The sequence below is a fragment of the Aromatoleum buckelii genome, from assembly GCF_012910785.2.
In the GTDB taxonomy this organism is placed as follows: Bacteria; Pseudomonadota; Gammaproteobacteria; order Burkholderiales; family Rhodocyclaceae; genus Aromatoleum; species Aromatoleum buckelii.
Genome location: NZ_WTVH02000009.1, coordinates 856,679 through 972,021 on the forward strand (window position 1 = coordinate 856,679; position 115,343 = coordinate 972,021).

Here is a 115,343-nt window from a genome sequence, read left to right on the forward strand (position 1 = left end):
GGGCTATGGCCTGGGCGTCGTCCTGCTCATCGCCGGCGCGGCGCTCGGGACTGGCCTGGCGGCTGAAGGGCAGGGCGATCTGTTTGCGTTGATCGGAGGCGTCGGCGGTCTTGTTGCCGCAGTGGGGTTGAATCGCTTCGTGCTGCGCAGTGCGCGGTTGCGTCAGGCGTTCGACGTCGAGATGGTGCAGGAGCCGGCGTCGTGCGGGCACCCCACGGGAACGGCTTCATGACGTCGTGGAGCGCGGTGTTTCGTTGTCTGGTCGCGGTCGTGATGTTGTCGCTGATGCCGATCGCGGCCGCAGCCTCCGCCGTATCGCTGCCGGACTTTACCGAGCTCGTGCAGCGCCAGGGCGCCGCGGTCGTGAATATCAGCACGAGCCAGTCGCCGAAGGAAGGCACCGCGTTGTTTCCGGGTTTCGACGAAAACGATCCGATGTTCGATTTTTTTCGTCGCTTCATTCCCCGCAAGCCCGAGCTGCCGAGGGCCGATCCTGAAAACCGCTCGCTCGGTTCGGGGTTCGTCATCAGCCCCGACGGTTACATCCTCACCAATGCACACGTCGTCGATGCGGCAGACGAGATCCTCGTCCGCCTCGTCGATAAACGCGAATTCCGCGCGCGGGTGATCGGCGCGGACACGCGCAGCGATGTCGCGCTGATCAAGATCGAGGCGACGGACTTGCCGAAGCTGGTGATCGGCGATCCGGACAAGCTGAAGGTGGGCGAATGGGTCGTCGCGATCGGGTCGCCGTTCGGTTTCGATCACTCCGTGACGGCAGGCATCGTCAGTGCGACCGGCCGCAGCCTTCCCGACGAGAACTTCGTCCCGTTCATCCAGACCGATGTCGCGATCAATCCGGGTAATTCCGGCGGCCCGCTGTTCAATCTCCAGGGCGAGGTCGTCGGCATCAATTCACAGATCTACAGCCAGACGGGCGGGTTCATGGGGTTGTCGTTCGCGATCCCGATCAACGTTGCGATGGATGTACAGCAGCAGCTGCGCACCACCGGCCGCGTGCAGCGCGGGCGGATCGGGGTCGCGATACAGGAGGTGACGCGCGGGCTCGCGGAGAGCTTCGGCCTGCCGCGGGCCGCAGGGGCGCTCGTGAGCGCGGTGGAATCCGACGGCCCGGCAGCGCGTGCCGGGATCGAACAGGGCGACGTCATCGTGAGTTTCGCGGGCAAGAGCGTGGAGGCATCGGCGGATCTGCCTCGCATCGTCGCAGCCAGTCGGCCCTCCACGCGGGTCAACGTGCAGGTGTACCGCGACGGGGAACCGCACGAACTGAGCGTCACGGTCGGTGAATGGCAGGATGACGCGCCGGCCCGCACACGCCGCACCGAGCGTCCGCAGCCGGCGCCGAACAAGCTGGGTCTGGTGGTCGCTGAGCCGACGCCGGCGCAGCGGCGCGAGCGCGAGGTCGAGCATGGATTGATCGTCGAGCGCGTGCAGGGGGCGGCCGCGCGCGCGGAACTGCAGCGCGGCGACTTCATCCTCGCGCTGGTGTCGGGTGGTCGGCAGGTCCCGCTGAAATCGGTCGCGGCCTTCACGCGCACCGTCTCGGGACTCAAGGACGGCCAGCAGGTGACGCTGCTCGTGCAGCGCGGCGAGGGGACTTCCTACGTGACGCTCCAGGCCGGCGAGTGAGCGGGGTGTGCGAGCTGGTGGTCCTGAGCCGCGAGTGGTGCCACTTGTGCCACGACCTGCTCGATGAGCTCCGGCCGCTGGCCACGGAGCTCGGCTGGACGCTGCGCATTCTCGACGTCGATGCCGACCCCGAACTCGAGGCGCGCTGGAACGAACTGGTCCCGGTAGTGCTCGGCGGCGATACCGAACTGTGCCGCTACCGGCTCGACGCGGCGGCCGTTCGTGCCTATTGCCGACGTTTTCCGCTAGAATCCGCGCCTTAGCCAGGTCAACCAATTCATCCAAGGTGCCGCATGGCACCTTTCTTTTGTTGTCGCATGCAACATATCCGAAATTTTTCGATCATCGCCCACATCGATCACGGCAAGTCCACGCTGGCCGATCGGCTCATCCATTTCTGCGGGGGCCTGTCCGATCGCGAGATGGAGGCGCAGGTTCTCGATTCGATGGATCTCGAGCGAGAGCGCGGAATCACGATCAAGGCCCAGACAGCTGCGCTGCAGTACAAGGCCAAGGACGGGCAGGTCTATAACCTCAATCTGATCGACACGCCGGGCCATGTGGACTTCTCGTACGAAGTCAGCCGGTCGCTGTCGGCGTGCGAAGGCGCGCTGCTCGTCGTCGATGCCTCGCAGGGCGTCGAGGCGCAGACCGTGGCGAACTGCTATACCGCGATCGAGCAGAACGTCGAAGTGGTTCCGGTCCTGAACAAGATCGACCTGCCGGCAGCCGATCCCGAGAGCGCGCGCAAGGAGATCGAGGACGTGATCGGCGTCGATGCGTCCGAAGCGGTGCTGTGTTCGGCGAAGACCGGACTCGGCATCGAGGACGTGCTGGAAACCGTCGTGCGCCGCGTGCCGCCGCCGAAAGGCGATCCGGACGCGCCGCTGAAGGCGCTGATCATCGACTCGTGGTTCGATAATTACGTCGGCGTCGTGATGCTCGTGCGCGTCGTCGATGGCGTGCTCAAGCCGAAGGACCGCATCCTGCTGATGGCCAACGGCGCGCAATACCCGTGCGACCAGGTCGGCGTGTTCACGCCACGGTCGGTGGCGCGGCCTCACCTGTCGGCCGGCGAAGTCGGATTCATCATCGCCGGGATCAAGGAGCTGCAGGCGGCGAAAGTCGGCGACACGGTGACGCTCGCGACGCGCCCGGCAAGTGAGCCCCTGCCGGGCTTCAAGGAAATCAAGCCGCAGGTGTTCGCCGGACTTTACCCGGTCGAATCGAGCGAATACGACCAGTTGCGCGATTCGCTCGAAAAGCTCCGGCTCAACGACGCCTCGCTGCAGTACGAGCCGGAAGTCTCGCAAGCGCTCGGTTTCGGGTTCCGCTGCGGCTTTCTCGGCCTGCTGCACATGGACATCGTGCAGGAGCGGCTCGAGCGCGAATTCGACATGAACCTCATCACGACCGCGCCGACGGTGGTGTACGAAGTCGTGATGAACAGCGGCGAGGTGATCCGCGTCGAGAACCCGGCCAAGCTCCCGGATCAGTCGAAGATCGCCGAGATCCGCGAGCCGATCATCACCGCGACGATCTTCCTGCCCCAGGACTACGTCGGGCCGGTCATCACGCTGTGCAACCTCAAGCGCGGCGCGCAGGTGGACATGCGCTACCACGGCCGCCAGGTCCAGCTCATCTACGACCTGCCGATGAACGAAGTCGTGATGGACTTTTTCGACAAGCTGAAGTCCGTTTCACGCGGCTACGCATCGCTCGACTACGAGTTCAAGGAGTACCGTGCAGCCGATCTAGTCAAGCTCGACCTGCTGGTCGGCGGCGAAAAAGTCGACGCCCTGTCGGTGATCGTCCATCGGGCGTCGGCGCAGTACCGCGGGCGCGAAGTGGCGGCGAAACTTCGCGGACTGATTCCGCGCCAGATGTTCGATGTCGCGATCCAGTCGGCGATCGGCTCCCACATCATCGCCCGTGAAACGATCAAGGCGCTGCGCAAGAACGTGCTCGCCAAGTGCTATGGCGGGGACATCTCGCGCAAGAAGAAGCTGCTCGAAAAGCAGAAAGAGGGCAAGAAGCGGATGAAGCAGGTGGGCAACGTGGAGATCCCGCAGGAAGCTTTCCTCGCCGTGCTACGGGTCGATGAAGGCAAATGATGCGCAGCCCGGCGTGACGGCGCCGGAACGCTTCGATACGGAGTCCGTGTGAATTTCGCCCTGGTATTGTTCCTGCTGCTTGTCGCCACCGGAGTGCTGTGGCTGATCGATCGCTTCGTCGCGCGCAAACGCCGCGCTCCGGGAGCCCCTCCGCCGTGGTGGGTCGAGTACGGGGCGAGTTTTTTCCCGGTCATCCTGATCGTGTTCGCGCTGCGATCCTTTCTCGTCGAGCCGTTCAAGATTCCGTCGGGCTCGATGATTCCGACGCTACTCGTCGGGGACTTCATCCTCGTCAACAAATGGGTCTATGGCATTCGCGTGCCGGTGATCAACAAGAAGATCATCGACGTCGAGGAGCCGAAACGCGGCGACGTGATGGTGTTCCGCTATCCGGCCGATCCTTCGCTCGACTACATCAAGCGTGTCGTTGGCCTGCCCGGCGACAAGGTCGAATACCTGAACAAGCGACTGCGGATCAACGGTGAAGTGGTCGAACTCGTACCCCAGCCCGACTATCTCCACCCGGATCGCCTCTACTATTCCCCCCGCTTCGCCGAGAAACTCGGGGATGCCAACCATTCGGTGCTGATCGAGCGTGACACGCCGGCATTCGTTCCGCATGTGCTCGACTTCCCGTACCGCGAAAACTGCACCTACACGACGGCCGGTGTGACCTGCACCGTGCCGGAAGGGCATTATTTCGTCATGGGCGACAATCGGGACGCAAGCAGCGACAGTCGCGTGTGGGGTTTTGTGCCGGACGAGAACATCGTCGGGCGCGCATTTTTCATCTGGTTCAACTTCAGTGACATGAAGCGCATCGGTGGTTTCCATTGATACGGAGAACTTAATCGCATGAAAAGCAGACAACTGGGTCTTAGCCTGATGGGCGTGCTGATCGTCGGGGCGCTCTTGGGCTCAGCGTTGCTGGTCGCTTTCCGCACCGTGCCGGCGATCAACGAATACCTTGCCATCAAGCGCAACGTGAAGCTGGTCGCGGAAGAAGGCGACAACGGCGTGGCGACGCCCGAACTGCGCCGCAGCTTCGACCGGCGCCGCCAGATCGACGACGTCGTCACGGTCAGCGGGGCAGACCTCGACATCACGAGGCCGGGCGGGAAGACGGTCGTCGAAGTTGTCTACGAACGCAAGGTGCCGGTGGCAGGGAACGTCAGCCTGCTGTTCGACTTCCAGGCCACGTCGGCCGCGCAGTAGTGGCGGGCAAGCTCGATCCCCTGCAGCGCAGCCTCGGACACCGGTTCGATGATCCGGCGCTGCTGGAGCAGGCACTCACGCATCGCAGTTTCGGACAGCCCAACAACGAGCGCCTGGAGTTTCTCGGCGACAGCATCCTCAACTGCGTCGTCGCGATTGCGCTGTTCGAGCGTTTCGCAAGCCTGCGCGAAGGCGAGATGTCGCGCCTGCGCGCGTCGCTGGTGTGCCAGGACGGCCTGCACCGGATCGCGCTGGAACTCGACCTCGGCGAATATCTCCGCCTGGGCGAAGGCGAGATGAAGAGCGGCGGCTTTCGCCGTCCGTCGATTCTCGCCGATGCGGTCGAGGCGGTGTTCGCCGCGACATTTCTCGATCAGGGCTTTGCGGCCGCGAAAGCGGTCATCGATCGCTTGTACGGCCCGATGATCGCCGCGATCGATCCGGGCGTGGCCGCGAAAGACCCGAAAACGGCACTCCAGGAGCTGCTGCAGGGGCGCAAGCTGCCGCTGCCGACGTATGTGATGGCCAAAGTCCACGGCGAAGCCCATGCGCAGGAATTCGAGGTGGTGTGCGAGGTCAACGCACTGAACCTTCGCACCACCGGCCGCGGCACCAGCCGCCGTGCCGCAGAACAGCAATCGGCGGAATTCGCGCTGGCCCAGTTGAGGAAGCAATGAATCAGGAAAACACGCCGCAGGCCGATGACAAGGTGCCGTTTCGCACCGGCTTCGTCGCCATCGTCGGGCGCCCCAACGTCGGTAAGTCGACTTTGCTGAATCGGCTGATCGGGCAGAAGATCAGCATCGTCTCCCGCAAGGCCCAAACCACGCGACATCGCGTCACCGGCATCCTGACGAGCGACAAAGCGCAGTTCGTGTTCGTCGATACGCCCGGTTTCCAGACACGACATCGCAACGCGCTGAATCGCTCGATGAACCGCACCGTGTCGCAGGTGCTCGGCGACGTCGATCTGGTGTTCCTGGTCATCGAGGCCGGGCGCTTCGGCGACGACGACCGCAAAGTCGTCTCGGTGCTGCCAGCCGACGCGAAAGTGGTGCTGGTCATCAACAAGGTCGACCGGCTGTGCGACAAGAGCCAGCTCCTGCCGTTCATCGCGAAGATGGCGGAAGTCTATCCTTTCACCGAAATCGTGCCGTTGAGCGCCGAACGCGGCACGAACGTCGAAGCTCTCGTGAAAACGGCCACGCCGTTGCTGCCCGAAGGCGAGCCGATGTACGGCGCCGACGAGATCACCGACCGCAGCGAACGTTTCCTGGCGGCGGAATTCCTGCGCGAGAAGCTGTTCCGCCTGCTCGGCGACGAATTGCCGTACGGCGTCGCCGTCGAGATCGAGAAGTTCGAGACGGAAGGCAATCTGCGCCGCATCTATGCAGCCGTCGTTGTCGACAGGTCCAGCCACAAGGGGATCGTCATCGGCAAGGGTGGCGAACAGCTGAAGCGCATCGCCTCCGAGGCGCGTGTCGAACTCGAGAAGCTTTTCGACGGCAAGGTGTTCCTCGAAGTGTGGGTCAAGGTCAAGAGCGGCTGGGCCGATGACGAACGGGCGCTCAAGAGTCTCGGCTACGAATAACCCGACCATGCGCGTGGGGCCGTGAGCCAGAAGCAGCGCATCGACCAGCAACCTGCGTTCGTCCTGCACACGTATCCGTGGCGCGAAACCAGCTTGATCGTCGAGATTTTCTCGCGGGACCACGGCCGGGTCGCGCTGGTCGCCAAGGGCGCGCGCCGGCCGATGTCGGCGCTGCGCGGCGTGATCATGGCGTTCCAGCCGCTGCTGATGGACTGGTCCGGCGGGGGCGAGGTCAAGACCCTGGTGCGTGCCGAGTGGCGCGGCGGGCAGCCGCTGCTCACCGGCCGGGCGCTGATGTGCGGTTACTACCTCAATGAACTGCTGGTGCGGCTCACTGCACGCGAGGATGCGCACCCGGCGCTGTTCGAGGCCTACGCGGACGCCCTTTCGCAACTCGGGCGCGGCGACGCGGCGCCGATCCTGCGGCGCTTCGAACTCACGCTGTTGCGCGAACTCGGTTACGGCGTCGGCCTCGACCTCGAAGGCGACTCGAACCGGGCCGTCGATCCCGCGCAGCAGTACGTCTATATAATCGAGAAAGGTCCGGTACGCCTCGCCGGCGACGACGAAGGCCTGCCGGGCGTGAGCGGCCAGACGCTGCTCGACATGGCGCATGGCGATTTTTCCCGTGCCGAAACCCTTTTCCAGAGCAAGGCGCTGCTGCGTCTGCTGATCAACCACTATCTCGGCGGACAGCCGCTGCAGTCGCGCCGGGTGCTGAAGGAGTTGCAGGAACTGTGATCGAACTCGGCGTCAACATCGACCACGTCGCGACGCTGCGCCAGGCGCGCCGCACGTGGGAACCGGACCCCGCCTGGGCCGCGATGGAAGCCCATCTCGGCGGAGCGGACGGCATCACGGTGCATCTGCGCGAGGACCGCCGCCACATCCAGGACGAGGACGTGCGCAGGTTGCGCGAGCTCACGCAGATCAAGCTGAACCTCGAGATGGCCGCGACCGACGAGATGGTCGGCATCGCGTGCGCGCTCAAGCCCGAGATGGCGATGCTGGTGCCGGAGGGGCGCCACGAGGTGACGACTGAGGGCGGACTCGACGTGCTGGCGCAGGAAGGCCGGCTGAAAGACGTCGTCGCACGGCTCGCCGATGCTGGAATCGTCACGAGCGTGTTCATCGACGCCGAACTCGAGCAGGTCGAGGCGGCCGCCCGCATCGGCGCCCGGGTCTGCGAAATCCATACCGGCCCCTACGCCCATGCGTTTCACGCCGCCGGCCGCGATGCGCAGAGTGCTGCGGTCGTGGAGCAGATCGACAAGGTCTGCCGCGCTGGCGAGGCGATTCGGGCACTCGGCATGCGCTTCAATGCCGGCCATGCGCTGAATTATTACAACGTGCAGCCGATCGCGCGTTTGCCGGGGGTGCGCGAACTGCATATCGGGCACGCCATCGTCAGCCGTTCGGTGTTCACCGGTCTGCGCGAGGCGGTGCGCGAAATGAAGCGGCTGATGCGCGAGGCCGCCGGCGCCGGGCGATGAGCGGGGGCGCATGATCCACGGCATCGGCACCGACATCGTGCAGGTCGAACGCATGCAGCGCTCCCTCGACCGCCATGGGGCGCGCTTCGCCGCGCGGATTCTTGCCGCGTCCGAGCACGACGGTTTTGCGGCGAGCCGCGATCCCGCACGTTTCCTCGCGAAGCGTTTTGCTGCGAAGGAAGCCTTCGGCAAGGCCCTCGGAACTGGCGTCGCGGTTCCGGCAACGCTGCACGCGGTAACGGTCGGCCACGACGAGCTCGGCAAGCCGCTGTATTGCTACGACACGGCGCTGGCGGGCTTTCTGGCCGAGCGCGGCCTTAATGCACATTTGAGCCTCACCGACGAAGTGGACTACGTTGTCGCCTTCGCCCTGATCGAGAAACGATGACTTTCCAATCCGATTTGCCCGCCACTGTCCGGCCGCTCGGGCCGGTGATGCTCGATGTCGCAGGCCTCGCGCTGACCGACGAAGAGCGCGAGCGGCTGCTCGACCCGCTGGTCGGCGGCGTGATCCTGTTCGCCCGCAACTTCCGCGACTCGGAGCAGTTGCTGGCGCTGACTGCCGAGATTCACGCGCTACGTAGCCCGGCGCTGATCATCGCCGTCGATCACGAAGGCGGTCGGGTGCAGCGTTTTCGCACCGGCGGCTTCACGCGTATTCCGTCGATGCGCTGCCTGGGACGCCTGTGGGAGCGCGACCATGTCGCCGCGCTCGAATCGGCGCGCTGCGCAGGCTATGTACTCGCCGCCGAGCTCCTCGCGCACGGCGTCGACCTCAGCTTCACGCCGGTGCTCGATCTCGACTACGGTTGCAGCCGCGTCGTCGGCGACCGGGCTTTCCACCGCGATCCGCTCGTCGTCGCGGCGCTCGCGCAGTCGCTGGTGTCGGGCATGGCGGAGGCCGGCATGGGGTGCGTCGGCAAGCATTTTCCGGGCCACGGCTATGCCGAAGCGGATTCGCACGTCGAGATCCCGGTCGATGAACGCGAGTTCGAGGCGATCTGGGCCGAGGACATCGGCCCCTACCGCCACCGACTCGGGCGCCAGCTGGCCGGCGTGATGCCCGCGCACGTCATCTACCCCCGTGTCGATCCGAATCCGGCCGGGTTCTCGGGCTTCTGGCTGCAGGACATCCTGCGCGAGCGCGTCGGCTTCGGCGGCGTGATCTTCAGCGACGACCTGACGATGGAAGGCGCGACCGTCGTCGGCGACATCGTTGCCCGCGCGCGCGCCGCGTTCGGCGCTGGGTGCGACATGGTGCTGGTGTGCAACCGCCCCGACCTCGCGGTCGACCTGCTCGACCGGTGGGCGCCCGACATCGCCCCGGAGAGCCGGGCACGCATCGACGCGTTGCGCTCGCGGCCGCAAGCTGCCGATCCGTTCGCACTGGAGCTGCACCCCGTCTATCGGCAAGCGCGTGACGTCGTCGCCGGCCTCGTCGAGGACGCGGCCTAGATCGCGCTAGCGGGGGTCTTCACGATGGCTGCTCCCGGCACTCCGTTCGATGCGCGGACCTTCCTCAGGACGGTGCCCGAGGAACCGGGTGTCTATCGCATGATCGGCGCCGACGAGCGGGTGCTCTACGTCGGCAAGGCGAAGAATCTCAAGCGCCGCGTGTCGAGCTATTTCCAGCGCACCCAGCCGAGCCCGCGGATCGCGATGATGGTCGCGCAGATCTTGCGTGTCGACATCACGCCGACGCGCTCCGAAGCCGAAGCGCTGCTGCTCGAGAACAACCTCATCAAGAGTCTCGCGCCGCGTTACAACATCTTGTTTCGCGACGACAAAACCTATCCGTACATCGAGCTGTCCGGCGACGAATTCCCGCGTCTCGCCTACCACCGTGGCGCGTTCACCAAAGGCGCCCGCTATTTCGGCCCGTTTCCGAACGTGTGGGCGGTACGCGAAAGCATCCACCTGCTGCAGAAGACGTTCCGCCTGCGCACCTGCGAAAACCCGGTGTTCCAGAACCGCTCGCGCCCCTGCCTGCTGCACCAGATCAAGCGCTGTACCGCGCCGTGCGTCGGCCTGATCGACAAGGACGCCTACGCCGCCGACGTTAGGCTCGCGGCGCGTTTCCTCGAAGGTCGAGCCTCGGAAGTCATCGACGACCTCACGGCCCGCATGCACGCGGCAGCCGAGCGTCTGGCGTTCGAGGAGGCCGCCGCGTGCCGTGACCAGGTGCGCGTGCTGCAGGCGGTGCTCGCGCGCCAGTTCGTCGACAGCCGCAAGAACGAGGATGTGGACATTATCGCTGCGGTCGAGGAGGGCGGCGTGACCTGCGTGAACATCGCGATGGTGCGCGGCGGGAGGCATCTCGGCGACCGCCCGCAATTCCCGAGTGCGACGGCCGGGATCGGCACGCTCGACGCTGCGCTGGCGTTCATCGAGCAGCACTACCGCGAACACGAGCTGCCGGCGAAACTCCTCGTGAATGTGCCGCTCGCCCCGGTCAGGGTGCTGATGGACGAGATCCGCGACAAGCCCTGCGCGTTGCTCGCGCCGCGTCTGGAGGCTGAAAAAGCGTGGATGGGGATGGCGGAGAACAACGCGCGCCTCGCGATCGTCGCCCGCGCGCGGGACACCGGCCGGGCCGAAATGCGCCTCGAAGCGCTGCGCGAGACGCTCGACCTGGCGGAGGCGCCGTGGCGAATCGAGTGCTTCGACATCAGCCACACGATGGGCGAAGCGACCGTCGCGTCATGCGTCGTCTGCGTCGACGGAGCGATGAAGAACTCCGAATACCGCCGCTACAACATCACCGGAATCACGCCCGGCGACGACTTCGCCGCGATGCGCCAGGTCCTCGAGCGCCGCTACGGCAAGGTCGCAGCCGGGGAGGGGGTGTGCCCCGACCTGATACTGATCGACGGCGGCAAGGGGCAAGTCAGTTCGGCACGTTCGGTGCTGGCTGACGTCGGGCTGGAGTCGATTGCGACGGTCGGGGTGGCGAAAGGCGAAGAGCGCAAGCCCGGCCTGGAGACGCTGGTTTTCCCGGATGGCCGCATGCAGAACCTCGCGATCGACCATCCGGCACTGCACCTGATCCAGGAAATCCGCGACGAGGCCCACCGTTTCGCCATTACGGGTCACCGCGCCAAGCGGGCGAAAGCGCGTATCGGGTCACGACTCGAGGACATTCCGGGCATCGGTCCGACGCGCCGGCGCAACCTGCTTGCGAGCTTCGGCGGACTCGACGGCGTGCGCGCCGCCACCGTCGAGGACCTGTGCCGCGTCGGCGGGGTCAGCCGAAAGACTGCGGAAGCGATATACAATGCGCTGCATTGACGCGCTCGCATCGGCCCGAAAGGCCTCATTCAATGCTATTCAATGTTCCAAATTCGCTGACCTGGGCGCGCATTGCGCTGATCCCGCTGTTCGTCGGCGTGTTTTATCTTCCCGACAGCTGGCTCGACGCCGAAGAGAAAAACTTCGCCGCAACGATCATTTTTATCATCGCGGCCGCGACCGACTGGTTCGACGGTTATCTCGCCCGCGCACTCAACCAGACTTCGGCCTTCGGCGCATTTCTCGACCCGGTCGCGGACAAGCTGATGGTCGCGGCGGCGCTGATCCTGCTCGTGCAGCTCGCGCGCGTCGATTCCATCATCGCTGTCGTCATCATCGGGCGGGAGATCACGATTTCGGCGCTGCGCGAATGGATGGCGCGGGTCGGCCAGTCGACCGGGGTTGCGGTCGCTTTTGTCGGCAAGTTGAAAACCGCAGCGCAAATGACGGCCATTCCACTGCTGCTCTACAATGCCCCGCTGCTGTCGCTGGACCTGCGCGCGATCGGTAACGTCCTGATTTATATTGCGGCAGCCCTGACGTTGTGGTCGATGGGGTATTACCTACACCGAGCGATGCCGCAGCTCGCCCGATACGACCGGGATATTCGAAACAAAAGCGGTTGACAGGCATAAATACGAACCTATAATGGCGATCTTTCAGCGGGAATAGCTCAGTTGGTAGAGCGCAACCTTGCCAAGGTTGAGGTCGCGAGTTCGAGACTCGTTTCCCGCTCCAGAATTTCCAGGAAATTCCATTCGGATTTTCCGCCCGGTGAAGGCGCATCGGGAAGGCAGGTCAGCAAGCTGGCGCGATGGCAGAGTGGTTATGCAGCGGCCTGCAAAGCCGTGTACATCGGTTCGATTCCGGTTCGCGCCTCCAATAGAATCAATGGCTTAACCCGCTACGGCGGGTTTTTTTATTACTTCGGCGTGAGTGGCAAGGCCATTTTGCCACTCCGGAGTAACGCGGAATAAAGCAGTACGTCCACGGCCAAGTTGGCCGTGGACGCGAGTTCATCATGCTGGCGAAGCGACAGCGTGGCGATACGCGGGAGCGGGTAGTTCGGTGCGAAGGCTTGCCCCCGAAGCTGGTGCGCTTCTACTGCACCTTCAGAAATGGAAGTTGTGTGCGTCAAGATGATCGGCTGATTCCGATTCGTGAGGGCCGGCACGAAGGGCGAAGCCCGTAGTGCCGGCCCTCACGTCGCCCGATCGTCAGGCGGCCCGTCTCATCAACTCCTCTTCTGTTCAGCCAACAGAGCCATGTTCAGATAACTGAATCGCCCCGGGTTTCGCGGAGGCGGTTTTGTTTGAGTCAGGCGACGACCGCCTGCTCGCTCAGGTTGCGGTAATAGTTTGCCTCGGCTTCGGCTGGGGGAATGTACCCGATCGACTCAAGCAGGCGGTGGTGGTTGAACCATGAGACCCATTCGAGGGTGGCCAGCTCGACCGCTTCGACGCTTTTCCACGGGCCACGCCGGTGGATGACTTCGGCCTTGTACAGCCCGTTGATCGTCTCGGCCAGGGCGTTATCGTAGCTGTCGCCCCGGCTGCCGACCGACGGCTCGATGCCTGCTTCTGCCAGCCGCTCGCTGTAGCGGATCGAGACGTACTGCGAGCCGCGATCGCTATGGTGAATCAAGGCGTTGCGTTCGGGTTGTCGCGCCCACAAGGCCTGTTCCAACGCGTCGAGAACGAATTCCGTGTGCATGGATCGGCTCACCCGCCAGCCCACGATGTAGCGGGCGAAGACGTCGATGACGAAGGCCACGTACACGAAACCCTGCCAAGTCGAGACATAGGTGAAATCGGAGACCCAGAGCTGGTTTGGCCGCTCGGCGGCGAACTGCCGATTGACGCGATCGAGCGGACAAGGTGCAGCAGGATCGGGCCGGGTGGTCCGAACCGCCTTGCCACGCATCGCGCCGCGCAGCCCTTGGGCCCGCATCAGTCGCTCGACGGTGCAGCGGGCGACCTCGAGGCCTTCGCGCTGCAACTGCCGCCACACTTTACGCGTGCCATACACCTGCAGATTCGCCTGCCACACCCGCTCGATGTGACCTTCCAGCACCTCGTCGCGGCGGGCTCGGGCACAGCGCAAAGCCGGATCACGCCGGCGTGCCACGGCGCGCCGATAGGCCGACGGGGCGACCTGCAGCACCTTGCAGATCGGCTCGACCCCGAAGCGCTCGCGGTGCGTGTCGATGAATCCGTTCATCACTTGTTGCGGCGGTCGAGCTCCGCCTGCGCGAAATACGCGCTGGCCAGGCGCAGGATCTCGTTGGCCTTCTTGAGCTCGCGCACCTCGCGCTCGAGCTCCCTGATGCGTTGCTGCTCGGCGCTCGTGAGCCCCTCGCGCTGGCCCGTGTCGCGCTCATGCTGCCGAACCCATCGGCGCAATGTTTCCGACGTGCAGCCAATCTTTGCCGCGATCGACACGATCGCCGCCCACTGGGATTCGTACTGATCCTTGGCCTCGAACACCAGACGCACCGCGCGCTCGATCACCTCGGGGGAGAACTTCGCTGATTTCTTCATGGCTCCATCTTCTCAAGAGTTGGAGCCTCCGCGAAACCCGGGGCGATTCAAGCCACGCCTCGGGGGGTCTCGACCCACAGCGCGCGAATCAAGGGCGCTGGCGACTTGACCTGCCTGGGGATTACCGGACAGATACGCTTAAACCGTTGGACTCCACGCTTGCCGACCCACCTCACAGTGCGGCTGTGGGGTGTAGGATCAGGAGGGCTCGGTATCGAGACAGATCGCTGGAACGGGCGTCAGAGGCGAAGTGCGCAGCACACGCACCTGTCCGAGATCCTTCCCCAGCGGATCGACGAAGACGGCGTCCGGCTCGGGAAGCAGCTCGATGGCGAGCGCACTCAACGGAGCGTTGGCCGGCAGCCCAAGCACCTCCAGCCAATTCTCGATTTCGTAGTGATCCCAGTAGCCGACCCCGTGCGGCTCGAAGCCTGCCCGACGGCGATGCGCATTCTCCGGGAACTGCAGCTGCGTGCGTCCAATGAGAATGTTGCGCCAGTCGCTGCCGTCCGCGAGTTGCGCTTGCGCATAGAGCAGCGCCCATAGCTGCGAGGCCGGCGGTTCTTTGCCAACCCATCGGCCTCCCGTGACGGGCGTCGCGAACGGCGCGCTGACGCAGATGTGCTCCCTAGTGCGCGCGAGACTGCACTTGAGCGTCGGCGCCGGATGTTGCACGCCCGTGAGCCGTTGAGCCAGACCGAAACGCGCCTGCGCTGTCGACCAACCCTGCGCGTGGCCCACCCGCAACTCGTAGGTGAAGAAGCCGAAGAGCTCTGGCGAGACTTCGGAGAGCGCCGGCGGCAAGGGCAGCAGAAAGTGGCGGATCGGACCGTCGCCATCGGCCGGAATCAGACGCTGCATCGCGCTGAGACCGGATGAATCCTCCGGCTGGCCGGCGACGATCGCACGGATCGGTTCCGGGTCGATGTCGAGCGGCGGCTCCAGCGGCCCCGGCGGCGGCGCAGGCTCGCCTGCTGTGAGCATCGGGTCGGCTGCGTGCATGGTCACGCGTGCGAAGTACGCATCATGCGGATTCGTAACCGGTTCTGCGAACTCGATCCACAACGCACGCTGGCGAACCGCGGTCTGCGAGTAGAGTTGATCGCGCACATAGCCGGAAAGCGCAATGCCTGCCGATGCGATGCGCGGAACCTGCGTTGGCGCTGCGGCCATCGGCAGGCGCAGCGCCTCGCTCCAGTCCGCGGGCACCTGCGCCGGCGCGACGCGAAAGCGGGGAACCGCGCGATAGCTCACCTCAAGCTCCGTAGGAAACCTGCCCGGGTCGGGCTTCGGATCGATCGCGTCGAAGAACACCAGATCAGTCGATGCGCGCTCGAGCGGGACGCCGCGTTGCACGGCGCTGCCGCTGAGTGTGCGTCGCGGCGAGACGTAGCCGGCAAGCTCATCGGCCGCGCCATTCACGTGCCGAAAGATCGCCACGCCTTCGTCGGTAAGTCCGTCCCAGGTCCAATCGCGCGCGAGTCGCAGCGGAACCGCGATGAGCCACTGCGCTGTGATCTCGGTTTCGTTCGCGAACGTGATCGTCGAGTGGTCGGGCGAGAGCACATGGCGGACCGCATCAGAGGCGCCGAACACGACTCGCCGTCCGACGGGGGCGCGCAGCGTGAGATCGCGCTGCTGCAGTCGGAGCCTGCGAGCGAGTCGTTGCATCGCTGATTCAGGCGCCTGCTCCTGCGATCCGACTGCGGCATTCGTATGCGTGAGCTGTGCGTCGTGGACGGGCGAGGGCTGTAGAAAGAGGCCCTGGAAGGGCGCAGCCGCAGCTTCTGCCCACAACTCGCGCTCATCGAGGGCTTCGCGGCGCAGCGTCACGGTGTGCGAGGCGCCGACGCGTGCGACGTGACTGCCGTAGTAGTGCAGCGAGGGCTCCTCATCCGGAAGTGCATCGATGTCCAGCATCTCCGCGGCGATTGGATCGGCCGTCGCGGCCGGCATCGCGGGATCGCGGCGTGCGAGCGCCATGAAGCTGACGTGCACGGTGCGTGCGCTCGGAAGAACAAGCGATCCGGCGTCCGCAGGCGCGGGAAAGTCCTCAAGATCGATCGAGTCGTAGAACTCGACACGCAACTCCAGCGGCTCGGCGATATTCGGATCGAAGTCGCGAAATGCGGTGTACAGCCGCTGCTGCGGCGTGGGTTCGGCGTCGTTCTTCGAATCCGCTTCGAGGCTTGCGACGCGGACGTCGATGCGCAGGCGTTGCACATCTGGATCCGGGCCACAGGGGGGCCGACCGTCTGCGCGTGCCGCAGCCATATCTGCCAGCAGTGCTTGCGTCGCGTTTGCCTGCTGAGTGTAGGTGAGGGCGGGATAACCAAGTGTCGGTCGCTTGATGGAAAGCCGCAGCGATCCATCCGGCAGTTCGATAGGCTCCGCGATCTTCACCGAACCGGGCGGCAGGTAGCGGCGGAAGCGGCTGACGCCAATGCAGCCGGCCGGAGTGTCCGGGGTCTGCGGTGATGGGCCGCCGCCGCTCAAGTCCATCAGCCGCACGCGGAACTGATAGGTCGAGCCGTAGCGCAGCGGCACCGCACGCTCGTCGACGGGCTTCAGCACGCGGTCGAGCGGCGGGAAGCCGGAAATCTCGCGGGCAAGGGCGTCTGCGGCGACGAGCGAGGCGCCGGTCCACTGCGCGTAGTAGGGCGGCAGCCAGTAGTCGCCGTCGCGCTCGCCTTGCAGTTGCGATGGCGCGAGCTCGATCGCCATCTCGCCGTCGAAGTCGCCAATCATCGAAGCGCCGACGCGAATGGGTCCTTGCATGCGCACAAGTGAATGCCACGGTGCGTTCTCATCCGCCCGAACGTCGACGCGAAAGCCCTGAACTCCGAGCGGCGTGTTGCGCGCGTCGGGTTTTCCGTTGCGCGGATCGTCGGTGATCTGCCGGTTGAGCCAGATCACGATCTGTTCATCATCCCATCCCAGCTTCAGTCCGGTCTCATGATGCGGCCGCGGCCGTCGCGCGTCCAAGCGCGAGAGATTGAGATAGTCGGTGCGCTCCGGTTGGTACGCGTGGACCAGGCGCGCGAAGCCGTCTGCATAGTGCTCGGTCTCCTGGAGGAGCTCGTCATATGAGCCGGCGGGCGACGTGGTTGACACAGGGAACAGAACAGGTGCGAACAGAGGGGCCGAGACGCCTGGCGTGAGCCGCGGGATGCGCGCTGCGTAGATCAACGCGAAGTCGGGTATCGCGAACTCGGCGAAGTAGTCGCTTTGCTGGCCGAGCGTCACATAGAGCCAGCCGCCCTCCGAGAACAGCAATGGATCGGCGGGGCGCACGCGGGCGGCATAGATGAGTCCCAGCGCCTCGGCGAGAAGCGGCTGGCGCAGCGCCATGGCAAGCACGCTGTCCCACCTCGGCGGCGTCTTCGGCGTCGGTGTGCGCTTCGGGCGCGGACCGTCGATCAGCGCGCATACATATCTGTTGTCGGTGACCGCGAACTCGGTGCGCGGTGCGCTGACGCCTGCCGCCTTCAGATAGCTGGGCATCAGCATCTTCAGGAACTGTGTCTTCGTGGGCGGCTTGTAGGGCGCGGGCGCAGAGGGATCGATCTGCAGATCCGCGGCGAGCGCCGTATAGGTCCCCTGCAGATTGGCTGGCGTCGCGGCGTCGAGCGTGAGGCGCTCAGCGATAGTCGCCGGATCGGGTAGCTTGTCGATAGCCGAGGACAACTGCGCCGAGAGCGACAGATTGGCCTGCGCAAAGGGCTTCAACCCAACCTCCAACGGCAGCAGCGGATTGCCGAACGGCGCCACCAGGACCCGCACTGAGAGCTCCTGTCCGTCCCAGCTCTGGGGAAAGCAGAGAACTCGAAGACGCACATTAGTGATGGCCATGCGGCGCGCTCCTTTCGCTACGGCAGAACCTTGTCCGCGGCGAACTCGACGGCTTCCAATACTTCATCGACGGTGAACTCGACTTCATATTCCTTGCTGAGGACCCAGCCGACCGTCAGGTCGATGGCCAGTGTGCCTTCGCCCTTGAAGTGAATGTCCTCAGTGCGTTCGACGAGCGCGATCAACTCGAAAGAGACCTTTGCCGCCGCTAACCCCTTGCCGAAAGTCGCTTCCACCCCCCATTCGCTTGCGCCGCCGAGTTCAAGTTGCTCCTTTCCGATAAAGTGTCGAAAAACAATCCCGTAACTGTGCTCTCCAGAGAAATCTATCCCGACGACGTCGGCATCGCCCGACCAGCCTACGCCGAACAGATAAGACAGCCGGGTGGTCCCGTCCTCTTCGCCGCTCAACTCGAACTTGTAGACGCCGTCGGCATTCCCTTTAAGAATGCCCACAAGTGAGAGGACGTTGCAATGGCATTTGGCTTCCGCCTCAAGGTTGAAATGCCAGCCGCGCAGAGCGGCCTTGCTCGTGCCTTTGGTGCTGATGATCGAATGCTCGGCGACGATCTTGTTGATGTCCTTCGCGACCTCGCTTTCGATACCCCAGCGCCCCTTCAGCTCGATCTCCGGCAGCTTGCCCAGATCGGCGGCCAGCTTCTCAAGGCCGTACTTCGGAAAGACGTACTTCCAGCCGCTCTTGAAGCCGTATTTCACGTTCGTGATCGAAATGTCGAACGGGAAGCCCAGGCCGAACCCCGACAGGAAGTGAAGCACTTTCTGCACGGGCGCGAGCGGCCCGCCGAAGATCATCCTCGGGTTGGCGAGCTGCGGTGCGCTTGCAGCGCTGCTCGTCAGCTCGCCCCGCACCTGCAGCAACTCATTCAGCCCTGCGATGTCGGCCAGCGATGAGACCGGGCCGATCGTGCACGACCAGTTCGGCGTCTGGTCCGAATCGATCGTGAGGTGCGCGGTCGAGTCCGGATGCAGGCGCGAGCGGAACCGGAACGCCGCGCTCTGGGACATCGTGCGCTCTGCCGCCGGGAGCCGGAACTGGCCGGCAGCGAGGCTTGGTTGCTGTGGGATCTCCAGGCGCACGCGTCGTCGCCCGGTGAGCCTCAGCGTTGTGCCCACAGGCAGCGGATTCGCAAGATCGCTGCGAGGGAATATCGCTACGCCGCCCGCCGCAAGTGCGTACATGTCGGCGAACAAGAGCGCGGAGCCTGCATGCAGGATCGGTTCCGAGAACTTGAGTTGCGGCTGCGGCGCGAGCAGGCGTTGCGCGTCGCCGGACCAGAGCACCGCGTATTCGGACTTCGGCTGCGTGAGGCGGTGCAGCTCGCTTGCATCGGCGAAACGACAGGGCGAGGGGGCGCCGGCGACCGCGTTCGCGCGGATCAAGGGAATGGGGCGTGTGGGCTCTAGCGGACCGAAGTCCTGTTGATCGTGCGGCCGATACACGAACGTCCATTGGCCTGCGAGCGGCAGCTCCGCGGCGCCGCGCACGACGGCTGCGAACTGCGCGCCGCCGGCCAGCGTCTCGGTGCGGTCCACCTCGAGTCGCGACAGGCGCATGTGTATCCCGGACTGCGCGATGTTCAACTCGCAGTCGAGTGGACCCCCGATGGCGCCCGTGTGTTGCAGGAGGTCCGAAAGCTGTTCGGCCGTGAGCGGCTTCAGGTTGCCCTTTGAGTCAGTGGGCGACACCTGGACGTAGCCGACAATGTCGCGCGCAGGGACCCGGCCTTCGCCGTTGGCGCCGAGCGTGACGCTTTCGACCTCGACGTCCGCATCGAAGAGCACGCCGACGAGCTTCACGAGCTCGCCCCCGTACATGCGCTCATAAACGTTCGTCGTGTCGCGGATGCGCCGGATGTTCGTCAGTCGCGGCGCGACGCCTCGGTGGACGATGCAGCCTGGGAGGTTGTAGTCGCCGTCGCTCGCGGCCTGCCAGCCGCTGTCGCGGCGGAAGACGCCGGCGCTGCCGGTGCGCGACATCGTGATGATCCGAACGACGACCGCGGCCCAGGGGTATAGCCGCGACCGCACCTGGACGACTTCCTTTGAAGTGCGGCCGACCATGGCTTCGAACTTTACCTGCGTGACCCCGGTCGCCTGGCTGGATGTGCGCCGCCAGTTGCTGAACGTGGTCGCGCCGTACCCCGAGACGTCGATGCGCTCGACTGGCGCCATCGGCGTCATCTTCGCGAACGAGTCGTTGAACATCTCATCAACGCTGGCGCTCTTGAGCACGTTCCAGCCGCCTGCATTGTCGGTCTGGATCGCCATTCCCGGAAGGGCGCCCGGTGAGCCTGCGGGCTGCAGCGGCGACGGTTCAGCCGCCGTAAGGGTGACCTGCAGGCCGCCGCTCATGCCCAATGCAGTGAATGCAGGCGCCGTGCTCGTGAACTGCGGCAACTCGTGGAGCATCGGTTGTTGCGGCGTCTCGAGCCGCGCCGAAGCCACGATGCCGAAGGGCAACGTGAAGCGCGCGCCAAGCACGCTGCCGGGCTCGGCCCCGTACTCCTCGAGCATCGTGGTGACCACGGGAATCGGCGCGAGCGCGACGACAGAAGTGCTCGAGGTCGCGATACGCGTCGCGCCACCGTCGGTCGGCGAAACGAGCTTGTCCGGGAATCCCGCCAGCGCATCGGGGGTGGCGAGGTTGTACACAGGCTCCCACTGAAACGCGGGCAGCGTGAACGCCGAGACGTCGTGCACCGGCGCCGCGAGATCGAGGCCGCGCAACGTCAGCGCCGCCGCGCCGCTGCGGTGCTCGCGTCCCACCGGATTGAAACCGACTCCGAAGAGATCCGCGCGCGAGGACACATCGAGCAGGCGGAAAACCTCCGGTCCCTGGCCGCCCGTGCGTGCGAAGTGCGACTCGAGCAGTGCAAGTCGGTCGATGCGTGAGAACGGCTCGATGGGGGCCGGTGTGATCGGCAGGAACACGCGCGCGAGCGCCGCTTCGGTCTGGCGCAACTCGAAACCCAGCGTCGGCGCCTCCGGCGTCGCCCACCGAACGCTCGCGATGAGCTCGCCAGCCGAGCGCTCGCTCAACGGCAGCCCGCGGCGCGGCGCATAGCGGCTGATGTTCGCGGCGTACGGATCGGGGAGCGTCGGCAGGACGAAGCGGGTAGCCAACTGCAGCTGCAGCACGCCGGATCGGACGCTCTGACGATCGGTTAACGGTCCGCTGAGCGTAAGCTGCGCGGCGGGCGATGCGCGCACGAGCGCGTTATTGAGAATGAAGGAAGCGTCGCTTCGAACCTGAGCTGCACCGGTAACGGGATCCTTCGGGGCGTCGGCCAGCGCGCTCACATGGATGCGCAGCTCATCCGCACGGCTCGTGAGCACGATGCGGGCGCGATCCGAGTGGAACTGCGGCTTGCCGCCGCTCGCGTCGATGGGTCGGTCCAGGTAAGCGCGGCAGTGAAGGTGCTCGCCAGAAAGCATCTCCCCGCCGTTCGGCCCCGCAAGTGCAAGAAGCAGGAACTGCAGCTCTTCGCGCGCGCTGAGCTCGAGCCGCGAGGTGGCGGCGTCAGCGCGCCAGAGCTGCAGTTCTTGGCGAAGGGGCGCTTTGCTGCGTGCACGCAGGTACAGAAGCCCGGATTCGATGAGGAGCGACGCCAACACCAGCATGTGGTCTGCGCGCATGCCCCAAGGCTCGAACTTTGCCGTCAGGCCAGGATCGAGCCCGAGCAAGTAGCCGCCGCTGCCGGAGACGTCGCCGAGGCTGGCGGGATCGCCGGTCGGCGCGACGACGACGGGCAGCGCCCACGAGGCGCGCGCGATTCGCGCCTCGCCGCGCGGCATGAACAACTGTGAGGCTGGATCCGCGCTCCCCAGCATCGCCGGGCTCGGCGATACTCCGAAGCACAGGCGCCGAAGATCAGCATCGTACTCAGCGCTCGCGCTCTCGTACGCGAGCTCAATGCGGCTCGTATACACGGCTAGGCGTCCGGTAGCGGCAGACGAGAGGCGGCCGGCGCCGCCGACCTGAAAGATGAATGTCGCCGCAGCAGGCGTGTCCACCCGCAGATCCCGAGCATCGCCCCCGTGCGGACTCGGTGGCGGCGACGGAGCGCTCACGAGCGATAGCTGCAGCGTGACGATGGTTCCAGGCATGGCGCGCAACGCCCCACCGATGACTTGCACGGGTTGGCTGAAGCGAAGCGAGCCTTCACGAATCCTAAGGCCGGCGTAGCCGCTCGTGGGTGCAGAGGAGTGCAGCGCCTGGGCGCGCATCCATACCGTGCCGGGGGCCAGCGCCATATGGCTCACCTCAGCAGTTCCGGTCAGCAAGGAAACGGATGTTCGCGGAATCAGAATGAGCGGTGCGCCGCTCCCCGCATCCAGGACCAAGGCGAGCTCGACGTCGTAGAACAGATCGAACCAGATCAGATCGAAGTCATCGGTTTCAAACGGGCCAAGAGACTCGACAATCCTTCCGTGCTCGGCGAGCAACTGCGTTGGAGGTGCGAGGGACTCCAGCGCTGGCGGCCAACTCCGTACCCGCACGTGCAGCGCTTCATCCCGCTCCAACGTGCTCACTTCGGCCGCTATACGCTTCAGTGCTGCCGAGGCCGCTGGCGATAGCTCGTCGCTGCGAGCGCGCAAGAACACGGCCGAGTCCCATTCGAATGATGCGCTGGCGAGCACGCGGCGTGCGCGTTCGAGTGCTTCCGGACGTGTGCCGCGCGCAGCGCGAAGGGAGCCTGTAAGTCGTGCGAGCAACCCGACAACGTCCGTCTCCGTCTTCATAGCCGCCTCAGCGGAACGAAACCGCGCACGCCGCACCCATGTCCATTCTTTTTCATCGGTGCACTCTCGCTTCAACGTCACACTTGGGGGGGAACTTCTCGCCCATGCCGCGGATGAGGCCGCCCCCTTTGAGGAGAGTGATCGATGGCGATGTGGTGTAGCCGCGATCCACGGGCTTCTGCTCCCCACTGCCGGTCTTGAGAGTATTTCGCTCGATCGCGTTCGGCTGCACCATACCTCCCAAGCCCTCAGTCACGGCTTTTGCGGTTCGGAGATGTGATCGGTATAGTCGCGGTCCGTGGTAATCGCAAGGTCAGCTTCTGTCGCATAAGGACAGCACTTCGCTGTCCGCCCAAGTGCACGGTTCAGCTGATGTGGCCTGTGGCGATGACGTCAATTCGGCGGTGGCACATAGACGCCCCAGGCCTGGGACGGCTGACATATCCATACCGGCAATTACAGTTACCTTGAACGAACGGCCGTTCAGGCTGACCTACTGTCGGTGACTGGCCGCAGCGGGTGATTGCTCCACTCTGATACCTACCGTTGTACCTCGGAGGAGACGGATGACGACAGCGGGCCGAACTCGCCAGTACGAGGAATCGGAGACCTGGCGCTCACCCCAGTCTAAGCGCTGAGCGGCGGGTTTGCTGCTGCCGCTGTATCGGCGCGTCCTGGCCGGCTGAGGCCGATGAGCAGCCCTTGCCAGTTCTGGCTCACCAAAGCTGTGCCTTCTCATCCGTACAGCACCGCTCGCGAAGAGCTACGGGCGTGGTTCCACAGGGCGTTGCCGCGGAGCGGCCAACAACGGCTCGCAGATTGCGCCGTGCTCAGACGATGCTCTTACGGGTGAAGAATCTCGTTTGCCGCGGTGCCACGCATCCCGAACGATTCCCTAGTCAGCGCTTGAACTGCCGGCGTCCGGTTCCTATGTTTAGACAGTAAGTGGATTCGGACCGCCGTCAGCGAGGAAGCCGATATGCCGGTCATTGTGCCTAACGTCATCGGGATGAGCAGCCTCGCGGCCGTGGCCGCGCTGGGCGCGGTGAAACTGCGGCATCTGGGCAAGCTGCCTTTCTTAGCTACGGGCGACGGCACGGCCGCCACGCAGGACCCGCCGGCAGGCGCCGAGGCGCCGCCGTTCACGGTCGTGACCGTCTCCTACCCCAGTCCGCTGGGACCCATGCCCGACCAGAACATCGAGGGGCCCACACTGCCGGCGGGAACCTACGACGGGGAAATCACGCGCGTCTCGGTCGGCAATCCGTTCGGGTCGGGGCAGGGCGCGTGGATCAGCTTCGTCACGGACATGGAGGATTCACCCGTCGAGTTCGATGCGGCCCTCTACTTCGACCACGCACTTCATCCCGCCCCGGTGCCGGACCGCATCGAATGGATGCGCCGGGGCGCGATGCTCGGGATGGCGCAGCGCGCGTTCACCCACAGCCATCGCGTGCGGCTGGGCATCTCGCAGCAGTTGTTCGTGCACGCCATCGACATCCTCCGGACCTGAGCGGGCCCGCGATCCCATCCGGACTTCGACGCGCGCGCCCCTTATGCCCTGCTTCAGCCCCACCGTCCCGGAAGACGCCAACGCCGCCGTCACGGACCTGTTGTTCGTCCACCCCTTTTTGGCCGGTTCGCTCTACCGGCCACGCAACCGCTCGGAACTCGTCGCCGCTGTCGTGCGGGCGCGCAACACGGGGCGGTCGCTGCGCGCGCTGGGCTCGAACTGGTCGGTGTCGCAGGTGGGCACGGCGGAGGACGCGGTGGACACTGGCGCCCTCGGACTGCACCTCAGCGCGCCGTTTCCCGATGGCGCAGAGAAGCTGGCGGCCGGCCGGCTGCGAAATGGTGGCAGCAACTTCCTGCATGCCGTGCTTTCCGGGCATCCCCTCGGTGTGGGCCGGCGCTACGTCCACGTCGAAGCCGGCATCAAGCTCCACCAGCTCCTCGACGACCTTGCCCGGTGCGGCATGTCGCTGCCGACGATGGGGGACGGCGGAGGCCAGTCGCTCGTCGGGGCGATCTCCACCAGTACGCACGGAGCCGACCTCCAGGTTCCGCCGCTGGTCGACTGGATCCGAGCCGTGCATCTCGTCACGGCGAGCGGACGCGAAGCGTGGATCACGCCGGCGAACAGCCCCTTCGCCAACGCCACGGTGGTCGGCCAAATACCCGACTGGTGCACAGATGCGCGCTTCATCGCGGAGGATGCAGTTTTCTCCGCCGCGCGGCTGGGGGTCGGCCGCACTGGCGTCGTCTATTCGGTGGTGCTGGAGGTCGTCGCGCAGTACTCCCTCGTCGAAGTGAACATGGAGCACCGCTGGAGCGAGATGCGCGCGCAACTTTCCGGCAGTCGGCTGAGTGCCGGCGGGCCGACGGGCGTGTTCCACGCCCCGCTCCGCGACTTCGACGGCGGCTGGTTACGTGCCGCGATCCTGCAGCGTGCGGAATACGACGGGCGGTTCCGCTACAAGGGCGGGCCCGAGAAATGGCCCTTCGTGCCCGCCTATTACGACCGACATCCGAAGGTGTACGAGCAGTTGTTGACCGATCTGAGACTCACCGATCTGGCCGACGATCTCCGAGGCGGCCCGCTGATGCCGCTGCATCACCTCAATATCGTGATCGGCCTACCGCAGCCGGACCGCTGCTTCGTGCGTAGGCGATGGAAGCGCAGCGAGCCGGTGCGTCCGCATCTCGTCGGTCGCCCACCCGACGACGACCTCGTCGCGGCCGTCAAGGCAAACAAGACGAACCCGCCAGGGATCGTGGACGCGTTGAAGGACCGTCTGGAAATCGATCCATTCATGAATTTTCTCGGTTGGCTGCTGCACAGTGCCAAGAAGAAGCGCCTGGACTTTTACTTGGACACTGAGATCGCGAATATTGCGCAGCAGCACCTTGCGCTCGGTGCAACGAGCGGCGAAGCCCTCTTCATCGTGCTGCATCGAATCGCACATGATCAGGTGCTCGAGGCACGGGCGGACGTGACGCGGGCGGTGGGACAGGTGATCGCCGGCGAGTTCTCGCGCACCGCGCGTGCGGGGCCGGCCAGCGGAGGGCTGGATCAGAACATGCTCGATGCGCACGACTATGGCATCGACCGCGCCCAGGCAGGCAACTCCGGGGAGGTCCACTTCGACGCATCCGCACCCGGGTATCTGCAGTTCGTCGACGCCGTGATCGATGCTGCGCTTCGCCGCGCGCCGGTTTTCGGATATATCGGCATCCGGTTCACCCCGCGTGCCAGCGCCCTGCTTGCGATGCAGCAGTACGGCCTCACGGCCTCGGTGGAGGTATCCACCATCCGGTCCCGCCTGGAGGACGTGTATGGCGGCTTCTGGGCCGAGGTGCACTATCTCTCGCGCGCCCATCGCGGTATTCCCCATTGGGGCCAGGAGATGCGGCACACGCAAAGCGAGCTGGAGGCGTTGTACGGCGCGGCGCTGACTCGCTGGCGAAGCATCCTGTCCGACCTGGCAGACGGTCATCCTGAGGTGTTCCGGACCGATTTCTCCGTGGATAAGGGACTGGAGCCCGTCGCTGCTCCCGTTGCGATCCCCGGCACGACGGACGAGGACATCGAGACCTTCTTCATCGGCTTGGCGGCGGGATCGGACTAGGTCGGCTCGTAGGGGGGCGAAGTCGGCCGGCCCTAAGACCCCGGTCGCTCTGCTGCCTCGGGTCTCCAGAAGTCCTTCTCGGGCTGACCGGATAGCTTGCGTCTGATGCAAATCGGCCGGCATAGGAAATTCAATGACCGTTCCGGAGGTATAGCTAACGCCGGACGCCGCAGTCGATCACGCCGGATGCCGCAGTCAATCGCCGATACTGATCTCGCGCTGGGCGTCGAAACGGCGGTGAAGGACTACCAGCAGGTGTCCAGCCTGCTACCCAATAAATCAAATACTTAAGACCGCTATAGCGGGTTTTTTTCGCCCCGATACGAGTGGCGAAGCGGTTTTGCCACTCCGGAGTAAAGCGGAATAAAGCGGTGCGTCAGCAGCGAAGTTGGCCGTGGACGCGAGTTCATCATGCTCACGCAGCGACATCGTGGCGATACACGCGGGAGCTAGTAGTTCGGGGCGAGGGCTCGCCACCGAATTGGCTGTGCTTGACGGTGTCCCAGGAAGTGGTGAAACAGCGGAAAGGAGTGAGGTGTTCGCCGTGGTGGCGCTGCAGGGGCACCACGGCGGGCGCGGGTAATCACCATAACGAACAGCACTTCGTCCCGGCGATCGCTCGCTGCCGAGAACGAGCGCCAAGCCGGCCACATCGAGACGCTGGCCGACCTCCGCGGCGCAGATGTTGCGCGCGCTAAGATTTTGTTGCCGGTGGGTTCGAGACGTGACGACGTAAGGCCCGGTCTCTACCACGGGCACCATCGGCCTTGTCCATATTGTGGTCGGAACGACGCCGGTCGAGCGGGGTGCGCGAAATCACATGCGCTTCTTGCGTGCTGGCGCGAACCTGAACCTGTCGCTCCCGCAGAATTATCGCGCCGAATTCCGCGCTACCGCTCGCGTTCGGCATTTACAGTTCAACGCGGTCATGGCACACCGCACGCGCTTCTAGCGGATCAACCCCCCCGGGCGCCGCGCCCGGGAGCATCCGGTCAGCGCGCTTCAGACATGATGTCGTACTTGCGAAGCCTGTACACCAGCGTCGGGCGGCTGATGCCCAGTACTCGGGCGGCGTGCGACAGGTTGCCGTTAGCCTCCACCACGGCGGCCCGCAACATGGCCACCTCCGTTTCCGCAAGTCCTGGGTGTCCGAGGGCGGCGGTCGACAGCGATTCTGCTCCCCCCGGCTCGCTGACGCGTCCGATGCTGCCGCCGCGCTTCAACATGAACGCGGTGGTATCGACTTCCTCGCCGCTCGTGAACAGATGGCACAGGTCGAGCGCGCCGCCATCCTCGGCAAGGATGACCGCGCGTTCTATCATGTTCTCCAGTTCTCGCACGTTGCCCGGCCAGTCGTAGGCGAACATCGCATCAACCGCCCGTTCGCGGAAGCCGGTGATTTGTTTATCGTGCTTGCGGGCCATGCGCTGGAGGAACCAGTTCATCATTAGCGGGATGTCGTCGCGGCGCTCGCGCAGCGGTGGCACCTGGATCGGAAAGACGTTGAGGCGGAAGAAGAGATCCTGGCGAAATTGTCCGGCTTTGACGGCTTCGCGCAGGTTCACGTTCGTGGCGGCAACCACCCTGACGTCCACCTGGCGGATGTGCGTATCGCCCACTCGCTCGATCTCACCCTGCTGCAGCGCGCGCAGCAGCTTGCCCTGCGCGGTGAAGCTCAGCGTGGCGATCTCGTCGAGAAATAGCGTGCCGTGGTCGGCCCGCTCGAAGCGCCCGGCGCGAGAGGTAGTAGCGCCCGTAAATCCGCCGCGCTCGACGCCAAATAGCTCCGATTCCATCAGGTGTTCCGGAATGGACGCGCAGTTCACCGGGACGTAGGGGCCGTCTGCGCGCTTGCTCAGGCGATGCAGGTTGTTTGCGAAGACTTCCTTGCCGACACCGCTCTCACCCAGGAACAGCACGGTAGCGTCGGTGGGGGCCACCTTGTTGACCATGTGGCAAACGGTGTTGAAGCCGGCGGAAATGCCGACCACGCCGAAGCTATTCTCCGGTGCGCTGGACAGTCGAGCGGCGATGCGGCTCGTGGCGGGCAGTGGCGCCTCGGCCTGTGGCGCCCATTTGACGAAATCGCCGATCCGCAGGAAGCGCAGGTCATCCTGGGCGTCTTCCCATTCCTCCACCGGTTTGCCCACCACACGGCATTTCGCGTGCCCCATCCCGCGGCATTCGGTTTCCCGCCACAGGATGGGACGGCCCATGAACGCGCTGGTGTAGCCGCACGCATAGCCGATCAGCATCCAGCACACCGGCTCGTTGCCGATGCCGTAGCCGGCGATGTGGGCCTCCGCCTCGGAGCTGTCCACGAGATAGAAGTCGCCGAAGTAGTGGCCGCGCTGGACGTCGATATCGAGCGCGACCGGCTCGCAATGCACCATGCCCTCGAGCGAGACGAGTTGCGGGCCGGCCAGGAAGTCGTCATAGGTATTCAGGCCGGCGCGGACCTTGCGCGCCATCGCCGCGTCTCGCGTGCCGGCCTGGTAGCCGATGCGGGTGATCAGCCCGCGCGCCGTTTCCTTGTCGAGGCTCTCGATCAGCTCCTGTCGCAGGGCGCCAAGCGAGCTGACATGCATCAGCATCATGCGTTGGTCGTCAAGCCAGATGCGGCCTTGCTGGGGCGCGAAACGCAGGCGCTTGGCAAGGTCATGGAACGCCGGTTCCCGAATTCCCTTGGGAGTCGCGCGTCGCTCTCGGTGAGTTTGCCCCGGTGAATCGGGCTCGGGCCCTTCTGGATGCCTTTTCGCCATGATTTCCTCGATCGGGGCCGGCGCGGTTGCACGCACGGGAGTTCGACGCTGCACATTGCGCGGACCGGTCCGGCGATCGCCGTCCACCGGCCCGCGCCGGCCATACAGGAGTCGATTGAAAGAGCTTATGCCCAGCGACCGGATAGGGCGATTGGTTTCATTCAATGATAAGGAATCCCGCGAAGCTGGCAAGCGAGCTTTGTTCGAGCGAACGCCTCGGTAATCGATCATTTGATGCAGGAGGCCTCCGCGTCGATCCGATCAAATCATCAAATATCAGCTGTGCACCGTGAGATTCCGCCCTGCTGCATGTGTAGAAAGGTTTCCCCGTCTCTTCGCCTGTCCGTCGTTTCGGGCGTTTTCTTATAGATATCGAGATCTTCACCGGCCCGACGTACCTCTGGCACATATTCTGCTCGGATCCATCGTGACCGCGTGGTGGCGAGTGCCGCGGCACCAAACCACGAATGGGACATATCCATGACATTCCCAGCGACATTGCAGCGATCGGAGGCCGTGCGCTACCTCAGCGAGGACGCTGTGCGCATGAGGGATGACATGTTCGACATGGCATTGAACGACGAGCAGGGTGAGGATGCCTCGGTCGGCTATGAAGCGCTCTTTCGCAACACGCCCGTGGCGATCTGCCACCTGTTCAACCGCACGATCAAACGCTGTAACCGGCGATACGAGGAAGTGTTCGGGTACGAACCCGGCGAACTCGACAACCAGTCGGTTCGCGTGCATTACCCGAGCGACGAATTGTTTTCGCCGTTCGGCCGGAAATACGGCCACTTCTTCGAACGCGGTCACACGTTCAAGGACGAACGGCCGTTCGTGCGCAAGGACGGCACGCTGATCTGGTGCATCGTCACCGGCACCTTGCTCGACCCGGCCAACCCGAAGCTCGGCAGCATCTGGGTGGTGCAGGACATCTCCGAGCACAAGCGGATCGAGGACGAATTGAAGGCCGACGTCGAGAAGCTCGAAATCGTCGTGCAGCAGCGGACCGTGGAGCTCAGCCGGCACGTCGCGAGCCTGGAGGAGGAAGTCGCGACGCGCCAGCGCGCCGAGGAAGCCGCGAACGAGAATCGCGAGAAATACCAGAAGCTCTTCCACATGCTGCCGATCGGCATTTCGATCACGGATACGCACGGCACCATCCTCGAGGCCAATTGCCAATTTGCCGAGATGGTCGGCGTGCGGCGTGCCGCGCCCGAGAACTGGCGGAAACTGCCGCTGCGCTTCTTCCTGCACGACGGCACGGAGATCCCGAGGCATCGCCTGCCTTGGCAGATCCGCGACTTCCAGAAGGATTCGATCAACAACATCGAAATCGGGATGCGCGACGAGAAGGGACGCAAGCTGCGCTGGCTGAGCGTCAGCTCGTCGCTGATCGAGCGCAAGGACCAGCAGTTCGTCGTCGCCGCCTTCACCGACATTACCTACCGCAAGCGCATCGAAGAGCTCGAACGGCTGCGCCACGCGGAGCTCACGCGGCTCGGGCGCATCAACTCGATGGCCGAAATGGGGGCCGCCCTTGCGCACCAGATGGGGCAGCCGCTGGTGTCCGCGGTCAATTACCTGAACGGCTGCATGCTGCGTCTCGAGCGCGTCGACGGCGTCGGGGAAATATCCGAGTCGATGGGGCTTGCGCTGAAGTATCTCGAGCAGGCGGGCGAGATCCTGCGCCACGTCAAGGAGTTCGTCTGCAAGCACAAGCCGGACAAGGAACCCGAGAACATCAACGAGGTGATCCAGGATGCGCTCTCGTTCCTCAATTTCGAGGTCCGCCGTCACGACGTCAGTGTCGACTTGCGCCTACTGCAAGAACCCCCGCTGGTGCCGCTGTGCAAGGTCGAGATCCAGCAGGTGTTGTTCAACCTGATGAAAAACGGCATGGAGGCGATGACGAGCCTGCCGCCCGAGGCGCGCAAGCTCGTGATCGGCAGCGAGATCGTCGACGCGGGCGGGGCGATGAAGGTGTTCGTCCAGGACCACGGCACGGGGCTCGAGAAGCGGTCCGCGAAGCGCGTGTTCGAGCCCTACTTTTCCACCAAGCCCGACGGGATGGGCATCGGCCTGACGATCTGCCGCTCGATCGTCGAGTCGCACGGCGGACAGCTTTCGTTTTCGAGGATCGGCAAGGGCGGGTCGCGCTTTCAATTCACCTTGCCGATGTAGGGGAGATCCGCGCCGGCACGAAGACCGAAGAGTCTCGGGCGGCGCAGGCCATGCACAAAGGAGGAGACAATGCAGGTCGAAAAAGTATTGCCGACGGTGTTTGTCGTCGATGACGAAGAATCGGTGCGCCATTCGTTGAAGTGGTTGCTCGGTTCGATCGCCCTTGACGTGAAAATGTACGAGTCGCCGGAGGCGTTTCTCGACGCCGATATTTCGTGTGCCTACGGCTGCCTGATTCTTGACGTGCGGATGCAGTCGCTCAGCGGCCTGCAACTCCAGGAGGCGCTGTGCGAGCGTGGCTTCAACCTGCCGATCATCTTTCTCTCCGCCTACGGGGATGCGCAGATGGGAGCGCAGGCAATCAAGAAAGGCGCTATCGACTTTCTGCAGAAACCCTACCGCAACCAGGATCTGCTTGATGCCGTCAATGCGGCCCTGACCGAGAGCAAGGAGACACTGGGCAAGCAAAGCGAGCGGCACAAGTACCGCGACTGTCTCGAGAGCCTCTCGCTGAGGGAAAAGGAAACCTTCGATCTCGTCGTCGAGGGAAACAGCAGCAAGGAAATTGCGCGGATCCTGGGGATCAGCCCGAAGACAGTGGAGGCGCACCGGGGGCGGCTGATGAGCAAGCTGGGTGTCCGCTCGTCGGGCGAGCTGATTCAGCTGTCGATGCTCACGAACAGCCACTGCGTCGACTGCAAATGGGCGTGCCGGCCCTCGCGGTGATCGAGGCATCAACCGACTATCACTTCGGCAATCAGACGTACGTCACGCTTACATGGCGTCACGGTGGGGCGGCAAGGAGAAGTTGAACACGCGACCCTGCTCGACAGTGAGGAGCGCGACACCGGTTCGTTACCTGTGCCTCGTTCCTGTCACCGCAGTGGTAGTTCGATGCAACATGCATTGCAGAACGTCGCCGTTCAGTCTCCGAGAACGTCTTCGGCCTGGGGCTACTCGTAAAGTCGGCCCTATCCGTTGAGGTGCCGGCGTCTGTCAGCGAACCCGCCGAGCATTCCGCCGGGTTCGGACTAGGAGCGAGCGTTCGAGCGTTTCAAGGGCCTGAGGGCGGCGGGTGACTTCGAAAGCTTGGGCTATCGGGCATTGCAGCCTTGCATCGCGCCTTCGACCCCCGTCAGGCGGGCGTCGGATATCACCTCGGATATCACATCCGTCAGCAGGTATGGCTGCGGTTCGCCACGCGGCTAGGAAGAACTCCCTATTCGTTAGGTGTCCGCACCAATTGTTGGCCGCGCGGGCGAAGCCTACATTCTGACCATCGTGCGGGGCGGTTTCACGTGCAAGGGCCGGGACTGCGCGACGCGCACCGACCACACCCAAACGGAGGAGACAAACTCATGAATATCCAGGCGAAGCCATGGTACGTCGCGGTTCTTGGCGTATCGCTTTGCGCGACGCTCGTAGGATGCGGTGTATCGGCAAGTCCGTCGAACATCCCCGGTGCCACGTCGGGCATCATCAAGCGATCCGATGCGTTTCAGGCGGCTGCGGACAACGGGAAGACGACAGTGGTTGTCGGGGCGACGGGAGTTGTGCTGACGTCGGTCGATCGCGGCAACAGCTGGTCGCGGCACCAGCTCGATCCCTTCAGCTCGTTCGTCGGTGTCGCGGCTTGTGCTGACGGCAGCTTTGCCGCGCTCGATTTCTTTCATCGGGTGTGGATCGCGGATGCTGCTGGTGACAACTGGCAAGCCCGCACAATCGAGGAGCCGGCCAATCCGCTCGCAATCACCTGCGACGGCAAGGGCCGTCTGTGGGTGGTGGGTAGCGGGAGCACCATCGCATCGAGCACCGACCGTGGTGCAACCTGGAACACGACAGTCGTCGGCGACGACGCCATGCTTGCCAGCGTCCAGTTCATCGACGAGCGCGAAGGATTCGTCACCGGAGAATTCGGCGCCGTCTATCGGACCGGCGACGCCGGGATGACGTGGGAGAAATTGGCGGCGATCGGCGACGACTTCTATCCCTACGCGGCCGTCTTCGCCGACAGCGATCGCGGCTGGGTTTCGGGTCTCGCCGGGGTGGTCATGCAGACCACCGATGGCGGAAAGAGCTGGAGCAAGCGGATCAACGATGCGGGTGCGCCGATTTACGGATTGGTCCTCGACAGTGGCAACCCGGTCGGCGTCGGGGTGAACGGGCTCGTATTCCGGCTGAGCGACGACGAGTGGAAGCTCGCCGATGCCCACAAGGCGAGTTACCTGCGCGCCGTTCTGCCGCTCGGCGACGGGCGACTTCTTCTCGCGGGCGGGGCGGGCAGCGTGGAAATCACGAGCTCCGCCAGCGGCAAGAACGTCACGGCGAACAATTGAGCGAGGTCACGTCATGCGTCATCGTTTTACCCACGCCGTCCATCAGCTGGAGAACATCGTCTTCAGATTTCCGCGCGCGATCCTGGCGGCGATCCTTCTGGTGACGGTGTTCTTCGCATTGAAGGTTCCCGGGCTGCAGATCTACACGGCGTTCGAAGATCTGCTGCCGCAAAACCATCCCTACATCCAGTTGCACAACGAGATTCGCGGCAGTTTCGGCGGCGCCAGTCAGATCGTCGTCGCTCTCGAGGTCGAAGATGGAACCATCTTCACCAATGAAACGCTGTCGCGCCTGCATCGCCTGACGCAGGCGGTCGACAATCTGTCGAGCGTGAATCACAACCAGGTCTCCAGTCTCGCTCATCGAACGGTGCGCAAGATCTGGCTGACCGAGAGCGGCGAGATGATCTCGCGGCTGTACTACGATCCGACGCAGCCGAAACTCGGCATCGAAGAGCTCGAGGCGCTCAAGAACGACGTCATGGCCAACCCGCGCGTCTATGGCCTGCTCGTGTCGCCCGATCTCAAGTCGGCCTTGATCAAGGCCCAACTCAACGAGGCGGACGACATCGATTACGGCAAGACCTTCGCCGAACTGCAGGCGGTGCGCGCGCGCGAGGCCGCGGAGGGGGTCCGAATCCATGCGACCGGCAACCCGGTGCTGATCGGCTGGGTGTACACCTACCTGCCGCAGATCGTACAGATCTTCCTCTACACGCTCGCGCTGATGGTGGCGCTGCTGGTGATGTATTTCCGCCGTCTGTATGGCGTGCTGCTGCCCTTGCTCGGAATCGTGGTGTCATCGATCTGGGGGCTCGGCTTCATCTCGCTGATGGGGTGGAACCTCGATCCGCTGAACCTGGTGATTCCTTTCCTCATCGCGGCCCGTGCGATGTCGCACAGCATCCAACTGGTCGAGCGGTATTACTTCGAACTCGGCCGGACGAACAGTTCGCGGCAGGCCGCCCGCAACGCGTTCGACGATCTGTTCCGGCCCGGCTCGCTAGCGATCGTCGTCGATGCCGCAGGCATTCTCGTGCTGGCGCTGGGGGCGGCGCCGATCAACACGAAGATGGGCTATTACGCGGGGTTCTGGGCGTTTACCGTGGTGTTCACCGTGCTCCTCGTCGTGCCGCTGCTGCTGCTCGTCCTGCCGCAGCCGCGGGTGAGGGCGGAGCGCCCGAGCATACTGCGCAAGCTGGTCGTTAGGGTTTTCGGCGTGGTCGGCCACCGCAGCGGATCGATCGCGGTGCTGGCCGGGGCGGCCGTCCTCGTCACCACGGGCGCCTGGCTGAGTCTGGGCGTGCAGATCGGCGAAGCCGAGCCGGGAAGCCCGTTGCTCTATCCGCAGCACGACTACAACGTGTCGTCGCGCGCGATCAACCACAGCTTTCCCGGCTCGGAAGAGCTCTACATCGTGGCGAGGACGGCAGACAAAGGCGGGCTCAAGAATCCCGAAGTGCTGCGCGCGATCGAGTCGTTCCAGAAGACGATGCTGAACGATCCCAACGTCGGCGGTACGAAGGCATTGCCGGGACTGATCCGGTCGGTCAACGGCCTCATCCACAACACCGACCCGCGCTGGAATCAGATCCCCTCCGACCCGAACGAGATCGGCGGCCTGATGTTTACGTTCATGGCGGCGAGTCCGATCCCGGGGGCGCTGAACGAATACACCAACACCGACGAGAATCTCGCCAACGTCGTCTTCTTCTACAAGGACCATCAGGCGCAAACCATCGATCGCGCGATCGCGCTGGCGAAGGAGGGGATCGACGCGCCGTCGAGCAAGGCGCCCGGTCTGAGCATCGAGTTGGCCGGCGGCATGATCGGAGTCAACGCGGCGATCAACGATGCGGTCCGCCACGATAACTTCCTGATCGTCCCCCTGGTGCTCGCGCTGTCGTTCGCCTTCGTGTGGGCCTTCTACGGCTCACTGCACGCGGGGTGGCTGATGGTGCTGCCGATGATCTTCGCCACCGTGATGACTTACGCGTACATGAGCGTCCAACACATCGGCATGAACGTCAATACCGTGCCGGTGATCGCCGTCGGCATCGGGGTCGGCATCGATTATGCGATCTACATCATGAATCGCATCCGTGAAGAGATGGCGGTGTTGCAGGACCTCCGCCGGGCAGTCCTGAAGGCGATCGCGACAACCGGATTCGCGGTCTCCTTCACCGCCATGACGCTGATTGCCGGCGTCGTGATGTGGATCCTGCTGTCGGACCTGCGCTTCCAGTCGGATGCCGCGCTGCTGCTCAGCCTGATGCTGATCCTGAACGTCGTGGCGGCGATGCTGCTGGTGCCGGCGTGGGTCATGATCTTCAAGCCGCGCTTCATCACCGCGGTGTATCTCGACGAGGACGAGGTGCTCCAGATTCGCGAGCCGGAGCCGCAAGGGCCCAGCGTCGCGCTCGCCCAAGGGGCGTAACGGCGCCCCGGGCGGGCGCAAGACTCGAACAAGAACCCACAGGGTCCACCAAAGGAGGAAATGCTGTATGCACACGGCAGGGGAGTTTTCGCGTCCAAAAATCAGAATTCTCGTCGCGGCGCTGTCACTGACGGTAGGAGGACCGTTGCTGGCGGCCGACGAGAACCTTCCGGACCTGGCGGGCGGCGCTTCGCCCTGGGCTGCGGATGTCTATTACGAGAACCACACCGCCCGGCGCCGGCACGCGGGGCTCGCCAAGTTCCGCAATACGCTGCAGGTCGAAGCCGACAAGCAGATCGGCGATGGCTGGGCCGTCCGCGGCATTCTGCGGGGCAGCTGGGATGGCGTGTACCGGATGAACAAGGACGAGTACGGCCGCCGCGCCGGCGGCCCGATCCTGCTCGAAAACACGGCTGCGCCGCTGTTGCCGCCGGTGCCGACCACTGCCGGCACGCCGCTCAATCTGCCCCAGGTTCCGCACGGCGGGGGCATCAACAACCCGATCGGCACCGCGATCGGGCTGCCGCCGACAAACGCTTTCGGCTTCGATCTCGCCGCCAATCCGAACGACGCGATGCGCGTGCTCGGCGACCGCTGGCACCGGACCGAGGGCGGTATCGCTTTCGGTGTCCCGGTCCGGCCATGCGACAGCGATTCGCGAGGATGCCGGAATTTCGGCGGCTACGGCGACCTCGACGTGCACGAGCTCGAAACGCCGGAGTTCAACGACCGGCTCGATTTCCTGCGCGAGCTCTACGCGAAGAAGACGATCCCGCTTGCGGACGGCACCGAACTCTTCGTCAAGCTCGGTCGCCAGCAGGTGGTCTGGGGGCGCACGGATCTTTTCCGCGTCCTAGACGTCGTCAACCCCGTCGATTACTCGCGCAACAACATCTACGACGAACTGCAGGATATCCGGATCCCGATGTGGATCGCGCAGGCCGAGTATCGCATGGGGGCGAGCGAGGCCATGCAGGACCGGAACGTGCAAGTGGTGTGGAATTTCGACAAGTTTCGGCCAAGCAACCTCGGTCAGTGCGGTTCTCCGAATGTCATGCTCGATGCCAGCTGCTACTTCCGTGGCATGGCCAATCTGTGGGACAACGGCGGCACCGTCGCCAATTTCGCCTCCGTGCCGCCGGGAACCGCGGGCGCGTGGGCGGCGACTGACTTCGGACCGCACCAGATCGGCATCCGCAAGGTCCATCTGCCCGAATGGTCGCTCGCGAACACGCAGCTTGGGGTGAAGTACGAGGGGGTGACTAAGGACGGCCTCGCGTTCTCGATCAATGCGCTGACCTACCGCTCGCAACTGCCGAGCCTGCATGCCTTCGGCACTGGCACGGTGAACCCCTTCACTGGCGCGAGCGGCAATACGACGCCACCGGCGGCGGGTGTCCCGGTCAGCCACCTGATCGCCTTCGACGTCCATTACCCGCGCGTCAACCTCATCGGCGGATCGCTCGATTTCCAGATCCCGGACGCCGACGTCGCGGTCCGCATGGAAACCGCGCTGACCCGCGGCGAGGAGTTCGCCAACACGGCCCGGCCCAGGTTGTACTCGAAGAACAAAGTGCTGCGGACGGTGATCGGCGTGGACCGTCCGACTTTCATCCCCTTCATCAGCAAGACGCGGGCGACGTTGGTTTCGGCGCAGTTGTTCTGGCAGCACATTTTCGATCACGAGCAGCACGACGGTCCGCTCGGCAAGACCGGCATGGTCGACTGGAAGGACAACCTGACCGGCACGCTGCTGATCAAGGGCTTTCTGGCGAACGACCGCGTGAGCCCGCAGGTGATCATGGCACGGGAGTTCCGCGCGAAGGCCTATACCGTGGCGCCGCAGATCGAATGGAGCGTGACCGACGACTTCAAGCTCACCTTCGGGGCCAACTTCAAGTACGGCAGCGGCAATGACCACTTCAAGTTCGATGACTGCCGTTCGTGCAACCCCTATCCGCCGTTCACCACCTACACCGCCTCCGGACAGCCGTTCGTGCCTGGATCGGCGGGTCTGTCGGGCTTCGAGCCGCTCGGTCGCTTCCGCGCCGGACCGATCGGCGCCGCAGTGGCGGAGGACGACATCTACCTGATGGTCCGCTATCGGTTCTGATAATCATCGAGAGGAGACAGTGAAAATGATCAAGCATCTTTCGAAGCTGGGCGCCATTCCGTTCGCATTGGCCTGCGCGGCCGGCGCGCTGCACGCGGCCACCGAGGCCGACGTGGAGAAATCCCTCTACCCGTACAAGGGCGGCGTGCCGTCGGCCCCGGGCGTGACGCCTGGGACCGTCATCAACAAGGGCAATGTGTCGTCGTTCGAGGCGGTGCTCGACCCGAGCCTGCTGCGGCACCTTCAGGAAGGGGCAGTGGAAATTACCGTCGGACCGACGACATCGTTCGACCTCCATAAAAGCTACGTCGACGCGACGAAGGAGAACGTCGCCAACGTCAAACTCGGCGCCAAGCCCGGTGAACTCGTCGGATATGTTTCGGGGCGGCCTTTTGTGGAAGAACCTGACGCGGCAGATCCGCGGGCAGGCGAAAAGCTCGCGTGGAATTACCGTTATGGCATGAACTGGGGCGACGGTTTGGCAATTTCACCGTTTTACTGGCAGTACCGCAATATGGACAGCGGCAAGGTCGAGCGCAACATTCTGTTCAATTTCTATTTTCTTAAGTATTCGCATCGTGTGAACCAGGCTCCCACGCCAGAAATTACGCCGAATCCATCGAAGATATTTCGGGCTACCTACGTAAAGGTGCAAGAGCCACAAGACGTCAAGAACACGCAGCTGCTGCTCCAGCGCTACGAGGACGACCTGAAGCAGGACGACGCCTACCTCTATCTCGGCTTCCAGCGCCGCGTGCGCCGCCTGTCGACCGGGCAGACTACGGACGCTTTTCTTGGCTCCGACATCATGATCGAGGACTTCGAGGGCTACAACGGCCGGATTTCTGACATGAACTGGAAATACAAGGGAACCGCCAACATGTTGATGCCGTTTTATAACCACAACGACATGAAGCTGTCGGATGAATACAAGGAGGCAGACGGATATAAATATGTCTCTTTCGGCGGCCAAGGCGGTTGCTTCCCGAACATTACGTGGCAGTTGCGCAAGGTGTACATCCTGGAGTCGTCTCCGTTGGACCCCAATCATCCGGTAAGCAGACGGGTTCATTACATGGACGCGCAAACATCAGCAATGTCGCGAACGATCGTGTATGACCGCAAGGGCGATCTTTGGAAGATCTTCATGGTCGGTGTATCACACCCTGATTTTCATCTCGCAAAGAACAAGGATTCCGGAGTGGTCTTGTTTGACAACTTCAGCATGATCGATCTCCAGGCCAAGCACTGCACCACCGGACAGTTCAAGGGGCAGGCCGACCCGCAGATGGTCCCGGTCAACCTCTTCAACGTGCAGAACATGCGCGGTGGAAACTGAATCGACCCCCTTTCTTGTGGATATCCTCCCCAGAAATTTCGCGCGCCATTCGGCGCGCTTTTTTTTTCTTGCGACGGCCGGCAACGCGTGGCTCCGCGGCCTTGCCCGTCGGGGGTTGCCCCCTAGCGTTTAGGTGTTCGCACCAATTGTTGATCTCCGGCCGCAGCGCTTTAATCACCACAGGTTGAACACGAAAGAATTGCTACGGAGGCGTCATGTCAGATCAAAAACCGAACAAGAAGCCGGAAAAGAAGCCGGATATCACATTCTTCCACCCCGATTTGCTCGAAGCGCCCGCCGACGGCAGCGCGCCCTATCTCAAGGGCTATCGCTGCAGGAAATGCGGACAGCTCGATTTCCCGAAACTGAGCCCGTGCCCGAGCTGCTGGGGAGAGGAGTTCGACGTCGTGCCGCTGAGTCGGCAGGGGAAGCTGTACAGCTTCAGCGACAACTTCATCGGCCAGGCGGGAATGAAAACGCCGTATTCGTTCGGCTATATCGACCTCCCGGAAAACCTGCGGATCTTCGCGCAGCTGGAAGGCGAGCCGGGCAGCTTCCGCTGCGACGACGACGTCGAGCTGACGGTCGGTCCCGTGCGCGACAACCGCGATGGCGTGCCGCTGGTCAGCTACAAGTTCCGCAAGCTCAATTCTCGGTGAGTGACGACAAATGAAACTGCAGCGCAAGGTCTATATCGCCGGCGTCGGCGAGACGAAATTCGGCCGGCATGAAGTCGATTTCGACGTGCTCGGCCGGGCCGCAGCCCTCGAGGCGTTGAGGGCTTCGAACATCGACCGCCCGACGATGGTGCAGAGCGCCTACGTCGGCAACGGCACCAACGGCATGGTCACCGGGCAGACCGTGCTCAAGGATCTCGGCATGTGCGGCCATCTGCCGATCATCAACGTCGAGAGCGCCTGCTCGGCAGGCGGCATGGCAGTCCATATGGCCGTGCGCGATGTTGCACTGGGGCTCGCCGACGTCGCGATCGGCATCGGCTGCGAGAACCACACGCTGCACATGGCGCAGGGCACGGCGTTCGCGACGGCGATGTCGGACATCGAGACGGTGCATGGCGCGGTGATGACCGGCAAGTACGCGATGCGCGCGCAGCGCTACATGTACGAGACCGGCGCCACGGCCGAGGACCTGGCGATGATCACGGTGAAGAACCGCCGGCACGCGACCAACAACCCGTATGCGTGGTTCAAGGGCGAGATTTCGGTCGAGGAGGTCGTCAGGTCGCGCGTCGTCGCCTCGCCGCTGACGCTGCAGCAGTGTTGCGGCATCGCCGACGGGGCCGGTGCGGTCGTCGTGTGCTCAGAACGGATGGTGAAGAAGCTCGGCATCGACAAGCCGATCCTCGTCGCCGGTTCGGTCGTGCGCTCCGGGCCGTACCACAACCGGCCGCGCGACATCACCGGCGACGACATCACCGAGGAAACGGCGGCGCAGCTCTACGAAGAGTCGGGCATCGGCCCCGAGGACGTGAATATCGTCGAGCTGCATGACGCCTTCACGATCGCCGAGCTGCTGTATTACGAGTGCCTCGGCCTGTGCCCGAAAGGCGAAGGGCTGAAGTTCCTGCGCGACGGCAACGCGACGCACGGCGGCAAATGCGTCGTCAGCCCGCGCGGCGGCATGCTGTCGTACGGACACCCGATCGGCGCGTCGGGCGCGGCGCAAATCGCCGCGAGCGTCAAGCAGATGCGCAATCAGTGCCCCGGCTACCAGGTCGATCCGGTGCCGCGCGTGGCGATGACGCACGTGACGGGCGGCGGGTTGTCGGGCACGGAACACGCGGCATGCACGATGCACATGCTGGTGAGCGACTGGTAACAGGGGGGGATGGGGCGATGGAATCGAATATGAAAGATAGGGTGGCGTTGATCGTCAATGCCGACGATCCGGTCGGCGAGGCGGTCGCGTTGCGGCTCGCCCGCCCCGGCACGCAACTCGCGCTCGTCGGCGCCGACGCAGGCAGGCTCGACAGGCTCGCGTCACGACTCGCCGAGAAGAGGGTAGCGGTGATCGCAGTGGTAACGGACGCGGTCGAGCCGGGAGAAATCCGGGACACGGTGGCGCGGGTGATGGCGCGCTACGGTCGGATCGACATCCTGGTGCAAAACGAAAGCGTGCTGACTGCCAAGCCGTTGCAGGACATTTCGGACGCCGACGTCGGCGCCGCTCTCGGGGCGGGCCTCGCGGGCCCGTTCCACTACCTGCGCGAAGTCGTTCCGGGGATGCGCGAGCGCGGCTTCGGACGGGTGGTCAATATCAGCGACATTCGTTATCTCGGCCTCGCGGCGAGCGCCAACGTCGCCGCAGCGCGTGCAGGCCTGTTCGGGCTCACGCGGGCGCTGGCGCTGGAATCAGCGCGCGACGGCGTTACGGTGAGCACGGTCGTCATGGGCGACCTCGACAACGACGCGACACCTGCGGCCGAGCGGGAAAAGCTTGCCGCCGGCATTCCGGTGAAGCGGCTGGGCACCCCCGCCGACGTTGCCAACGCAGTCGGCTTTCTCGCGGCTGACAGCTCGAAGTACGTGACCGGGCAGACGCTTTTCGTCTGCGGCGGCAAGAGCGCGTACTTTTCGATGTCGATTTGATCACGGAGGCGGCAATGGGAATTCGCAACAGGGTCGCGCTGATCACGGGGTCGGCGAGCGGCATGGGCAGGCAGACGGCGCTGCGTTTCGCCGAGCGCGGGGCGGCGGTCGTCATCAACGACATCGATGCGGAGAAGGTGCGCGCGACGGTCGAGGAGTTCAGCGCACTGGGGCACCGCGTGCTCGGCGCGGTCGCCGACATCAGCAACAAGGCGGCGGTCGACGGCATGGTGCAGCAGACCGTCGACGCGTTCGGGCGCATCGACATCCTCGTCAATAACGCCGGCATGGAGCGGGCAGGGGCGCTGCGCAAGTTGAGCGAGGCCGACTGGGACCTCACCGTCGACGTCAACCTCAAAGGCACGTTCCTCTGCACGCAGGCGGTGCATGGGCACATGGTCGAGAACAAGCACGGGCGCGTCGTCAACATCGCCTCCCGCGCGTGGCTCGGCGGTGCCGGCCAGACGCCGTACTCGTCCGCGAAGGCCGGTGTCGTCGGCATGACGCGGGCGCTCGCGATCGAGCTCGGCCGCGCCGGGATCACCGTCAATTGTGTCGCGCCGGGCCTGATCCACACGCCGATGTGGGACGAGCTGCCCGAGAAGGATCAGCAGTTCCTGCTGTCGCGCCAGCCGACGGGCAAGCTCGGCGAGCCCGACGACATCGCCAACACGCTGCTCTTCCTCGCCGACGACGATGCCGGTTTCGTCACCGGCCAAGTGCTGTACGTGTGCGGTGGGCGGAGCCTGTTCGCGGGCTGATGCGGTAATACTCGGACTCGGCGGTCGGTCGGCAAGGGGAAGGTGACATGGGACAGGATTTCTCCCGATTCAGGGTGCTGGACATGACCGGCGAACTCGGGCCGTACGCGGCCAAGATGTTCGCCGGGCTCGGTGCCGACGTGATCCACGTGGAGTCGCCCGCAGGCGATCCGCTGCGCCGCGTCGGCCCGTGGTTCGGCGACCGGCGCGACAGCCAGGCGAGCCTGCAGTACCTCTACTACAACGCGGGCAAGCGCGGCATCGCGGTCGATCTCGAGCACGAGGCGGGACGCACCGCGTTCCAAAGGCTGTGCGACGGCGCCGATCTGCTGATCGAGAGCTGCCGCCCCGGTTATCTGGACGGGCTCGGCCTGTCCTACGAGGTCCTGAGCGGCGACAACGCGCGGCTCGTGCAGACGTCGATCACACCGTTCGGGCGCACCGGACCGATGGCCGCATCCCCGGGCTCGGATCTCACCTGTTCGGCGTTGAGCGGCTTTCTCTACCTTGCGGGTGTCGAGGGCGACAAGCCGGTGCGCGCGCCCGACAACCAGGCGTACCGGATGGCCGAGGCCTATGCGGCCGTCGGCAGCGCGATCGCGCTGTTCAGCGCGCAGCGCACCGGCCGCGGCCAAGTCGTCGACGTCGCATGCATCGAAGCGCAGGCGATGGCGCTCGAGAACGCGGCGCAGTTCTGGGACCTGGAAGGCAAGATCCGGCGCGGCCGTGGGCGCGAGGCGGGCAGCGCGACGCTGCACCCGTGCGCCGACGGGTTCATCGCGCTGGTCGCGATCATGGGCCGCAACAAGCCGATGTGGACGCCGTTCGTGCGCTGGATGGAGGCCGAACGCGTCGAGGAGTGGGAAGTCCTCGACGACGACAAGTGGATCGACTATGCGTACCGGACTTCGGAGGAGGGTTACGCGACCTTCTGCCGCGTCTTCGAGCGTTACACGGGCACGCGCAGCAAAGCCTATCTGTACGAGACCGGGCAGCGCTTCAACGTCGCGGTGACGCCGGTCAGCGACGGCCGCGACTTGCTCGCGAATCCGCAACTCGCGCATCGCGGCTTCTGGCAGACGCAGTTCAACGACACGCTCGGCGCCGACGTCACCTATCCGGGCGCGCCGTACGAATTCGGCGAAATGCAGTGGCGGCTCGGGCGCAATGCGCCGCGGCTCGGCGAGCACACGCGGGAAGTCCTCGCCGAGTGCGGGTATTCGGCGGCGGAAATCGACAATCTGGTGCGGGAGGGGGCGGTGTATGCCGAACAGCGTTGAGCGTGCCCTGGAGGGCATCGTCGTCTGCGATTTCTCGTGGGTCGGCGCCGGTCCGATCGCGACGAGCGTGCTGGCGCAGTGCGGCGCGGACGTGATCAGGATCGAGAGCGTCAAGCGCCCGGACACGCTGCGCCGGGGCGAGCCGTTCAAGGACGGCATCGGCACCGGTCTCGACCGCAGCGGCTATTTCGCGGCGCGCAACGCGAACAAGCGCGACATCGCACTCGACATGAACCATCCGAGTGCCCGCGAAGTCGCGGTGCGGCTGATCGCGAAGAGCGACATCGTCATCAACAACTTCCGCGTCGGCCAGATGGAGAAGTGGAAGCTCGGCTGGGACGAGGTGCAGAAGATCAACCCGCGCGCGATCTACGTGACGATGAGCATGCAGGGCACCGACGGGCCGCACAGCCGCTACATGGGCTACGGGGTGAATCTGAATGCGCTGTGCGGCCTGACGGCGCGCGCGGGCTTTCCCGGCGCGCCGCCGTTCGGCACCGGCACGAACTACACCGACCACGTGATGGTGCCGACGCACACGCTGTTCGGAATCATGGCGGCGTTGCTCGAGCGCGAGGTCACCGGGCGCGGCCAGACGGTCAGCCTGTCGCAGCTCGAGTCGGCGATCTCGATGACGCCGAGCGCGCCGATGGCGTTCGCCGCCAACGGCGAGGTGCTCGGGCCGCAAGGATACGGCGACGCGGAGGCCGCGCCGCACGGTGTCTATACGACGCTCGGCTACCGCAAATGGATCGCGATCGCGGTGTTCGACGACACGCAATGGGCCGCGCTGCGCCGCGTGATGGGCAATCCGCCGTGGGCCGAGGACGACCACTTCGCGAGTGCGGAAATGCGCCGCCGCTACGCGGCCGAGCTCGACGAGCGCATCGAGGCCTGGACTGCGACGCAGTACGGCGACTGGCTGATGGAAGCGCTGCTCGCAGCGGGCGTGCCGGCCGGCGAGGTGCGCGACGCGCGCGAGGCGATCGAGGACGAGCATCTGCGCCGGCGTGGTTTCTGGGCCTATCTCGAGCACCCGGAGGTTGGCGTCACGCTCTACAACCGCGCGCCGATCGTGTTCTCGCGCACGCCGCTCGAGATGAAGACCGCGGCGCCGTCGATCGGGCAGCACACCCGCGAGGTGCTCGCCGGGATGCTGGGTTATTCGCATGACGAAATCGAGAATCTGGTCAGTCACGAAGTCCTGGTGTGAGGGACCTTGGCCAGTGTTGTGGGCGGGCGCCGATGAAGCCAGAAGGGCGGCCGCGAGTCCAGCAAAAAGGAGGATGAATCATGCATGAGCAAGACCTGCGGCAAACCGGAGCAGCCAATTCCATTCCGGCCGGCCTCTCGCAATACATCTGTCCCGAATGCGGCATATCCGTGAGCGCCGGCGAATACCACCCGTATGCGGCCTGCCTGATGGTCGGCGGCTGTCACGACGGCGCGACGATCCGCGAGGCGCTGATGGCCGTTTTCGAAGATGGCATGCGAGTGGCCGCGGAGAAATGCCGCTGCGGCGGCGGCGACGCGCTGGCGGACAAGATCGAGTCGTTGATGCGCTCGGACGCCGATTGAAGGCCGGAATTGGCGCAGCGGGCCCGATAAACACAGGACAAGAGACGAAAAATGGATTTTTCCCTATCCGAAGAACAGACGATGCTCAAGGAGGTGGCGTTGCGGTTCACCACCAACGAGCTGATGCCGCTGGAAAAGGTCCTGCTGGAGCGGGAAATGCGGATGTGGACCGACGGGTACACGCTGCTGCCGGCCGCCGATCACGAGCGGCTGATGAAGATCACCCGGGAGATGGGCTTCTGGGGCATCGAGGTCGACGAGAAGCTCGGCGGGCAGGGGCTCGGCATGTTCGCCAAGACGCTGGTCGTCGAGGAGATGTCGAAGTCGCTGGTCGGCTTCTCGCACCACGGCTTCACCCTGCCGCCCGATGCCCCCAATCTCTACTATCTGGAGGAGTGCGGCTCTCCGGCGCAGCGCGAGAAGTACGTGCGCCGCTACTGCCGGGGCGAGATCGATTCCGCGATGATGGCGACCGAGCCGGGCGCGGGCTCCGACATCAGCGGGCTCACGACGACGGCGGTGCGCGAGAACGGCCAGTGGGTCATCAACGGCTCGAAGATCTTCATCAGCAAGTGCGACAAGGATGAACTGTTCTTCATCTGCCTCGCGGTGACCGACAAGGCGGCGCCGACCAAGCGGCGTTTCACCGCGTTCATCCTCGACAAGGACACGCCGGGCCTGCGCATCGGCGCCGAGATCCCGGTGATCGGCGCGATGCCGAGCTGGACCGTCTATCTCGACAACGTGCGGGTCGGGGACGACGCCGTGCTGGGCGAAGTCGGCGACGCGTTCATCCCGTTGCAGAATCGCTTCGGCGTGCGGCGGATCGAACTCGCGGCGCATTGCACCGGCATGGCCGAGCGGCTGATCCAGATGATGATCGACCAGGCGAACCTGCGGAAGACGTTCGGTGAGCCGCTCGCCGAGCGGCAGACGGTGCAGAACTGGATCGCCGATTCGACCGTCGAGCTCGAGCAGGTCCGGCTGCAGCTCTACTTCACCGCGTGGAAATCGGACCAGGGGCACAAGGACCTGCGCATCGAGGCATCGTCGCTGAAGATCGCCGCCACCGAAATGCTCACGCGCATCGCCGACCGCGCGATCCAGTTGTACGGCGGGCTGGGCCTGTCGCGCGAGCTGGGCATTGAATACGTTGCGCGCATGGTCCGCATCTGGCGGATCGTCGAGGGTGCGTCGGAAGTCCATCGCATCTCGATCGCGAAGAAGCTGCTGGCTGACGGCAAGACCTACAGTCCGTTCGTTGCCGGCTGAAGCGCACACAGACCGCAGGCAGTTATGAATGCGTCAATTTAGACCGTTCGAGCTGAGCCTGTCGAAGCCCTGCCAACGCCCTTCGACAAGCTCAGGGCGAACGGCTGTATTTGACTACCGCCCTGATAGGAGAACCGCAATGCCGGTAACGCTCGAAGTATCGAATCACGTCGCCTATGTCACGTTGAACCGTCCCGAAGCGATGAACTCGCTCGATCCGGAATCGACCGCCGACCTGACCGAAATCTGGACGCGCGTGCGCACCGATCCGGACATCCGCGTCGCCGTGCTGACCGGTGCCGGCGAAAAGGCGTTCTGCACCGGGACGGACATGAAGAAGGCGCCGCCGCCGACCGAGTGCATGGCCGCGACCTACCTGCGCGACGGTCAGCCGGTCCTGCCGCACATGAAGATGTGGAAGCCGATCATCGCCGCGATCAACGGCTATGCCGTCGGCGGGGGGCTCGAGATGGCGCTCGCGTGTGATCTGCGCATCGCGTCGTCGAACGCGAAGTTCGGGCTGACCGAAGTCAAGGTCGCGAGCCTCGCCGGCCTGAATGGCACGCAGGCGCTTCCGCGCGCAGTGCCGCAGGCGGTGGCGATGAAGATGTTGCTGACAGGCGAGATGATTTCGGCCGACGAGGCACTGCGCTACGGGCTCGTCAGCGACGTGGTCGAGCCGTCGGCGCTCGCCGATCTCGCGCGAACGTACGCGGAGAAGATTGCCAGCGCGGCACCGCTGAGTGTGCAGGCGACCAAACAGGCCGCGGTGCTGGGCCTGGATATGCCGCTCGAGCACGGGATCCTGTACTCGCACCTGCTGTGGGGCGTGCTGCGCGATACCGAGGATCGCAAGGAAGGTTTCAAGGCTTTCGGCGAGCGCCGCACACCCGAGTTCCGCGGCGCCTGACCGGGCGCCGGCGGATGGCGGTGGCCGCAGCGCGGGGCGGCGTACGGCGCCCCCCGCGCTCGGCCTACGCCTGCGGGTCAGTCCGACCTACGCTGGAGCCGCCCGTCGAGGCGACGGTGAACCGTAGGTCGAACTGAGCGCGACCCAGGGGTCACTGCGTCTGCGCGATGACCACGCGGGGGTATCCGGCACAAGGCCGGGGCTCCCTGGCGCTATCGCGCCCACACGATCCGTCCGCCGATCAGCGTCATGACGACCTGCGCGTGCTCGAGGTCGCCGACCGTGGTCCAGTCACCGGTACCCTCGATCACCACCAGATCGGCGCGCCGGCCGACTTCGATCGCCCCCGTCGCATCCTCGTCGCCAGCCGCGCACGCACCTCCGTAGGTGTAGAGGCGTAGCGCGTTTGCGACCGAAATCTCTTCCTCGGGCGCAACCTGCCGGCCTACGCTGTCGCAGCGCGTGACGGCCGCCTTCAACCCTTCGAGCGGTGCGCAGGACACCAGCGGTGCGTCGGAGCCGAACGCGAGCGGAATACGGTGACGCAGAAACGAGCGGAACGGAAAGAGCGGCGGCTGCGCCGGGTCGGGCGGGCGCGCGTGCAGCGTCGGCGCGACCAGTGGCAGCAGCGCGGGCTGCGCGATGACGAGCGCGCCGCTCGCGGCGAGGCGGTCCATCCACTCGCGGGGGCAGGCGGGGCAGTGCTCGAAGCGCGGGGGCAAGCGGGGCCGGAAGCCGACGTTGTCGAGCCACGCGAGCGTGCTCAGCGACCGCTGCAGCAACGTGAGGTCCGGGACGTGGAAGGCGAGCTGGAAACCAGCGTGGTGCGCCGCGAGCGCAGTGGTGTCGAGCAGTGCCTGCGGAGGGTGGGGGTCCCCCGTGCTCTCGTCGAGGGCGATCTTCGCCGCGCCGAGGCGCAGCACATCGGGCGCACAGTCGGGATGGACGCTTCCCGTGCGCAGTCCCTGCTCGGCGAACGCGCCCACGCTGTCGGCGCCGACGCACAGGGACACGCGCGGACTGAGGAGGCCGCGTCCCTTGTAGTCGGCCATCGCCTGCCAGTGCGCCGGCGTGTTCGACCAGCTCGTGTCCTGCAGTGTCGTGATCCCGCATTCGAGGAAGGCGCGGTCGGCAGCGCGCAGGCCGGCCTCGATCTCGTCCGCCGAGAGCGGCGGCAGCGCCGCGGCTACCTGTGCGTGGTTGCCGGAGACGATGCCGTTGACGCGCCCGCTTGCGGGATCGCGGTGGATCATGCCGGCGTCGGACGGTCCCGCCGACTCGTCGATGCCGCACAGTGCCAGCGCCCGGCTGTTGAGCACGCAATGCTGCCCGGAGCGCTCGACGACCATTGCCGGATGCGTGGGCGATGCGCGGTCGAGCTCCCAGCGCGTGGGCAGCCGCTGCTCGGCCAGGGTCACCGGGTCGCAGTTCGCCGCTCGCAGCCAGTTGCCCGGGCGCGTGTCAGCCGCGCGGGAGCGCAGCGCATGGACCAGATCGGTGATGTTGCACACGTGCAGCGGCGAGCAGTCGACGTAGCGGGTCGTCATCGCGAAAGCGACCGGATGACAGTGCGCGTCGTTGAACCCCGGAATCAGCGTCGCGCCTTGGCAGTCGACGAGCTGCGTATGCGGCCCGGCGAGGGTGGCGCGCGCCGAGCGGTCGCCGACGTGCAGGATCCGGCCGTCCCTGATCGCGACGAGATCGGCGCCGCGCCCACCCGCCAAGCGTTCGGGCGTGAAGGCGACGAGATTGAACAGGATCAGGTCGGCATTCATTGTGCGCCGGCGGCGACTGCCTCGCGCCGCTTGACCATCAGGTAGTACTTCAGTGATTCGCGCAGGCCGACGTGGAACGGCGTGTGCTCGAAGCCGAACAGGCGGTCGATCTTGGTGCCGTCATAGACGAGGTCCTCATCGATCGGGAAAGGCAGCGGCAAGTTCCGGTGCGCGATCTCCTCGGCAGGCAGGCGTAGCGTATCGACCGCTTTGCCGGTGATTTCGCCGAGCGCCTCGACGATGCGCGCGTAGGACACCACGTCGCCCGACGCGAGGTTGAAAGTTTCTCCGAAGGTCCGTGGCTCGTCGATGCAGCACCAGAGCATGTGGGCCATGTCGACGACCCAAATGAAGTTGAAGCGCGACGCCCCCGGTTCCGGGATCACGATGGGCTCGCGGGCGCGCAGGCGGTCGAAGAAATATGTCTCGCGCGGAGCGTAGTTGTAATAGCCGTAGATGATCGCCGGACGCAGCACGGTCAGCGCGATCCCCAGCCGCTCGCATTCGCGGCGCGCGGCCTGTTCGGCGAGGCATTTGTCGTAACCGTACGAGGCGTACTCGCCCAGCTCCGGCTGCGGCCCGTCGAGCAGCGGCGCGCGCTCGTCGACGGGCTGCTGCGTCGTCTTGCGGTACACCGTCGCGGTGCTGATCAGCAGATACTGGCCGACGGTGCCGCGCAGGTTGCCGAGCAGGGTTTCGACGTGGACCGGGGTGTAGGCGCAGAAATCGACGACGGCGTCCCATTCCAGGGCCGGAATCGCATCGCGCACCTGCTCGGGTCGCTCGCGGTCGCCGACGTGCTCGGTGACGCCGTCCATGCTTAGTGGCAGCTTGCCGCGGTTGAACACATGCAGCTCGATGTTCGCCCTCTTCAGTGCTTCCTCGACGAACACCCGGCCGGAAAAATAACTGCCGCCGATGACCAGTACCCGTTTTGCCATGAATATCTCCCGTGCTGCGTTTCTTAGCCGATCAGCACGCTCAGACGCCGCAATGCCGGATCGTCGATGTGCGCGTGGATCTGCGGACCCTGATCGACGAGAAAAGGACTGCCGGAGTCGGTCAGCCCTTCGGCCTGCAGTTCGGTGATCACAGCGGCGCACAACGTGTCGATGTGCGCCCGCTTTTCGTCGGCGTCGGCCGACGACACCAGCGCCGCAACCTGCGCATGGACGACATGGCCCAGGCGCGGCAGCGCAAGCAGGCCGCGGTGCAGCCATTTGTAATAGGGCGCGTAGCGACGGTTGAGCAGGTAGACCAGCGACATCAGGTCGTTGCAGAACTTGGTTTCCGCGTAGCGTGCGGCGAAGAGTTCGCCCCGGGTGAGTGTGCGCGCGAAGTTGTACTGGCCGGCCTGGCCGATCGACATGCAGCGCGCGGCGATCTTCGCGAGCCGCACATCGTCGGGATAGAAGGCGAGCAGCCGACGCCGGCGCCGCGAAAACTCGTCGAGCGGATCGTGGAAGACGCGGCCGGAGGTGCACGCCGCGAGATACTTTTCCGGGATGCGCAGCCAGTCGAAGAGCGTCTGCGGGTCCTCCGGATGGCCAAGGAACTGCTTGTACCAGGCGCCAATCTCGAGCACGCCGACGCGACCGCCACCCCATTCGGTGATCGAGCGCTCGAAGCCGGCGAACGACTTCGGCAGCCGATCGTAGGCGCGCTGCAGCGCCGCGCCGATCGCGGCGTAATCGGCGTCGGCCAACCACAGGCAGAATCCGGGTCCCCAGTCGTGGTCGCGCGACTGTTCGTCGTCGAAACCGAGGCAGTCGGAGCCGTCGCCGGCGAGCCCGGCTGCGATGCGCTCGCGGCAGGCGGCGAACTCGCCGTCGAGCAGCTCGTTGCCGTAGCGCTCGAAGTAGCGTTCGGCGAGTTGCAGACCGTTCACAGCGCCGCCGCGTAGTCCATGACGCCGACCGTCTCGCTGCCGGTGAAGGCCTGCTGCGCGATCAAGTCGTTGAGCCGCCGCCCGACCTCGGCGTCGACGTATTTTTCACCGCACTGCTGGCACAGGCCGGCCGGCACCTTCTTGATGACGTACAGCCGGCCTTCGAGGCGGTAGTCGAAATTGCCGACGGTGACCTGTTTGATGGCGCCACTGCAGAAAAAACAGGTCGTGATCGAATCGGACATGAGTTCTCCTAAAGAACGGTGCAACGCGGTGCGCCACAAGGGCGGCGCCGGCACGTAGGCGTGCGTGACGACGAGCCAGCTGTCGGCGCGCGGGGCAGCGATCGCATGAACCGGCTTGCCGCCGTGGACCGCGCACAGCAGGTACGCTGGGTCCCGCTCGCAATGCCGGTGTTCCTCGATGATCCGGCCGGTGCACAGCGCCGCTTCGATCTGTGCGATGGTGATGTTGCCGCCCATCAGCGAGCGGATCACGTGTTCGGACAGCACGTAGCGCGCCGCGAGGGCACAGGTGGCGATCCCCGCGGTTTCGCAGACGGGTTCCGGTCGGGTCATCGGAGGACCTCGTCGAGAAGGCGATAGCGGGAGAGCAGGCGTTCGGCGACGAACAGCGCGACCGCGAGCAGCGCGGAGACGGTGGCGAGCGGACGGAGCGTGCCGTCGTAGCTCGCGCCGACGAGTGTTGCGAACAAAAAAGCCGAGAGCATCGTCAGCGAGCCGAGCAGGGCCGCCGCGGTGCCGGCTTTTTCGGGAAAGGGCGCGACGGCGCCGCTTTGCGCGCAGGGACTGTTGATGCCGTGCGCAAGCGTGACGAGAAAGTGCGCGACGACGACAGTCGCCCAGTGCTGCACGCCCAATGCGAGCCCGGCGGCGAACGCCGTGCCCGCAGCGAGCGACACGGTGCTGCCAAGGCGCAGCGTGCGCGACAGTCCGTAGCGCGGGAGCATGCGCCGGCATGCCTGCGTGCCGACCAGGTAGCCGAGTACGCCGAGCGCGAAGCAGTAGCCAAAGTAGCGCGCCGGCACGCCGAGCACGTCGATGAGCGCGAATGATGCGCTGGAGATATAGACGAACACCATGCCGAAGGAGAGCGCCCCCGGCAGCGCGTATGCCCAGAACGCGGGGCTGCGCAGGAGCGCGGCGTAGTTGCGCAGCAGCGCAGTGGGCTGGATCGCTCTGGGATTGCGCTGCGTCATCGTCTTGGCGAAGCGCACGACCGAGGCGAGCGCGAGCGCGGCACCAGCGAGCGTCAGTAGCGCGAAGTTCGCGCGCCAGCCAAAGGTCGCCTGCAATTGGGCACCGACAACGGGCGCGAGCAGCAGCGCTACCGCGAGCACGCTCGTCGAGCGGGCGACCACGTGCGCGCCCTCACCGACGGGATAGGCGTCGCGGACCACCGCGCGGGCGATGACGGCGACGGTGCAGCTGCCGGCGGCCAGGGCGAAACGGGCGGCGATCAGCGCATCGATATCCGTGGCGAGTGAGCAGGTCATGCTTGCCGCGATATAAATCAGCAGGCCGGCGAGTAGGACCGGGCGCCGGCCGAAGCGATCCGACAGCGGCCCGCTGACGAGCTGCGACAAGGCGACGCCGAGTGCGAACATCGACAGCGTCAGCTGCACCGTGGCGGGCGGTACACGGAAGGACGATGCGAGCTCCGGCAGCGACGCCAGATAGAGGTCTGTCGACAACGGCTGCAACATCCAGAAGCCGGTGATCAGCCAGAGCAGGCGGATGGAGGCGCCGTGTCGCGGCACGGCTGCAGCGCACCCGAGGGCCGCGGCTCGCGGGGGTCCCATGGGTTCGAGCGAACGCGGATTCAGGCTATTGATAGATGCCGGTGAAAATTTCATTCTCATCGGCAAAAATTTTCTTGAACTTTGCACGCGCATCGGCACGTACGCGTTCGGCCTGTTCATGATCCAGTCCGCGCCCGTGAATCCATTTTTCCAGATTGACACCGCCGGGCAACCATTTTTCCAGCGTCTCCCGTTCATACATCCATGCTTTGTCCTTGACGCCCAACGCGGCCAGGATTTCCCAAACTTCGTCTTTGGTTTCATCGTGACAATAGATACACATGACGCAGCGGTTGAGCTGGAATTCAGTGATCAGCTTGCGGTCGTATTTGACGGCGGGAACCTTCTTTTCCTCGACATAGGGATCCAGCTTCCTCGCCAGTTCCTCGACTTCCTCGCGCAGGCCGAACACGAGCCATTTACCCCAATGTTCGAGATATTGCTTGTTGGTCAGCGGCTCGCCGCGCAGCGTGATGTAGTTGTAGCGGTACTCGACGTGGTCCAGTGGCACGACGAAGATGAAGTGCGATTCCGGCCGGTCGACGATCATGTCGCGCCTCCCTTTCAGCCGCCGGCAATGGCCGGAATCACGTTGACGACATCGCCTGCGTTCAGTCTGGTCCTCATGCCATCCAGATGTACCGCATTGCGGCCATTGATGAAGAACACGAACTGGGGAGAGAGCCCTCCGTCGTCGTTCGTCAGTGCCGCAGCGAAGCCAGGATTGTGCTGATCGATCAAGCGGATCAATATGGCGGCCGTAGCGTCCGGCGGTGTGTCGAGGGTGAGCTCGCTTTGCTTGATGCCCAGTACGCCGAGCAGATTCAGCCGGACGTCGATGTTCATGCCGCCTCTCCCGATTTCAATACGCTCTCTGCGTGGTCCAGGTCGCGATAGCCGTTCTTGCACACCAGCCGACGCAGGGCCTCCACCGCCAGATTGCGATTCCCCGCCAAGGCGGCCTCGATATTCTCGAAATACAGCTGCAACGTATGATCGCCATAGGTTTCGAGCTCGCAGCCGAGATAGATTCCGAAGTTCCGGCCGTCGCCGGTTTCATCCATGCTGCGGCAACAACGCCGATAAAGGGCGGGATAGCGACCTTGCAACTCTTCCTGCCAATTGCTTTCCATCGTGACGATGATGTCGATCAACGGACTGTTTGATAGCGGTGGGACCAGGTTGTCCATCCGTGCGTATTTTTCGGCGAGCAGGTTTCGGCCGACCGCCTCGGCCTGTTCCAGGTCTGCGAGATAAGAGGTCAGCATCGCTTGCGTCCACGTCTCGAACAGGCTGGAACGGATCGTCTTGAAATTGTCGGGAGCGCTCTGACAGGGTGCATGCCGTGCGCTCCTGACGCGGACGAACATCTGCCATTCGGCTTCCAGGACGAGGTCGAGCAAGGACGCGCTCACTTCGAAGTCCTCGATTCACGCATTTCGCTGATGATCAATTCGCCAAACAGTTTGGGCAGTTGCTCGGTCTTGTCGACGAATTGCACGAGACTGCCGTATTCGTCGCGCAGCGATTGCTTGGAGGACAGGCTGCAACTGATGCCCAGCGTGAGCAGGCTGACCCCGTTGCCCTTGCAGTACTTGATGGCATCCGGCACGCCGCACCCCCAATTGGAGGCGCCGTCGGTGATGTGGACCAGCAGTGTTTTCTTTCCCGGTATCCGGGTATTCAAGGCCGTGGCGATGATGGCCTCGCCGGAAGCCGTCCTTCCGCGCGGCAGCACTGTCAGCATGCGCCCGCCACGATAGAGCTCGGTGATGCGGCAGGCGTTCCTGACCTCGTTGTAGGCGAATAGCCGGGCGTTGCTCGTGTATTCCAGGATCGCGGTGAACAGCGTCTGGTAGATCATTTCTGCCTGGTCCCATTGGTTCGGGTCGGCCATCGAACCGGTGGCGTCCACTAGCAGCACGACATTCTTGCGCATGTCGAACTCGTGCTTCTTCTGCTGGAACACGGCACCCGTGGTGTGGGCGCGGTAAAGCCGCCGGCTATGAATCTTCCCCGAACTGAGACCGCGGTTGAAGACGTTCCGGCGATCGGTGGCGTTGCGCACCACTTGCTGCAGCTGGTGCAAAAGGTGGCGATCGACGCGGTTGCGCGCCATCATGACGATGTCGTTGCCCTCGACCCGGGCGACGTTCTCGAAGTTTGCGACGTTGCCCTTGATCTGATCGGTGAAATCCCGGTTCTTCTGCGGCAGCGCAGCCTCGATCAGGTTGGCGTAATTGACGATGGTGGCCTTGACTGCCGCTTGCTCCGCCTCTTCCTGGGCCAGCTCATCATCCTCGCCCATGTCGGGCATCATGAACCGATCACTGCGGTCGCCCGGCCAGAACCGGATGTGCCCGAGCACTTCGCGCCACAGTTTTTCATAGAGGTCGAGGCGGAATTCACAGCGATCGCTCACGCTCGAGAGCGCCGGACAGTCGTGACGCAGGGCCGGCACGATGCTGTTCATGGTCTGCATCGGCTTGCTGTAATACTGGTCCAGGCTGCCGCGCATGACGAGGCCGCCCAGCGTGAGGTCGCTGTGGCCCTGCTTATAGAGTTCTGGATCGCGGTCTGCCGCCAAGCGCCACCACAAGTGCAGCATCTCGGAAAGGGTGGGGGGCTTGATCAGGCTCTTCAGCGTCTTGACGATACGCCAGTCGCGGGCCGCCTCGGCGTAGTAGCCGAGCACGCTACTGTTGGCCAAGCCGTCGACATAGACGGACTCGCAGACATTGAAGAACATGTCGAACTTGTATTCGTACTGCGTCGGCGGCTGGACGCGCAGCCTGAACATTTCGCGCAGCCGCTCGGACCACTCGACGCGCTTGTACGCTTCCTGCACCATGATGCCGACCATCAGATCGGTCTTTCCCGCCGGCACCGGATACGTGCCCATGATCGGCGTCGGATCGAGGGCGAGCGCATTGTCGAGCTCCATTCCCGACCAGACGATCTCCCCGACGTTGCGGCCGATGAAAGTCGACAGTTTGCGAATGGCGACCAACAGCTTCACCAACTCGACGGATTCGATCGGCGACTTGTCGCGACGCCAGAAGTCCGAATAGCCTTCCTCGCCGGGAATGAGGAAACGTTTGACGTCTCCCGTGCTGTTCATCAGCCGAAGTGCGGTGTCGTGAGTCATGGCCATGGGAGACCTCAGGCGGCGATGTATTGAACGTACTCTGTCTTGCTTTTTTCCACCTTCCCCAGATTGACGTGCAGGGACAGCAAAACCGATTCGAGCGTCTTCTTGTCTGTCTGGAGGCTCGTCACGATGGCTTCGCGCAGCGTTCCGCCGGCCGCGATCATTTCGCCGAGCATCAGGATCTTGCGGGTTGAAACGTCGACGCCGAGCTCGGGATTGGCGCGAATGTTGTTCGCCACCGCGATGATTTCCCTCGCCTGCTCATTCGTCACGCCGGTCTTCTTTTCCAGCACCTCGACTTCCACTTCGTTCGGCAGGAAATCCATCGTCGTGACATAGAAGCGGTCGCGTAGGGCGGGATCGAGAAGCTCGGTGCCGACGAATTCGGCCCCTTCGTTGAGCGTCGCGAAGAAAACGACGCCCGGCGCGACTTGCAGCAGTCCCAGTTCGTCCATCCATACCTGACGATCGTCGGAGAGGATGGAGAACAGCATGTTCAACGCCTTCGGATGTTCGGGGCGATTGATCTCCTCGAGATGGATGACGCAGTTGGGTGTCTGGATGGCCTGTGGGAAGAGAAACTGCTTGTAGCGGGTCTCCCCGTTCTCCAGCGCGTATTCGCCGAACAACTGCCCCGGCTCGGACAGGATGCCGATCTGGAAGGTCGCCAGCGGGAGCTTGTTGACGGCCGCGTATTGCCGCACCAGCGAGGATTTCCCGCAGCCCTGTTTGCCGACCACCAGGACATTGACGGGATGCTTTCTGGATATCTTGGCGAATTTATCGAGAAAGCTCTGATTTTCCGTACTCACATAGTAGTAAGGGTCGACTTCCGGGACGAACAGTCCGTGTGCGCTGGGAGAAGTTTTCATGATCAATTGTTACGCTCATCGAGAGGTGAACAACATTGGTCGGATGTTCAGACGTGGTCGCGGAAGCTCAGTTTTCCTTCCTCGTGCCGGGAGCAGGTCGTGTTCTCGACGTCCCTCAGCCAGCGTTTCCAGACGCCGCCCATTGCGTGACGGTTGGCGGTGCATTGCCCACGGTGCGGATCGGTGGGATCGGGGGTTTGCCACTTGCAGCTGCGGCACGGCTTCGCTGTGCTCATCTCGACATGCGGCTGGTTTTGCACGTTCTTTTCGACTTCCATGGTGTAGCTCCCAATATCTTTTCGTATGACCATGAATGGAGGGGAGCAGAGCGCTGCCCCTCCGTTTAACGGCGTTTCTCAGATTTCGACGTTCAGGAATTCCAGATCGGACGCGCTGAAGTCCTGTTCCTGACGGGCAATGATGGTGTTCTGCCCGTAGGTTGGAATATCGACGAAGCGGGCGCTGTAGCCGGAAACGCGCACGATGAGGTCATGGTGCTTCTCCGGTTCGCGCTGCGCGGCGCGCATTTCGTCCGTGCTGACGACATTGAACTGAACATGGTCGATATTCAGGTCGTGCCAGGTCTTCATGTACGAATTCCAGATTTCGAAACCGTGCTTGGAGCGCATGATCGGCACCGACAGGCGTTGGTTGAGCAGGTTGCCTTTCTGGTTCTTCTGTACCTTGGACACGGAGCGCAGCACCGCCGTCGGGCCCTTCTTGTCGGTGCCCATGTAGGGGGAAATGCCGCCGTCGTCGGCCGCCTCGCCGCCGAAGCGGCCGTCGGGCGTCGGGCCCGTGCGCGAACCGACTTCCATGTACAGTCCGACTGCCTGCCCGGTCGGCATCACCGGACCGCCGGAATAGTTGGTGATCTTGCGCATTTCGCCGCCGATGATTTCCTCGTAGAAGCGGGTGATGATGCCGTCGGCGTAGTCGTCGTCGTTGCCCCACTTCGGCGCACGCTTGAAGTCGACGCGCATTTCCTCGAAGCCTTCCCAGTTCGACTTCAAGGCCTGGCTGAGTTGCGCGAGGGTGTATTTCTTGTCCTCGAACACCAGCTTCTTGATGGCCACGAGGGAGTTCGCCGCGACGATCGTCGTGATCGGGTTGTGCCAGCCGTTGGGCTGCTCGGACAGGGCGCAGGCGTCCATGCCGAGTTCCATACAGCCGTCATCGATCGCTGACACGAAAGGCATCTGCAGGAAGCGCTGCTCGAAGTAGCGCGACACGTCCTTGGTGCTGATGCACAGGTTGATCGCGTACTGGTACTGCTCGCGGAAGGCCTCCCAAACGTCCTCGAAGGTCTTCAACGACGCGAGATCACCGGTCTTCGGGCCCAGCTGCATGTCGGCGTAGGACCAGTCGTAGCCGCCGTCAAGCGTGATTTCCAGCAGCTTGGCCGGGAAGATCGAGCCGCCGCCTTCCGAACGGGTTTTTTGCGTCTTGCGGCGGCCGTGGATACCGGGCGACATGCACAGCACGTTGACCCAGTTGTGTGCTTCCTCGTCGGTGGCGCCGTTGCCGTGGAGACTGAACTTGGCATATTCCTTCATCTGCTCGGTGCCTATCTCGTCGTGCTTGATGGACGGATAGCCGAGACCGTCGCGGATGCACTCGAAAACCCAGCGCAGCGTCTTTTCACGATTCTTTTTGGAGTAGCGGAAGACGATCGACGGTTCGGCCGTGCGAATGCGCTTGGCCGCCTCGAGGATGGCGTCGGTCATGTCGTTGCAGGCGTCCTCGCCCTTGGCGTTCGTGCCGCCGACGGTAAGGATGAACAGATCGTTCGAGCCCGGGAAAATTTCGCGGTAGGCGCGCGATTTGCCGGCGCCGTGCTCGGAAATCTTCAAACGTTCCATCTCGACGAGTTCCACCGCGCCCATGTGGTCCATCGGCTGGAACTTCTTGTCGATGACGGAGGCCTTGTAGTACGGCCACAGCAGGGTGTCTTCCTTCTGGGCGTAGCCGCTCGCGTAGCGCTCGATGGCGTGGCAGATCAGGAAGGTGAAAAATTTCGCCTGCATCGCATCCTTGAGGCCCTTGCAGGGTTCGGCGGGAATGCGCTGGCAGATATCGGCAATTTCGAGCAGCTCGGCTTGACGCTTCGGATCGGTTTCAAAGTTCTCGGCGACGATCCGGCACAGACGGGCCTGGCGGCGCGCCCAGCTGATGACGGCGTTGCAGGCGATGACCATCGCCTTCCAGTTGTCGATCTTGGCGATGTTGTCCAGGCCCTTGGTGCCGTCCCAGGGGAAGGTGGACATATCGGCCTGGGCTTCGGCGATATGTTTCTCAGCGAGCTTGATGCGCGCTAGCAGCCCGTCTTCCAGGACGGTTTCGTAGGGCGGCACGATGCTGTTGTAACCGGAAGCGAAGGAGGGCGCCTCCATGCTGCTGACCTGATACATGCGGCCGAGGTCTGCCGGATCGAAGTAGGGCTGACACTTACTTTGCAGGCTGTGCGGCTTCCAGTACTCGTTGATCGCCGCAGCCTCGTCGGCCGGCTGTGGCGAGTAGTCGCTCCTCAGGTAGTCCTGAACCGCCATGTGGGACAGTTCGGGATACAGCGGGAACATGTTGGGATCTTCGGCGTGGTAGCCGACGATGAATTCGTCCTCTTGAAGCACCAAGGTCGATTTGTTCAGAACATTCGCCAAGCCGAGCGCGCGCCGGATGGCTTCCGGCTGCCCTACGCTGGCCTTGTGCGCTTCGGTCAGATAACGCATGCGCTCGATGCCGGCCGTTACGCTCTTTTCGATGAACTCGCCGGCGGATGCATGTTTCCAGCGGCAACGCTCCTTCAGACGCTTGGTTCTCGCGGTCGACGGCTTTTGCAGATGCTCGTGCAATTCGTCGGCCGGAATTTTCGCTTCTGCCGGATCTTCCGGCGTGAACCTGAGCGTATTCCCCTTGTATTCCAGAACCTTGGCGCTCGCGATGTCATTCATGACTGTCTCCTCAGGATTATGTTTTATCGTTTCGCGCAAAATGCTTCGCATTGCGTGCTGTTCTCGAAAACGGGCTTGGAGAGCCAGTATTTGCCTTTTTCATCTTCCTTTTGTCGCACGCAATCGGCCTTGCCGGCTTCGTAGTCATCCGCGCCTGGGGGGACAGGAAAGAAATTTGTGCACTGCTCGCATGTGGTCGTTTCCATGGATATGTCTCCTTTGATTATGTGATACACCCAGTGCCGACATCGCGAATCGTCTCGTGCTTGTCCGTCGTGATACCGACTAACCCGCCGATCGTCACGCTCTTGATGCCCGCTAGCTTCAAGCCTTTTGCCAAAGGCACTACTGTCTCGGGCGGGTTTTCCTCCACACCCAAGTATTCGTATTCCCTTTCCCTGCCCAGGGAGCAGTATTTTCCTTCTCCATAGACGTGGTAATTGAGAATGTCGACGCCATCCAGTTGTGCGGCATGACGACCCAGATAACTGATGTAGTCGTCGAAATCCTGGGAGGAATCGTTGAATCCAGGGATCACGGGAATATGGATGCGGATATTGGCCCCGGATTGAATGAGATGCTCGATGTTGTCGAGTATTGGCTGAAGCGGCCAACCAACCACTTCTTCATGTTTTTTTGGATTCAGGGATTTCAGGTCGACGATGAAGAGATCGACAAATTCCAGCAGCGGCTGGATAACCGCCCAGTTCTTTGGAAAGCAGGACGTTTCAATCGCCACGTGGACGTCGCGCGCCTTTATTTCGCGCGCCAGTTCCAACGTGAATGCAGGATGGAAGAGAGGATCGCCGCCGCTGATGGTGACTCCGCCACCGCTATTGCGGTAGAAGAGGGAGTCCGACAAGGCTTCGCGCATGATTTCCTCAACGCTCATGCGTTGCCCGACAGTGGTACGCGCGTCAGTCAGGCAGGCGGCGACGCAACGCATGCAGCGCTGACAGTCCGTGCGATCGATCTCGACGGTCGTGCGGCCGTCCGAGTTGAGCACCAGGCGGGACGTTCCCGCGGGGCAGACGGCCACGCATCGGCCGCAGCCGACGCAGCGCGCCGGGTAATAGTAGAACTCCTGTCGCACGTCCTGGGTTTCGGGGTTGTGGCACCACGGGCAACGTAGCGGGCAGCCCTTCAGGAAGATGGTCGTCCTGATCCCGGGCCCGTCCTGCAGGCTGAACCTCTGTATTTCGGTAACAAGAGGAATTCTCACGACAGCCTCTGCGGTTTGTTGCACTTCAAACAAATGAGGGGTGTGACTATCAGGTGACGGAGGACGCAGGTTCCGAGGCACTTTTGGCCGGCGACCGTGGATTGAATTAAGCACCTCCCGTTTAACCAAACCAATTGGTGCGAACACCTAACGAAAGGGGGGTTGCCCCTAATGCAGTTGCGGCATCGCAGGCGCACAATCGGATCAGGCTCGGATCCAGGGATTGATATCTCTGCCGAAAGTGGGCCCTCGGTCGATTGCGCTGTCGCTTGTTCGAGTTGCTGGTGTTTGGGGATGCAGGGAGGTGGTGCGCATGAGGGATGACGTGTTCGACATGGCATTGAACGACGAGCAGGGTGAGGATGCCTCGGTCGGCTATGAAGCGCTCTTTCGCAATACGCCCGTGGCGATCTGCCACCTGTTCAACCGCACGATCAGGCGCTGTAACCGGCGATACGAGGAAGTGTTCGGGTACGAACCCGGCGAACTCGACAACCAGTCGGTCCGCGTGCATTACCCGAGTGACGAATTGTTTGCGACGATCGGTCGGAAATACGGCCACTTCTTCGAACGCGGTCACACGTTCAAGGACGAGCGGCCGTTCGTGCGCAAGGACGGCACGCTGATCTGGTGCATCGTCACCGGCACCTTGCTCGACCCGGCCAACCCGAAGCTCGGCAGCATCTGGGTGGTGCAGGACATCTCCGAGCACAAGCGGATCGAGGACGAATTGAAGGCCGACGTCGAGAAGCTCGAAATCGTCGTGCAGCAGCGAACCGTGGAGCTCAGCCGGCACGTCGCGAGCCTGGAGGAGGAAGTCGCGACGCGCCAGCGCGCCGAGGAAGCCGCGAACGAGAATCGCGAGAAATACCAGAAGCTCTTCCACATGCTGCCGATCGGCATTTCGATCACGGATACGCACGGCACCATCCTCGAGGCCAATTGCCAATTTGCCGAGATGGTCGGCGTGCGGCGTGCCGCGCCCGAGAACTGGCGGAAACTGCCGCTGCGCTTCTTCCTGCACGACGGCACGGAGATCCCGAGGCATCGCCTGCCTTGGCAGATCCGCGATTTCCAGAAGGATTCGATCAACAACATCGAAATCGGGATGCGCGACGAGAAGGGACGCAAGCTGCGCTGGCTGAGCGTCAGCTCGTCGCTGATCGAGCGCAAGGACCAGCAGTTCGTCGTCGCCGCCTTCACCGACATTACCTACCGCAAGCGCATCGAAGAGCTCGAACGGCTGCGCCACGCGGAGCTCACGCGGCTCGGGCGCATCAACTCGATGGCCGAAATGGGGGCCGCCCTTGCGCACCAGATGGGGCAGCCGCTGGTGTCCGCGGTCAATTACCTGAACGGCTGCATGCTGCGTCTCGAGCGCGTCGACGGCGTCGGGGAAATATCCGAGTCGATGGGGCTCGCGCTGAAGTATCTCGAGCAGGCGGGCGAGATCCTGCGCCACGTCAAGGAGTTCGTCTGCAAGCACAAGCCGGACAAGGAACCCGAGAACATCAACGAGGTGATCCAGGATGCGCTCTCGTTCCTCAATTTCGAGGTCCGCCGTCACGACGTCAGTGTCGACTTGCGCCTACTGCAAGAACCCCCGCTGGTGCCGCTGTGCAAGGTCGAGATCCAGCAGGTGTTGTTCAACCTGATGAAAAACGGCATGGAGGCGATGACGAGCCTGCCGCCCGAGGCGCGCAAGCTCGTGATCGGCAGCGAGATCGTCGACGCGGGCGGGGCGATGAAGGTGTTCGTCCAGGACCACGGCACGGGGCTCGAGAAGCGGTCCGCGAAGCGCGTGTTCGAGCCCTACTTTTCCACCAAGCCCGACGGGATGGGCATCGGCCTGACGATCTGCCGCTCGATCGTCGAGTCGCACGGCGGACAGCTTTCGTTTTCGAGGATCGGCAAGGGCGGGTCGCGCTTTCAATTCACCTTGCCGATGTAGGGGAGATCCGCGCCGACTGGCATCTGGGAACGGCAGCGTCCTGATAGTCGTTGTGCATGCCCACGCGCTCGAGCCGACATGAGCAGGTTGGACCCCCTGTGCGAAACGGGGCGCCCTAATCGCGCTGGGCCCTGCGGCAGGCGATTCAAACTTTCCGCAGCCTCGTTTCTCCGCTACAGTGGTGGCGTTAACGGATTCGTTAAGGAGCCGAAGATGCGTGCCAGCGACGTGGTCCCGATTAGCGAGGCGCGAGCGCGCTTGACCGAGCTCGCCGAGGAGGTCGTGGGGACGGGGGCCGAAAAGATACTGACCAAGAACGGCGCGAGCTACGTGGCCATCGTGGACGCCAGGAAGCTCGACTACTACCACGTCCTTGAAGAGGAGCACGCCTGCTTGGTGCTGCTGGACGACGCCGAGGTCGGGCTACGCCAAGTGCTGGAAGGGCAGACCGTCGCCGAAGACGAGCTTAAGCGCTTGCTTGCGGAGTGAATGCCGGTGGCGCTAATTCAGCGAGCCAGTGTCGCCGCGACGCGGCATTTCGCCGCGTGTCTGGAGGAGGCGAGGGCGTTCTTCGTCGAGCAGGACGAGACGACCGCCAATGATCGATTTCGGGCGCTCCGTGCCGAGTTGCGTGAGATGACCGAGACGCTCCGATGGGCGCCAGCCGGGGGCCGCCCTGCGCGGTTTTTCGCCGGGCGGTCCATTCAAGCGCGGATTCGTGCCCGCAAGGTCCAAGCCCTGGCCGATGAGGCGGGATTGCCGCACATGCGTGAATATGTGCTCAAGTGTCACGTGGTGTTGTATGCGCATTCGAGCGACCGGGTAGTGCTCTTGGCGATGCGACACCAGCGCCAGTTGAGCTACGCGGTTTGAGGACGGATCTTCGTGGATGTCGAGGTCGTCGCGACATCTGCACAGAGCGGAGATACGCAGCATCAAGCGCCGCAGAAAAAGTGGCAGCCCGAGTGGCAACGGCCCTGAAACCCGGGCCAATACTGGGAATCCTACGGCCTGCAAAGCCGTGTACATCGCTTCGATTCCGGTTCGCGCCTCCAAAAGAATCAAAGACTTAAGCCGGCTATAGCGGGCTTTTTTTCGCCCAGATACGAGTGGCGAAGCGGTTTTGCCACTCCGGAGTAAAGCGGAATAAAGCGGTGCGTCAGCAGCGAAGTTGGCCGTGGACGCGAGTTCATCATGCTCACGCAGCGACATCGTGGCGATACACGCGGGAGCTAGTAGTTCGGGGCGAGGGCTCGCCACCGAATTGGCTGTGCTTGACGGTGTCCCAGGAAGTGGTGAAACAGCGGAAAGGAGTGAGGTGTTCGCCGTGGTGGCGCTGCAGGGGCACCACGGCGGGCGCGGGTGATCACCATAACGAACAGCACTTCGTCCCGGCGATCGCTCGCTGCCGAGAACGAGCGCCAAGCCGGCCACCTGAGTTCGACTGTTCAGGCCGAAAAACGCCGTTTTCGGGCAACCCGCCCCGCTATTCATGCGGGTTCCAGTCCGATTTGTCCGAAAGTGTTGTGGCATGTTTGTAACAGCAACCGCCTTCCTTGACGCTGGATACCGTACTGATAAAGGGGCGGCCTGTTCGTCAAGCTCACCTCCTCCGGCGGCCGCCGCTATGTCCAACTCGTCGAGTCCTACCGAGATGATGCCGGGCGGGTGAAGAAGCGCACTGTGGCAACCCTTGGCCGAATCGACCAGATCGGCGGTGAGCTGAATTCCGTGATCAACGGACTCCTCAAGGTCTCCGGCCGAAACCCAATGATCCACGATCCCGGTCTGAGACCAGGCGCTCCACCGCGCAGGGAATGCCGCGCAGGGCGTTGGAGCCGGCCACCGGGTCGAAGCATTCGGCGTCGCTGCAGGCGTTGTAATTGACTGCCTCCTCCGCGCTCCACCAGCCGTACTGCGCCCACACCGTGCCCACCGCCAGGTGCCGGTTGATGCGCGCGGCGGCGCGCATTTCGCCGCTCGCCGCGCGGATCGCCACCTTCTCCCCGTCGGCGACGCCGGCCGCCGCCGCCACGTCGGGCGCCAGTTCGGCCACCGGCTGCGGGGCGTGGCGGCGCAGCGCCGGCTGGTTGCGCTGCTGGCTGTGACAATAGGGTGTGATCTTGCCGCAGGTCAGCCGCCAGGGAAATCGCGGGTCGACCGTGGGTGGCGCGTAGTCGGGCAGGGGGTCGTGCCCGGCCCCGGCGAGGGCCGCGGACCACAGCTGCAGCTTGCCGCCCGGGGTGGCGAAGCCTTCGTCCTCGTACTTGCGATAGCGGGTGGCGAGCGGCACGGTGAGGCCGCGCGGCGCAGCACGCACGGCTTCCGGGGTGAGCCCGGCGGGCGCGAGAACGTGGGCCAGCCCGGCGGCGGGGTCGCCGCCAAAGAAGCGCTGATCCAGCCCGAGGCGGTGGGCGATGGCGAAGACGATGGCGGTGTCCGCCCGCGCCTCGCCGGGCGGAGCAGCCACCGCCGGGCGCAGCTGGACATGGCTTTCCGCCGCCTGGCTGACCATGAAGCCGCCTTGCAGGCCGGGGCGTTCCCAGCATGAGGCGACGGGCAGTACGAGGTCGCCCCAGCGCGTGGTGGGGGTGTGGAAGAGCTCGGTCTGCACGAAGAAGTCCAGCCCGGCCAGCGCCTTCTCGGCGAGCGCCGCCCCCGGCTTGGTGAGCAGGAAATTGCCCCCGAAGGAGACCAGCGCGTGCGGCGCCGGTGACGCGAGGACGGCGTTGAAGAAATCGCGGCTGGTCACCCAGCCCTTGCTGCTCGGGCCGAGTGGGCGCTCTTGGCGGGCGTAGGTGTGTTGCCGGGTGGCGGCGTCGACCAGTTCGAAGCCGGCGATGTCGGCGAGTGGCGGCTTGGCGAACCAGACGTTGCCGCCCGGCGCGTCCAGCCAGCCGGTCAGCGCGTAGAGCAGGTTGATGGCGCGCGTGGTCTGGGTGGCGTTGGCCTGCTGGCAGGTGCCGGTCCAGGTGAAGAAGGAGAGCGGGCCGGAGGTGGCGATGAGCCGGGCCGCTTGGCGCACGGCGGTGGCGTCGACCCCGGTGAGTTCGGCCACCCGCTCCGGCGGGAAGCCGGCGGCGCGCTCGGCGAGGTGCTCCAGCACCGTGCCGTGGCCGTCGGGGGCGGGGTCGAAGGCGTCGCTGTGGCGGGCGAGGAAATCGCGGTCGATATGCCCGTCTTCGAGCAGCAGGTGGATGAGGCCGAGCGCCAGCGCGGCGTCGCTTCCCGGGCGCGGCGCCAGCCAGAGGTCGGCGCCACGCGCCAGGCCGGCGCCGCGCGGGTCGATCACCACCAAGCACGCCCCGCGCTTCTGAGCGCGGCGGATTTCCTCGGTTTGCGCCAGCCAAGTGGCGGCCGGGTCAAAGCCCCAGAGCAGGATGCAGCCGGTGTTCTCGTAGTCGGGCATGCCGATTCCTGCCCCCCAGGTCAGTGCCGGGGAAAAGTCCTTGTGCCAGTTGCAGTTCTCGGTCGCGAAAATCAGGTTTGGGCTGCCGAAGGCGTGCGCCAGGCGGTGAATCCAGCCAAAGCTGTCGGCGATGGCCGTGCCGCTCGGCGTAGTCACCGCGAAGGTGGTGGCGAGCGGGCCGATGGCGCGCAGCCGGTCGCCGATCTCGTCGAGCGCCTCGTCCCAGGAAATCGCCCGCCAGCCGGGATCGGCCTCGGCCTTGGGGCGGGTGCGGCGTAGCGGCATGGTCAGGCGGTCGGGGTGATGGACCAGTTCCGGCGCGGCCTTCGCCTTGATGCACAGCGCCTTGCCGGTGGGGTGCGCGGGGTCCGGCTCGACGCCGAGCAGACGCCCGTCCTCGACCACCGCCAGGCAGCCGCAGCGGGAAATGCAGAGGGCGCAGTAGGTGGGGATGCGCTGCCGGGTTGATGGGTCGCTCATGTCGGTCTCCTGGCGGGGCGAGGCGAAAGGGGCGTTCGATCCCGGTGCGACCCGTCGCACGAGCTTACTGGCGAATACGCCGGCGGCCAACGGCGGTCCGCGGTTATCGCCCGCGACGGCCCGAGGCCAAGCTCGACTGATTGCGAGGGTTCATGAAGCTTGAGCACGGTATCCCATCTCACCACATGTCACTGACCGGCACATTCGGGCCACTGATGATTGGCATATAGGAGCCAGCGTAAAGGGGCTCTGACGAACGTCTGCGGGGTTCAAGATTCGCTGTTTTTCGGGGTCCCGGGCTGTTTTCGCCCGGTTCGGCCCCTGTCGCGGCGCGCGGTAAGAGGCCCCGTCGAGCGTCAGGCAATAATAGGCGTTGTGTCGCAGCCGATCGACGGTGGCCGAGGCGAGGAGCCGGTTGCCGTGGAAGGCCTGGTCCCACTCGGCGAAATCGAGATTGCTGGTGACGACGGTGGCGGCCTGCTCGTAACGCTCGGCGATCAGGTCATGCAGATCTTCGTCGGCGGGTGAACGAAGCGGTTTGAGCCCGAAGTCATCAATGATGAGGACCGGCACGCGCGCGAGTTGCTGCAATTTCCGTTCGTACGCGCCGGTGGCTCGCGCGGCGTTGGCGCTGGGCAGCGACGCCGCGTCAGGTTCCGGGTGCTATGTTGAAGGGGCAAAGTGGGGGGCGAGATTGCCGGCAACAGTCTTGTCCGCTATCGGCCGGACACCGGCCATGCATTGCTCCGGGGGTGCGCAAATTGCAGAGTCGTCGGCCTGTCTGTGCGACTAAACTGCACGTATCTCCCCCATTCAGGAGAACCCAGATGATGAGCAAGAACACGATTTGTCTGTGGTACGACGGCACCGCGCTGGACGCCGCGAAGTTCTACGCCGAGACGTTCCCGGACAGCCAGATGGGAGCTGTTTATCGCGCGCCTGCCGACTATCCGGCGGGCAAGCAGGGGGATGTCTTGACGGTCGAGTTCACGGTGATGGGCATCCCTTGTCTGGGCCTGAACGGCGGGCCGGCGTTCCAACACAACGAGGCTTTCTCGTTCCAGGTTGCGACCGACGACCAGGCCGAAACGGACCGCTTGTGGAACGCGATTGTCGGCAACGGCGGGCAGGAAAGCGCATGCGGCTGGTGCAAGGACAAGTGGGGATTGTCGTGGCAAATCACCCCACGCGCCCTTACGGCTGCGATCGCCGATCCTGATCGAGCCGTAGCCAAGCGCGCGTTCGAAGCCATGATGGGGATGAGAAAGATCGACATCGCTGCGATCGAAGCCGCTCGGCGCGGCTGACGCCGATGCCGGCCGGGCGACGAATGGTAGGCCCCGCTGCTCGGAATCAGCGGTCACGATGGGTCGGAATCCGCACGCTCAGTTCTTCGCGGCTTGGAGAGTCCTCTCCAACTTGCGCGTGTCGAAGCCCTGGTCACGCAGTCGTTGCAACAGCTTGTCATAAACATCCGGGCTGACTTTCGGGCTTCGGGAGAGGATCCACAAGTATTCACGTTTCGGCTCGCTGACCACCGCCAGTTGGTAGTCGCTATCGAGGTCGATCACCCAGTAGTCGCCCCAGACGGCGGGAATGAAGGACAGCCACGCCGGAGCGAAGCGGACTTCCAGTTTTGGCGACGACCGATCGCCGAGCTGGCGCGCTGCCCCGACAGCCTCGTCGAACTGGCCATCTTCCAGGCGGCATCGGTTGATGACCTGCACATTCCCGTCCGGCTCGAGGCTGTATTCCGCGCTGGTGTCCCCGACGCATTTCTTCTGGAACCGGTTCGGGTACTTCGCAATCTCGTACCAGCGCCCCATGTAGCGTGGAATGTCCAGCGAAGGGATCGTGGCGAGCGGGCCGTCATCTCCGGCCGGGGAGGCGGCGAGGTGAGCGGAGAGCCCGAGCACATACGTTCCCAGGAGCATTGCAAGCCAGTTTTTGAGCATGCTCTTCCTCACGGTGTCGCTATTTCAAATCCAATAGTTCGAATCGCCAAGAAAAAGTCTCCTTCCTGTCGACCGGCAATCAGGAGAACAAGTTGTCGTACGCGAGTCGGGTCGAGCGCTGGTTGATCTTGGAGGACTCGTCCGCGCCAAGCGGGCAGGAATCGGCCGATTTCCCAGAGGCTCTCGGCACGATATCTCCCGATTGGCTGCGGCATTCATCCTTACGGGATTGCCCGCACCGTGTCCGTCACTCGCAGGTACTTGCACTCGGGGTGGTCGAAGTACTTCGGTCGCTCGCACGCATCTTTCATGCAGCGGTAGAGGGAGAAGTGCGTGCGCGGCTCGCATAGCACGCGCGGATTGTTCGGCTCCTTCTTGACGGCCTCGGCGGGGGACGGCGGGCTTGGCATTTCCTCCGCTACGGCGCGAGACGGCGGCGGCTCCCCCTCGGGCGGCGCTTGCGCCACCGGGGCCTCTTCCCACGCAGCGGGCTCGCCCGGTGCCGCTTCCGGCACAGCGGTTCCCGGTAGCGGCAACTGCGGCTCGGCCACCGCGCCGGAGGGCACCAATGGGGGTAATTCCGCCCGCGACTCGGGCAGGACGGTCACCGGCGGCTCCGGGGGGAGGAGAGAAGCGGGCAGTCCGTCCGGTTCCATGCTGTGCGCCAGGGAGCCCGACACCCCCTTCGCGTCACGGTAGTCCGACCACATCGTCCAGCCGCCTGCCCCCAGGATGACGAGCGCCACCACCGCGATACCCCCGAACAACCTCCGGCGCCAGCTGCCCGCTTTCGCGTCGCCCCGCGATTGCGGAGACCCGCCGATCTGCGCCGGATCCGGGCTTAGGGCCGCCTCCAAGGCGGCACGCCAAGCAGCATCGTCGGTATCGTCCATGCGCCCGCCTGGAGCTTGCCCGGGAGGCGATCCGAACCGGGCCCCGGTTTCCCACGCCAGCGCCGCTTGCAGTTTCGCCTCGGCTTCCGTCGACCGGGGCTCCGAGCGTCTCGGGGACGTGTCCTCGACGTTTCCGTTATCAGCGGCACTCGGGAAAACATGGAAAGGCGCGCTCTCGCGGGACGACGGGAGCGGAGGCGACGTCTCGTGCCGCTGAGCTTCCTCGACCGCGGGCGGCACCACGATGGATTCCGCGGCGCTGCGGCCGCCGAGCAGCGCACGCCGGAATTCAGCCACGCTCTGGGGCCGCTCCTCGGGTCTGACGTTAAGGGCCCGTTCGATCGCCGCGACGAAGGCCACGCTGTAGTTCAGTTCCGGGAAACTGCGGGAGAGGCGGTCCACGACCTCGAACAGCGGCTCCATCTGGTCGTCCAGCGCGCGGACGGTGGAGGCCAGCGGCGATCGACCGCTGACGCAGTAGTAGGCGACCGCGGCCAGCGCGTAGAGGTTGGTCCACGGCCCCTGCCGCAGCGTGGTCGATTCGGCGTACTGCTCGATCGCTGCGAAGGCCGGATCGAGGACGGCGGTGAGCGCCTCGTCCCGATCGCCGACGGCAGGGTGCGCGGCGCCGACATCCAGCAGCACCGGGCGGCCGTCGGGCAGCAGCAGGACGTTCCCCGGCGAGATGTCGCGGGGATAGCACGAAACGCCGTGCAGAAGGTCGACCGCGCCGAGCAGCGGCAACAGCAGGCCGCGCAGCCAGGCTTCGTCCGGCGGTCGCTTCATGGCCTGACGCGCGGCCCTGAGGGTGACTCCCTCGTAGTAGGGCATCACGATATAGGCGGTGCCGTTGTCCTCCCAGAAGCGATACACGCGCACCAGGGCCGGGTGATCGAAACGGGCCAGCAGTCGGGCCTCGTCGACGAAGGACTTGAGGCCGAGGGTGAAGGTCTGAGCGTGCCTGTCCGAACGCAGGACCACCTCCGTTCCGCTGCCCCGCGACGCGAAGGCGGCGGGGAGGTACTCCTTGAGGGCGACTTCGCGCTGCAGGCCATGGTCCATCGCCAGATAGACGATGCCGAATCGCCCTTCGCCCAGGACGGACAGAAGCTCGTACTCGGCGAGCCGGGTGCCAGGGCGCAACGCATTGTGGTTCGGCTCGATCCGGCGCTGCGCCGTCTGGATGGCGGGACCGCTGAAGGGAGGAAATTGGGAAGGTGAAGGTTGGTTCATGGGGCAATCGGCAAAACTGAGGCCGTCCGCGGGGAAGCGCTTCGACTTCGGCTAGGTGGCCGGGAATCCAGGCGTCGGCGGTGGCCAGGAGAAATTGACACGCTGCAGCAAGGGTACGCGGCTCGCCGGGAATCGGTGCAGTTGCTACTTTTTTTCACAATTCCGATCGAACCGGGGCGGCTCGCTATCGCGGGTGGAATGCCGCGCTTCGGCTTCCCCAGGTCCATCTGGCGAGCGGGCTCGAACGCTGCGGTGACTCTCGGCAAGGCGGCTCGATTCCCCCTCAACTGAATACTCCTGGTACGCAGTTCGCCGCAAAGTGTGGTTGGATCCGTGCAAAGTCGGCAGCGGCGTGACCAAGTGAAGTCGGCGTTGGAGGTGTGGCAGGGGACGGCGTCACCCGCGCTCAGCAGCGCCCATGGCTTAGAATGGGCCGATGAGTTTCACCGTCCGCGCCATCACCCTCGACCTCGACGACACCCTGTGGCCGTTCGCCCCGATCGGCGTCCGGATCGAGCAGGCTATTCACGACTGGATGCTGTTGCATAGTCCGCGCACCGCCCGGATGTTCCCGATCCCGGCGATGCGGGCGCTGCGCGAGCGGATCTTCGCCGACAATGCGGAGCTGGCGCACGACGTGAGCGCGCTGCGCCGGCTGACGCTCGCGCACGCCCTGCGCGAGAGCGGTGCCGATCTGTCCCTGCTGGAGTCCGCGTTCGAAGCGTTCTACGCCGCGCGCAACCAAGTGGAGTGCTATCCGGACAGCCTCGACGCCCTGCAACGCCTTGCCGCGCGGATGCCGGTGGCGGCGATCACGAACGGCAACGCCGACCTGCAGCGAATCGGCTTGGCCGGGCACTTCGCCTTCCAGCTTGGCGCGTGCGAGCACGGCGCCGCCAAGCCGGACCGTGGCATCTTCCTGGCCGCGTGCACGCGTCTGGGCTACCGGCCGGCCGAAGTGCTGCACGTCGGCGATCACGTCGAGACGGACGTAGCTGGCGCCGCCCGCGCCGGCCTGCGCGCGTGCTGGCTCAACCGGGTGGGCGCACGCTGGGAGCGCGAGGACGTGCGGCCCGACCTGGAGTTCGTCGCTCTCACCGAACTCGCGGACTGGCTGGAGGCGCAGGCGCGCGAGGAGGACTGCCTCCCGGACGCCGCGCATGCGGGGCTGACCGGGGAATCGTCCGTCTGACCCGTCAGTGCCCGGGCCGTAGCGGGGCAGTCGGTTGCTGCTGACTGTGCTGGCCTGCCAGCACCCGGAACCCGATCACAGCGTCGCTGCCCAACGGCAATGCTGCGCTGGAGCCCCCTTACGAGGGAGGGACCACGCGCCCCTGGGGACGGCCATGAGGCACTTCATACGACGTCCGGTCAGTATTCCGATCGAGATTCGGGGCGGCGAGCACGCCGTGGGCGTGATGAGGCAGGGCGTATTCAACACCGACACTGACTCGGGTGTTGGCAAGACCTGTAACTGGACACCCCTCGCCCAGTTGTTGCGTCGACGCGGAATGCCTGCGCGCTTGCGCAAGCCACTACAAAGGTTATCGAGATGACGGACATCACTGACAACATGCGCACGTATTCCTCTCAGGTGGTGGATGGCATCGAGGCCACCCCCGCTCGTGCCATGTTGCGTGCGGTCGGTTTCACCGACGAGGATTTCAAGAAGCCGCAGATCGGCATCGCCTCGACCTGGGCCAATGTCACGCCCTGCAACATGCACATCGACAAACTCGCGCGCGAGGCCGAGAAGGGTGCCAACGCGGCGGGTGGGAAGGCCGTTATCTTCAACACCATCACCGTCTCGGACGGCATCGCCAATGGCACCGAAGGCATGAAGTATTCGCTGGTGTCGCGTGAAGTCATCGCCGACTCCATCGAAACCGTGGCCGGCTGCGAAGGCTTCGACGGCCTCATCGCCGTGGGGGGTTGCGACAAGAACATGCCCGGTTGCCTCATCGGCATGGCACGCCTGAACCGCCCCTCGATCTTCGTCTACGGCGGCACCATCAGGCCCGGCGCCGGCCACACCGACATCATCTCGGTGTTCGAGGCCGTCGGCCGGCACGCCGCAGGCGAACTCAGCCTGGTGCAGGTCAAGCAGATCGAGGACACCGCCATCCCGGGTCCGGGCTCGTGCGGCGGCATGTACACCGCCAACACCATGGCCTCGGCCATCGAAGCCCTGGGCATGTCGCTGCCGGGTTCGTCGGCGCAGGACGCGATCTCGACCGACAAGGCCTCGGACTGCTTCCGTGCCGGTCAGCAGGTGCTGGAACTGCTGGCACGCGACATCAAGCCGCGTGACATCATGACCCGCAAGGCCTTCGAGAATGCGATCCGCGTGATCATCGCGCTCGCCGGTTCCACCAACGGCGTGCTGCATTTGCTGGCGATGGCTCACGCCGTGGAGGTGAAGCTGGCGCTGGATGACTTCATCGAGCTCGGCAAGACCACGCCGGTGCTCGCCGACCTGCGTCCAAGCGGCAAATACATGATGTCCGAACTGGTCGCCATCGGCGGCATCCAGCCGCTGATGAAGCGCATGCTCGATGCCGGCCTGTTGCACGGCGACGTGCTTACCGTCACCGGCAAGACGCTGGCGGAGAATCTCGCCGATGTCGCCGAGTATCCGGCCGGCCAGGACATCATTCGTCCCTTCGACAACCCGATCAAGAAGGACTCGCATCTGGTCATCCTGCACGGCAACCTGTCGCCAACCGGCGCGGTCGCCAAGATCACCGGCAAGGAAGGCCTGCGCTTCGCGGGCCGCGCGCGCGTCTACCACGGCGAGGAAGCGGCGCTGGCTGGCATCCTCAACGGCGAGGTGGTCGCCGGCGATGTCATCGTGATCCGCTACGAGGGTCCGAAAGGCGGTCCGGGCATGCGCGAAATGCTGTCGCCGACCTCGGCTGTGATGGGAAAGGGCCTCGGCAAGGATGTCGCGCTCATCACCGATGGCCGCTTCTCCGGCGGCTCGCACGGCTTCGTGGTGGGTCACATCACGCCGGAAGCCTTCGATGGCGGCCCGATTGCGCTGGTCGAGAACGGCGATGCCATTACCATCGATGCGGAAACCCGCGAAATCAGCCTTGGTGTGTCGGATGCGGTGCTTGCCGAGCGCCGCGCGCGCTGGACGCAACCGAAACCGCTCTACACGCGAGGCGTGCTGGCCAAGTACGCAAAGCTCGTCTCGAGCGCCTCGGAAGGGGCCGTCACCGACAAGTAAGAGGGGGCGGACTGCTCACGAAACGGAAGAACTCGTACGCTGGACCAATACGAATAAACGAGAATCTACGATGGATTTCGGGTTCGGCAAGTCCGGACAGTCTCTTGCTCTCTACACGCCCACAGCGACAGCTTGACAGCGGTGCCGCAGCAAGCGCTCGTCGAGTCGAGGGGTGCCGCCGCGGACGCTGGCTCCAGCGCGCCGGTGAGCCCCAGGAATGCGTTCGTGTTCCAGCTGCAGTCGTATTGAAGTGCTCGCCGTACACCGTCACCGAGTCTCGCGCGGTCGGGAATTCACCCACAAAGCGCTGCCGCATGATGGCGCAGGTGGTCGTCGATGAAGCTCGTGATGAAGTAATAGCTGTGATCGTAGCCGGGCTGGATGCGCAGCGTCAGCGGATAGTTTGCCGCGCGGGCGGCAGCGTCGAGTACCGCGGGCTTGAGCTGCTCGACGAGAAACGCGTCACGGTCGCCCTGATCGACGAGGATCGGCAGCGTCTCCTGCGCCTGGCCGATCAGCACGCTCGCATCCCATTCGCGCCAGCGCGCGCGATCGGCGCCGATATAGCGCGAGAAGGCTTTTTCCCCCCACGGGCAGTGCATCGGATTGGCGACCGGTGCGAACGCCGAAACCGAGCGGTAGCGTCCGGGGTTGCGCAGCGCGCAGACGAGCGCGCCGTGCCCGCCCATCGAGTGGCCGCTGATGCCACGCCGGTCGGAGGCGGGAAAGTGCGTCTCGACGAGCGCCGGCAGTTCATCGACGACGAACTCGTGCATCCGGTAGTGCCGGGACCACGGTGCCTCGGTCGCGTCGAGATAAAAGCCTGCGCCGAGGCCGAAATCCCAGGCCCCGTCAGGGTCGCCCGGCACATCGGGGCCGCGCGGGCTCGTGTCGGGCGCGACGAGGATCAGCCCGAGTTCGGCGGCGAGGCGCTGCGCACCAGCTTTCTGCATGAAGTTCTCGTCGGTGCAGGTGAGTCCGGACAACCAGTACAGCACCGGCAGCTTCTCGCCCCGCTCGGCCTGCGGCGGCAGATAGAGCGCGAACACGGTGTCGCCGTGGAGCGCCGCCGAGCGGTGCCGGAAGCGCTGCAGCCAGCCGGCGAAGCATTTCTGCGATGAGAGCTGTTCGAGGGGCACGGCATCCTCCAGCGAAAACAGTCGGCGTGGATAACTCGGGGCGGAGCGAGACTCAGAAACGGATTACGCTGCGGATGCTCTTGCCTTCGTGCATCAGCTCGAAAGCCTGGTTGATGTCTTCGAGCGGCAGGTTGTGCGTGATGAAGACGTCGAGCGGGATCTCGCCGCGTTGCGCCTTCTCGACATAGCCCGGCAGCTCGGTGCGCCCCCTGACACCGCCGAACGCGCTGCCGCGCCACACCCGTCCGGTCACGAGCTGGAACGGGCGTGTGCAGATCTCCTGCCCGGCGCCGGCCACGCCGATGATCGTCGATTCGCCCCAGCCCTTGTGGCAGCACTCGAGCGCGGCGCGCATCAGCTTGACGTTGCCGACGCATTCGAACGAGTAGTCGACGCCGCCGTCGGTCATCTCGACGATGACGTCCTGGATCGGTTTCGCGTAGTCGTTCGGATTGACGACGTCGGTCGCGCCCAGTTGCCGTGCGAGATCGAACTTCGCCGGATTGAGGTCGATGCCGATGATGCGCGCGGCCTTCGCCATCTTCGCACCGAGAATCGCCGCAAGCCCGATGCCGCCCAGGCCGAAGATCGCGACCGTCGCGCCGGCCTCGACCTTCGCGGTGTTGAGCACTGCGCCGATGCCGGTCGTCACGCCGCAGCCGAGCAGGCACACCTTGTCGAGCGGCGCGTCCTTCGGGATCTTCGCGAGCGAGATCTCGGGCACGACCGTGTATTCGGCAAACGTCGACGTGCCCATATAGTGGTAGATCGGCTGGCCGTTGTACGAGAAGCGCGTCGTGCCGTCCGGCATCAATCCCTTGCCCTGCGTCGCGCGCACCGCCTGGCAGAGGTTCGTCTTGCCCGATTTGCAGAACTTGCACTCGCGGCACTCGGCCGTGTAGAGCGGTATCACGTGATCGCCCACGCTGAGCGACGTGAGGCCTTCGCCGACCGCCTCGACGATGCCCCCGCCTTCGTGGCCGAGGATCGCCGGGAAGATACCTTCCGGGTCGTCACCCGACAGCGTGAACGCATCGGTGTGGCACACGCCGGTCGCGACGATGCGCACCAGCGCTTCGCCCGCCTTGGGCGGCTCGACATCGACTTCGACGATCTGCAACGGTTGCTTCGGCCCGAAGGCGACGGCGGCGCGTGACTTGATGGTCATGGGATCGATCCTCCGAAAAACAGGGTCTCAAATGCAAGAGGGCAGCAAACGCTTGCAGAAGGCGGAGACTTCCGGCATTATGCGCGCCTCGACAACGCAACGACGTGTCGAAAGGTGGCAGAAGCGAGTGGCGGCGGCCCGAAAATCCGCGCCAATACTGTTTGTACGGCCTGCAAAGCCGGCTGATCGGTTCGATTCCGGTTCCGCCTCCAGAAGTACATGCGGGAATAGCTCAGTTGGTAGAGCGCAACCTTGCCAAGGTTGAGGTCGCGAGTTCGAGACTCGTTTCCCGCTCCAGAAATTGACAAAAGGAAGGTGCAAGCGCACCTTCCTTTTGTCGTTTACCGGCTCTGGCCATGCCCACCTGCCGAAACATTCCGTTTTCGTTGCCGCGTGCTGCCGTCGTGCCCGATTACGGGGCGAACGGCCTTTATGGCCTCGTCGGCGCGATCCGTGCCTATCTTGACGGCCAGCGCTGGACGGTACCGGGCGAGGAACGTGCCGATTCCGCGCAGGACGAACCCGCGCCGGTGCTGGTGTTCCTGCTTATCGACGGCCTCGGTGACGCGTTCCTGCAGCGTTTTGGAGCGGGAAGCGCGTTGCTCGCGAACCGACGGCGACGGCTGACTTCGGTTTTTCCGAGCACGACGGCGAGCGCAGTGACGACCACGCTCACCGGACTGGCGCCGGCCCGCCATGGGTTGACCGGCTGGTTCATCCACGACAGGCGGTTCGGCGGGGTGGTCGCGCCGTTGCCGATGAGGAAACGTTCGGGCGGACTCATTCGTCGCCCGATGGCGCCGGAGCGCCTCTTTCCGTACCCGAGCCTGTTCCAGAACCGCAGGCGCAAGTCGATTTACGTCAATCCGCGCAGCATCGCGTATTCGCCATACTCGGCGAGGCATGGGCGTGGCGCCGACAGCGTCGCGTATCGCGGGCTGCAGGGAATGGTCGCTGCGATAGCGACTGCAGCAAGGGCGCTGAAGAGCGCAGCGGGCGGGTATATCCACGCCTACTATCCGGTGTTCGATGCCCTCAGTCATGCGCACGGCTGCGAGTCCGACGAGGCCGTCGCGCAGTTTCGCCACATCGACGCCGCATTCGCCGCCTTGCTCGATAAACTCGCCGGAGCCGGCGTCGAGGTCGTTGCGAGCGCAGATCACGGCTTCATCGATTCACCTGCGCAGCGCGTGATCCGCTTCGAACGGTTTGCGGACGCCGCGGCAATGCTCGCCGGGCCGTTGTTCGGCGAACGTCGGGCTGCGCTTTGCGAGCTTCGCCGGGGGGCGGAGGACGATTTCCGCTCGTTCGTCGAGGCGGAACTGGCGGGCAAGGCAGTGTTGGTCCGTTCGCCGGAGCTGCTGCGCAGCGGGTTTTTCGGGCCGGGGCCGCGACACCGGCAGTTGCGCGAACGCATCGGCAGCCATGCACTGCTGATGGAAGCCGGCTGGACGATCACGGACAGCATGCCCGGCGAACACGCGCACCGGATGATTGGCGTGCATGGCGGACTGTCGCCGCAGGAAATGTGGGTGCCGCTGATTCACGCCCGCTGTTGAAGCTGACGGGGAGCGAGCCGGCAGGGGGTTAGTGCAACTCTTCGTCGTCGGGCGGTACGGGGAGCACCATGATGCCTTCGTCGATGAGTTCCCCGATGTCGTCGTGCGATGCTTTCCCTTTGATGTTGCGCGCTTCGCTTTCGCCGTAGTGGATGCGGCGCGCTTCCTCGACGAACCGCTCGCCGACGTCCTCCGACTCCTTGCCGAAGCGGCGCAGCATTGCCACGGCCGTGGCGACCGCGTCCATCTGCTGGGGTGTGGCAGGGCGCGGCGAGGCGCGCGGCGCCGGAGCGGCGGGCGGCCCGGAGCCGGTGTTGATGTACGGAGCGCTCGGACGCCGGCTGATCGAGGCCGAGCCGCAAACGGGACAGACGACCTGTCCGCGCTCACGCTGTGCTTCGAACGCGGCAGCCGAGCCGAACCAGCCTTCGAACAGGTGCTCGTGGTCGCAGCAAAGGTTCAGAACGATCACCGCAGGAAGTCCTGGAGAAAATCACGCACCGTGCGCTCGCTGGTGCCGGGGACGGGACTTGAACCCGTAAGCCCGAAGGCGGCGGATTTTAAGTCCGCTGTGTATACCGATTTCACCACCCCGGCGCGATGGGTGGCGCATTCTACCTTGCGGCCAACACGCCTGCACACCGGTCGCCGGCCGTTCCTCGCCGCGCAGCCGGCTCAGCGATCGTGCGGTTTTTTCTTGCCAGGTTTGAAGCCGGGGGAGGGCGGGCGCTTTTCGCTGCTGAAGGATCTCGGGCCGGGGCTGCCGGGACGAGGCGGCTTGCTTCCGGGGTGGGCCGCGTGACGCGGTGCTCCGCCCGGACGAGGGGCTCCCGGACGCACGCGGGCCGCATCGCGCTTCGCTTCCTCGGCGTCGAGCGGGCGGATGTTCAGCTGGTGCTGGCGTACGCGCACGCGGCGCAGGATGTCGAGGACGTCGTGCGGCAGGCCGCTCGGCAGTTCGACGGTGCTGTAGTCCTCGTAGAGGTTGATTTGCCCGATATAGCGGCTTTCGATGCCGGCCTCGTTGGCGATCGCGCCGACGATGTCCTTCGGCGTCGCCTGCTGGTTGCGGCCGACTTCGATGCGGTAGCGCTGCAGATTGCCCTCGGAAAACTCGCGCCGGCGTTCGAGTATTTTCTCGCGGTTTTCGCGCGGCGCGCGCTCGGCGCCCGGTTCGCGTCGCGGTTCGGGGAGGCGCGCGATGTCGGGACCTTTCGACTCCGGCAACTGCAGCGGGCGCTCGCGCTGCGCGAGGAAGGCGAGCGCGGCGGCGATGTCGTGGAGTTCGGCTTCGTGGCTCGATTCCATGCCCGTGACGACGTCGCGGAAGAACGCGAGGTCTTCGGATTCGAGCACTGCAGCGACTTGCTGGCGGAACGCGGCAACCCGCTTGTCTGCGACCGCTTCGCGCGACGGCAGTTGCAGCGCCTCGATCGGCTGGCGGGTCGCGCGCTCGATGACTTTCAGCATGCGTATCTCGCGCGGCGCGACGAACAGGATCGCGCTGCCGGTGCGCCCGGCGCGCCCGGTGCGGCCGATGCGATGCACATACGCTTCGGTGTCGTACGGGATGTCGTAGTTGATGACGTGGCTGATGCGCGAGACGTCGAGGCCGCGCGCGGCGACGTCGGTCGCGACGACGATGTCGAGCTGACCGCCCTTGAGTTGTTCGATGACGCGCTCGCGCAGCTGCTGCGTCATGTCGCCGTTCAGCGCGGCGGCCGAGTAGCCGCGCGCTTCGAGCTTGTCGGCAAGCTCGACGGTCGCGGTCTTGGTGCGGACGAAGATAATAGCCGCATCGAAATCCTCCTCGACTTCGAGGATGCGCGTCAGCGCGTCGAGCTTGTGCGCGATGCTGACCTGGCAGTAGCGCTGGCGGATCGCCTCGACCGTGGTCGTGCTGGTCTTGATCTTCACCTCGCGCGGGTCGCGCAGGTAACGGTGCGCGACGCGGCGGATCGCATCGGGCATCGTCGCCGAGAACAGCGCGGTCTGCCGCTCGGCCGGCGTGTGCTGCAGGATCCATTCGACGTCGTCGATGAACCCCATGCGCAGCATCTCGTCGGCTTCGTCGAGCACCAGCGTCGTCAGGCTGTCGAGGTTCAGGCTCTTGCGCTCGATGTGGTCCATGACGCGGCCCGGCGTGCCGACGATGACGTGGGCGCCGCGGGCGAGCTGGCGCAGCTGCACGACCATGCTCTGGCCGCCGTACACCGGCAGCACGTGGAAGCCGGGCAGGTTCTTCGCGTAACGCTGGAAAGCCTCGGCGACCTGGATCGCGAGTTCGCGGGTCGGCGCGAGCACGAGCACCTGCGGATTCTTCACGCTGAGGTCGAGCCGGTCGAGCAGCGGCAGCGCGAACGCCGCAGTCTTCCCGGTGCCGGTCTGCGCTTCGCCGAGCAGGTCGTGCCCGGCGAGCAGATGCGGGATGCAGATCGCCTGGATCGGCGACGGCGTTTCATAGCCGATTTCGGACAGCGCGTCGAGCAGCGGTGCACGGAGATCGAGTTGGGCGAAGCTTTCGATGGGGGAAGTCATGGGATCTGATGCGGGCAGCGGAAAGGGAGGAAGCGCCGGTGCGTCGGGAGTACGGAGCGGGCGCTTCGGGAATGGTCGCATCGTACCGAAATCGCGTCGCCCCCGCTTGGCTCAATCGCGCGGGGAGACGCAGCCAGCCCCGGACTTCACCCGGAGGGACGGGCGATTTCACGCACGAGCCGCCAGACGAGCCGAGCCGCCAAGCGTGCGGTCCGGCCGTCGGGGTCGACGGAAGGGTTGAGTTCGGCGACGTCGGCAAGGCGAAGCTTGCCGCTCGCGGCGGTGAGACGGATCACCGCTTCGACGACGGTCGGCTCGACGCCGATCGTCGCCGGCGCGCTGACGCCGGGGGCGCACCCGCCCGGCAGCGCGTCCAGACACAGCGTCAGGTAGAGCCAGTCGATGCCCGCGAGGAAGCCGAACACCGTGCTTTCTATCGAGGCGAGATTGCCCACGCCCATTTCCTCGTCGAGGCGAAACGCGACGCCGAGTTCGCAGGCGCGGTCGAACAACGCGGCCGTATTCGCCGCTTCGGCGATCCCCAGCACGCAGTAGCGGAAATTCCAGCCGCGGGCGGCGCAGTCTTCGGCGATCTGCCGGAACGGGGTGCCCGAATTGCCTTCGGGCGCTGCGCGCAGATCGAAATGGGCGTCGACGTTGAGAATGCCGAAGCGCGGCGGATGCCGCTGGCGTGCACCCTGTGCGGCAAGCCCCTGCCAGGCTGCCCAGGCGATCTCGTGGCCGCCGCCGAGGCCGATCGGCACATGCCCGGCGTCGAGCAGCGCCATGATGCGTTCAGCGTAGGCAGCCTGCATTGTCTCGAGCGTCGTCTCGCCGGTGTCGCGCGTGGCGCCGCCTACATCGCCCGCGTCGTACAGCGGCTGTCTTCCGTGCCAGGCCAGGTTCGCGAGCGCGCGGCGCAGCGCCGCGGGGCCTGCGGCGGCTCCGGGACGGCCATGGTTGCGCCGCACGCCGAGATCGCAGGGGAAACCGAGCAGTGCGATGCCCGGGGGCGCCTGCGGCGGCAGCGTCGTGACGCACTGGTGCCAGCGCAATGCCCGAGGGCCTTCGTGGACATCGATGCGGCCGTGCCACGGCCCCCGATCCGCCTCACCCTTGTGCGACATCACCTGCTCCGCTGATTTGTCCGCCGAACATGCGCAGCGCAAGCGGGTTGTAGCCGAGGTGGTAGCACAGCTCGACAGGGGCGTCGACGTTCCACAGGCCGAGATCGGCGAGTTTTCCGGCCTCCAAGGTGCCAAGGTCGCTGACGCGGCCGAGCGCTCTGGCCGCGTTGCGCGTGACGCCGGCGAGCGCCTCGGCAGGGGCGAGACGGAACAGCACGCAGGCCATGTTGAGCGCGAGCAGCAGCGAACTGAGCGGCGAAGTGCCGGGGTTGCAGTCGGTGGCGATCGCGATCGGCACGCCGAGCGCACGCAGCCGGGCGACCGGTGGAAGCTGCGTCTCGCGCAGGAAATAGAATGCTCCCGGCAGCAGCACGGCGACGCTGCCGGCTGCGGCGAGCGCCGCCGCACCGGTGTCGGAAAGATGTTCCAGATGATCGGCGCACAGCGCGCCGTAGCGGGCCGCGAGCGCCGCGCCGCCACCCGAATCCGACAGCTGTTCGGCATGCACCCTGACCGGCAGCCGGAGCGCCCGGGCCGCGCGGAACACCGCTTCGGTCTGCGCCGGGCTGAACGCGATGTGCTCGCAGAACGCGTCGACGGCATCGACGAGGCCTTCGCGAAAGAGCGCCGGCAGCATCACGTCGCAGACTTCAGCGATGTAGTCGTCGGCACGTCCGTCGTATTCGGGCGGCAGCGCGTGCGCGCCGAGGAACGTCGTCGTCACGCGTACCGGCGCGGTGTCTCCCAGCGTGCGCGCCGCGCGCAGCATGCGTCGCTCGGCGGACAGTTCGAGTCCGTAGCCCGACTTGATCTCCACCGTTGTGACCCCTTCGGCGATCAGTCGGTCGAGACGCGGGCGGCTCGCGGCGACGAGCGCTTCCTCGTCGGCTGCTCGCGTCGCCGCGACCGTCGCGCGAATGCCGCCGCCGGCGCGCGCGATCTCCTCGTAGCTCGCGCCCTGCAGGCGCAGTTCGAACTCTTGCGCGCGGTTGCCGGCATGGACGAGATGGGTGTGGCAGTCGATCAGCCCCGGCAGCAACCAGCGGCCGGCGCCATCGATCTCTTGGGCAGCGCGGGCCTCGCGCGGCAGGTCGCGTTCGGCGCCGAGCCAGACGATGCGCCCGGCCCGCACCGCGAGCGCACCGTCACGCAGCATGCCGTATGGTTCGTCGCCGGCGAATGTTGCCAGATGCACGCGGCGGAACAGCAGGTCCCAGGCGGCCATGTGATCAGGCGTCGTGCATCGGCAGGCGCAGGCCGATTTCCCGCGCCGTCGCGAGCGCTTCCTCGTAGCCCGCGTCGGCGTGGCGCATCACGCCGCTCGCCGGGTCGTTGAACAGCACTCGGGCGATCCGGCGCGCCGCGCCGTCGGTGCCGTCGCAGACGATCACTTGGCCTGCGTGCTGCGAATACCCCATGCCGACGCCGCCACCGTGATGAAACGACACCCACGTCGCGCCGCTCGCGGTGTTGAGCAGCGCGTTGAGGAGCGGCCAGTCGGACACCGCGTCGGAGCCGTCGCGCATCGCCTCGGTTTCACGGTTCGGGCTCGCGACCGAACCGGTATCGAGATGGTCGCGGCCGATGACGATCGGCGCATGCAGTTCGCCGTGGCGCACCATCTCGTTGAACGCGAGGCCGACGCGATAACGGTCCTTCGGGCCGAGCCAGCAGATGCGCGCGGGCAGGCCCTGGAACGTGATGCGATGGCGGGCGAGATCGAGCCAGTTGTGCAGGTGCCGGTCGTCGGGGATCAGCTCCTTCACTTTCGCGTCGCTGCGATGGATGTCCTTCGGCTCCCCCGACAGCGCGACCCAGCGGAACGGGCCGTAGCCGCGGCAGAACAGCGGGCGGATGTACGCCGGGACGAAGCCGGGAAAGGCGAACGCGTCGATGACGCCGGCGTCGTGGGCCATCTGGCGAATGTTGTTGCCGTAGTCGAACACCGCCGCCCCGGCTCGCTGCAACGCGAGCATCGCGCGCACCTGATTCGCCATCGAGCGCTTCGCCGGTTCGACGATGCTCTGCGGGTCGCTGCGCTGGCGCTCGCGCCATTGTTGCAGCGTCCAGCCTTGTGGCAGGTAGCCGTGGATCGGATCGTGCGCGCTGGTCTGGTCGGTGACGACATCGGGGACGACGCGGCGGCGCGCGATTTCCTCGAACACGTCGGCTGCGTTGGCGACGAGGCCGACCGACAGCGTGCGGTCCTCGGCCCGCGCCGCGTCGAGCAATGCCAGCGCCTCGTCGAGCGACGCAGCCTTGCGGTCGAGGTAGTGCGTCTTCAGGCGCAGGTCGACGCGCGTCTCGTCGCACTCGACTGCCAGCATCGAGAAGCCCGCCATCGTTGCCGCGAGCGGCTGCGCGCCGCCCATGCCGCCAAGCCCCCCGGTGAGGATCCATCGCCGCGCGGCGTGCCCGCCGAAATGACGATCGGCGCAGGCGGTGAAGGTCTCGTACGTACCCTGCACGATGCCCTGCGAGCCGATGTAGATCCACGAACCTGCCGTCATCTGGCCGAACATCATCAGGCCTTTGCGATCGAGCTCGTTGAAGTGCTCCCAGGTCGCCCACTTCGGCACCAGGTTGGAATTCGCAATCAGCACGCGAGGCGCATCGACGTGGGTGCGGAACACGCCGACCGGCTTGCCGGACTGCACCAGCAGCGTCTCGTCCTCGCCGAGCTCGCGCAGCGTCGCGAGGATGCGGTCAAAGCATGCCCAGTCGCGCGCGGCGCGCCCCATGCCGCCATAGACGACGAGATGTTCGGGGTGCTCGGCGACTTCGGGGTCGAGGTTGTTCTGGATCATCCGCCACGCGGCCTCGATCAGCCAGTTGCGGCAGTGCAGCGTCGCGCCATGCGGCGACTGCACGACGCGGCCTGGCGCGTAGCGGGGATCGGTGCTGTGGACTTCGTTCATCGCGGCCTCCTGCGGGCGCTTCAGAGGGGTTCGACATCCGGCGCGGGCGAACGGGACGCATCGCCGTCCGCCAGGCGTTCCGAGTCGAAGGACAACGGACAATGGCGAGCGAAGGCTCCCGCCGACACCTGGTCCTTGATCGATGCGATATCCGGCGCGAAATAGCGGTCGATGTCGTAATGCGGGACGCGGCTGCGGACCAGCGCGAGCACGGCCTGCAGGCGTGGCGAGGTGCGATGCGGCGTGCGCAGCTCGACCCCCTGCGCCGCGGCGAGCAGCTCGATCGCGAGGATCGTCGCGGTGTTGTCGGCGAGCTCGCCGAGCTTGCGTGCGGCGAACGTTGACATCGAGACGTGATCCTCCTGGTTCGCCGACGTCGGCAGCGAATCGACGCTCGCCGGATGCGCGAGAAGCTTGTTCTCGGACGCGAGCGCAGCTGCGGTGACGTGCGCGATCATGAAGCCGGAATTGACGCCGCCTTCGGTGACGAGGAAAGGCGGCAGGCCCGACAGCGTCGCGTCGATCAGCAACGCGATGCGCCGCTCGGCCAGCGCGCCGATCTCGGCCGCGGCCAGTGCGAGCGCGTCCGCGGCGAAAGCGACCGGTTCGGCATGGAAGTTCCCGCCCGACAGCACTTCACCGCTGTCGGGAAAAACCAGCGGGTTGTCGGACACGGCGTTCGCTTCGATCAGCAGCACGCGCGCGGCGTGGCGCATCTGGTCGAGGCAGGCTCCCATGACTTGCGGCTGGCAGCGCAGGCTGTACGGATCCTGCACTTTGCCGCAGTCGCGATGCGCGAGGTTGATCCCGCTGCCTTCGAGCAATTGCCGATAGCTGGCGGCAGCGTCGATCTGCCCCGGCTGACCGCGCAACGCGTGGATCCGGGCATCGAAGGGCTTGAACGAACCGGCCGCGGCGTCGACCGACAGCGCTCCGGCGACGAGCGCGGTGCGAAACACCGTTTCGATCGCGAACAGATTGACGAGCGCCAGCGCAGTCGACACTTGCGTGCCGTTGAGCAGCGCAAGGCCTTCCTTCGCCGCGAGCCTCATCGGCGCGAGTCCGGCGATCGCCAGGGCCTCGGTTGCGGGTACGCGTCGGCCTGCGACGTCGGCCTCGCCGATGCCCAGCAGCAGCGCCGAAAGATGCGCGAGCGGGGCGAGATCGCCGCTCGCACCGACCGAACCCTTGGACGGCACGCGGGGCACGACGCCTGCGTTGAAAAGTCCCAGCAGCGCATTGATGAGTTCGACGCGCACCCCTGAGTGTCCGCGCGCGAGGCTTGCGATCTTCAGCGCCAGCACGAGGCGCACTGTCGGCCCCGAAAGCGTTTCGCCGACTCCCACCGCGTGCGACAGCACGAGGTTTTTTTGCAGCAGTTCGAGCTGGTCGTCGGGGATGTGCGTCTGCGCGAGGCGGCCGAAACCGGTGTTGATGCCGTAGGCCGGCTCGCCGCTGCGCGCGATCGCCTCGACCGTTGCGGCACCGCGCGCGATCGCCGAAAAGCAGCCCGGTTCGAGCTCTAGCCGGCTGTCGCTGAACGCGATCGTGCGCAGTTCGGCGAGGGTCAATCGACTTGGGTGAAGGCAAACTGCAGTCATCGTGCGTTCCCCTGCTCGCGCTTTGACCGCTCGTGCGCCGGAAAATTTGTTGCCCGGGGCGCGGCCGCAGTCATACGGCACTCGTCGCGCCAGGATGGTTCGTCGCTCGTGTTCGTGCACCGGATGCCTTTCACCGTTTCAGCATAGAAGGTGATTCGGCTGGCGTTATTGAATTTGCTTTGTCCGATCGGCTGGCCCTGGGGGCGGGAAGGCGCTACCCTTGGGCATCGCGGCGGTCTGCCATTGAAGATCAAAAACGAAAACCCGGCCAGTTCGGCGATCTCGCCTCATGACAGCAGCACCCACCCCGACCATCCGTTCCCGACTCGCCCTGCTTGTCATGGCGTGCATTCTGCCCGCGTCATTGATGACCGCGGCGCTGATTCATTACAACTATCAGCGTGAGAACGCTCAACTTGTGCGCGAGGTGATCGCGACTGCCCGCGCGCTGACGTCCGCCATCGACCGCGAACTGGCCGCGACGGAGTCGGCGCTGAACGTCCTCGCGACGTCGCCCTACCTGGCTTCCAACGATCTCGCGGCTTTCCACCGCCAGGCGGTAAAGGTTCTGCAAACCCAGTCGGCCAACAACGTCGTGCTGACCGATACGACCGGCCGGCAGCGGATCAACACGTTCCGGCCGTTCGGCGAACCCTTGCCTTTCGAAGGGGCGATGCCGCAGTTGAGGCACGTCCTGGACACAGGGCGTACGTATGTCTCGGGGCTTTTTGTCGGGCCGGTGGTGCACCGGCCGGCGCTCAGCATCTCGGTACCGGTGCACCGCGACGAGCGGATCGTCTATGTCTTAAGCATGGGTTTTTTTCCGGATCGCCTGGCCGGGATTCTCAACGAGCAGCGCCTGCCGCGCGGCTGGACCGGTGAAATACTCGATGGCGAAGGCATTGTCGCTGCCCACACCGAAATGGAGCAGTTCATCGGGCGGAAGGGTTCGCAGGCCTTGACGGAGAGGCTCGCCGAAGCCGCCGAGGGATCGGTCGAAATCCTCACCGACGCGGGCCTTCCTGTCATATCCGTTTTCAGCCGATCCGCCGTTTCGCGGTGGACGACGGTCATCAGCATTCCCCGGGAAGCGCTCACGAGCGAGCTGCAGCAGTCGCTCGGGTGGCTGGTCCTCGGCACGGCGGTTCTGCTGGGCAGCAGTCTGCTTCTTGCCTGGAGGCTCGGAGGCCGGATTGCCGGCGCTTTCTACGGACTGACCGGTCCGGCCGTGGCCCTGGGCGCCGGCGAGACGATCGTCGTTCCGAGCTTCCGGCTACGGGAAGCCGACGAAGTCGGAGGGGCGCTGATCAAGGCATCTGCAATGTTGCAGCAGACCCGGCACAAGGCACTCCACGACGAACTCACGGGGCTGGCGAATCGTGCACTGCTCGACGAAATCGTCAACGATCAGCTGGCGCTGTCGCAGCGATGCAACAGCCAGCTTGCTCTTCTTTACATCGATCTCGACGGCTTCAAGGCGGTAAATGACTGCCACGGCCATGGAATCGGCGATGAGCTGCTGCGAGTCGTGTCGCGCCGTATCAACGGGGCCATTCGGTGTTCCGACGTGGCAGCGCGCCTGGGCGGTGACGAGTTCGTCGTCGTGATGTTCACGGCAGGGGCGGATGGGGCGGCGGCGCTGGCTCGCAAACTGGTGGAAACGCTTTCCGAACCGTACCAAATCGGCGAAGTCCCGATCGGCATCTCTGCGAGCATCGGCATTGCAATATCTTCCGGCATGGAAACCACGTGCGAGAGGCTGCTGGAGCAGGCGGACGCCGCGATGTATCGCTCCAAGGCCAAGGGAAAGCGGTGCTACACGATCGTGCCGGGCGAAACGGGTTTATGCACGCCTGCGGGGAACGCAGAGGGATGCGTTTCGCGCAGCTGAACGGTTCGCTGTGGCGATTCGTCGGCGAAGGCTATGTCGTTTCCCGGGACTGCCGCAGCAGCGGCCACGCCTGCCGGGCTCTCCGGTTGCTCTCGTGACACCTAAATCCCAGGCCGAAGATGCGATCATGGGAGCCGATCACTTTCCGGAGCACAATCGAGCATGAAGAAATCGCACCACATCCGCGCCCGCAATTTCCCGTCCGCCCAGGACGAAGTCGAGGCCGCGAAACCTCATTCGCCGTACGATGCGCCTGGCAGCTCTTTTCGCATGGCGTTCGCGGACAACGAATTCCTGCTGCGCGAGGAGCTGCGACCGGTGCGGCTGCAGCTCGAACTGCTGAAGGCGGAGCTGATCCAGCAGGAGCAGGGGGTCGAATCGACGGTCGTGGTGTTCGGCAGCGCGCGCTTCAAGTCGCCCGAAGTGGCGGCGGCGATGCTCGACGAGGCGCGCGCGGGCGATGATCCGATCGCGATCCGGCGCGCCGAGCAGATGGTGAAGAACGCCCGTTACTACGCTGAAGCGCGCCGTTTCGCCGAGCTGGTCACGCTTGAAGCCGACGCGCTCGGCGAGCCCGTCATCATCGCCACTGGCGGTGGCCCCGGGGTCATGGAAGCGGGCAATCGCGGCGCGCACGACGCGGGCGGGCGCAGCATGGGCATGAGCATTTTCCTGCCGTTCGAGGAAGCCCCGAACCCGTGGATCACGCCAGAGCTGTGTTTCCAGTTCCATTACTTCGCGATCCGCAAGATGCATTTCCTGATGCGCGCAGTCGCGGTCGTGAGCTTTCCCGGCGGTTTTGGCACCCTCGACGAACTGTTCGAAGTGCTGACCCTGACACAGACGCGCAAGATCCGCCGCCGCCCGATCATTCTCATCGGACGCGATTTCTGGCGGCGCCTGATCGACTTCGACGTGATGATCGAGCATGGCGTGATCAGCCCGCAGGACGTCGAGCTTTTCCACTACGTGGAGACCGCTGAAGAAGCTTGGGACGCGATCAAGGCCGCCTACAGCGAAGACAACCCTGCGCTGGTGGCCCGTCAGTTGAGGGCGAGCTGAATCTTGTTCGGGCTGCCCGGGAGGAGGGCGCGACGTTACGCTCAGCGAAACACGGGACGGTTGGGGAGCTGATCCTCCCGCTGCGGTGGGGTTTCACCCGGGCCGTGACTGGCCGGAAAGTGCTGCTCGAGCGCCGCCGTGACGGCGTCGATCGCCTGGCCGAGGCCCTCTTCGTAGCGCCCGGCGCGGAACTCCGCGCTCATGCTGGCCAGCGTCTCCCGCCAGTAGGCGTCGTCGACGTGCCGTGCGAGGCCGCGATCGGCGACGATGTCGATGCGATGCTCCGCCAGTTGCAGGTAGATCAGCACGCCGTTGTTCAGTTCGGTATCCCACACCCGCAGCTTGCCGAATTCCGTCAGCGCGCGCTCGCGCACCACCTGCTCGATGGGCACGCCGCGACGTAAATGGCGCCACAGGTAGCTCATCGGCAGGCTCGCTTCGATGCACACGCAGATTTCGCCGGTGTGACGCCGTTCGCTGTCGCGCACGCGCGCCTCGAGACGGTGCAGCGTGTCGTCCCCGATCGCCCGACGCGCATCGTTGGAATCGAGCCACAAGTGGCGCAGCACGCGCATCACGATGTTCATCGATGACTCCCGCTCCGGTTGGGCAGCCTTACCATCGTCCCGACGCGCCGCCGCCGCCGAAACTGCCGCCGCCGCCGGAGCCGAATCCGCCACCCCCACCTCTGCCGCCTCCGCCCCAGATGATCGGGCCGCCAAACCGCCGCCTCCGCGGCCACCCCGGCCTCCTCCGCCGATGCCCAGCACGAGCACGAAAATGAACGCGACGACGCCGGCGATGATCGCCAGCAACAGGCTGCCGAGCAGCAGCTGCGCGAGCAGGCCGGCGACGCCTCCGGTGGCGAGCGCCCCGAGCTTGCGTCCCAACATGCCGACGAGCACCGCCCCGACGATCGGTACGCCGACGAACAGGAAGGCCCCGAGGTCTTCGAGCGACGGCCCTTCGCCGCGCCCGCGGACGTCCGGCTCCGGCAGCGGCAGGTTTTCGCCGCGGATGCGCGCCATCAACGCGTCGAGGCCGGCGTCGATGCCGGCCGCGAACTCACCTCGGCGGAAAGCCGGCGTGATCGCGCGGTCGATGATGTGGAACGCGGCGAGATCCGGCACCGCGCCTTCGAGCGCGCGGGCGATTTCGATGCGCACGCGGCGGTCGTCTTTCGCGACGACCATCAGGATGCCGTCGCCGATGTCGCGCCGGCCGATCTTCCACTCGGCCGCGACACGGTAGGCGTAGGCGGCGATGTCCTCGGGCGCGGTCGTGGCGACGATCAGCACGACGATCTGGGCCCCGCGTTCCGCTTCGAAGGTCGCAAGCTTCGCTTCGAGCGCCTGTCGTTCGCCGGCATCGAGCGTGCCGGTCTGGTCGATGACGCGCGCAGTGAGGGCGGGAACCGGCTGCAGATCCTGCGCGAACGACGCGGCCGGGCACAGCAGTGCCGCGAGCGCGACGAATGCAAGGAATGCGTTCGAAACGCTCGCCAGCCAGCGGCGAGCAATGGCGGCGACAGCCGACAGGCCGGCAGCGAAGGGAGCGGTACAGGGGAGGCAGCTCATCGGATGAGGTCGGACGATGATCGTGGCGGCGCGGTCCGTCGCTCAGCGTGCCCCCGACGTGCCGAAATCGACGCTCGGCGGACGCGAGATTTCCTGTTCGTTCGCGACCGTAAAACCGGCTTTCGGCTCGTAGCTGAAGATCATCGCCGTCAGGTTCGTCGGAAAGCTGCGCGCGAGCACGTTGTATTCCTGCACGGTCTTGATGTAGCTGTTACGCGCGACGGTGATGCGGTTCTCGGTTCCTTCCAGTTGCACGCGCAAGTCCTGGAAAGCCTGGTTCGCCCGCAGGTTCGGGTAATTTTCGGCAACGGCCAGCAGCCGCGACAGCGCGCCGCCGAGCTGGCTCTGCGCCTGCTGGAAGCGTTCCATCGCCTGCGGATCATTGAGCATCTCGGGCGTGACCTGGATCGCCGTCGCGCGCGAGCGCGCTTCGATGACGCGGGTCAGCGTTTCCTGTTCGAAATTCGCTTCGCCTTTGACGGTGTTGACGAGGTTCGGAATCAGATCGGCGCGGCGCTGGTACTGGTTCAGCACTTCGGCCCAGGCTGCTTTGCTCTGCTCGTCGAGGCGCTGGAAATCGTTGTAGCCGCAGCCGCCGAGGCCGAGCAGCGCGCAGGCGGCGACGACCACGGAGAAGCGTCGGAAAAGTCTCTCGAACATGCGGGGCGTCCCTCCATCGATTGTTGCGCACGGGCAGCGGCCCGGTCGAGGCCGGACTGCAAGCCTTCGGCCCGCTGCTCGGCCACGCGCCATCATAAGGCCGCCCGAAGTCTAGGTGTCCGGAATATTTGCGCTGCCTCCAGCCCTGCGTGGCTCGTGGCGGCGCAAGCGCTGCACCACTTCGGCGTCTCCCTTCTTCATTGCGGGCCCGCACAGCGGCGCCAAGCGCACCCTGCGCGTTCCTCTCCGCTGCCCTGCCTATACTGGGCTATCAGAGGGTCACAGCTCGCCTTGCGGCGGTGGTCGCGCGGCGGCGCAAACGGGGCGCAGGGAGTCGCGACAATGAGCGACAGCAAGGACGTCCGCATCGACATGCTCGGCGGCTTCTCGGTCTTCCGGAGTGGCCGCGCCGTCAGCCTGCCGACGCGCAAGGCGGCAGGATTGCTGGCGATTCTCGCGTCCCGGACAGGCACGGTGTTTTCACGCGAACGCCTTGCCGACATGCTGTGGGGGCGCAGCGCCGAGGCGCAGGCACGCGCAAGCCTGCGCCAGGCACTTGCGCAGTTGCGCAAGTCGCTCGACGACGGGGGCGAATCGGTGATCGGGGCCAACAGCGAAGGCCTGCACCTCGTACCCGGTCGCGTCAGGGTCGATGTCGCGGAGTTCCAGAGCGCGTCGGCCGAAGGCAGCCCGTCGGCCCTCGAGCGCGCCGCCCAGCGTTATCGCGGTCCTTTTCTCGACGGCTTCGCCGTGAACGAGGCCCTGTTCGAGGACTGGCGCGCGCTCGAAGCTGAACGGCTGCGACGGATCGCGCTGAAGGGCATGGGAAGGCTGCTCGCACATCACGTCGAAGGCGGTGCGGTGGAGGCCGCGACAGCGCTGGCCGAGCGCGTGCTCGCGATCGACCCCGCGGCCGAAGAGGCGTACCGATTGCTGATGCGTCTGCATCCGGGCCGCGGCGCTCTCGGTTCGGCGATGCGCGAGTACGAACGCTGCAAGACTGCGATGGCGACGCTCGGGGTTCCGCCGTCCGCAGCAACCGAAGCATTGCGACAGCAAGTGCGCGTACGACCGCCGCCCGCCGAGAAGAAGAACGTCGATCCTCCGCTGATCGCGGTGTTGCCGTTCGCAAACCTGTCGGACGATGCAGAGCAGGGCTATTTCGCACGCGGCTTCACCGAGGACGTGATTCGCGAGCTGGCGCAATTCCGTTCGCTGCGGGTCATCGCCGCGCATTCGTCTTTCGGCGCCGCCGATCCGCATGTGATGCCGGCCGAAACTGCAGCGCGGCTCGGGGCGCGCTATCTCCTGTGCGGCAGCGTGCGCCGCAGCACCGGATCGGTGCGGATCGGCGCCGAGCTCGTCGATGCCGAAAGCGGCTGTTTTCTGTGGTCGGGCCGTTTCGATATCGTGCCGAACGACATTCCGGCTACGCAGGACGAGATCGGCCGTGCGGTCGCCGCAACGCTGATGACGCGGATCGACGACGACCGGCTGCGGCAGGCGATGCGCAAGCCCCTCACTGACCTGGCCGCCTACGATTGCTGGCTGCGCGGCATGGCGCAGCTGCGGCACGCCAGCCCCGACAGCCATGCCGAAGCGCGCACGCTGTTCCAGCATGCGCTCGAGATCGACCCCTCTTTCGCCCGCGCCTGTTCGGGTCTGTCGCTGACATATTTCAACGAATGGAGCTGCCTCGCGTGGGATCGCTGGGCCGAGAACGAGAGCAGGGCATTCGACTATGCGCAGCGCGGCGTGCGGATGGACGATCGCGACCCGATCACGCATTTCATCCTCGGGCGCATCCTGCTTTACCGGCGCCAGTTCGACAAAGCCGATCGCCACTTGCAGCGCGCCGAGTTGCTCAATCCCAACGACGCCGACATCCTTGCGCAGCTTGCGGTGTCGGACATGTTTCTCGGCCACGCGGAGCGCGGCGCCGAACGGGCGCGTCTGGCCATGCGTCTGTACCCCTTCCACGATGACTGGTACTTCGCGTTCGCCGCCGGGCCGCTTCTTTTTTCGGGCCGCATCGAGACCGCGATCGAATACGGCCTGAAGGCGCCCGACGTCGCCACCGATGCCCATGCCTACCTTGCGGCCGCGTTCGCGCATCTCGGAAACCTCGAGGAAGCTGCGCACCACCTGGCGCTGTTCCATGAGGCCTACCGGCGCAATATCGCCGCCGGACCAGCGATTGCACCGGACGAGACGGCGCGCTGGCTGATGCACGTGAACCCGTTCCGCCGCGACGTCGACGCGCAGTATTTCCTGGCCGGCTTGGCGCGCGCCGGACTCGCGATCCCGGCCCATCTGCAGCGGCCGGGATGAGCGGGGGAGTGGCGGGCGAACTTGCCGGCGATCAGCTCGCAAGCTGCGGTGATGCTCAGGCGGCCAGCGCGACGCTGCTGTTGCAGGCCCGCTGCATCAGTTCACGCGCGGCAGGACTGGCAGGCTTCAGGTCGACGCGCTCGGCTGCCAATGCCCGTGCCAGCGCGAACTGTCCGTCGCGCAGCGCCGCTTCGAGCAACGTCAGGTCGAGGAGATCGCGCTGGGCATGGCTGCCGCCGAAACGGTGCGCGATGTCGCGGACAGGCCGCAGCAGGCGCACCGTCGTCGCGTAATCCCCGGCGCCGAACGCGTGGATCGCATTCGTCACCGGCCCGCCGACCTCGGAAAGGAATATCGCGTTGTCACCGGCACCGTGTACTGCCCGCGCCTGACTTTCGAGCACCGCGCGGGCGTGCTCCGCGCGCTTCGCGCCGACGAAGGCCATCATTGCATGCGCATCATTGAACGAGTAGTTCCCTGCAGCGGCGAACGGCGCCCAGGCGTCGGCGACCGTTTCCCAGCGAGCGCCGACGTCCACGCCACGCAGCTGCAATCGCCACAGCAGCGCGGCGGCATCGACGATGTCGAGTACGACCTGTGAACGCGCGCCATGGATCGGTCCGTCGAAGAGCGCCAGCACTTCGTCGATCTCGCCCAAGTCGAGATGGAAGAGGGCGAGATGCCACCAGTTGTGCACGGCGAAGAAGCTGTCCTTCGACCACGCGTCCAGATTCGCGCGCATCCATCCGAGGCCATCGCGCTGTCGGCCTTGCATCTCCATCACATGCGCGACCGCGTGCTGGCCCCAGCCGTTGCGCGGCTCGATCTCGACTGCCCGCCGTCCGGCGGCTTCGGCGCGCTCGTAAAGGCCCGTTTCCTCCAAACCGAAGGCGTGCATCGCGAGCACGTTGTGGTAGCCGGGCATGTCCGGTGACCACGATGGCAGTGCGCGGGCGATGCGGTCGCGCAGCATGCGCGACGCGCCGGTATAGAAATCCGTGAGGTGGCCCGCCTGCAGGGCGAGAGCGTCGCGTGGATGGTCGATCGCGAGGTCTTCCAGTATCCGGCCCGCGGCTCGCCATTCGCCGTCGATGAGGTGGTCGACGGCTGCGAGGTGCCCGCGCTCGCGAGCATTCGCGGCAAGCCGATGGGCCGTCTCGGCCGACGCCCGCGCTGCGGGAAGTGCGCCCGGCTCGGTACCGAGCAGGTGCAGGTAGGCATTGAGCACGTGCCCCATGACGAATCCGGCGCTGTCTTCCAAGGCCCGGCCATTCGTCGCCACCGGGTCGCCGATGTAGCACTGGAACTCATGGACCGCCTGCTCGAAGCCTTCGATCGCTGAAGCGCTGGCGCCGCTGTAGATATTGCCGAGTCGGTCTGTGCGTTGCATGTCTGTCTCCTCCTGTCGAGATGCCCGCCGGAAGTACCGGGTGCAGTTGGAAGATTAGACGCGGGGTATGGCTGCGGGCGTCAATCGCGCGTGAAATCCGCGCGAAAAAACGCCGTGCCGGGCGCTCACGCCGCGATTGCGGCAGCAGCGCCCGGAGAGGTCGAAAAGTCTCAGACGCCCTGTTTCAGGCTCGCCGCGATGAAGTCGTCGAGGTCGCCGTCGAGCACGGCCTGGGTGTTGCCGACTTCGTAATTGGTGCGCAGGTCCTTGATGCGCGACTGGTCGAGCACGTAGCTGCGGATCTGGTGCCCCCAGCCGATGTCGCTCTTCGAGTCTTCGAGCTTCTGCTGTTCGCTCTGGCGCTTGCGCAGTTCCAGTTCGTACAGCCGCGCCTTCAGCATCGACATCGCCTCGGCCTTGTTCTTGTGCTGCGAACGGTCGTTCTGGCACTGCACGACGACGCCGGTCGGCTCGTGCGTGATGCGAACCGCCGAGTCGGTCTTGTTGATGTGCTGGCCGCCCGCGCCGGAGGCGCGATAGGTGTCGATGCGCAGGTCCGCCGGGTTGATGTCGATCTCGATCGAGTCATCGACTTCGGGATACACGAACACCGACGAGAAGCTGGTGTGGCGGCGCGCGTTCGAGTCGAACGGGCTCTTGCGCACGAGGCGATGGATGCCGGTTTCGGTGCGCAGGAAGCCGTATGCGTAATCGCCGCTGACCTTGATCGTCGCGCCCTTGATGCCGGCGACTTCGCCTTCCGACTCTTCCATCAGCTCGACGTTGAAGCCCTTGCGCTCGCAGTAGCGCAGGTACATGCGTTCGAGCATGCCCGCCCAGTCCTGCGCCTCGGTGCCGCCGGCACCAGCCTGGATTTCGATGAAGCAGGGGTTGGGGTCCATCGGATTGGAGAACATCCGGCGGAATTCGAGCGCATGCACTTTCGCCTGGAGCTCGCCGAGGTCGGCTTCAACTGCGGCGAGCGTGTCCTCGTCGTCTTCGGCTTCAGCGAGATCGAACAGATCTTTCAGGTCCGAAGACAGGCTTTCGATATCGCGCAGGTTGTGCACCACGTCTTCGAGCTGGCGCTTTTCCTTGCCCAGTTCCTGCGCGCGAGTTGCGTTGTCCCAGGCGGCCGGATCCTCGAGCGCGCGGGTTACTTCTTCGAGCTTCGATGATTTCTCATCGTAGTCAAAGATACCTCCGCAGTTCACGACCCCGGGAACGGAGGTCGTCGAGTTGCTGGGCAATGGCGTTGAGGCGTTCGGCTTCCATGGCGATGCTCCGGGAAATTCGGAAAACCGCGAAGTATACCCGTGATGACGGAGGGCCGTGCGGTGGAGGTTGTGCTGCGTGACACGGTGCCTGCAGGTGTTCCGCATAAAAGAAATCGGCGGCCCGGATGGAGCCGCCGATTTCCGCGCGCCGGGAAGATGACAGGCGACGCTCAGAAGCGGTAGCCGATGCCGACCATGTACACCCACGGATCGATGTCGATATCGACTTTCACTTTGGCGCCGTTCAGGCGCGCCGTCGCCTCGCTGTCGATGTCGACGCGCCACACTGCCGCGTTCAGCATGATGCGGTCCGTCAACATGTAATCGATGCCAGCCTGGACGGCGAGTCCCCATGAACTTTCGCGGTCGAGCTGCGAGAAGCCTTGGGCCTTGCGCGCATCCTTTAGCTCTTCGTCGAAGAAATACGTGTAGTTGATGCCGGCGCCGACATATGGCTGCCACTTCGACGACGGGTCCATCGGGAAATACTGCAGCGAGAGCGTCGGCGGAAGCTGCTTGATCGTCGCGAGCTTGCCGTTGAGACCATTCATGTTTTTCAGCGTGACGTCGTGCTCGAACGGCGTCGCTGCGAGCAGTTCGATGCCGACGTGGTCGGTGAGCATGTAGCCGAGTGTCAAGCCGAGCTGAGTGTCGTCGCTCACATCGACATCCGACCCCGAAATCTTTCCGGCCGGCGTCGAGACGCTGGATTCGCCGATGTCCGGATCGACCATTGCCGCACCGGCACGCACCAGGATGTCTCCCTGTTTGTGCGCGAGCGCAAGCGGGCTGGCGACAGCGAGCGCAAGCATCGAAGAAATGAGTAAGGAAGGTTTCATGGCGCGATCCTCTTGTCGTTGTTGGTCGCTACCGATTATATCCATTTGTGCAGCATGGTTATATGCACTGCACAAAAATATTTCTTTTGGGTAGATAGACGAAATTGATCGGGGCGCGATGGAAGCGCGGCAACAAGCCCGGGACGCTACACGGTGTCGAAGTGTTCCAGCATCAGCTGCAGGCTGGTGACGCCGTTGTATTCGTTCGGTGCAAGCCGGTAGGCGGCATGAATGTTCGCTCCCGCGCTCTCGGCGAAGTTGAAGCGGATCGCGTCGAAGCGCGCGCCGTTCTTCGACAACTGCAGCTTCAGGTGCTTGTCCTTGAGCAGACGCTGGTTGTCGACGCGGAAACGATCCTCGAACACCGGCGCCGCGAAGCCCTGTCCCCAGATGTCCTGTTCGATCAGTCGCGCCGAATCGAGCGTCATGTAACCGCTTTCGAGCACGCCGTCGGTTTCCAGCGTACGCGTCAGGTCGGCGGTGCCGACCAGTGATTGGACGGTCTCCTCGAACGCCGCCACGAAGCGCGCGTAATCCGTTTCGCGGATCGTCAGGCCTGCCGCCATTGCGTGGCCGCCGAAGCGCAGGATCAGGTCGGGATGGCGCTTGGCGACGAGGTCGAGCGCGTCGCGCAGATGCACGTCCGCGATCGAGCGGCCCGATCCCTTCAGTTCGCCGTCCGCGCCGCGTGCGAACGCGACGACGGGACGGTGCAGTTTTTCCTTGATGCGCCCGGCGACGATGCCGATGACGCCCTGGTGCCAGTCGGGCTCGAACAGGCTCACGGTCGCGCTCCGGCCGGGATCGAAGCCCGCGAGCCGCACCAGCGCCTCTTCCTGCATGCCGTGTTCGATGCCGCGCCGCTCGCGGTTGAGCTTGTCGAGTTCCTGCGCGATGTTCAGCGCGCGGCCCATGTCGTCGCTGATCAGGCATTCGATGCCGAGGCTCATGTCCGACAGCCGCCCGGCGGCGTTCAGGCGCGGGCCGAGCGCGAAGCCGAGGTCGAAAGTGTTCGCGCGTTCGGGCTCGCGTCCGGCCGCGGCGAACAGCGCGCGGATGCCGGGCTGCACACGTCCCGCGCGCATGCGCGCGAGTCCTTGGGCGACGAGGATGCGGTTGTTGTGGTCGAGCTTGACGACGTCGGCGACGGTGCCGAGCGCGACGAGGTCGAGCAACTCGCCGAGGTTCGGTTCCTGCCGCCCGGAGAACGCGCCGCGGCTGCGCAGTTCGGCGCGCAGCGCGAGCATCGTGTAGAACATCACGCCGACGCCGGCGAGCGCCTTGCTCGGGAAGTCGCAGCCCGGCTGATTCGGATTGACGATGACGTCCGCGTCGGGGAGCGTGTCGCCGGGCAGATGGTGGTCGGTGATGAGCGTTGCCATGCCGTAGCTGCGCGCCGCGGCGATCCCTTCGACGCTGGCGATGCCGTTGTCGACGGTGATCAGCAGATCGGGCTCCATTTGCGCGGCCAGTTCGACGATCGCCGGCGTGAGGCCGTAGCCGTATTCGAAGCGGTTCGGCACGAGATAACCGACGTCGGCGCCGAAAGCGCGCAACGCCCGGATGCCGACTGCGCAGGCAGTGGCGCCGTCGCAGTCGTAGTCGGCGACGATCACCATCCGCGCGCCGGCCTCGATCGCGTCCGCGAGCAGTTGCGCGGCTTCATCGGTGCCGCGCAGCGCCGCCGGCGGCAACAGCGCCTTGAGGCCGTAGTCGAGCTCCTCGCGTCGCGAGATGCCGCGCGCCGCATAAATGCGCGCGAGCAGCGGATGGGTGCCGCTGTCGATCAGGCGCTGGACGGCGCGGGGCGGAGCGTTGCGGGACTGGATGCGTGTCATCGGGGGGCGGGCCCAGGGTCGGTGACAGGCTCTGCGGGGAGAGACGGAGCCGCCGGAGTGAGCGATTTGAGAAGGGCGTCGAAAGCGAGCGGCTTGCGCCAGAATTTCCAGCGCTCGCCGGCACGCACCACGAGTTCGAACGTGCCGCGGTCGCCGGGGGCGGTGAGAGTGAGCTTCTGCACGCGGCCATCGCCCAGCGCCCCGGCGAGCGGTGCGATCCAGTCGCGTTCGAGCATGGTGAGGTTGCTGCGCCAGCCGTCGAGATCGAGCTGTCGTGCCGGGTGGAGGAGCGTGTCGAGGACGACCACCGTGTCTTCGCGCAACGCCGCGGCGAGGTCCGGCGTCACCGCTTCGGCTCCGGCGGCGCGCGCCATGCCGCGGGCGAGCGGTTCGGCTGCCTGCACCGCGGGCAGCGTCGCAGCCGGCGCGGTTTCCAGCATCCCGGCGCCCCAGAACCACAGGCTGTTCGCAGGACGTCGTCCCGCGGCTTCGCGGGCCTGGTTGAGCGGATGGTTGTGCAGCAGCACCTGGACTTCGTTCATCGTGCGCTGCCACCGGCGGGCGTCGTCGCCTTCCGGCAGGAACTGGCGGATCGGCCGTCCGATGACGTCATGCAGCGGAAAAAGCCTGGCGCGCGTCGGCGCCGCCAGACGGAGGTACCAGCGCGTCGGCGTGCACGCTTCGAAGCGGCCGAGATCGGCGAAATGGTCGTTGAGGGCAGCAATCAGCGCGCACACGTCGTCGTCGCCGAGTTCATCGGCCGGAAAGTCGTTGAGCAGCAGGTGCTCGCGCGCGAAGGACAGGTTCACGGGGTCGGCGCACAACCAGTCGCCGCCCGGATCGGGCGCAACCGGTGCCGATTCGCCGAGGCGGCGCAGCGCGGCCAACGGCAGCGGGTCGCCGGACGAGCCGGTGCCGAGACCGAACAGGCGCGCAAGCTGGAGGTCGAGCGGCTCGAAGTCCCGGTGCTCGCGCCGTCCGAGGCCGAGGAGTCGTGCGAGTGCGGGAAGTTCGATGCCCGCTGCGGGGGCGACGAGCGAAGCGCCGGGCCAGATCAGGCCGGGAATGACGAGGTGAATCTGCATGGAGCGACCGCAACAAGAAGCGGATCGAGTCTAGCACAGCGCCCGACGGGTCCGGGGCACCAGGCGCTGAGGCCTCGGCGAGAGCCGACGCCGCGATCGAAGCAGGGCGAGTCGCGGCGTTCTTGCTCGTGCCGGTGAGAGCTGAAAGCGTGAAAAAGAGCGGGGTCGTCGCGATTTTTCGCGATCCTGCCGGCTGTTCGTCGCGCGGGAACTGTCCTTGCGGCAGAATGGCGCCTTTTCGCCGCTGCCCCCACCTGATGCGCTACGAAATCCTCGTCGGTTTGCGTTACACCCGGTCGCGCAAGCGGGCGCAGGGGCGCAACCGCTTCATTTCCTTCATTTCGCTGGTGTCGATGCTCGGCACCGCGCTGGGCGTCGCCGCGCTGATCGTCGTGCTGTCGGTGATGAACGGCTTCCAGGAGGAGCTGCGCACGCGCATCCTCGGCGTCGCTTCGCACGTGCAGGTGTCCGGTTTCGACGGCGAGCTCGAGGCGTGGCAGCAGGTCGCCGACCAGGCCGCGCGCCATCCGGATGTTGTCGCCACCGCGCCGTACATCCAGGAGCAGGGCATGCTGTCGTTCGACCAGGCGGTACGTGGCACGCTGGTGCGCGGCGTGCTGCCCTCCGCCGAGGATGGCGTCGCCGATTTCGCGCGCTTCATGCGCTCCGGCAGCTTCGACGCGCTGCAGCCCGGGCGCTTTGGCATCGTGCTCGGGCGCGATCTCGCGTTCGCGCTGCAGGCGCAGGTCGGCGACAAGGTGACGCTGATCGCCCCGCAAGGGCTGGTGACGCCGGCGGCAGTGCTGCCCCGGGTCAAGCAGTTCGAGGTCGTCGGGATCTTCGAGGCGGGGATGTTCGAGTACGACTCCGGCCTCGCGCTGATCCATTTGCGCGATGCACAGGCGCTGTACCGCATGGACGAGCGCGTCAGCGGCGTGCGGCTGAAGCTCGACGACCTGTTCGCCGCGCCGCGCGTCGCACGCGAGCTGCCGGGGCTGATCGAAGGCGCTGTGGCGGTCAGCGACTGGACGCGCAGCCACGCGAACTTCTTCCGCGCGGTGGCGCTGGAGAAAACCATGATGACGATCATCCTGTTCCTGATCGTCGCCGTCGCGGCGTTCAACATCGTGTCGACGCTGGTGATGGCGGTGCAGGAGAAATATGCGGACATCGCGATCCTGCGCACGCTGGGCGCGAGTCCGGCGTCGATCATGGCGATTTTCGTGTTGCAGGGCGCGATCATCGGCCTCGTCGGCCTCGCCGCAGGGGTCGCGGGCGGATTGTTGCTGGCGCACAACCTCGACGTCGTGATTCCCGCGTTGGAACAGATCACGGGCGCGACGTTGTGGAACAAGGAGATCTACTACATCAGCGAGCTGCCGTCGAAAGTGCTGCCCGCCGACGTGATCACGATCGTGTCGCTGTCGTTCGTGCTGACGCTGGTGGCGACGCTGTATCCGAGCTGGCGCGCGTCGCGTGTGAATCCGGCCGAGGCCTTGCGCTATGAGTGACTCGAAGAACGAACCGGTGCTGGCCTGCGAAGGCCTGTCGAAGACTTTCCGCGAAGGGGCCGACGCGCTGCAGGTGCTCGACGGCGTGACACTCACGGTCGCACGCGGCGAACGCATCGCGATCGTCGGCGCGTCGGGCTCGGGCAAGAGCACTTTGCTGCATTTGCTCGGCGGGCTGGACGTGCCGAGCGCCGGCGCGGTGCGGCTGCGCGGCCGTGATTTCTCGCGCATGTCGGATGCGGAGCGCGGTCGGGTGCGCAACGAGGCGCTCGGCTTCGTGTATCAGTTTCACCACCTGCTGCCGGAGTTCTCGGCGCTCGAGAACGTCGCGATGCCGCTCTACATCCGGCGCCTGGAACGCGAGGCGGCGAACGAACGGGCGGTCGCGATGTTGAAGGAAGTCGGCCTCGGGCACCGGCTCGACCATGCGCCGGGCGAGTTGTCCGGAGGCGAGCGCCAGCGCGCGGCGATCGCGCGGGCGCTGGTGACACAACCGGCGTGCGTGCTCGCGGATGAGCCGACCGGCAACCTCGACCGGCGCACCGCGGAGAGTGTGTTCGACCTGATGCTGAGCCTCAACGAGCGGCTCGCGACGAGCTTCATCATCGTCACGCACGACGAGCAACTCGCCGGGCGGGCGCAGCGCACGCTGCGGCTTGACGACGGCCGGCTGGCCTGACTGGCCTGGCTTTCAGCGCCCGTTGCGAGGGGTGCGCCGGGCGTGCCAGGTGCGGATCAGCCAGATTCGCCACGCTGCCTTGACGGTGAGGTAGCCGAGCAGCGACAGCGTCGCGGCGAGCAGGATCAGGCCGAGCCCGAGAGGCTTGCCCAGGCCCGCCATCCAGTCCACGAGCGCGCCACCCCACGCGATCAGCGTCATCTCGCCGAGTTCAGGCGGCGGCGCGAAATCCTGCCCGTTGATGCCCATCGCCCAGCTGCCGATCTTGTAGGCGAGAAAATACAGCGGGACGATCGTCACCGGGTTCGAATACAGCGTCGTGATGATCGCCAGCGGCAGGTTGACGCGGAACACCAGACAGCAGATCGCCGCCGCGCCCGCCTGCAGCGGCCCGGGGATCATGCCGCAGAACAATCCGACCGCGAAGCCGCCGGCTGCCGAATGGCGATTCAGGTGCCAAAGCCGCGGGTGCAGCAGCGTGCTCGCGAACGGCCGCAGCCAGCGGTTGGAGCGAATCGTTTCGTGCTTCGGCAGAAAACGCTTGAGGATCTTGCGCATGGTCATCCGGTTCGGAGCGGCGATTCTAATGGTTCGCCCGGCAAGTCCCAACCGCCGCGACGATCTTGTCAGCGCTTCCGCGGCGCAGGCATGATGTGCGGAATATGCGAACGTCAATAATCGCCTTCGCCCTGGGCGTCTGGCTCTGCCAGAGTCTTCCGGAACTGCCGGGAACGGGCTGGTTGCTCGCGCTTCTCGCTGCAAGCGGGGCTGTTGCGGCGGTGCTATGGCGCGCCGAAGCTCGCGCGCGGCTCGTCGGCCTGTGCCTCCTGGCGCTCGCCGCCGGCTTCGTCTGGTCGGCGGCGCGGGCCCAATGGCGTCTCGCTGACGAGCTGCCGATGGCTTGGGAAGGACGCGATGTGGTCGTGACCGGCGTCATCGACGAGTTGCCGCGAACCCTCGATCGCGGCGTGCGCTTCGTGCTGCGGGTCGAATCGGCGTCCGCTCCGGTGCCGCAGCGGATGCTGATGTCGTGGTACGCGCCGCGCGCCCACGCTGGCGGCGACGAGGACGCGGGCGACGAGGGACGCGTCCCGTCGCTGCGACCGGGCGAGCGCTGGAAGCTGACGCTGCGCCTGAAGCGCCCGCATGGCCTTGCCAATCCCGGCGGCTTCGATTACGAAGCGTGGCTGCTCGAGCGCGGCCTGCGGGCAACGGGCAATGTACGAGCGAAAGGGGAAAACATCCTGCTCGACCCGCTGGCGGCTGGTCCGATGGTCCTCGTCCACCGTCTGCGCGATTCAGTGCGCACCCGTTTCCTCGCGTCGCTTCCGGGCGCCGAATACGCCGGCGTTCTCGTCGCGCTGGCCGTCGGCGACCAGAACGCGATTCCGCAGGAGCAGTGGACGATATTCCGCAAGACAGGGATAGCCCACCTTGTCAGCATCTCTGGATTGCATGTGTCGATGGTCGCGCTGGTGGTCGGCGGCATTGCCGGGTGGGGGTGGCGGCGCATCCCGGCGCTGACGCTGAGGTTCCCGGCAAGGAAGGCGGCGGCGCTTGCGGGGCTTGCGGCGGCGGCTGCCTATTCGCTGCTCGCGGGCCTCGGCATTCCGACGCAGCGCTCGCTGATCATGCTCTCGGTGGTGGCGCTGGCGCTGCTGCTCGGGCGCGAGTCGGCAGGCAGCCGCATTATCGCCCTCGCGTTGTTCACGGTGCTGGTGGTCGACCCGTGGGCAGTCCTGTCGGCGGGATTCTGGCTGTCGTTCGGCGCCGTCGCGGCGATCATGTACGTCGTTGGCGGGCGCACGGGCAGCGTGCCGGGCTGGCGTGTCGCGGTGACGACGCAGCTCTCGATCACGCTGGCGACCGTTCCGGCGCTGCTCGTGCTGTTCAATGCGTTCTCGCTGCTGTCGCCGTTTGCCAATGCGTTCGCGATTCCGCTGGTGAGTTTCCTGATCACCCCGCTCGTACTGGCCGCGATCGTGCTGCCGTTCCCGCCGCTGCTGGAACTGGCGCACTGGCTGACCGGACTGATGATGGTCGCCCTCGAATGGCTCGCGGACATGCCGTTCGCGATGTGGCAGCAGGCCGCGCCGCTACCGCTGCTCGCCCTCGCGGGGATCGCCGGTGTGCTGTGGTTGCTGCTGCCGCGAGGCACTCCCGCACGTCATGCCGGCGCACTGGCGATGCTGCCGCTGCTCGCATGGTCGCCGCCGCGCCCGGCCCACGGCGAGTTTCGCCTGACAGTGCTCGACGTCGGCAATGGCATGGCGGCGCACCTGCAGACGGCCGGTCACGACCTGATGTACGACACCGGACCGGCTTACGGGCCGGACGTGGACGCGGGCGAGCGGGTGCTGTTGCCCTATCTGGGCGCGGTCGGGGTGCGGCGGCTCGATCGCCTCGTGGTTTCGCACGACGACCTCGACCACACGGGCGGCGCTGCGTCGCTCGCGGAGGGCGTGGAGATCCTCGACATCCGGGCCGACCTGCCGCCCGGTCATCGGCTGCATGCCGGCGGCGTTGCGCCCGTTGCATGTGTTGCCGGCGAGCGCTGGCGCTGGGATGGGGTCGATTTCGAAGTGTTGCATCCGGGCGCAGGGGATGACCCGCGGCGCGACAACGACAAGTCGTGCGTGCTCCGGATCGCCGCCCGGGGCGGGTCCGTGCTGCTGGCCGGCGATATCGAGGCAGGGGCCGAGCGCAATCTGCTGGCGCGGTCGGTCCACGCGCTGGCGAGCGATGTCGTGCTCGTGCCGCACCATGGCAGCCGCTCGTCATCGAGTGCGGCATTCATCGCGGCCGTCAATGCAAAAATCGCAGTCTTCACGGTCGGTTACCTCAATCCGTTCCGCCATCCGCATCCTGCAGTGTGGGCCGGATGGTCGGCTTCAGGGGCTCGCAACTGGCGCACCGACAGCCAGGGCGCGATTCGCGTCGACGTGCGCGACGGTGGCGTGAACGTCGAGGCGCAACGCCTTATCGCACCGCGCTACTGGCACGGGCGCTAGGCTTCTTGACTTCACGCTCGACCCGGTTTTGAGCAGCTTCGGCACCGGCCCGGCCCTGCCAGGTCCGCTGTTCGGCGCCGGCGTCACCGGCATACGCATCCGGGCTGCTAAACTCCCGCTTCCCAATTCAACGGCCTGAATCGATGAGCCTGCTCGACACCCTGCGCCGCCTGTTTCGACCCGCGCCGCTGCCGACCCGCCCGTATCGTGGACTGCGCGAGAAGTCGGTCCAGTGCATCGGCCCCCACGGCCTGCATCGCATGGCCTATACGGAATGGGGCGACCCGGCGAACCGCAAGGTGCTTGTCTGCGCGCACGGGCTGACGCGCAACGGCCGCGACTTCGACTTCCTCGCGCAGGCGCTCGCCGACGACTACCGCGTCGTCTGCCCCGACGTCGTCGGCCGCGGGCGCAGCGACTGGCTCGGCGTCAAGACCGATTACGGCTTTCCGCTGTACGTTGCCGACATGATCACGCTGCTCGCGCGGGTCGACGCCGACACCGTGCATTGGGTCGGCACCTCGATGGGCGGCATCATCGGCATGCTGATCGCCAGCCAGCCGCACACGCCGATCTCGCGCCTGGTGCTCAACGACGTCGGGCCGGTGATCACTGCGGTGTCGCTGCGGCGCATCGGCGAATACGTCGGCAAGGCGCCCAAGTTCCCCAGCATGGCCGCTGCCGAAGCCTGGATCCGCGGAGTCAGCGCGCCGTTCGGACCGCTGACCGACGCGCAGTGGCGACACCTCACGGAATATTCGGTCAGACCGGTCGACGGCGGCTTCGCCATGGTTTATGACCCCGGGATCGGGGATGTCTTCCGCCACACGCCGATCACCGTCGATGTCGATCTGTGGGATGTGTACAAGGCGATCCGCTGCCCGACGCTGGTGATCCGCGGGGCGGAATCGGATCTGCTGGAAGCGGAGACCGTCGCCCGCATGGCGCAGTCCGGGCCGGGCGCGCAGATCGTGGAGTTTCCGGGCGTCGGCCACGCGCCGGTGTTAATGGATGCGTCGCAAATCCGCATCGTGAGCGACTTCCTCCGCGCCTCCTGAGCAACGGCCGCGATGAAGGAATTCATGACGGCGATCTCAGCACCCGATTGGGCGGGGCTGTGCTGGTTCCTCGTCGCGTGGGTCGGCTATGGCTGGTTTTCGGAACGCAGCCGCTGGGCCCGCGACGGCCTGATGGGGGTCACGCATCGTTACCGGCTGGAATGGGCGCGCCAGCTCGTGCAGCGCGAGATGCGCATGACCGATGCGGCGCTGGTCGGCAACCTGATGCAGAGCGTGTCGTTCTACGCGAGCACGACGATCTACATCATCGCCGGCCTGCTCGCGGTGCTCGGCGCACTCGACCCGGTGATCCGCTTTGCCGCCGACCTGCCGTTCGCACGGGAAACTTCGCGCGCAGTATCGGAAGTGAAGCTGCTGCTGCTATTGACGGTGTTCGTCGTCGCGTATTTCAAGTTCACGTGGTCGCTGCGCCAGTTCAACCTGCTGTCGATCCTGATCGGCGCGAGTCCCCACATACGCGGCGGCGAAGATGCGGACGCAACGGTGAACCGCCTCGCCACGGTCAACTGGCTGGCCGGCGACGAGTTCAACCGCGGCATCCGCGCCTATTATTTCGGCATCGCCGCAGTCACCTGGTTCATCCAGCCGTGGCTGTTCATCGGGGTCACGACGATCGTCGTAGTCGTGCTCTACCGCCGCGACTTCTCGTCGCCGGTTCTCGCGTCGCTGGTGCAGGCTCGCGCCGGCCAATGAGCGGCTGCCCGGCGACCGCTGCTAGCCGGTCGATTGCGGTCCTTGCGGCTGGCCGTCGTCCGCGGACGCTTCCGGCTCGAGCCGGATCGATGCCGAATTGATGCAGTAGCGCAAGCCCGTCGGCTGCGGCCCGTCCTCGAACACGTGCCCGAGGTGCGCGCCGCATTCGTGGCACAGCACTTCGGTGCGCTGCATGAAGTGGCTGCGGTCGTCTGCGGTCTCGACGTTTTCGGGCACCGCCGCGATCCAGAAACTCGGCCAGCCGCAGCCGGCGTCGAACTTGTGTTCCGAACTGAACAGCAGGGCGCCGCAGCCTATGCAGCGGTACTCGCCTTTGTCCCAGCAATCCCAGTATTCCCCGGTGAAGGCGCGCTCGGTGCCTTTTTCCCGCGTCACCTGGAATTGCGCGGGAGTGAGCTGCGCGCGCCATTCGGCTTCGGGCTTGGCGACTTTGCGGTTCATGATTACTCCTCGTGTCGGGCCCGACTGCCGGGGCTGCTTCAGTGCAGGTGCCGCGGCGTCGGCTCGCCGTGTTCTTCGGGCATTTCGGCGTGCACGATCTCGCCTTCGGGGGAAGGGTAGAGCGGGGCGCCGCAGTCATCGCAGTATTCGAGCGGAAAACGGTGCTCGAGGTTCACGATTTCGGTGACGCCACAGTCGCGCAGCACGGCTTCAATCTGCGCCGGACTGTCGGCGTTGTCGTCCTCGGCCCCGAGCAGCGGCCAGACCACGCCGTGTACCACCTCGTCCTTGCCGCGCAAGGTCAGGCCGACGCGGTATTCCTCGAGCTCACGCTCGTGGAACGGCGCGATCACTGCGCGCAGGTTCCCGGCCGGCGCTTCCATCTCGGCGCCGAGGAAAGCCACCGATGCGCGGATCGCATACGGCCGGCTGTCCTTGTCGGCCTGCCGGCTGGCGGCGAAATAGGCGTCGGGCAACACGACTTCCATCGCGCACCCCGGCAGCAGGGGCATCAGGCACGCGCCGCCCTGCTTGCGCCACTGGCTGAGGGATTGGTCGCGCGATCCACCCGCCTGCTGCCAGCCGAACAGCGCTTCGCCTTTCGGCACGACGATCGCGGCGAGCAGATAGCGGGTGTCCGACAGGAACTGCGCCGTCTCGGGCATGCCTTCGGTCTCGATATGCAGGTCGCGGCCGGAAAGCGCCGACTGCCCCAGCTTGGCGGCGAATTCGGCGGTGGCGCTGTAGCCTTGCGGCAACTGGTCGGGGCTGAACAGGAAATCGGCCAGCGCGAGCTTGACGTGATCGGCGAGGACGTGGGCCTGCAGATGCACCCGCAGGTTCGCGAGCACGGCGGACGAAATGGTCGTCGCCGGGATGCGGTAGCGCGACCACGCGAGCACCGGCGCGGCGATCAGCAGGATGTCGTGCTCGGGCGACACGCCCGGTGCGCTTTCGGCGCGCGACTCGATGAAATCGGCCAGTTCGTCGTAGCCGGGCGAGTCGGCGCTGTACAGGTGGTCGAGCGCAGCGTTCAGGGTTTCCTCTTCGCTGTCGGCGAGCAGGCCGTCGATGGCCGCACACAGATGGCGGTCCCAATAATGGTCTTCGGCACGGCTACCGGATTCGGCCAGGCCCGTTGCGAGCCAGATCAGCTGTTCGGCTTCGCGGCCCAAACCGCCGCGGCGCTTTTGACGTGTTCGTTTCATCCGTAAATTCCTGTTTGGGTGATGATTGCCGCTGTCGGACTCTCAAGAAAACGCTGGGCCGTCCCAAGTTTTCTAGTCCCCTCGGGGCGGAAACGGCAAAGCCGCTTCCTCGGGGCGCTCAGTACGCCGGGCGGTTCAGCCGCACGGCCTGCAGAATGGTAGCCGATATCTCTTCGATGGATTTGCTCGTGGAATCGAGCCACTGGATGTTTTCGCGACGCATCAGCTTTTGCGCCGCGTCGATCTCGAAGCGGCAGTTTTCGATCGACGCGTAGCGGCTGTTCGGGCGCCGCTCCTGGCGGATCTGCGACAGGCGCTCGGGCGCGATCGTCAGGCCGAAGAGCTTGCTGCGGTAACGATGCAGCTCTCCAGGGAGCTTATTGCGGTCGAAATCCTCCGGGATCAGCGGGTAGTTGGCGGCCTTAACGCCGAACTGAACCGCCAGATACAGGCTCGTCGGCGTCTTGCCCGAGCGTGAAACGCCGACGAGGATCACGTCGGCATCCGCCAGTTCGCCGTCCGACGATACGCCGTCGTCGTGCGCCATCGCGAAGTTGATCGCCTCGATGCGCGCCTTGTAGTCGCTGCTCTCGGCAATGCCGTGAAAGCGCCCGACGGTGTGTGTCGAACGCTGGCCGAGTTCAGCCTCGAGCGGATTGATGAACTGCTCGAACAGATCGACGAACAGCGCATCGACTTCGCGCAACCCGCTCAGCGGGTCGGGGTTCACCAGCGTGCTGAAGACGATCGGGCGCACGCCGTCCATCGCCGCGGTTTCGCGGATCTGGCGCGCGCAGTCGAGCGCCTTGTCGAGATCATCGACGAACGGCACGCGGACTTGCCGGAAGCGGGCGTCGGGAAACTGGGCGAGGAGGCTGTGGCCGAGCGTCTCGGCGGTGATGCCGGTGCCGTCGGAGATGAAAAAGACGGTACGGATGGGAGTGTCGCTCATGTTTTGCGCCAGAAAAGTGGCATTGGGGAAAACCTGCCGTGCGGCAGAGCAGCATTTTTCGCTAAAATCGGATTTTGCTTTCTCCCCCACAAAATCGGAAGGCCATTCATGACTCGTTACGTCATTCCCTTCACTGAACTGCGCATGTCAGACGTGGAGCAGGTCGGTGGCAAGAACGCCTCGCTTGGCGAGATGATCAGCCAGTTGCCTGCCAGCGTTCGTGTTCCCGGCGGTTTCGCGACCACCGCCGACGCGTTCCGTGAATTCCTGGCCCACCAGGGGCTTGCCGGGCGCATCGCTGCCGCACTCGACGCGCTCGACGTGGATGACGTGAACACGCTGGCGAAGACCGGCGCGCAGATCCGCCAGTGGATCGTCGATACGCCTTTCCCTGCCAAGCTCGAAGAAGAGATTCGCACAGCGTACAACGCGTTGACCGCCGAAGGCGAGGGGAGCTTCGCGGTGCGCTCCTCGGCGACCGCCGAGGATCTGCCGGACGCGTCGTTCGCGGGCCAGCAGGAAACCTTCCTGAACATCCACGGCTACGAGCACATCCTGCACGCGATGAAGGAAGTGTTCGCGTCGCTGTACAACGACCGCGCGATCTCGTACCGCGTGCACAAGGGCTTCACGCATGCCGAAGTCGCGCTGTCGGCGGGCGTGCAGCGCATGGTGCGTTCGGATACCGGCGCGTCGGGCGTGATGTTCACGATCGACACCGAATCCGGGTTCAACGATGTCGTCTTCATTACCGCGTCCTACGGGCTCGGCGAGACGGTCGTGCAGGGGGCGGTGAACCCGGACGAGTTCTACGTGCACAAGTCGACGCTCGCGCTCGGCAAGCCGGCGGTGATCCGCCGCAACCTGGGTTCGAAGCTGATCAAGATGGTTTTCGCCGACAAGAAGGAGGCGGGCAAGTCGGTCCGCACCGTCGACGTCGCCGAAGCTGACCGCGTCAAGTTCTCTCTGACCAACGAAGACGTGCTCGAACTCGCGCGCTACGCCGTGATCATCGAGAAGCACTACGGCCGGCCGATGGACATCGAGTGGGGCAAGGACGGCGAGGATGGCAAGCTGTACATCCTGCAGGCGCGCCCCGAGACGGTGAAAAGCCAGTCTTCCGGCCACGTGATGGAAAAATACCGCCTCAAGCAGTACGGCAAGTCGCTGACGCACGGCCGCGCGATCGGCCAGAAGATCGGCGTCGGCACGGTGCGCGTCGTCGCCGATGCGTCGGAGATGAGCCGCGTTCAGGCCGGCGACATCCTCGTCACCGACATGACCGACCCGAACTGGGAGCCGGTGATGAAGCGCGCCAGCGCGATCGTCACCAACCGCGGCGGGCGCACCTGCCACGCGGCGATCATCGCGCGCGAGCTCGGCATTCCGGCGATCGTCGGCTGCGGCAACGCGACCGAAGTGCTCGACGAGGGCGACTCGGTGACCGTGTCGTGCGCCGAAGGCGACACCGGCTATGTGTATCGCGGCCGGCTCGACTTCGAGGTCGTCACGACCGATATGGGGAACCTGCCCGAGATTCCGGTCAAGATCATGATGAACGTCGGCAATCCGGAACTCGCGTTCGAGTTCGCGCAGATCCCGAACGGCGGCGTCGGCCTCGCGCGCCTCGAGTTCGTCATCAACAACATGATCGGCATCCACCCGAAGGCGATCCTGGAACTGTCGCAGGTGCCGGCGAGCCTGAGGGACGAGATCCTGCGCCGCTCGCGCGGCTACGCGACACCGAAGCAGTTCTTCATCGAGAAGCTCGTCGAAGGGGTCGCTACGATCGCCGCCGCGTTCTATCCGAAGCCGGTCATCGTGCGCATGTCCGACTTCAAGTCGAACGAATACCGCAAGCTGCTCGGCGGCGAGATCTACGAGCCGGAGGAAGAAAACCCGATGCTGGGCTTTCGCGGCGCGTCGCGCTATATCGCGCACAGCTTCCGCGACTGCTTCGAGCTCGAATGCACCGCGATGAAGAAGGTGCGCAACGAGCTCGGCCTCACCAACGTGCAGATCATGATTCCGTTCGTGCGCAACGTCGAGGAGGCCGCCGGCGTCGTCGAACTGCTCGCCGAGCACGGCCTGAAGCGCGGCGTCAATGACCTCAAGCTGATCATGATGTGCGAGATCCCGTCGAACGCGCTGCTCGCCGACGCGTTCCTCGAGCATTTCGACGGCTTCTCGATCGGCTCGAACGACCTGACCCAGCTCACGCTCGGCCTCGACCGCGACTCCGGCCTCGTCGCGCACGCGTTCGATGAGCGCGATCCGGCGGTCAAGCAGCTGCTGTCGATGGCGATCCAGTCCGCGAACCGCCTCGGCAAATACGTCGGCATCTGCGGCCAGGGCCCGTCGGATCACGCGGATTTCGCCGAATGGCTGATGGACGAAGGCATCCAGACGATTTCGCTGAATCCCGACACGGTGATCGACACCTGGCTGAAGCTGGCGGCGCACGTCAAGAACTGATTCCGCGAGCCCGTTGCCCAATGAGCAGCTCCCCATGCGGGAGCTGCTCGATCCCTGCCATCCCGCTGAAAAGGAACAACAATGAGCGCAATCGATGCCGTGACCCGGGAGCTCCTGGACAAGACCGAATTCGTGACCATCGTGACGGAGGGGCTGGACGGTCCCCACGTCGTTGGCAACTGGGGCGACTATCTGCGCCGGCTGGGGTTCGACGAAGACCGGCTGGTGATGCCGGCCGGCTATTACCGCAAGACCGGGGAGAACCTGCAACGCAACAATCGCGTCCAGGTGCTCGTCGCGTCCCGCTCCGTCCAAGGGAGTCACGGTCCGGGGCAGGGCTGCGTCCTGCGGGGAACGGCTGCCATCCTCGAAGAGGGCGAACTCGCCGAGCGCGCGAAGTCGGCTTTTCCGTGGGCGCGCGGCGCACTCGTGATCACCGTCGAGAGCGTCGAGACCCAGCTCTGATCGTAGGGCATTCCCGATTATCCGAGGCTGCCCGACGAGGAGCGGCTTGACGTGCGCTGGCAAGCGAACCGCTTCGAAGCCGTCTCGGGCAATCTTCGACCTCCGCTCGATTCCTCATGAGGTGCAGCCGATGCTATCGCATCCAGGACCGGTTTCCGTCCGCATCCTTCTGGGCTTGGCGACTCTGCTGCTAGCGCTGGCGCTCGGCGGCTGCGCGGGAATGCTCGCTCGCGACCCTGTGCGCATGACTGTCGTCGGGATCGAACCGCTCCCGGGCGAAGGCCTCGAGATGCGCTTCAACCTCAAGCTTCGGCTTCAGAACCCGAACGAGGTGCCGCTCGACTATGACGGCCTGGCAGTCGAGCTGGAGTTGAACGGCAAGCCGTTTGCGAGCGGGGTCAGTGACAGGAAAGGCAGCGTGCCGCGGTTCGGCGAAACGCTGTTCCGCGTTCCGGTCACGGTTTCGGCCTTTACCGCGATGCGCCAGGCGCTCGCAATCGTCGAGGGCGACACGCTCGACGACGTGCCCTACGTTCTGCGCGGCAAACTGGGGGGAGGGGCGTTCGGCGTGACGCGCTTCAGCGAAAAAGGAACGCTGAGCCTCCCTGGAACGGGCGATCCGGGCAAATGAGGGCGGGAGGAGATACGCGCTTACGACCCTTTCTTGCTTTCCCCGTCCGCGTGACCCAGATTTCTATCTCTAACGGCTGTCATTCAGGAAAGGAGTTTTCCGATGAGCGAACGGCTGGATGGGAAGGTCGCTGTCGTCACCGGCGCCGGCAGCGGCATCGGCAAGGCGATCGCCGAGCATCTCGCGCGGGCAGGAGCGACAGTGGCGGTCACGGACCTCGACCTGAAGAGCGCCGATGAAGTGGCGCGCGGGATCGTCGCTCTGGGCGGGCAGGCGAGCGCGCTCGCGATGGACGTGACCGACGAAGCGGCGGTCGATCGCGGCATCGACGAAGTGGCGGCGAAATACGGCAGCGTCGATGTGCTGGTCTCGAATGCGGGCATCCAGATCGTCAACCCGATCGTCGCCTTCTCGTTCGCCGACTGGAAGAAGCTGCTGGCCGTCCACCTCGACGGCGCCTTTCTGACGACGCGCGCGGCGCTGCGGCACATGTATGCCGACAACCGCGGCGGCGTGGTGATCTACATCGGCTCGGTCCATTCCCACTTGGCGTCGCCATTGAAGTCCGGGTACGTGACGGCCAAGCATGGCCTGCTCGGGCTGGCACGGGTGCTGGCGAAGGAAGGGGCGGCGCACGGGGTGCGCTCGCACGTCGTCTGCCCGGGTTTCGTGCGCACTCCGTTGGTGGACAAACAGATCCCCGAGCAGGCGAGGGAGCTGGGGATCAGCGAAGAGGAGGTCGTCCGCAAGGTGATGCTCGGCGCTACCGTCGATGGAGAGTTCACGACGGTAGACGAGATCGCCCGCACGGTGCTGTTCCTCGCCGCGTTCCCCGGTGCCGCCTTCACCGGCCAGTCGTTCATGGTGAGTCACGGCTGGTACATGCACTGAGCAGGCAGCTGATTCCTTCGCGCCCTCGGGCGCGATGTGCCCCGCCCCTACTTCGATGCCGATGCCATCCCGCTCGCAGCGCAAAAAATTGCCATTCGAGACTGTCGCCCTGGTGCTCCAGGGCGGCGGCGCGCTGGGGTCGTATCAGGCGGGCGTCTTCGAGGGGCTGGACGAAGCGGGCATCGAGCCGGAGTGGCTCGCAGGCATTTCGATCGGCGCGTTGAACGTCGCCCTCATCGCCGGCACTCCTCCCGGGGAGCGGGTCGATCGCCTGAGAGCGTTCTGGGAGACGGTGTGCCAGCCGGTTTTCGTCCAGCCTGCCGCCGACCTGGTTCAGCATTGGGTCGAGCAGTCCGGTGCGAATGCGCGCCGCCTCTTCAACGCCGTGGCCGCATGGCGTGCGGTGGTCGAAGGCCAGAAGGGATTCTTCACCCCTCGTCTGCCGCCGCCATGGATGGCGCTGACACTACCGGAAGCAGACGTGAGCTATTACGACACGTCCCAGCTGCACGAGACGCTTTCACGGCTCGTGGACCTCGATCGCATCAATGCGGGGCAGCCGCGGGTATCGGTCGGAGCGGTTAATGTGCGCACCGGCAATTTCGAATATTTCGACAACACGACGGGCCCGTGGAAGGGACGCCTGCGGCTGGAACATTTCATCGCTTCCGGTTCCCTCCCGCCCGGTTTCCCGCCCGTGGAGATAGACGGCGAGTTCTACTGGGATGGCGGCCTC

93 protein-coding genes, 4 tRNA genes, 1 pseudogene and 1 other annotated feature (2 of these 99 running past the window's edge) are annotated in these 115,343 nt (G+C 65.2%); of the genes and pseudogenes, 55 read left to right on the forward strand and 43 right to left on the reverse strand.

Going from position 1 to position 115,343, the window contains the following annotated elements:
• From GO608_RS10165 to GO608_RS10240, 16 genes are all read left to right on the forward strand, one after another.
• Nucleotides 1–232: the 3' end of a SoxR reducing system RseC family protein gene (locus tag GO608_RS10165; protein ID WP_169199495.1), read on the forward strand. It extends 242 nt beyond the left edge of the window; the window shows 232 of its 474 coding nt (coding positions 243–474); its start codon lies beyond the left edge, outside the window; its stop codon occupies nt 230–232.
• Nucleotides 229–1,650, forward strand: coding sequence for a DegQ family serine endoprotease (locus GO608_RS10170; RefSeq protein ID WP_169199535.1), 1,422 nt, complete (start codon nt 229–231; stop codon nt 1,648–1,650). The genes GO608_RS10165 and GO608_RS10170 overlap by 4 nt, the downstream gene beginning before the upstream one ends.
• Nucleotides 1,651–1,655: 5 nt before the next feature.
• On the forward strand, nt 1,656–1,913 hold the full coding sequence (locus tag GO608_RS10175; protein ID WP_169199534.1) for a glutaredoxin family protein: 258 nt from the start codon (nt 1,656–1,658) through the stop codon (nt 1,911–1,913).
• 54 nt (nt 1,914–1,967) lie between these two features.
• Complete coding sequence (gene lepA, locus GO608_RS10180; protein WP_169199494.1) at nt 1,968–3,764, forward strand: translation elongation factor 4; 1,797 nt, start codon at nt 1,968–1,970, stop codon at nt 3,762–3,764.
• A gap of 48 nt (nt 3,765–3,812) precedes the next feature.
• Nucleotides 3,813–4,601 (forward strand): signal peptidase I, encoded by a 789-nt coding sequence (gene lepB, locus GO608_RS10185; protein ID WP_169199493.1) that lies wholly within the window; start codon nt 3,813–3,815, stop codon nt 4,599–4,601.
• 18 nt (nt 4,602–4,619) lie between these two features.
• Nucleotides 4,620–4,979, forward strand: coding sequence for a DUF4845 domain-containing protein (locus GO608_RS10190; protein ID WP_169199492.1), 360 nt, complete (start codon nt 4,620–4,622; stop codon nt 4,977–4,979).
• Nucleotides 4,979–5,656, forward strand: coding sequence for a ribonuclease III (rnc, locus tag GO608_RS10195; protein ID WP_169199491.1), 678 nt, complete (start codon nt 4,979–4,981; stop codon nt 5,654–5,656). Before GO608_RS10190 ends, rnc begins: the two co-directional genes overlap by 1 nt.
• The gene (gene era, locus GO608_RS10200; RefSeq protein WP_169199490.1) at nt 5,653–6,570 is read left to right on the forward strand and encodes a GTPase Era; all 918 of its coding nucleotides are present in this window, start codon (nt 5,653–5,655) and stop codon (nt 6,568–6,570) included. Before rnc ends, era begins: the two co-directional genes overlap by 4 nt.
• Nucleotides 6,571–6,591: 21 nt before the next feature.
• The gene (gene recO, locus GO608_RS10205; RefSeq protein ID WP_169199489.1) at nt 6,592–7,311 is read left to right on the forward strand and encodes a DNA repair protein RecO; all 720 of its coding nucleotides are present in this window, start codon (nt 6,592–6,594) and stop codon (nt 7,309–7,311) included.
• Nucleotides 7,308–8,063 carry a pyridoxine 5'-phosphate synthase gene (locus GO608_RS10210; RefSeq protein WP_169199488.1) on the forward strand — a complete coding sequence of 252 codons (756 nt, stop codon included), beginning with the start codon at nt 7,308–7,310 and terminating at the stop codon, nt 8,061–8,063. Before recO ends, GO608_RS10210 begins: the two co-directional genes overlap by 4 nt.
• Before the next feature lie 10 nt (nt 8,064–8,073).
• Nucleotides 8,074–8,451, forward strand: a complete 378-nt coding sequence (acpS, locus tag GO608_RS10215) for a holo-ACP synthase (RefSeq protein ID WP_169199487.1) — start codon at nt 8,074–8,076, stop codon at nt 8,449–8,451.
• Entirely contained in the window at nt 8,448–9,518 is a 1,071-nt protein-coding gene (gene nagZ, locus GO608_RS10220) for a beta-N-acetylhexosaminidase (RefSeq protein ID WP_169199486.1), read from the forward strand. Before acpS ends, nagZ begins: the two co-directional genes overlap by 4 nt.
• 24 nt (nt 9,519–9,542) lie before the next feature.
• Nucleotides 9,543–11,351, forward strand: a complete 1,809-nt coding sequence (gene uvrC, locus GO608_RS10225) for an excinuclease ABC subunit UvrC (protein WP_169199485.1) — start codon at nt 9,543–9,545, stop codon at nt 11,349–11,351.
• 32 nt (nt 11,352–11,383) lie between these two features.
• Nucleotides 11,384–11,977, forward strand: coding sequence for a CDP-diacylglycerol--glycerol-3-phosphate 3-phosphatidyltransferase (gene pgsA / locus GO608_RS10230; protein ID WP_169199484.1), 594 nt, complete (start codon nt 11,384–11,386; stop codon nt 11,975–11,977).
• A gap of 36 nt (nt 11,978–12,013) precedes the next feature.
• A tRNA-Gly gene (locus GO608_RS10235) sits at nt 12,014–12,089 on the forward strand.
• Nucleotides 12,090–12,159: 70 nt separating this feature from the next.
• Nucleotides 12,160–12,233 (forward strand) — tRNA-Cys (locus tag GO608_RS10240).
• A 435-nt stretch (nt 12,234–12,668) separates the two neighbouring features.
• Here GO608_RS10240 and GO608_RS10245 read toward each other — a convergent pair.
• The 3 genes from GO608_RS10245 to GO608_RS10255 form a co-directional block, all read right to left on the reverse strand.
• A protein-coding gene (locus GO608_RS10245; protein WP_169200665.1) for an IS3 family transposase occupies nt 12,669–13,891 on the reverse strand; the annotation gives its coding sequence in 2 pieces (ribosomal slippage) (nt 12,669–13,609 and nt 13,609–13,891; 1,224 coding nt in all).
• Nucleotides 13,497–13,613: a sequence feature (AL1L pseudoknot), on the reverse strand. (Overlaps the previous gene by 117 nt.)
• 198 nt (nt 13,892–14,089) lie before the next feature.
• Entirely contained in the window at nt 14,090–17,743 is a 3,654-nt protein-coding gene (locus tag GO608_RS10250) for a hypothetical protein (protein ID WP_169199191.1), read from the reverse strand.
• Nucleotides 17,744–17,760: 17 nt separating this feature from the next.
• Nucleotides 17,761–22,506, reverse strand: a complete 4,746-nt coding sequence (locus tag GO608_RS10255; RefSeq protein WP_247003000.1) for a hypothetical protein — start codon at nt 22,504–22,506, stop codon at nt 17,761–17,763.
• A 979-nt stretch (nt 22,507–23,485) separates the two neighbouring features.
• On the opposite strand from GO608_RS10255, the gene GO608_RS10260 reads away from it, so the two are divergent.
• Together GO608_RS10260 and GO608_RS10265 are read left to right on the forward strand one after the other, a co-directional pair.
• The gene (locus GO608_RS10260; RefSeq protein WP_169199193.1) at nt 23,486–24,019 is read left to right on the forward strand and encodes a PASTA domain-containing protein; all 534 of its coding nucleotides are present in this window, start codon (nt 23,486–23,488) and stop codon (nt 24,017–24,019) included.
• A gap of 43 nt (nt 24,020–24,062) precedes the next feature.
• Nucleotides 24,063–26,135 carry an FAD-binding protein gene (locus tag GO608_RS10265; RefSeq protein WP_169199194.1) on the forward strand — a complete coding sequence of 691 codons (2,073 nt, stop codon included), beginning with the start codon at nt 24,063–24,065 and terminating at the stop codon, nt 26,133–26,135.
• Nucleotides 26,136–27,127: 992 nt separating this feature from the next.
• Here the strand turns inward: GO608_RS10265 and GO608_RS10270 are convergent.
• On the reverse strand, nt 27,128–29,062 hold the full coding sequence (locus GO608_RS10270; RefSeq protein WP_247003002.1) for a sigma-54-dependent Fis family transcriptional regulator: 1,935 nt from the start codon (nt 29,060–29,062) through the stop codon (nt 27,128–27,130).
• 381 nt (nt 29,063–29,443) lie between these two features.
• On the opposite strand from GO608_RS10270, the gene GO608_RS10275 reads away from it, so the two are divergent.
• From GO608_RS10275 to GO608_RS10350, 15 genes are all read left to right on the forward strand, one after another.
• Entirely contained in the window at nt 29,444–31,081 is a 1,638-nt protein-coding gene (locus GO608_RS10275) for a PAS domain-containing sensor histidine kinase (protein WP_169199195.1), read from the forward strand.
• Nucleotides 31,082–31,150: 69 nt separating this feature from the next.
• Complete coding sequence (locus GO608_RS19505; protein ID WP_169199196.1) at nt 31,151–31,807, forward strand: response regulator transcription factor; 657 nt, start codon at nt 31,151–31,153, stop codon at nt 31,805–31,807.
• A gap of 632 nt (nt 31,808–32,439) precedes the next feature.
• Nucleotides 32,440–33,417 (forward strand): WD40/YVTN/BNR-like repeat-containing protein, encoded by a 978-nt coding sequence (locus tag GO608_RS10290; protein WP_169199197.1) that lies wholly within the window; start codon nt 32,440–32,442, stop codon nt 33,415–33,417.
• Between the two features lie 13 nt (nt 33,418–33,430).
• Nucleotides 33,431–35,854 (forward strand): efflux RND transporter permease subunit, encoded by a 2,424-nt coding sequence (locus tag GO608_RS10295; RefSeq protein WP_169199198.1) that lies wholly within the window; start codon nt 33,431–33,433, stop codon nt 35,852–35,854.
• A 67-nt stretch (nt 35,855–35,921) separates the two neighbouring features.
• Nucleotides 35,922–37,967, forward strand: coding sequence for a DUF1302 family protein (locus GO608_RS10300; protein ID WP_169199199.1), 2,046 nt, complete (start codon nt 35,922–35,924; stop codon nt 37,965–37,967).
• A 25-nt stretch (nt 37,968–37,992) separates the two neighbouring features.
• Nucleotides 37,993–39,306, forward strand: coding sequence for a DUF1329 domain-containing protein (locus GO608_RS10305; protein ID WP_169199200.1), 1,314 nt, complete (start codon nt 37,993–37,995; stop codon nt 39,304–39,306).
• Between the two features lie 215 nt (nt 39,307–39,521).
• Nucleotides 39,522–39,965: a benzoylsuccinyl-CoA thiolase subunit BbsA gene (gene bbsA / locus GO608_RS10310; RefSeq protein WP_169199201.1), complete on the forward strand. Its 444-nt coding sequence runs from the start codon at nt 39,522–39,524 to the stop codon at nt 39,963–39,965.
• Between the two features lie 10 nt (nt 39,966–39,975).
• A complete protein-coding gene (bbsB, locus tag GO608_RS10315) occupies nt 39,976–41,145 on the forward strand; it encodes a benzoylsuccinyl-CoA thiolase subunit BbsB (protein ID WP_169199202.1) in 1,170 nt (389 codons plus the stop codon).
• Nucleotides 41,146–41,174: 29 nt separating this feature from the next.
• Nucleotides 41,175–41,915, forward strand: a complete 741-nt coding sequence (locus tag GO608_RS10320) for an SDR family NAD(P)-dependent oxidoreductase (RefSeq protein ID WP_247003004.1) — start codon at nt 41,175–41,177, stop codon at nt 41,913–41,915.
• Nucleotides 41,916–41,929: 14 nt separating this feature from the next.
• Nucleotides 41,930–42,676: an SDR family NAD(P)-dependent oxidoreductase gene (locus GO608_RS10325; protein ID WP_169199204.1), complete on the forward strand. Its 747-nt coding sequence runs from the start codon at nt 41,930–41,932 to the stop codon at nt 42,674–42,676.
• A 47-nt stretch (nt 42,677–42,723) separates the two neighbouring features.
• Entirely contained in the window at nt 42,724–43,956 is a 1,233-nt protein-coding gene (locus GO608_RS10330; RefSeq protein WP_169199205.1) for a CaiB/BaiF CoA transferase family protein, read from the forward strand.
• Entirely contained in the window at nt 43,940–45,169 is a 1,230-nt protein-coding gene (locus GO608_RS10335) for a CaiB/BaiF CoA transferase family protein (protein ID WP_169199206.1), read from the forward strand. The genes GO608_RS10330 and GO608_RS10335 overlap by 17 nt, the downstream gene beginning before the upstream one ends.
• Nucleotides 45,170–45,249: 80 nt before the next feature.
• Nucleotides 45,250–45,534 (forward strand): hypothetical protein, encoded by a 285-nt coding sequence (locus GO608_RS10340; protein WP_169199207.1) that lies wholly within the window; start codon nt 45,250–45,252, stop codon nt 45,532–45,534.
• A gap of 51 nt (nt 45,535–45,585) precedes the next feature.
• On the forward strand, nt 45,586–46,806 hold the full coding sequence (locus tag GO608_RS10345) for an acyl-CoA dehydrogenase family protein (protein ID WP_169199208.1): 1,221 nt from the start codon (nt 45,586–45,588) through the stop codon (nt 46,804–46,806).
• Between the two features lie 139 nt (nt 46,807–46,945).
• A complete protein-coding gene (locus GO608_RS10350; RefSeq protein WP_169199209.1) occupies nt 46,946–47,716 on the forward strand; it encodes an enoyl-CoA hydratase/isomerase family protein in 771 nt (256 codons plus the stop codon).
• Between the two features lie 212 nt (nt 47,717–47,928).
• On the opposite strand, the gene GO608_RS10355 is transcribed toward GO608_RS10350, so the two are convergent.
• From GO608_RS10355 to bssD, 14 genes are all read right to left on the reverse strand, one after another.
• Nucleotides 47,929–49,491, reverse strand: coding sequence for an amidohydrolase (locus tag GO608_RS10355; protein ID WP_169199210.1), 1,563 nt, complete (start codon nt 49,489–49,491; stop codon nt 47,929–47,931).
• Nucleotides 49,488–50,432, reverse strand: a complete 945-nt coding sequence (locus GO608_RS10360) for an SDR family oxidoreductase (protein WP_169199211.1) — start codon at nt 50,430–50,432, stop codon at nt 49,488–49,490. Before GO608_RS10360 ends, GO608_RS10355 begins: the two co-directional genes overlap by 4 nt.
• 23 nt (nt 50,433–50,455) lie before the next feature.
• The gene (locus GO608_RS10365) at nt 50,456–51,379 is read right to left on the reverse strand and encodes a DUF4037 domain-containing protein (protein ID WP_169199212.1); all 924 of its coding nucleotides are present in this window, start codon (nt 51,377–51,379) and stop codon (nt 50,456–50,458) included.
• Nucleotides 51,376–51,957: a DUF4258 domain-containing protein gene (locus tag GO608_RS10370; protein WP_169199213.1), complete on the reverse strand. Its 582-nt coding sequence runs from the start codon at nt 51,955–51,957 to the stop codon at nt 51,376–51,378. Before GO608_RS10370 ends, GO608_RS10365 begins: the two co-directional genes overlap by 4 nt.
• Entirely contained in the window at nt 51,954–53,159 is a 1,206-nt protein-coding gene (locus GO608_RS10375; RefSeq protein WP_169199214.1) for a multidrug effflux MFS transporter, read from the reverse strand. The genes GO608_RS10370 and GO608_RS10375 overlap by 4 nt, the downstream gene beginning before the upstream one ends.
• Before the next feature lie 67 nt (nt 53,160–53,226).
• Complete coding sequence (locus tag GO608_RS10380; protein WP_169199215.1) at nt 53,227–53,751, reverse strand: hypothetical protein; 525 nt, start codon at nt 53,749–53,751, stop codon at nt 53,227–53,229.
• A 14-nt stretch (nt 53,752–53,765) separates the two neighbouring features.
• A complete protein-coding gene (locus GO608_RS10385; RefSeq protein ID WP_169199216.1) occupies nt 53,766–54,047 on the reverse strand; it encodes a MoaD/ThiS family protein in 282 nt (93 codons plus the stop codon).
• A complete protein-coding gene (locus tag GO608_RS10390) occupies nt 54,044–54,604 on the reverse strand; it encodes a DUF4125 family protein (protein WP_247003006.1) in 561 nt (186 codons plus the stop codon). The genes GO608_RS10385 and GO608_RS10390 overlap by 4 nt, the downstream gene beginning before the upstream one ends.
• Nucleotides 54,605–54,612: 8 nt before the next feature.
• Complete coding sequence (locus GO608_RS10395; RefSeq protein ID WP_247003008.1) at nt 54,613–56,355, reverse strand: vWA domain-containing protein; 1,743 nt, start codon at nt 56,353–56,355, stop codon at nt 54,613–54,615.
• An 8-nt stretch (nt 56,356–56,363) separates the two neighbouring features.
• Nucleotides 56,364–57,224, reverse strand: coding sequence for an AAA family ATPase (locus GO608_RS10400; protein WP_169199245.1), 861 nt, complete (start codon nt 57,222–57,224; stop codon nt 56,364–56,366).
• A 47-nt stretch (nt 57,225–57,271) separates the two neighbouring features.
• Nucleotides 57,272–57,502, reverse strand: a complete 231-nt coding sequence (locus GO608_RS10405) for a benzylsuccinate synthase beta subunit family protein (RefSeq protein WP_425532296.1) — start codon at nt 57,500–57,502, stop codon at nt 57,272–57,274.
• A 78-nt stretch (nt 57,503–57,580) separates the two neighbouring features.
• Nucleotides 57,581–60,175: a glycyl radical protein gene (locus GO608_RS10410; protein ID WP_169199218.1), complete on the reverse strand. Its 2,595-nt coding sequence runs from the start codon at nt 60,173–60,175 to the stop codon at nt 57,581–57,583.
• Nucleotides 60,176–60,198: 23 nt separating this feature from the next.
• Nucleotides 60,199–60,381 (reverse strand): benzylsuccinate synthase gamma subunit family protein, encoded by a 183-nt coding sequence (locus tag GO608_RS10415; protein WP_169199219.1) that lies wholly within the window; start codon nt 60,379–60,381, stop codon nt 60,199–60,201.
• A gap of 17 nt (nt 60,382–60,398) precedes the next feature.
• Nucleotides 60,399–61,397 (reverse strand): [benzylsuccinate synthase]-activating enzyme, encoded by a 999-nt coding sequence (gene bssD / locus GO608_RS10420; protein WP_169199220.1) that lies wholly within the window; start codon nt 61,395–61,397, stop codon nt 60,399–60,401.
• A 313-nt stretch (nt 61,398–61,710) separates the two neighbouring features.
• Between bssD and GO608_RS10425 the strand changes: the two genes are divergently transcribed.
• The 4 genes and pseudogenes from GO608_RS10425 to GO608_RS10440 all read left to right on the forward strand — a co-directional run.
• The gene (locus GO608_RS10425; protein ID WP_169199221.1) at nt 61,711–63,348 is read left to right on the forward strand and encodes a PAS domain-containing sensor histidine kinase; all 1,638 of its coding nucleotides are present in this window, start codon (nt 61,711–61,713) and stop codon (nt 63,346–63,348) included.
• Between the two features lie 213 nt (nt 63,349–63,561).
• Nucleotides 63,562–63,837: a type II toxin-antitoxin system Phd/YefM family antitoxin gene (locus GO608_RS10430; protein ID WP_169199222.1), complete on the forward strand. Its 276-nt coding sequence runs from the start codon at nt 63,562–63,564 to the stop codon at nt 63,835–63,837.
• Nucleotides 63,838–64,221 (forward strand): hypothetical protein, encoded by a 384-nt coding sequence (locus GO608_RS10435; RefSeq protein WP_169199223.1) that lies wholly within the window; start codon nt 63,838–63,840, stop codon nt 64,219–64,221.
• 717 nt (nt 64,222–64,938) lie between these two features.
• Nucleotides 64,939–65,154: pseudogene (locus GO608_RS10440) on the forward strand (IS1634 family transposase); the annotation flags it as partial.
• Here GO608_RS10440 and GO608_RS10445 read toward each other — a convergent pair.
• On the reverse strand, nt 65,096–67,237 hold the full coding sequence (locus tag GO608_RS10445) for a molybdopterin-dependent oxidoreductase (RefSeq protein WP_169199224.1): 2,142 nt from the start codon (nt 67,235–67,237) through the stop codon (nt 65,096–65,098). The pseudogene GO608_RS10440 and the gene GO608_RS10445 sit on opposite strands and share 59 nt — an antisense overlap.
• A gap of 150 nt (nt 67,238–67,387) precedes the next feature.
• Nucleotides 67,388–67,876 carry an ATP-binding protein gene (locus GO608_RS19510; protein ID WP_425532301.1) on the reverse strand — a complete coding sequence of 163 codons (489 nt, stop codon included), beginning with the start codon at nt 67,874–67,876 and terminating at the stop codon, nt 67,388–67,390.
• Nucleotides 67,877–68,064: 188 nt separating this feature from the next.
• Here GO608_RS19510 and GO608_RS10455 point away from each other — a divergent pair, with 188 nt between their 5' ends.
• The gene (locus tag GO608_RS10455; RefSeq protein ID WP_169199225.1) at nt 68,065–68,544 is read left to right on the forward strand and encodes a VOC family protein; all 480 of its coding nucleotides are present in this window, start codon (nt 68,065–68,067) and stop codon (nt 68,542–68,544) included.
• 78 nt (nt 68,545–68,622) lie between these two features.
• On the opposite strand, the gene GO608_RS10460 is transcribed toward GO608_RS10455, so the two are convergent.
• The 3 genes from GO608_RS10460 to GO608_RS10465 are packed head-to-tail and all read right to left on the reverse strand — an operon-like array spanning nt 68,623 to nt 71,318.
• The gene (locus tag GO608_RS10460) at nt 68,623–69,192 is read right to left on the reverse strand and encodes a lipocalin family protein (protein WP_169199226.1); all 570 of its coding nucleotides are present in this window, start codon (nt 69,190–69,192) and stop codon (nt 68,623–68,625) included.
• An 8-nt stretch (nt 69,193–69,200) separates the two neighbouring features.
• A complete protein-coding gene (locus GO608_RS19675; protein ID WP_169199227.1) occupies nt 69,201–69,407 on the reverse strand; it encodes a CIA30 family protein in 207 nt (68 codons plus the stop codon).
• Nucleotides 69,408–69,413: 6 nt separating this feature from the next.
• Entirely contained in the window at nt 69,414–71,318 is a 1,905-nt protein-coding gene (locus GO608_RS10465; RefSeq protein WP_169199228.1) for a serine/threonine protein kinase, read from the reverse strand.
• A 436-nt stretch (nt 71,319–71,754) separates the two neighbouring features.
• Between GO608_RS10465 and GO608_RS10470 the strand changes: the two genes are divergently transcribed.
• Both GO608_RS10470 and ilvD read left to right on the forward strand, forming a co-directional pair.
• Nucleotides 71,755–72,510: an HAD family hydrolase gene (locus tag GO608_RS10470; protein WP_169199229.1), complete on the forward strand. Its 756-nt coding sequence runs from the start codon at nt 71,755–71,757 to the stop codon at nt 72,508–72,510.
• 360 nt (nt 72,511–72,870) lie between these two features.
• Nucleotides 72,871–74,550, forward strand: coding sequence for a dihydroxy-acid dehydratase (gene ilvD / locus GO608_RS10475; RefSeq protein WP_169199230.1), 1,680 nt, complete (start codon nt 72,871–72,873; stop codon nt 74,548–74,550).
• 293 nt (nt 74,551–74,843) lie between these two features.
• On the opposite strand, the gene fghA is transcribed toward ilvD, so the two are convergent.
• Both fghA and GO608_RS10485 read right to left on the reverse strand, forming a co-directional pair.
• A complete protein-coding gene (gene fghA, locus GO608_RS10480) occupies nt 74,844–75,689 on the reverse strand; it encodes an S-formylglutathione hydrolase (protein ID WP_169199231.1) in 846 nt (281 codons plus the stop codon).
• A 52-nt stretch (nt 75,690–75,741) separates the two neighbouring features.
• Nucleotides 75,742–76,857: an S-(hydroxymethyl)glutathione dehydrogenase/class III alcohol dehydrogenase gene (locus GO608_RS10485; RefSeq protein ID WP_169199232.1), complete on the reverse strand. Its 1,116-nt coding sequence runs from the start codon at nt 76,855–76,857 to the stop codon at nt 75,742–75,744.
• Between the two features lie 221 nt (nt 76,858–77,078).
• Between GO608_RS10485 and GO608_RS10490 the strand changes: the two genes are divergently transcribed.
• Nucleotides 77,079–77,154, forward strand: a tRNA-Gly gene (locus tag GO608_RS10490).
• A 59-nt stretch (nt 77,155–77,213) separates the two neighbouring features.
• On the forward strand, nt 77,214–78,416 hold the full coding sequence (locus GO608_RS10495) for an alkaline phosphatase family protein (protein WP_169199233.1): 1,203 nt from the start codon (nt 77,214–77,216) through the stop codon (nt 78,414–78,416).
• Nucleotides 78,417–78,444: 28 nt separating this feature from the next.
• Here GO608_RS10495 and GO608_RS10500 read toward each other — a convergent pair whose 3' ends face one another.
• The 7 genes from GO608_RS10500 to hutH form a co-directional block, all read right to left on the reverse strand.
• On the reverse strand, nt 78,445–78,888 hold the full coding sequence (locus tag GO608_RS10500) for a DUF1178 family protein (protein WP_169199234.1): 444 nt from the start codon (nt 78,886–78,888) through the stop codon (nt 78,445–78,447).
• Nucleotides 78,889–78,928: 40 nt separating this feature from the next.
• Nucleotides 78,929–79,013: transfer RNA gene (locus GO608_RS10505), tRNA-Leu, on the reverse strand.
• 78 nt (nt 79,014–79,091) lie between these two features.
• Nucleotides 79,092–80,954, reverse strand: coding sequence for a DEAD/DEAH box helicase (locus GO608_RS10510; protein WP_169199235.1), 1,863 nt, complete (start codon nt 80,952–80,954; stop codon nt 79,092–79,094).
• Nucleotides 80,955–81,100: 146 nt separating this feature from the next.
• Nucleotides 81,101–82,081, reverse strand: a complete 981-nt coding sequence (hutG, locus tag GO608_RS10515; protein WP_169199236.1) for a formimidoylglutamase — start codon at nt 82,079–82,081, stop codon at nt 81,101–81,103.
• Nucleotides 82,065–83,306, reverse strand: coding sequence for an imidazolonepropionase (hutI, locus tag GO608_RS10520; RefSeq protein ID WP_169199237.1), 1,242 nt, complete (start codon nt 83,304–83,306; stop codon nt 82,065–82,067). The genes hutG and hutI overlap by 17 nt, the downstream gene beginning before the upstream one ends.
• Nucleotides 83,307–83,310: 4 nt before the next feature.
• Entirely contained in the window at nt 83,311–84,999 is a 1,689-nt protein-coding gene (gene hutU, locus GO608_RS10525; RefSeq protein WP_169199238.1) for a urocanate hydratase, read from the reverse strand.
• 20 nt (nt 85,000–85,019) lie between these two features.
• Nucleotides 85,020–86,600 (reverse strand): histidine ammonia-lyase, encoded by a 1,581-nt coding sequence (gene hutH / locus GO608_RS10530; RefSeq protein WP_169199239.1) that lies wholly within the window; start codon nt 86,598–86,600, stop codon nt 85,020–85,022.
• A gap of 289 nt (nt 86,601–86,889) precedes the next feature.
• On the opposite strand from hutH, the gene GO608_RS10535 reads away from it, so the two are divergent.
• Both GO608_RS10535 and GO608_RS10540 read left to right on the forward strand, forming a co-directional pair.
• Nucleotides 86,890–88,491 carry a sensor domain-containing diguanylate cyclase gene (locus tag GO608_RS10535; protein WP_169199240.1) on the forward strand — a complete coding sequence of 534 codons (1,602 nt, stop codon included), beginning with the start codon at nt 86,890–86,892 and terminating at the stop codon, nt 88,489–88,491.
• Nucleotides 88,492–88,653: 162 nt separating this feature from the next.
• A complete protein-coding gene (locus tag GO608_RS10540; protein WP_169199241.1) occupies nt 88,654–89,553 on the forward strand; it encodes an LOG family protein in 900 nt (299 codons plus the stop codon).
• A gap of 41 nt (nt 89,554–89,594) precedes the next feature.
• On the opposite strand, the gene GO608_RS19680 is transcribed toward GO608_RS10540, so the two are convergent.
• Both GO608_RS19680 and GO608_RS10555 read right to left on the reverse strand, forming a co-directional pair.
• Nucleotides 89,595–91,130 carry a TPM domain-containing protein gene (locus GO608_RS19680; protein ID WP_425532297.1) on the reverse strand — a complete coding sequence of 512 codons (1,536 nt, stop codon included), beginning with the start codon at nt 91,128–91,130 and terminating at the stop codon, nt 89,595–89,597.
• A gap of 42 nt (nt 91,131–91,172) precedes the next feature.
• The gene (locus GO608_RS10555; protein ID WP_169200104.1) at nt 91,173–91,790 is read right to left on the reverse strand and encodes a LemA family protein; all 618 of its coding nucleotides are present in this window, start codon (nt 91,788–91,790) and stop codon (nt 91,173–91,175) included.
• A gap of 342 nt (nt 91,791–92,132) precedes the next feature.
• On the opposite strand from GO608_RS10555, the gene GO608_RS10560 reads away from it, so the two are divergent.
• Nucleotides 92,133–94,121: a BTAD domain-containing putative transcriptional regulator gene (locus tag GO608_RS10560; protein ID WP_169200103.1), complete on the forward strand. Its 1,989-nt coding sequence runs from the start codon at nt 92,133–92,135 to the stop codon at nt 94,119–94,121.
• 55 nt (nt 94,122–94,176) lie between these two features.
• Here the strand turns inward: GO608_RS10560 and GO608_RS10565 are convergent, their stop codons facing one another.
• The 5 genes from GO608_RS10565 to GO608_RS10585 form a co-directional block, all read right to left on the reverse strand.
• Nucleotides 94,177–95,511, reverse strand: a complete 1,335-nt coding sequence (locus GO608_RS10565) for a tetratricopeptide repeat protein (RefSeq protein WP_169200102.1) — start codon at nt 95,509–95,511, stop codon at nt 94,177–94,179.
• A 170-nt stretch (nt 95,512–95,681) separates the two neighbouring features.
• A protein-coding gene (gene prfB / locus GO608_RS10570) for a peptide chain release factor 2 (RefSeq protein WP_211159562.1) occupies nt 95,682–96,786 on the reverse strand; the annotation gives its coding sequence in 2 pieces (ribosomal slippage) (nt 95,682–96,704 and nt 96,706–96,786; 1,104 coding nt in all).
• Nucleotides 96,787–96,958: 172 nt separating this feature from the next.
• The gene (locus GO608_RS10575; protein ID WP_169200100.1) at nt 96,959–97,627 is read right to left on the reverse strand and encodes an OmpW/AlkL family protein; all 669 of its coding nucleotides are present in this window, start codon (nt 97,625–97,627) and stop codon (nt 96,959–96,961) included.
• Between the two features lie 146 nt (nt 97,628–97,773).
• The gene (gene recJ / locus GO608_RS10580) at nt 97,774–99,465 is read right to left on the reverse strand and encodes a single-stranded-DNA-specific exonuclease RecJ (RefSeq protein ID WP_169200099.1); all 1,692 of its coding nucleotides are present in this window, start codon (nt 99,463–99,465) and stop codon (nt 97,774–97,776) included.
• Nucleotides 99,462–100,550, reverse strand: coding sequence for a hypothetical protein (locus GO608_RS10585; protein WP_169200098.1), 1,089 nt, complete (start codon nt 100,548–100,550; stop codon nt 99,462–99,464). The genes recJ and GO608_RS10585 overlap by 4 nt, the downstream gene beginning before the upstream one ends.
• A 257-nt stretch (nt 100,551–100,807) precedes the next feature.
• Between GO608_RS10585 and GO608_RS10590 the strand changes: the two genes are divergently transcribed.
• Entirely contained in the window at nt 100,808–102,061 is a 1,254-nt protein-coding gene (locus GO608_RS10590) for a lipoprotein-releasing ABC transporter permease subunit (protein ID WP_169200107.1), read from the forward strand.
• Nucleotides 102,054–102,740: a lipoprotein-releasing ABC transporter ATP-binding protein LolD gene (gene lolD, locus GO608_RS10595; RefSeq protein ID WP_169200097.1), complete on the forward strand. Its 687-nt coding sequence runs from the start codon at nt 102,054–102,056 to the stop codon at nt 102,738–102,740. Before GO608_RS10590 ends, lolD begins: the two co-directional genes overlap by 8 nt.
• A 12-nt stretch (nt 102,741–102,752) precedes the next feature.
• On the opposite strand, the gene GO608_RS10600 is transcribed toward lolD, so the two are convergent.
• A complete protein-coding gene (locus GO608_RS10600; RefSeq protein ID WP_169200096.1) occupies nt 102,753–103,298 on the reverse strand; it encodes a DUF2062 domain-containing protein in 546 nt (181 codons plus the stop codon).
• A gap of 104 nt (nt 103,299–103,402) precedes the next feature.
• Between GO608_RS10600 and GO608_RS10605 the strand changes: the two genes are divergently transcribed.
• The 3 genes from GO608_RS10605 (at nt 103,403) to GO608_RS10615 (ending at nt 107,523) form a co-directional block, all read left to right on the forward strand.
• Nucleotides 103,403–105,751, forward strand: a complete 2,349-nt coding sequence (locus GO608_RS10605; RefSeq protein ID WP_169200095.1) for a DNA internalization-related competence protein ComEC/Rec2 — start codon at nt 103,403–103,405, stop codon at nt 105,749–105,751.
• A 143-nt stretch (nt 105,752–105,894) separates the two neighbouring features.
• A complete protein-coding gene (locus GO608_RS10610) occupies nt 105,895–106,809 on the forward strand; it encodes an alpha/beta fold hydrolase (protein WP_169200094.1) in 915 nt (304 codons plus the stop codon).
• Between the two features lie 24 nt (nt 106,810–106,833).
• Nucleotides 106,834–107,523: a DUF599 domain-containing protein gene (locus GO608_RS10615; protein WP_169200093.1), complete on the forward strand. Its 690-nt coding sequence runs from the start codon at nt 106,834–106,836 to the stop codon at nt 107,521–107,523.
• Nucleotides 107,524–107,544: 21 nt separating this feature from the next.
• Here the strand turns inward: GO608_RS10615 and msrB are convergent, their stop codons facing one another.
• The 3 genes from msrB to ppsR form a co-directional block, all read right to left on the reverse strand.
• Nucleotides 107,545–107,985 carry a peptide-methionine (R)-S-oxide reductase MsrB gene (gene msrB, locus GO608_RS10620; RefSeq protein ID WP_169200092.1) on the reverse strand — a complete coding sequence of 147 codons (441 nt, stop codon included), beginning with the start codon at nt 107,983–107,985 and terminating at the stop codon, nt 107,545–107,547.
• A 38-nt stretch (nt 107,986–108,023) separates the two neighbouring features.
• Complete coding sequence (locus GO608_RS10625) at nt 108,024–109,193, reverse strand: DUF2863 family protein (protein ID WP_169200091.1); 1,170 nt, start codon at nt 109,191–109,193, stop codon at nt 108,024–108,026.
• Nucleotides 109,194–109,311: 118 nt separating this feature from the next.
• Nucleotides 109,312–110,145 (reverse strand): posphoenolpyruvate synthetase regulatory kinase/phosphorylase PpsR, encoded by an 834-nt coding sequence (ppsR, locus tag GO608_RS10630; protein WP_169200090.1) that lies wholly within the window; start codon nt 110,143–110,145, stop codon nt 109,312–109,314.
• 108 nt (nt 110,146–110,253) lie between these two features.
• On the opposite strand from ppsR, the gene ppsA reads away from it, so the two are divergent.
• From ppsA to GO608_RS10655, 5 genes are all read left to right on the forward strand, one after another.
• A complete protein-coding gene (ppsA, locus tag GO608_RS10635; protein WP_169200089.1) occupies nt 110,254–112,620 on the forward strand; it encodes a phosphoenolpyruvate synthase in 2,367 nt (788 codons plus the stop codon).
• An 81-nt stretch (nt 112,621–112,701) separates the two neighbouring features.
• Nucleotides 112,702–113,085 carry a pyridoxamine 5'-phosphate oxidase family protein gene (locus GO608_RS10640; protein ID WP_169200088.1) on the forward strand — a complete coding sequence of 128 codons (384 nt, stop codon included), beginning with the start codon at nt 112,702–112,704 and terminating at the stop codon, nt 113,083–113,085.
• Nucleotides 113,086–113,215: 130 nt separating this feature from the next.
• Nucleotides 113,216–113,716 (forward strand): LEA/WHy family protein, encoded by a 501-nt coding sequence (locus GO608_RS10645; protein WP_169200087.1) that lies wholly within the window; start codon nt 113,216–113,218, stop codon nt 113,714–113,716.
• Nucleotides 113,717–113,818: 102 nt separating this feature from the next.
• Nucleotides 113,819–114,607: a 3-hydroxybutyrate dehydrogenase gene (locus GO608_RS10650; protein WP_169200086.1), complete on the forward strand. Its 789-nt coding sequence runs from the start codon at nt 113,819–113,821 to the stop codon at nt 114,605–114,607.
• Between the two features lie 88 nt (nt 114,608–114,695).
• Nucleotides 114,696–115,343, forward strand: the 5' portion of a protein-coding gene (locus GO608_RS10655; RefSeq protein ID WP_247003011.1) for a DUF3734 domain-containing protein. Its footprint extends 501 nt past the window's final position; 648 of the gene's 1,149 nt are visible here — the first part of the coding sequence; the start codon lies at nt 114,696–114,698; its stop codon lies off the right edge, out of view.

Excerpts from the sequence above, each read along its gene's own strand:
- GO608_RS10465 (WP_169199228.1), bottom strand. The coding sequence starts at position 71,318 with ATGAACCAACCTTCACCTTCCCAATTTCCTCCCTTCAGCGGTCCCGCC.
- GO608_RS10445 (WP_169199224.1), bottom strand. The coding sequence starts at position 67,237 with ATGAGCGACCCATCAACCCGGCAGCGCATCCCCACCTACTGCGCCCTC.
- GO608_RS10305 (WP_169199200.1), top strand. The coding sequence starts at position 37,993 with ATGATCAAGCATCTTTCGAAGCTGGGCGCCATTCCGTTCGCATTGGCC.
- GO608_RS10400 (WP_169199245.1), bottom strand. The coding sequence starts at position 57,224 with ATGAAAACTTCTCCCAGCGCACACGGACTGTTCGTCCCGGAAGTCGAC.
- GO608_RS10615 (WP_169200093.1), top strand. The coding sequence starts at position 106,834 with ATGACGGCGATCTCAGCACCCGATTGGGCGGGGCTGTGCTGGTTCCTC.
- uvrC (WP_169199485.1), top strand. The coding sequence starts at position 9,543 with ATGGCTGCTCCCGGCACTCCGTTCGATGCGCGGACCTTCCTCAGGACG.
- hutG (WP_169199236.1), bottom strand. The coding sequence starts at position 82,081 with ATGTCGCACAAGGGTGAGGCGGATCGGGGGCCGTGGCACGGCCGCATC.
- GO608_RS10645 (WP_169200087.1), top strand. The coding sequence starts at position 113,216 with ATGCTATCGCATCCAGGACCGGTTTCCGTCCGCATCCTTCTGGGCTTG.
- hutH (WP_169199239.1), bottom strand. The coding sequence starts at position 86,600 with ATGACTGCAGTTTGCCTTCACCCAAGTCGATTGACCCTCGCCGAACTG.
- bbsA (WP_169199201.1), top strand. The coding sequence starts at position 39,522 with ATGTCAGATCAAAAACCGAACAAGAAGCCGGAAAAGAAGCCGGATATC.
- GO608_RS10585 (WP_169200098.1), bottom strand. The coding sequence starts at position 100,550 with ATGCAGATTCACCTCGTCATTCCCGGCCTGATCTGGCCCGGCGCTTCG.
- GO608_RS10260 (WP_169199193.1), top strand. The coding sequence starts at position 23,486 with ATGCCGGTCATTGTGCCTAACGTCATCGGGATGAGCAGCCTCGCGGCC.
- GO608_RS10335 (WP_169199206.1), top strand. The coding sequence starts at position 43,940 with ATGCCGAACAGCGTTGAGCGTGCCCTGGAGGGCATCGTCGTCTGCGAT.
- GO608_RS10350 (WP_169199209.1), top strand. The coding sequence starts at position 46,946 with ATGCCGGTAACGCTCGAAGTATCGAATCACGTCGCCTATGTCACGTTG.
- GO608_RS10255 (WP_247003000.1), bottom strand. The coding sequence starts at position 22,506 with ATGAAGACGGAGACGGACGTTGTCGGGTTGCTCGCACGACTTACAGGC.
- GO608_RS10275 (WP_169199195.1), top strand. The coding sequence starts at position 29,444 with ATGAGGGATGACATGTTCGACATGGCATTGAACGACGAGCAGGGTGAG.
- GO608_RS19675 (WP_169199227.1), bottom strand. The coding sequence starts at position 69,407 with ATGCCGCAGCCAATCGGGAGATATCGTGCCGAGAGCCTCTGGGAAATC.
- GO608_RS10295 (WP_169199198.1), top strand. The coding sequence starts at position 33,431 with ATGCGTCATCGTTTTACCCACGCCGTCCATCAGCTGGAGAACATCGTC.
- msrB (WP_169200092.1), bottom strand. The coding sequence starts at position 107,985 with ATGAACCGCAAAGTCGCCAAGCCCGAAGCCGAATGGCGCGCGCAGCTC.
- GO608_RS10290 (WP_169199197.1), top strand. The coding sequence starts at position 32,440 with ATGAATATCCAGGCGAAGCCATGGTACGTCGCGGTTCTTGGCGTATCG.
- GO608_RS10605 (WP_169200095.1), top strand. The coding sequence starts at position 103,403 with ATGCGAACGTCAATAATCGCCTTCGCCCTGGGCGTCTGGCTCTGCCAG.
- nagZ (WP_169199486.1), top strand. The coding sequence starts at position 8,448 with ATGACTTTCCAATCCGATTTGCCCGCCACTGTCCGGCCGCTCGGGCCG.
- GO608_RS10430 (WP_169199222.1), top strand. The coding sequence starts at position 63,562 with ATGCGTGCCAGCGACGTGGTCCCGATTAGCGAGGCGCGAGCGCGCTTG.
- GO608_RS10360 (WP_169199211.1), bottom strand. The coding sequence starts at position 50,432 with ATGGCAAAACGGGTACTGGTCATCGGCGGCAGTTATTTTTCCGGCCGG.
- GO608_RS10540 (WP_169199241.1), top strand. The coding sequence starts at position 88,654 with ATGAAGAAATCGCACCACATCCGCGCCCGCAATTTCCCGTCCGCCCAG.
- GO608_RS10625 (WP_169200091.1), bottom strand. The coding sequence starts at position 109,193 with ATGAAACGAACACGTCAAAAGCGCCGCGGCGGTTTGGGCCGCGAAGCC.
- GO608_RS10555 (WP_169200104.1), bottom strand. The coding sequence starts at position 91,790 with ATGTTCGAGAGACTTTTCCGACGCTTCTCCGTGGTCGTCGCCGCCTGC.
- GO608_RS10610 (WP_169200094.1), top strand. The coding sequence starts at position 105,895 with ATGAGCCTGCTCGACACCCTGCGCCGCCTGTTTCGACCCGCGCCGCTG.
- bbsB (WP_169199202.1), top strand. The coding sequence starts at position 39,976 with ATGAAACTGCAGCGCAAGGTCTATATCGCCGGCGTCGGCGAGACGAAA.
- acpS (WP_169199487.1), top strand. The coding sequence starts at position 8,074 with ATGATCCACGGCATCGGCACCGACATCGTGCAGGTCGAACGCATGCAG.
- GO608_RS10325 (WP_169199204.1), top strand. The coding sequence starts at position 41,930 with ATGGGAATTCGCAACAGGGTCGCGCTGATCACGGGGTCGGCGAGCGGC.
- pgsA (WP_169199484.1), top strand. The coding sequence starts at position 11,384 with ATGCTATTCAATGTTCCAAATTCGCTGACCTGGGCGCGCATTGCGCTG.
- GO608_RS10470 (WP_169199229.1), top strand. The coding sequence starts at position 71,755 with ATGAGTTTCACCGTCCGCGCCATCACCCTCGACCTCGACGACACCCTG.
- ppsA (WP_169200089.1), top strand. The coding sequence starts at position 110,254 with ATGACTCGTTACGTCATTCCCTTCACTGAACTGCGCATGTCAGACGTG.
- GO608_RS10590 (WP_169200107.1), top strand. The coding sequence starts at position 100,808 with ATGCGCTACGAAATCCTCGTCGGTTTGCGTTACACCCGGTCGCGCAAG.
- GO608_RS10435 (WP_169199223.1), top strand. The coding sequence starts at position 63,838 with ATGCCGGTGGCGCTAATTCAGCGAGCCAGTGTCGCCGCGACGCGGCAT.
- GO608_RS10385 (WP_169199216.1), bottom strand. The coding sequence starts at position 54,047 with ATGAACATCGACGTCCGGCTGAATCTGCTCGGCGTACTGGGCATCAAG.
- GO608_RS10170 (WP_169199535.1), top strand. The coding sequence starts at position 229 with ATGACGTCGTGGAGCGCGGTGTTTCGTTGTCTGGTCGCGGTCGTGATG.
- hutI (WP_169199237.1), bottom strand. The coding sequence starts at position 83,306 with ATGGCCGCCTGGGACCTGCTGTTCCGCCGCGTGCATCTGGCAACATTC.
- GO608_RS10485 (WP_169199232.1), bottom strand. The coding sequence starts at position 76,857 with ATGACCATCAAGTCACGCGCCGCCGTCGCCTTCGGGCCGAAGCAACCG.
- hutU (WP_169199238.1), bottom strand. The coding sequence starts at position 84,999 with ATGAACGAAGTCCACAGCACCGATCCCCGCTACGCGCCAGGCCGCGTC.
- lepA (WP_169199494.1), top strand. The coding sequence starts at position 1,968 with ATGCAACATATCCGAAATTTTTCGATCATCGCCCACATCGATCACGGC.
- GO608_RS10370 (WP_169199213.1), bottom strand. The coding sequence starts at position 51,957 with ATGACCCGACCGGAACCCGTCTGCGAAACCGCGGGGATCGCCACCTGT.
- GO608_RS10300 (WP_169199199.1), top strand. The coding sequence starts at position 35,922 with ATGCACACGGCAGGGGAGTTTTCGCGTCCAAAAATCAGAATTCTCGTC.
- GO608_RS10565 (WP_169200102.1), bottom strand. The coding sequence starts at position 95,511 with ATGCAACGCACAGACCGACTCGGCAATATCTACAGCGGCGCCAGCGCT.
- GO608_RS10330 (WP_169199205.1), top strand. The coding sequence starts at position 42,724 with ATGGGACAGGATTTCTCCCGATTCAGGGTGCTGGACATGACCGGCGAA.
- GO608_RS10190 (WP_169199492.1), top strand. The coding sequence starts at position 4,620 with ATGAAAAGCAGACAACTGGGTCTTAGCCTGATGGGCGTGCTGATCGTC.
- GO608_RS19505 (WP_169199196.1), top strand. The coding sequence starts at position 31,151 with ATGCAGGTCGAAAAAGTATTGCCGACGGTGTTTGTCGTCGATGACGAA.
- recJ (WP_169200099.1), bottom strand. The coding sequence starts at position 99,465 with ATGACACGCATCCAGTCCCGCAACGCTCCGCCCCGCGCCGTCCAGCGC.
- GO608_RS10410 (WP_169199218.1), bottom strand. The coding sequence starts at position 60,175 with ATGAATGACATCGCGAGCGCCAAGGTTCTGGAATACAAGGGGAATACG.
- GO608_RS10415 (WP_169199219.1), bottom strand. The coding sequence starts at position 60,381 with ATGGAAACGACCACATGCGAGCAGTGCACAAATTTCTTTCCTGTCCCC.
- ppsR (WP_169200090.1), bottom strand. The coding sequence starts at position 110,145 with ATGAGCGACACTCCCATCCGTACCGTCTTTTTCATCTCCGACGGCACC.
- GO608_RS10265 (WP_169199194.1), top strand. The coding sequence starts at position 24,063 with ATGCCCTGCTTCAGCCCCACCGTCCCGGAAGACGCCAACGCCGCCGTC.
- GO608_RS10405 (WP_425532296.1), bottom strand. The coding sequence starts at position 57,502 with ATGGAAGTCGAAAAGAACGTGCAAAACCAGCCGCATGTCGAGATGAGC.
- era (WP_169199490.1), top strand. The coding sequence starts at position 5,653 with ATGAATCAGGAAAACACGCCGCAGGCCGATGACAAGGTGCCGTTTCGC.
- GO608_RS10395 (WP_247003008.1), bottom strand. The coding sequence starts at position 56,355 with ATGGCCATGACTCACGACACCGCACTTCGGCTGATGAACAGCACGGGA.
- ilvD (WP_169199230.1), top strand. The coding sequence starts at position 72,871 with ATGACGGACATCACTGACAACATGCGCACGTATTCCTCTCAGGTGGTG.
- GO608_RS10510 (WP_169199235.1), bottom strand. The coding sequence starts at position 80,954 with ATGACTTCCCCCATCGAAAGCTTCGCCCAACTCGATCTCCGTGCACCG.
- GO608_RS10355 (WP_169199210.1), bottom strand. The coding sequence starts at position 49,491 with ATGAATGCCGACCTGATCCTGTTCAATCTCGTCGCCTTCACGCCCGAA.
- GO608_RS10250 (WP_169199191.1), bottom strand. The coding sequence starts at position 17,743 with ATGGCCATCACTAATGTGCGTCTTCGAGTTCTCTGCTTTCCCCAGAGC.
- GO608_RS10640 (WP_169200088.1), top strand. The coding sequence starts at position 112,702 with ATGAGCGCAATCGATGCCGTGACCCGGGAGCTCCTGGACAAGACCGAA.
- GO608_RS10345 (WP_169199208.1), top strand. The coding sequence starts at position 45,586 with ATGGATTTTTCCCTATCCGAAGAACAGACGATGCTCAAGGAGGTGGCG.
- GO608_RS10650 (WP_169200086.1), top strand. The coding sequence starts at position 113,819 with ATGAGCGAACGGCTGGATGGGAAGGTCGCTGTCGTCACCGGCGCCGGC.
- GO608_RS10535 (WP_169199240.1), top strand. The coding sequence starts at position 86,890 with ATGACAGCAGCACCCACCCCGACCATCCGTTCCCGACTCGCCCTGCTT.
- GO608_RS10455 (WP_169199225.1), top strand. The coding sequence starts at position 68,065 with ATGATGAGCAAGAACACGATTTGTCTGTGGTACGACGGCACCGCGCTG.
- GO608_RS10460 (WP_169199226.1), bottom strand. The coding sequence starts at position 69,192 with ATGCTCAAAAACTGGCTTGCAATGCTCCTGGGAACGTATGTGCTCGGG.
- GO608_RS10495 (WP_169199233.1), top strand. The coding sequence starts at position 77,214 with ATGCCCACCTGCCGAAACATTCCGTTTTCGTTGCCGCGTGCTGCCGTC.
- lolD (WP_169200097.1), top strand. The coding sequence starts at position 102,054 with ATGAGTGACTCGAAGAACGAACCGGTGCTGGCCTGCGAAGGCCTGTCG.
- GO608_RS10560 (WP_169200103.1), top strand. The coding sequence starts at position 92,133 with ATGAGCGACAGCAAGGACGTCCGCATCGACATGCTCGGCGGCTTCTCG.
- GO608_RS10600 (WP_169200096.1), bottom strand. The coding sequence starts at position 103,298 with ATGCGCAAGATCCTCAAGCGTTTTCTGCCGAAGCACGAAACGATTCGC.
- GO608_RS10380 (WP_169199215.1), bottom strand. The coding sequence starts at position 53,751 with ATGATCGTCGACCGGCCGGAATCGCACTTCATCTTCGTCGTGCCACTG.
- GO608_RS10575 (WP_169200100.1), bottom strand. The coding sequence starts at position 97,627 with ATGAAACCTTCCTTACTCATTTCTTCGATGCTTGCGCTCGCTGTCGCC.
- GO608_RS10340 (WP_169199207.1), top strand. The coding sequence starts at position 45,250 with ATGCATGAGCAAGACCTGCGGCAAACCGGAGCAGCCAATTCCATTCCG.
- GO608_RS10320 (WP_247003004.1), top strand. The coding sequence starts at position 41,175 with ATGAAAGATAGGGTGGCGTTGATCGTCAATGCCGACGATCCGGTCGGC.
- GO608_RS19680 (WP_425532297.1), bottom strand. The coding sequence starts at position 91,130 with ATGAGCTGCCTCCCCTGTACCGCTCCCTTCGCTGCCGGCCTGTCGGCT.
- GO608_RS10425 (WP_169199221.1), top strand. The coding sequence starts at position 61,711 with ATGAGGGATGACGTGTTCGACATGGCATTGAACGACGAGCAGGGTGAG.